General features: G+C 60.9%; 105 protein-coding genes and 9 pseudogenes (2 of these 114 cut by a window edge). 62 read left to right on the top strand and 52 right to left on the bottom strand.

Annotated features, from left to right (window positions below; genetic code table 11):
- The 8 genes from VVT58_RS21295 to VVT58_RS21260 all read left to right on the top strand — a co-directional run.
- Window positions 1–1479, top strand: the 3' portion of a protein-coding gene (locus VVT58_RS21295) for an ATP-dependent endonuclease (RefSeq protein WP_061939961.1). The gene continues 228 nt to the left of window position 1, outside the view; 1479 of the gene's 1707 nt are visible here — the last part of the coding sequence; its start codon lies beyond the left edge, outside the window; its stop codon occupies window positions 1477–1479.
- Window positions 1469–2887 carry a UvrD-helicase domain-containing protein gene (locus tag VVT58_RS21290; protein ID WP_061939963.1) on the top strand — a complete coding sequence of 473 codons (1419 nt, stop codon included), beginning with the start codon at window positions 1469–1471 and terminating at the stop codon, window positions 2885–2887. The genes VVT58_RS21295 and VVT58_RS21290 overlap by 11 nt, the downstream gene beginning before the upstream one ends.
- Window positions 2888–2952: 65 nt before the next feature.
- A complete protein-coding gene (locus VVT58_RS21285; RefSeq protein WP_061939965.1) occupies window positions 2953–3159 on the top strand; it encodes a hypothetical protein in 207 nt (68 codons plus the stop codon).
- A gap of 141 nt (window positions 3160–3300) precedes the next feature.
- Window positions 3301–4461 (top strand): hypothetical protein, encoded by a 1161-nt coding sequence (locus tag VVT58_RS21280; protein ID WP_061939967.1) that lies wholly within the window; start codon window positions 3301–3303, stop codon window positions 4459–4461.
- 5 nt (window positions 4462–4466) lie between these two features.
- The gene (locus tag VVT58_RS21275) at window positions 4467–6386 is read left to right on the top strand and encodes a hypothetical protein (RefSeq protein ID WP_061939970.1); all 1920 of its coding nucleotides are present in this window, start codon (window positions 4467–4469) and stop codon (window positions 6384–6386) included.
- A complete protein-coding gene (locus tag VVT58_RS21270; RefSeq protein WP_061939972.1) occupies window positions 6379–7467 on the top strand; it encodes a hypothetical protein in 1089 nt (362 codons plus the stop codon). The genes VVT58_RS21275 and VVT58_RS21270 overlap by 8 nt, the downstream gene beginning before the upstream one ends.
- Window positions 7464–9404 carry an HAD hydrolase family protein gene (locus tag VVT58_RS21265; protein ID WP_061939974.1) on the top strand — a complete coding sequence of 647 codons (1941 nt, stop codon included), beginning with the start codon at window positions 7464–7466 and terminating at the stop codon, window positions 9402–9404. The genes VVT58_RS21270 and VVT58_RS21265 overlap by 4 nt, the downstream gene beginning before the upstream one ends.
- Window positions 9405–9427: 23 nt before the next feature.
- Window positions 9428–10393, top strand: a complete 966-nt coding sequence (locus tag VVT58_RS21260) for a PfkB family carbohydrate kinase (RefSeq protein ID WP_061939976.1) — start codon at window positions 9428–9430, stop codon at window positions 10391–10393.
- Here VVT58_RS21260 and VVT58_RS21255 read toward each other — a convergent pair.
- Window positions 10357–10839, bottom strand: a complete 483-nt coding sequence (locus tag VVT58_RS21255; protein ID WP_061939978.1) for an NADAR family protein — start codon at window positions 10837–10839, stop codon at window positions 10357–10359. The genes VVT58_RS21260 and VVT58_RS21255 overlap by 37 nt on opposite strands.
- Before the next feature lie 47 nt (window positions 10840–10886).
- On the opposite strand from VVT58_RS21255, the gene VVT58_RS21250 reads away from it, so the two are divergent.
- Window positions 10887–11237: a helix-turn-helix transcriptional regulator gene (locus VVT58_RS21250; protein ID WP_061939980.1), complete on the top strand. Its 351-nt coding sequence runs from the start codon at window positions 10887–10889 to the stop codon at window positions 11235–11237.
- A gap of 273 nt (window positions 11238–11510) precedes the next feature.
- Here the strand turns inward: VVT58_RS21250 and VVT58_RS21245 are convergent, their stop codons facing one another.
- The 5 genes from VVT58_RS21245 to VVT58_RS21225 all read right to left on the bottom strand — a co-directional run bounded on the left by VVT58_RS21245 (window position 11511) and on the right by VVT58_RS21225 (window position 18188).
- Window positions 11511–13163 (bottom strand): hypothetical protein, encoded by a 1653-nt coding sequence (locus VVT58_RS21245; protein ID WP_352000165.1) that lies wholly within the window; start codon window positions 13161–13163, stop codon window positions 11511–11513.
- Between the two features lie 115 nt (window positions 13164–13278).
- A complete protein-coding gene (locus VVT58_RS21240; RefSeq protein ID WP_061939984.1) occupies window positions 13279–13977 on the bottom strand; it encodes a hypothetical protein in 699 nt (232 codons plus the stop codon).
- Between the two features lie 253 nt (window positions 13978–14230).
- Window positions 14231–14569 carry a type II toxin-antitoxin system RelE/ParE family toxin gene (locus tag VVT58_RS21235; RefSeq protein WP_061939986.1) on the bottom strand — a complete coding sequence of 113 codons (339 nt, stop codon included), beginning with the start codon at window positions 14567–14569 and terminating at the stop codon, window positions 14231–14233.
- Window positions 14566–14841 carry a type II toxin-antitoxin system Phd/YefM family antitoxin gene (locus tag VVT58_RS21230; protein WP_061939988.1) on the bottom strand — a complete coding sequence of 92 codons (276 nt, stop codon included), beginning with the start codon at window positions 14839–14841 and terminating at the stop codon, window positions 14566–14568. Before VVT58_RS21230 ends, VVT58_RS21235 begins: the two co-directional genes overlap by 4 nt.
- Window positions 14842–14921: 80 nt before the next feature.
- Window positions 14922–18188: an error-prone DNA polymerase gene (locus VVT58_RS21225; RefSeq protein WP_061939990.1), complete on the bottom strand. Its 3267-nt coding sequence runs from the start codon at window positions 18186–18188 to the stop codon at window positions 14922–14924.
- Between VVT58_RS21225 and VVT58_RS21220 the strand changes: the two genes are divergently transcribed.
- Together VVT58_RS21220 and VVT58_RS21215 are read left to right on the top strand one after the other, a co-directional pair.
- The gene (locus VVT58_RS21220; RefSeq protein ID WP_226869717.1) at window positions 18187–18885 is read left to right on the top strand and encodes a hypothetical protein; all 699 of its coding nucleotides are present in this window, start codon (window positions 18187–18189) and stop codon (window positions 18883–18885) included. The genes VVT58_RS21225 and VVT58_RS21220 overlap by 2 nt on opposite strands.
- Before the next feature lie 458 nt (window positions 18886–19343).
- Window positions 19344–20003, top strand: coding sequence for a sigma-70 family RNA polymerase sigma factor (locus VVT58_RS21215; RefSeq protein WP_061940026.1), 660 nt, complete (start codon window positions 19344–19346; stop codon window positions 20001–20003).
- A gap of 140 nt (window positions 20004–20143) precedes the next feature.
- Here the strand turns inward: VVT58_RS21215 and VVT58_RS21210 are convergent, their stop codons facing one another.
- From VVT58_RS21210 to VVT58_RS21195, 4 genes are all read right to left on the bottom strand, one after another.
- Window positions 20144–20479, bottom strand: a complete 336-nt coding sequence (locus VVT58_RS21210) for a hypothetical protein (RefSeq protein ID WP_139111425.1) — start codon at window positions 20477–20479, stop codon at window positions 20144–20146.
- 38 nt (window positions 20480–20517) lie between these two features.
- Window positions 20518–20691, bottom strand: a complete 174-nt coding sequence (locus tag VVT58_RS21205) for a hypothetical protein (RefSeq protein ID WP_327754374.1) — start codon at window positions 20689–20691, stop codon at window positions 20518–20520.
- A 142-nt stretch (window positions 20692–20833) separates the two neighbouring features.
- Window positions 20834–22354, bottom strand: a complete 1521-nt coding sequence (locus VVT58_RS21200; protein WP_061939996.1) for a DNA polymerase Y family protein — start codon at window positions 22352–22354, stop codon at window positions 20834–20836.
- On the bottom strand, window positions 22269–23030 hold the full coding sequence (locus VVT58_RS21195; protein WP_061939998.1) for an ImuA family protein: 762 nt from the start codon (window positions 23028–23030) through the stop codon (window positions 22269–22271). Before VVT58_RS21195 ends, VVT58_RS21200 begins: the two co-directional genes overlap by 86 nt.
- A gap of 305 nt (window positions 23031–23335) precedes the next feature.
- Here VVT58_RS21195 and VVT58_RS21190 point away from each other — a divergent pair, with 305 nt between their 5' ends.
- The 4 genes from VVT58_RS21190 to VVT58_RS21175 are packed head-to-tail and all read left to right on the top strand — an operon-like array spanning window position 23336 to window position 25296.
- Complete coding sequence (locus VVT58_RS21190; protein ID WP_061940000.1) at window positions 23336–23701, top strand: hypothetical protein; 366 nt, start codon at window positions 23336–23338, stop codon at window positions 23699–23701.
- Window positions 23702–23711: 10 nt separating this feature from the next.
- Window positions 23712–24371: an SOS response-associated peptidase family protein gene (locus VVT58_RS21185; RefSeq protein WP_061940002.1), complete on the top strand. Its 660-nt coding sequence runs from the start codon at window positions 23712–23714 to the stop codon at window positions 24369–24371.
- Window positions 24371–24943, top strand: a complete 573-nt coding sequence (locus tag VVT58_RS21180; RefSeq protein ID WP_061940004.1) for an alpha-ketoglutarate-dependent dioxygenase AlkB — start codon at window positions 24371–24373, stop codon at window positions 24941–24943. The genes VVT58_RS21185 and VVT58_RS21180 overlap by 1 nt, the downstream gene beginning before the upstream one ends.
- Complete coding sequence (locus VVT58_RS21175) at window positions 24943–25296, top strand: hypothetical protein (RefSeq protein ID WP_061940006.1); 354 nt, start codon at window positions 24943–24945, stop codon at window positions 25294–25296. The genes VVT58_RS21180 and VVT58_RS21175 overlap by 1 nt, the downstream gene beginning before the upstream one ends.
- 630 nt (window positions 25297–25926) lie before the next feature.
- Here the strand turns inward: VVT58_RS21175 and VVT58_RS21170 are convergent.
- Both VVT58_RS21170 and xth read right to left on the bottom strand, forming a co-directional pair.
- Window positions 25927–27027: a GGDEF domain-containing protein gene (locus VVT58_RS21170; protein ID WP_240962502.1), complete on the bottom strand. Its 1101-nt coding sequence runs from the start codon at window positions 27025–27027 to the stop codon at window positions 25927–25929.
- Window positions 27028–27326: 299 nt separating this feature from the next.
- Window positions 27327–28124 carry an exodeoxyribonuclease III gene (xth, locus tag VVT58_RS21165; RefSeq protein ID WP_061940008.1) on the bottom strand — a complete coding sequence of 266 codons (798 nt, stop codon included), beginning with the start codon at window positions 28122–28124 and terminating at the stop codon, window positions 27327–27329.
- 174 nt (window positions 28125–28298) lie between these two features.
- Here xth and VVT58_RS21160 point away from each other — a divergent pair, with 174 nt between their 5' ends.
- Together VVT58_RS21160 and VVT58_RS21155 are read left to right on the top strand one after the other, a co-directional pair.
- The gene (locus VVT58_RS21160; protein WP_064485883.1) at window positions 28299–28475 is read left to right on the top strand and encodes a DUF3606 domain-containing protein; all 177 of its coding nucleotides are present in this window, start codon (window positions 28299–28301) and stop codon (window positions 28473–28475) included.
- Between the two features lie 62 nt (window positions 28476–28537).
- Entirely contained in the window at window positions 28538–29188 is a 651-nt protein-coding gene (locus VVT58_RS21155; protein WP_076605811.1) for an SOS response-associated peptidase, read from the top strand.
- Window positions 29189–29286: 98 nt separating this feature from the next.
- Here VVT58_RS21155 and VVT58_RS21150 read toward each other — a convergent pair.
- A pseudogene (locus VVT58_RS21150) lies at window positions 29287–29880 on the bottom strand (transposase); the annotation flags it as partial.
- 787 nt (window positions 29881–30667) lie between these two features.
- Here VVT58_RS21150 and VVT58_RS21145 point away from each other — a divergent pair.
- The 3 genes from VVT58_RS21145 to VVT58_RS21135 are packed head-to-tail and all read left to right on the top strand — an operon-like array spanning window position 30668 to window position 33887.
- A complete protein-coding gene (locus tag VVT58_RS21145; RefSeq protein ID WP_327754311.1) occupies window positions 30668–31906 on the top strand; it encodes a site-specific integrase in 1239 nt (412 codons plus the stop codon).
- Window positions 31903–32874, top strand: a complete 972-nt coding sequence (locus VVT58_RS21140; RefSeq protein WP_066563387.1) for a tyrosine-type recombinase/integrase — start codon at window positions 31903–31905, stop codon at window positions 32872–32874. The genes VVT58_RS21145 and VVT58_RS21140 overlap by 4 nt, the downstream gene beginning before the upstream one ends.
- Complete coding sequence (locus VVT58_RS21135) at window positions 32871–33887, top strand: site-specific integrase (protein ID WP_066563385.1); 1017 nt, start codon at window positions 32871–32873, stop codon at window positions 33885–33887. Before VVT58_RS21140 ends, VVT58_RS21135 begins: the two co-directional genes overlap by 4 nt.
- 85 nt (window positions 33888–33972) lie before the next feature.
- Here the strand turns inward: VVT58_RS21135 and tnpC are convergent.
- The 6 genes and pseudogenes from tnpC to VVT58_RS21105 all read right to left on the bottom strand — a co-directional run.
- Window positions 33973–34998, bottom strand: a pseudogene (tnpC, locus tag VVT58_RS21130) (IS66 family transposase); the annotation flags it as partial.
- Between the two features lie 60 nt (window positions 34999–35058).
- Window positions 35059–35340, bottom strand: a complete 282-nt coding sequence (gene tnpB / locus VVT58_RS21125) for an IS66 family insertion sequence element accessory protein TnpB (protein WP_061940009.1) — start codon at window positions 35338–35340, stop codon at window positions 35059–35061.
- 106 nt (window positions 35341–35446) lie between these two features.
- Window positions 35447–36457, bottom strand: a complete 1011-nt coding sequence (locus VVT58_RS21120; RefSeq protein ID WP_061940012.1) for a tyrosine-type recombinase/integrase — start codon at window positions 36455–36457, stop codon at window positions 35447–35449.
- Window positions 36454–37368 carry a tyrosine-type recombinase/integrase gene (locus tag VVT58_RS21115; protein WP_061940011.1) on the bottom strand — a complete coding sequence of 305 codons (915 nt, stop codon included), beginning with the start codon at window positions 37366–37368 and terminating at the stop codon, window positions 36454–36456. Before VVT58_RS21115 ends, VVT58_RS21120 begins: the two co-directional genes overlap by 4 nt.
- Entirely contained in the window at window positions 37362–38606 is a 1245-nt protein-coding gene (locus tag VVT58_RS21110) for a tyrosine-type recombinase/integrase (protein WP_327754307.1), read from the bottom strand. The genes VVT58_RS21115 and VVT58_RS21110 overlap by 7 nt, the downstream gene beginning before the upstream one ends.
- 204 nt (window positions 38607–38810) lie before the next feature.
- On the bottom strand, window positions 38811–39140 hold the full coding sequence (locus VVT58_RS21105; RefSeq protein WP_062733598.1) for a transposase: 330 nt from the start codon (window positions 39138–39140) through the stop codon (window positions 38811–38813).
- 132 nt (window positions 39141–39272) lie between these two features.
- Here VVT58_RS21105 and VVT58_RS24440 point away from each other — a divergent pair, with 132 nt between their 5' ends.
- Window positions 39273–39365: a hypothetical protein gene (locus VVT58_RS24440; protein WP_405053757.1), complete on the top strand. Its 93-nt coding sequence runs from the start codon at window positions 39273–39275 to the stop codon at window positions 39363–39365.
- Between the two features lie 126 nt (window positions 39366–39491).
- Here the strand turns inward: VVT58_RS24440 and VVT58_RS21095 are convergent, their stop codons facing one another.
- From VVT58_RS21095 to VVT58_RS21085, 3 genes are all read right to left on the bottom strand, one after another.
- Window positions 39492–40088 carry a PIN domain-containing protein gene (locus VVT58_RS21095; RefSeq protein WP_061940013.1) on the bottom strand — a complete coding sequence of 199 codons (597 nt, stop codon included), beginning with the start codon at window positions 40086–40088 and terminating at the stop codon, window positions 39492–39494.
- 3 nt (window positions 40089–40091) lie between these two features.
- The gene (locus VVT58_RS21090) at window positions 40092–40550 is read right to left on the bottom strand and encodes a helix-turn-helix domain-containing protein (protein WP_061940014.1); all 459 of its coding nucleotides are present in this window, start codon (window positions 40548–40550) and stop codon (window positions 40092–40094) included.
- A 582-nt stretch (window positions 40551–41132) separates the two neighbouring features.
- Window positions 41133–42728, bottom strand: a complete 1596-nt coding sequence (locus tag VVT58_RS21085; protein ID WP_061940015.1) for a tyrosine-type recombinase/integrase — start codon at window positions 42726–42728, stop codon at window positions 41133–41135.
- Between the two features lie 231 nt (window positions 42729–42959).
- On the opposite strand from VVT58_RS21085, the gene VVT58_RS21080 reads away from it, so the two are divergent.
- Window positions 42960–44000 carry a hypothetical protein gene (locus VVT58_RS21080; protein ID WP_226870488.1) on the top strand — a complete coding sequence of 347 codons (1041 nt, stop codon included), beginning with the start codon at window positions 42960–42962 and terminating at the stop codon, window positions 43998–44000.
- Window positions 44001–46456: 2456 nt separating this feature from the next.
- On the opposite strand, the gene VVT58_RS21075 is transcribed toward VVT58_RS21080, so the two are convergent.
- From VVT58_RS21075 to VVT58_RS21050, 6 genes are all read right to left on the bottom strand, one after another.
- Window positions 46457–47692 (bottom strand): replication initiator protein A, encoded by a 1236-nt coding sequence (locus VVT58_RS21075; RefSeq protein WP_226870473.1) that lies wholly within the window; start codon window positions 47690–47692, stop codon window positions 46457–46459.
- 212 nt (window positions 47693–47904) lie between these two features.
- On the bottom strand, window positions 47905–48939 hold the full coding sequence (locus tag VVT58_RS21070; RefSeq protein ID WP_061940018.1) for a ParB/RepB/Spo0J family partition protein: 1035 nt from the start codon (window positions 48937–48939) through the stop codon (window positions 47905–47907).
- On the bottom strand, window positions 48936–50138 hold the full coding sequence (locus tag VVT58_RS21065; RefSeq protein WP_061940020.1) for an AAA family ATPase: 1203 nt from the start codon (window positions 50136–50138) through the stop codon (window positions 48936–48938). Before VVT58_RS21065 ends, VVT58_RS21070 begins: the two co-directional genes overlap by 4 nt.
- Window positions 50139–50577: 439 nt before the next feature.
- A complete protein-coding gene (locus tag VVT58_RS21060) occupies window positions 50578–51321 on the bottom strand; it encodes an RES family NAD+ phosphorylase (protein ID WP_061940023.1) in 744 nt (247 codons plus the stop codon).
- The gene (locus VVT58_RS21055; RefSeq protein ID WP_226870471.1) at window positions 51314–52009 is read right to left on the bottom strand and encodes a hypothetical protein; all 696 of its coding nucleotides are present in this window, start codon (window positions 52007–52009) and stop codon (window positions 51314–51316) included. Before VVT58_RS21055 ends, VVT58_RS21060 begins: the two co-directional genes overlap by 8 nt.
- Window positions 52010–52806: 797 nt before the next feature.
- A protein-coding gene (locus tag VVT58_RS21050; protein WP_099187111.1) for an IS3 family transposase occupies window positions 52807–53945 on the bottom strand; the annotation gives its coding sequence in 2 pieces (ribosomal slippage) (window positions 52807–53678 and window positions 53678–53945; 1140 coding nt in all).
- A gap of 421 nt (window positions 53946–54366) precedes the next feature.
- On the opposite strand from VVT58_RS21050, the gene VVT58_RS21045 reads away from it, so the two are divergent.
- The 5 genes from VVT58_RS21045 (at window position 54367) to VVT58_RS21025 (ending at window position 63394) form a co-directional block, all read left to right on the top strand.
- Window positions 54367–54936, top strand: coding sequence for a toprim domain-containing protein (locus tag VVT58_RS21045; RefSeq protein WP_352000170.1), 570 nt, complete (start codon window positions 54367–54369; stop codon window positions 54934–54936).
- A gap of 80 nt (window positions 54937–55016) precedes the next feature.
- On the top strand, window positions 55017–59234 hold the full coding sequence (locus tag VVT58_RS21040; RefSeq protein ID WP_061934253.1) for a strawberry notch-like NTP hydrolase domain-containing protein: 4218 nt from the start codon (window positions 55017–55019) through the stop codon (window positions 59232–59234).
- A 69-nt stretch (window positions 59235–59303) separates the two neighbouring features.
- On the top strand, window positions 59304–61388 hold the full coding sequence (locus VVT58_RS21035) for a ParB/RepB/Spo0J family partition protein (protein WP_061934255.1): 2085 nt from the start codon (window positions 59304–59306) through the stop codon (window positions 61386–61388).
- Between the two features lie 83 nt (window positions 61389–61471).
- Window positions 61472–62419 carry an ArdC family protein gene (locus VVT58_RS21030; protein ID WP_061934257.1) on the top strand — a complete coding sequence of 316 codons (948 nt, stop codon included), beginning with the start codon at window positions 61472–61474 and terminating at the stop codon, window positions 62417–62419.
- A gap of 363 nt (window positions 62420–62782) precedes the next feature.
- Window positions 62783–63394, top strand: a complete 612-nt coding sequence (locus tag VVT58_RS21025) for a DUF6927 domain-containing protein (RefSeq protein WP_061934259.1) — start codon at window positions 62783–62785, stop codon at window positions 63392–63394.
- A 183-nt stretch (window positions 63395–63577) separates the two neighbouring features.
- Here VVT58_RS21025 and VVT58_RS21020 read toward each other — a convergent pair whose 3' ends face one another.
- Both VVT58_RS21020 and VVT58_RS21015 read right to left on the bottom strand, forming a co-directional pair.
- The gene (locus tag VVT58_RS21020; RefSeq protein ID WP_061934261.1) at window positions 63578–64171 is read right to left on the bottom strand and encodes a sigma factor-like helix-turn-helix DNA-binding protein; all 594 of its coding nucleotides are present in this window, start codon (window positions 64169–64171) and stop codon (window positions 63578–63580) included.
- A gap of 80 nt (window positions 64172–64251) precedes the next feature.
- Window positions 64252–64857: a twin-arginine translocation signal domain-containing protein gene (locus VVT58_RS21015; protein ID WP_061934263.1), complete on the bottom strand. Its 606-nt coding sequence runs from the start codon at window positions 64855–64857 to the stop codon at window positions 64252–64254.
- A gap of 261 nt (window positions 64858–65118) precedes the next feature.
- Between VVT58_RS21015 and VVT58_RS21010 the strand changes: the two genes are divergently transcribed.
- On the top strand, window positions 65119–65265 hold the full coding sequence (locus VVT58_RS21010; protein ID WP_162492717.1) for a hypothetical protein: 147 nt from the start codon (window positions 65119–65121) through the stop codon (window positions 65263–65265).
- 95 nt (window positions 65266–65360) lie between these two features.
- Here the strand turns inward: VVT58_RS21010 and VVT58_RS21005 are convergent, their stop codons facing one another.
- Window positions 65361–65852: a hypothetical protein gene (locus tag VVT58_RS21005; protein WP_061934265.1), complete on the bottom strand. Its 492-nt coding sequence runs from the start codon at window positions 65850–65852 to the stop codon at window positions 65361–65363.
- Window positions 65853–65963: 111 nt separating this feature from the next.
- Between VVT58_RS21005 and VVT58_RS21000 the strand changes: the two genes are divergently transcribed.
- Together VVT58_RS21000 and VVT58_RS20995 are read left to right on the top strand one after the other, a co-directional pair.
- Complete coding sequence (locus tag VVT58_RS21000) at window positions 65964–66569, top strand: DUF7007 domain-containing protein (protein ID WP_139111423.1); 606 nt, start codon at window positions 65964–65966, stop codon at window positions 66567–66569.
- A 2-nt stretch (window positions 66570–66571) separates the two neighbouring features.
- Window positions 66572–67606 (top strand): hypothetical protein, encoded by a 1035-nt coding sequence (locus VVT58_RS20995; RefSeq protein WP_061934268.1) that lies wholly within the window; start codon window positions 66572–66574, stop codon window positions 67604–67606.
- A gap of 2 nt (window positions 67607–67608) precedes the next feature.
- On the opposite strand, the gene VVT58_RS20990 is transcribed toward VVT58_RS20995, so the two are convergent.
- Window positions 67609–68280, bottom strand: a complete 672-nt coding sequence (locus VVT58_RS20990; protein WP_061934270.1) for a hypothetical protein — start codon at window positions 68278–68280, stop codon at window positions 67609–67611.
- Window positions 68281–68456: 176 nt separating this feature from the next.
- On the opposite strand from VVT58_RS20990, the gene VVT58_RS20985 reads away from it, so the two are divergent.
- The 19 genes and pseudogenes from VVT58_RS20985 (at window position 68457) to VVT58_RS20895 (ending at window position 80933) form a co-directional block, all read left to right on the top strand.
- The gene (locus VVT58_RS20985; RefSeq protein ID WP_061934272.1) at window positions 68457–69095 is read left to right on the top strand and encodes a hypothetical protein; all 639 of its coding nucleotides are present in this window, start codon (window positions 68457–68459) and stop codon (window positions 69093–69095) included.
- A gap of 92 nt (window positions 69096–69187) precedes the next feature.
- On the top strand, window positions 69188–69634 hold the full coding sequence (locus VVT58_RS20980) for a hypothetical protein (RefSeq protein ID WP_062733595.1): 447 nt from the start codon (window positions 69188–69190) through the stop codon (window positions 69632–69634).
- A 66-nt stretch (window positions 69635–69700) separates the two neighbouring features.
- On the top strand, window positions 69701–70933 hold the full coding sequence (locus tag VVT58_RS20975; RefSeq protein ID WP_048578767.1) for a site-specific integrase: 1233 nt from the start codon (window positions 69701–69703) through the stop codon (window positions 70931–70933).
- Window positions 70930–72288: a tyrosine-type recombinase/integrase gene (locus VVT58_RS20970; RefSeq protein WP_048578766.1), complete on the top strand. Its 1359-nt coding sequence runs from the start codon at window positions 70930–70932 to the stop codon at window positions 72286–72288. The genes VVT58_RS20975 and VVT58_RS20970 overlap by 4 nt, the downstream gene beginning before the upstream one ends.
- On the top strand, window positions 72285–73289 hold the full coding sequence (locus VVT58_RS20965; RefSeq protein ID WP_048578765.1) for a tyrosine-type recombinase/integrase: 1005 nt from the start codon (window positions 72285–72287) through the stop codon (window positions 73287–73289). The genes VVT58_RS20970 and VVT58_RS20965 overlap by 4 nt, the downstream gene beginning before the upstream one ends.
- 107 nt (window positions 73290–73396) lie before the next feature.
- Window positions 73397–74269, top strand: a complete 873-nt coding sequence (locus VVT58_RS20960; RefSeq protein WP_139111422.1) for a hypothetical protein — start codon at window positions 73397–73399, stop codon at window positions 74267–74269.
- Window positions 74270–74521: a hypothetical protein gene (locus tag VVT58_RS20955; RefSeq protein ID WP_061939535.1), complete on the top strand. Its 252-nt coding sequence runs from the start codon at window positions 74270–74272 to the stop codon at window positions 74519–74521.
- Between the two features lie 127 nt (window positions 74522–74648).
- Window positions 74649–75080 carry an antirestriction protein gene (locus VVT58_RS20950; RefSeq protein WP_061939533.1) on the top strand — a complete coding sequence of 144 codons (432 nt, stop codon included), beginning with the start codon at window positions 74649–74651 and terminating at the stop codon, window positions 75078–75080.
- A gap of 56 nt (window positions 75081–75136) precedes the next feature.
- A complete protein-coding gene (locus tag VVT58_RS20945; RefSeq protein ID WP_061939532.1) occupies window positions 75137–76822 on the top strand; it encodes an ATP-binding protein in 1686 nt (561 codons plus the stop codon).
- On the top strand, window positions 76815–77000 hold the full coding sequence (locus tag VVT58_RS20940) for a hypothetical protein (protein ID WP_062017400.1): 186 nt from the start codon (window positions 76815–76817) through the stop codon (window positions 76998–77000). Before VVT58_RS20945 ends, VVT58_RS20940 begins: the two co-directional genes overlap by 8 nt.
- The gene (locus tag VVT58_RS20935) at window positions 76997–77323 is read left to right on the top strand and encodes a hypothetical protein (protein ID WP_061939530.1); all 327 of its coding nucleotides are present in this window, start codon (window positions 76997–76999) and stop codon (window positions 77321–77323) included. Before VVT58_RS20940 ends, VVT58_RS20935 begins: the two co-directional genes overlap by 4 nt.
- Before the next feature lie 147 nt (window positions 77324–77470).
- Complete coding sequence (locus tag VVT58_RS20930) at window positions 77471–77944, top strand: DUF736 domain-containing protein (RefSeq protein WP_062733593.1); 474 nt, start codon at window positions 77471–77473, stop codon at window positions 77942–77944.
- A 101-nt stretch (window positions 77945–78045) separates the two neighbouring features.
- Window positions 78046–78258, top strand: a pseudogene (locus tag VVT58_RS20925) (DUF6915 family protein); the annotation flags it as partial.
- Between the two features lie 32 nt (window positions 78259–78290).
- Window positions 78291–78599, top strand: coding sequence for a hypothetical protein (locus VVT58_RS20920; protein ID WP_061939528.1), 309 nt, complete (start codon window positions 78291–78293; stop codon window positions 78597–78599).
- A gap of 46 nt (window positions 78600–78645) precedes the next feature.
- Window positions 78646–78840, top strand: a complete 195-nt coding sequence (locus tag VVT58_RS20915; protein WP_061939526.1) for a hypothetical protein — start codon at window positions 78646–78648, stop codon at window positions 78838–78840.
- 153 nt (window positions 78841–78993) lie between these two features.
- Complete coding sequence (locus VVT58_RS20910) at window positions 78994–79260, top strand: antitoxin (protein WP_061939523.1); 267 nt, start codon at window positions 78994–78996, stop codon at window positions 79258–79260.
- Entirely contained in the window at window positions 79257–79670 is a 414-nt protein-coding gene (locus tag VVT58_RS20905; protein ID WP_061939521.1) for a type II toxin-antitoxin system VapC family toxin, read from the top strand. Before VVT58_RS20910 ends, VVT58_RS20905 begins: the two co-directional genes overlap by 4 nt.
- A 552-nt stretch (window positions 79671–80222) precedes the next feature.
- Window positions 80223–80603 carry a single-stranded DNA-binding protein gene (locus tag VVT58_RS20900; RefSeq protein ID WP_061939519.1) on the top strand — a complete coding sequence of 127 codons (381 nt, stop codon included), beginning with the start codon at window positions 80223–80225 and terminating at the stop codon, window positions 80601–80603.
- Complete coding sequence (locus VVT58_RS20895) at window positions 80604–80933, top strand: hypothetical protein (RefSeq protein ID WP_061939517.1); 330 nt, start codon at window positions 80604–80606, stop codon at window positions 80931–80933.
- Window positions 80934–80937: 4 nt separating this feature from the next.
- Here the strand turns inward: VVT58_RS20895 and VVT58_RS20890 are convergent, their stop codons facing one another.
- The 3 genes from VVT58_RS20890 to VVT58_RS20880 all read right to left on the bottom strand — a co-directional run bounded on the left by VVT58_RS20890 (window position 80938) and on the right by VVT58_RS20880 (window position 83934).
- Window positions 80938–81150, bottom strand: coding sequence for a hypothetical protein (locus VVT58_RS20890; RefSeq protein ID WP_157078345.1), 213 nt, complete (start codon window positions 81148–81150; stop codon window positions 80938–80940).
- 127 nt (window positions 81151–81277) lie between these two features.
- A complete protein-coding gene (locus VVT58_RS20885; RefSeq protein WP_061939513.1) occupies window positions 81278–81814 on the bottom strand; it encodes a hypothetical protein in 537 nt (178 codons plus the stop codon).
- Window positions 81815–82068: 254 nt separating this feature from the next.
- On the bottom strand, window positions 82069–83934 hold the full coding sequence (locus VVT58_RS20880) for a reverse transcriptase/maturase family protein (protein WP_059153288.1): 1866 nt from the start codon (window positions 83932–83934) through the stop codon (window positions 82069–82071).
- Window positions 83935–84841: 907 nt separating this feature from the next.
- Between VVT58_RS20880 and VVT58_RS20875 the strand changes: the two genes are divergently transcribed.
- The 7 genes from VVT58_RS20875 to VVT58_RS20845 all read left to right on the top strand — a co-directional run bounded on the left by VVT58_RS20875 (window position 84842) and on the right by VVT58_RS20845 (window position 90381).
- The gene (locus VVT58_RS20875) at window positions 84842–85852 is read left to right on the top strand and encodes a DUF2493 domain-containing protein (RefSeq protein ID WP_061939511.1); all 1011 of its coding nucleotides are present in this window, start codon (window positions 84842–84844) and stop codon (window positions 85850–85852) included.
- A gap of 212 nt (window positions 85853–86064) precedes the next feature.
- A complete protein-coding gene (locus VVT58_RS20870; RefSeq protein ID WP_061939509.1) occupies window positions 86065–86643 on the top strand; it encodes a hypothetical protein in 579 nt (192 codons plus the stop codon).
- A 61-nt stretch (window positions 86644–86704) separates the two neighbouring features.
- The gene (locus VVT58_RS20865; RefSeq protein WP_061939507.1) at window positions 86705–86965 is read left to right on the top strand and encodes a CopG family ribbon-helix-helix protein; all 261 of its coding nucleotides are present in this window, start codon (window positions 86705–86707) and stop codon (window positions 86963–86965) included.
- Window positions 86962–87261 (top strand): type II toxin-antitoxin system RelE/ParE family toxin, encoded by a 300-nt coding sequence (locus VVT58_RS20860; protein WP_061939505.1) that lies wholly within the window; start codon window positions 86962–86964, stop codon window positions 87259–87261. Before VVT58_RS20865 ends, VVT58_RS20860 begins: the two co-directional genes overlap by 4 nt.
- Before the next feature lie 579 nt (window positions 87262–87840).
- A protein-coding gene (locus VVT58_RS20855) for an IS3 family transposase (protein WP_156028974.1) occupies window positions 87841–89084 on the top strand; the annotation gives its coding sequence in 2 pieces (ribosomal slippage) (window positions 87841–88179 and window positions 88182–89084; 1242 coding nt in all).
- Between the two features lie 71 nt (window positions 89085–89155).
- A complete protein-coding gene (locus VVT58_RS20850; protein WP_061939541.1) occupies window positions 89156–89794 on the top strand; it encodes a hypothetical protein in 639 nt (212 codons plus the stop codon).
- 365 nt (window positions 89795–90159) lie between these two features.
- On the top strand, window positions 90160–90381 hold the full coding sequence (locus VVT58_RS20845) for a hypothetical protein (protein ID WP_061939503.1): 222 nt from the start codon (window positions 90160–90162) through the stop codon (window positions 90379–90381).
- 112 nt (window positions 90382–90493) lie between these two features.
- Here VVT58_RS20845 and VVT58_RS20840 read toward each other — a convergent pair whose 3' ends face one another.
- Window positions 90494–90730 (bottom strand): hypothetical protein, encoded by a 237-nt coding sequence (locus VVT58_RS20840; RefSeq protein WP_327754317.1) that lies wholly within the window; start codon window positions 90728–90730, stop codon window positions 90494–90496.
- 864 nt (window positions 90731–91594) lie between these two features.
- Here VVT58_RS20840 and VVT58_RS20835 point away from each other — a divergent pair.
- The 4 genes from VVT58_RS20835 to VVT58_RS20820 all read left to right on the top strand — a co-directional run bounded on the left by VVT58_RS20835 (window position 91595) and on the right by VVT58_RS20820 (window position 97815).
- Entirely contained in the window at window positions 91595–91885 is a 291-nt protein-coding gene (locus tag VVT58_RS20835) for a hypothetical protein (protein WP_062733591.1), read from the top strand.
- Entirely contained in the window at window positions 91875–94169 is a 2295-nt protein-coding gene (locus VVT58_RS20830) for a type IV secretion system DNA-binding domain-containing protein (RefSeq protein WP_061939499.1), read from the top strand. Before VVT58_RS20835 ends, VVT58_RS20830 begins: the two co-directional genes overlap by 11 nt.
- Before the next feature lie 3 nt (window positions 94170–94172).
- Window positions 94173–97205: a MobF family relaxase gene (gene mobF / locus VVT58_RS20825; protein ID WP_061939498.1), complete on the top strand. Its 3033-nt coding sequence runs from the start codon at window positions 94173–94175 to the stop codon at window positions 97203–97205.
- Between the two features lie 277 nt (window positions 97206–97482).
- The gene (locus tag VVT58_RS20820; protein ID WP_061939495.1) at window positions 97483–97815 is read left to right on the top strand and encodes a hypothetical protein; all 333 of its coding nucleotides are present in this window, start codon (window positions 97483–97485) and stop codon (window positions 97813–97815) included.
- Window positions 97816–97936: 121 nt separating this feature from the next.
- Here VVT58_RS20820 and VVT58_RS20815 read toward each other — a convergent pair.
- The 3 genes and pseudogenes from VVT58_RS20815 to VVT58_RS20805 all read right to left on the bottom strand — a co-directional run.
- Window positions 97937–98056, bottom strand: a pseudogene (locus VVT58_RS20815) (HU family DNA-binding protein); the annotation flags it as partial.
- A gap of 138 nt (window positions 98057–98194) precedes the next feature.
- Window positions 98195–99667 (bottom strand): group II intron reverse transcriptase/maturase, encoded by a 1473-nt coding sequence (gene ltrA, locus VVT58_RS20810; RefSeq protein WP_061939493.1) that lies wholly within the window; start codon window positions 99665–99667, stop codon window positions 98195–98197.
- Window positions 99668–100287: 620 nt separating this feature from the next.
- Window positions 100288–100443 (bottom strand): annotated as a pseudogene (locus VVT58_RS20805) (HU family DNA-binding protein); the annotation flags it as partial.
- Window positions 100444–100617: 174 nt separating this feature from the next.
- Here VVT58_RS20805 and VVT58_RS20800 point away from each other — a divergent pair.
- Window positions 100618–101205, top strand: a complete 588-nt coding sequence (locus VVT58_RS20800) for a hypothetical protein (protein WP_061939491.1) — start codon at window positions 100618–100620, stop codon at window positions 101203–101205.
- A gap of 9 nt (window positions 101206–101214) precedes the next feature.
- Here the strand turns inward: VVT58_RS20800 and VVT58_RS20795 are convergent, their stop codons facing one another.
- From VVT58_RS20795 to VVT58_RS20735, 13 genes and pseudogenes are all read right to left on the bottom strand, one after another.
- On the bottom strand, window positions 101215–101463 hold the full coding sequence (locus tag VVT58_RS20795) for a DUF5818 domain-containing protein (RefSeq protein WP_062733589.1): 249 nt from the start codon (window positions 101461–101463) through the stop codon (window positions 101215–101217).
- A gap of 54 nt (window positions 101464–101517) precedes the next feature.
- The gene (locus VVT58_RS20790) at window positions 101518–102855 is read right to left on the bottom strand and encodes an anti-phage deoxyguanosine triphosphatase (protein WP_061939487.1); all 1338 of its coding nucleotides are present in this window, start codon (window positions 102853–102855) and stop codon (window positions 101518–101520) included.
- Between the two features lie 119 nt (window positions 102856–102974).
- Window positions 102975–103271 (bottom strand): type II toxin-antitoxin system RelE/ParE family toxin, encoded by a 297-nt coding sequence (locus VVT58_RS20785; RefSeq protein ID WP_061939485.1) that lies wholly within the window; start codon window positions 103269–103271, stop codon window positions 102975–102977.
- A complete protein-coding gene (locus VVT58_RS20780; protein ID WP_061939483.1) occupies window positions 103268–103525 on the bottom strand; it encodes a type II toxin-antitoxin system ParD family antitoxin in 258 nt (85 codons plus the stop codon). Before VVT58_RS20780 ends, VVT58_RS20785 begins: the two co-directional genes overlap by 4 nt.
- A 518-nt stretch (window positions 103526–104043) precedes the next feature.
- Window positions 104044–105462: an ISNCY family transposase gene (locus VVT58_RS20775; protein WP_061939481.1), complete on the bottom strand. Its 1419-nt coding sequence runs from the start codon at window positions 105460–105462 to the stop codon at window positions 104044–104046.
- 168 nt (window positions 105463–105630) lie between these two features.
- A complete protein-coding gene (locus tag VVT58_RS20770) occupies window positions 105631–106632 on the bottom strand; it encodes an IS30 family transposase (protein ID WP_061934287.1) in 1002 nt (333 codons plus the stop codon).
- Window positions 106633–106904: 272 nt separating this feature from the next.
- Window positions 106905–108323, bottom strand: a pseudogene (locus VVT58_RS20765) (ISNCY family transposase).
- 167 nt (window positions 108324–108490) lie between these two features.
- Entirely contained in the window at window positions 108491–109492 is a 1002-nt protein-coding gene (locus VVT58_RS20760; protein ID WP_061934287.1) for an IS30 family transposase, read from the bottom strand.
- A gap of 154 nt (window positions 109493–109646) precedes the next feature.
- Window positions 109647–110380 (bottom strand): annotated as a pseudogene (locus VVT58_RS20755) (IS701 family transposase); the annotation flags it as partial.
- Window positions 110381–110425: 45 nt separating this feature from the next.
- Window positions 110426–111421 (bottom strand): IS481 family transposase, encoded by a 996-nt coding sequence (locus tag VVT58_RS20750; protein WP_037520950.1) that lies wholly within the window; start codon window positions 111419–111421, stop codon window positions 110426–110428.
- 243 nt (window positions 111422–111664) lie between these two features.
- Window positions 111665–112219, bottom strand: a complete 555-nt coding sequence (locus VVT58_RS20745) for a hypothetical protein (RefSeq protein WP_008832040.1) — start codon at window positions 112217–112219, stop codon at window positions 111665–111667.
- A gap of 242 nt (window positions 112220–112461) precedes the next feature.
- Window positions 112462–113476 (bottom strand): annotated as a pseudogene (locus VVT58_RS20740) (Tn3 family transposase); the annotation flags it as partial.
- A 242-nt stretch (window positions 113477–113718) separates the two neighbouring features.
- Window positions 113719–114741, bottom strand: coding sequence for an IS110 family transposase (locus VVT58_RS20735; RefSeq protein WP_008832424.1), 1023 nt, complete (start codon window positions 114739–114741; stop codon window positions 113719–113721).
- A 127-nt stretch (window positions 114742–114868) separates the two neighbouring features.
- Here VVT58_RS20735 and VVT58_RS20730 point away from each other — a divergent pair.
- Window positions 114869–115343 (top strand): annotated as a pseudogene (locus VVT58_RS20730) (IS5 family transposase) (it continues 614 nt past the right edge of the window).

The raw sequence follows: 115343 nt of genomic DNA, 5'->3' as shown, positions 1-115343 counted from the left end.
GGCGACCTATCCGATGCCCTGAAGAGCATCGACACATACGGCGCCTATGTTCGTAGCTTCGATCCTGCAAACGGGATCATCGACGATGAACCCGAAGCCGGGAAGGAAACGGTCCTGACGATCAAGCTGTCGGTCGGCAGTGATCTCGATCCCGTCTGGACGCTCGTGTCCGATCGCGCCCACGCGCAAGGCCTCTCGCGGAATCTGACCTGGGGCGACCGCATGCGCTTGTCGCCCACCCGGATCGGCGCGCTCGCGGAAAGCAACTTGGCCTGGCGGCGCGGTTCGGTACTCAACCGCCTCACCGACGAAAAGGCCGATACGTCAGCGGCCCTCGCTAGTGCTGCGCGAGACGCCCGCAAGGCCTTTGGCGATCTAGCCGATGCCCAGCTTGGCGAGACGCTGAAGATCGTCGCCGATACCGCCCGAGAACTCGGCATTCCCGCCGGCGAAAAGTTGAAGGCGATGCTCGATGCCCATTCCGTGTCCTTTAGCGGCGGTACTGTCGCCCTCCACGGTGACGATGGCATACCGCTGCGCGCGCTCGGTGTAGGATCAACACGCCTACTGGTAGCTGGGCTTCAGCGCAGGGCGGCCCAAGAGTCGAGCGTACTCCTGATCGACGAGCTCGAGCATGGCCTGGAGCCCCACCGGATCATCCGCCTTCTGGGGTCGATCGGCGCGAAGGAAAACCCGCCGCCCATCCAAGCCTTCCTGACGACGCATTCTCCCGTAGCGCTACGCGAGCTGCGAGGCGACCAGCTGTGGGTCTTGCGCAAGCTCGCAGCCGGCCACAAGCTGGATCTGGTCGGCGCCGGCGACCAGATCCAGGGGACAATCCGCGTGCATCCGGAAGCTTTTCTCTCGCATTCGGTGCTCGTCTGCGAAGGCGCCAGCGAGGTTGGGCTGATGCGCGGATTGGATCTGTGCTTTGCAGCGCAGGGCGCTACCTCGCTCAATGCCCGCGGCGTAGCATTGGTCGATGCCGGGGGCGTCAACAAGATCTATGGCCGCGCCAACGTCCTGCTTAACCTTGGCTTCCGTATCGCGACACTGCGCGACGACGACGTTCAGCCCGATGTCGGCGAGGAAGCGCTGTTTACGTTTCAGAACGGGCGGCTCTTCAAATGGGCGGCTGGGCAAGCGCTCGAACAGGCGATCTTCCTGGGTGTGAGCGATACCGCCGTCCATCAACTCCTCGAGCGCGCGGTCGAACTCCACGGCGAAGGATTGATCGATGAACATATCCGCGCCGCATCGCAGAACGCGCTTGCCCTCGCGGTTTGCCGAGGACCGGTCACGCCGTGGAGCCGCCAGACCCTAGCCACTGCGGCAAAGGGGAAAAAGAACGCTTGGTTCAAGACAGTAAGCTGGATGGAGGATGCCGCCCGCGACATCATCGGTCCCGACTTCCAGAACATGAGCGCCGACTTCCGCGGCAACATCGCGGCCTTGTTCGATTGGTGCCATGGTGTCTGACATCGACCTCCTTGCAATCGATCGCGGCACGGTCACCGCGCCCGCTGGTTGCGGCAAGACCCATCTTATCGCGCAGGCCCTGACCCGGCATGTCGGCGCTAAACCCATTCTTGTCCTCACCCATACGAATGCAGGGGTCGCTGCTCTGCGGGCCCGCCTCGACAAAGCTGGCGTTGTCCCCTCACACTATCGCCTGGCGACCATCGATGGCTGGTGCATGCGGCTCCTGACGCTGTTCCCCAAGCGGGGCGGACACGACCCGGCCATTCTCACGATTGCAAACCCAAGATTACATTATCCGGCAATCAGGCAGGCGGCGGGGACCTTGCTGCGCGATGGGCATATCAACGACGTGCTGGCAGCCACCTACGATCGCATGATCGTCGACGAGTATCAGGATTGCTCCGAGGTCCAGCACGCGATCGTCTACTATGCAGCGCAAAGCCTGCGCACCTGCGTCCTGGGCGATCCCATGCAGGCGATCTTCGGTTTTCAGGGCAATGCTCTCGCCAACTGGGAACAACAGGTCTGCGCGCATTTTCCCATCGCAGCTGAGCTCACCGCCCCCTGGCGCTGGATGTATGCAGGCGAGGCAACCTTCGGACGCTACCTCCTCGATGTACGCCATGCCCTGATCGCCGGGCACGGAGTCGATCTCTCTGCGGCGCCCGCCAATGTGTCCTGGGTTCACCTCGATGGGAGCGAGGACCACCAGCGCCGCCTAAGGGCGGGTGCCGTAGCCGCAGCAGATGGAGAGAAGGTTCTTATTATCGCTGATTCCCGAAACCCTGCCGGCCAAAGACAATTTGCCAGTCAGATCCACGGTGCTGTCACGGTAGAGAATGTCGACATGCGCGATCTCATTACATTTGGGGATGGCCTCGACTTTACATCCGCGGGTTTGCTGCAGCATCTTATATCATTTGCGGGATCGGTCATGACCAATACCGGCGGTACCAACCTGCTGAACCGGGTCGTCACCCTGCGCGCGGGACGCGAGCGGCAGCCAGCTTCAGCTGTCGAATCGGCAGCCATTAGATTAGCTGAAACGCCGTGCTATCGAACGGCGGCAGACCTGCTCGTTGAAATTGGGCGGGAACAGGGGGTCCGCACCCACCGCCCCGCGATCCTGCGCGGCGCCCTGCGCCTGCTCAAGAATTGCGGCGACAACCCCGGCCTCTCGCCCGCCGCTGCAGCCATTCAGGAACGTGAGCGATCGCGCTTGATCGGCAGGCCGCTCGCAAAACGCACCGTCGGCAGCACTCTGCTGCTCAAAGGGCTGGAGGCGGACACCGCAGTCATCCTCGATCCCGGCGAAATGGATCGACGACACCTCTATGTCGCGATGACGCGCGGCGCGAAAAGGCTCATAGTCTGCTCGCGGACCGCGCGGCTGACGCCCGGGTGAGACCTGCCGACCGAAGGAATATCATTGCGCCCGCTTAAATCTGCGCGTGAAACTGGAGGACGAGGTTGAGCCACATCGGCGATCTGATCGAGGACAACACCAATTTCCGGGTGGATCGCAGGGACGGCAGAGCGTCTTTTCGGCCCGTGAGAGATTCCGACGCCGACATTGATCGGTTTCAATCTGTCGTGCTGTCATCCCGCGCCAACCAAGGCGACGGCTACGTGATAGAAATCGAGGAGAAAATGAGCGATCTTGGCGAATCTGATTGATCTCGTGATGGTAACGCTTGATCGGGCGCGATCGGCGAGGCAGTTTCTTGCTAGAGGGGCAATGATTATCAACCAGTTTCAGTTCACGAGCGCGCAGCGACGGGCCGTTCTTCATTTTGAAGCGAGCGCGGGCGCCTCCCAATGATCAATACGCTTGCCCTCAATTTGATCGCTACCGTCATGGCTTGGGATAATGAGCGCGCGACCAGGGAATATGCCTGGTTGCGCCTGATGTCCTCGATGAAGTATGACGGCTATTCCGATTTCCGCGCAGGCGTACGGTTTCTGGAGAGCCTAGTTTCATGGCTGCGCCACTTCGACCCGGCGGACCGCGAGACAGCTTACGCCCTGGTTCGGCGGCGCCTAGTCTATATCTCGACCGCCGAGATGCAGCGCGTGATCGAGACCTTCATCCCCGAGGTGGTGACGCCCTATCTGCGCAAGGCAGTCGCCAACACAATGGGCATCAAGCCCTACGAGGTCTGGGCGACGAAGGAGGGCGCGAACGCATTCTCCGATCGACTGCGTCGCTGTCTCTTTGTCGGGCTGAGCGACGGAAGCCGTATCGACGTCCTGCGACGCGCCAACTCCGGGCGCTTGTCCCAGGAACAGGTCGTGCCGATGATGAACGTCGATGATGAAAAATGGCGGGGCCTTGGCAAAGACCTGAAGGACGACCTTAAGTCCGCGGACGCCCGCTTCGACGATGTCTATCTGATCGACGACTTCACCGCCTCGGGCACCACCTTCATACGCTTTCCCGAAGGCGGGGAAGCGAAGGGAAAACTCGCCAAGTTCGAAAAGATCGTCGCAAACGCGCGAGCCCAACTCAAGAACGACTTCCCGCTGGCAGACGGCTATACACTGCATATCCATCACTATATATCCACCGCCCAGGCGAGAGAGGCGCTCGAAGGCCGGATCGCCGAGGCAGCGATCAAACTTTCCAGTCGCAGCTATGGGACAGCGTTCATAACGGAGGGTCTGAGGCTACCGGGCGATCTGCGCATCGGCGCTGCAGATGCCGCGACCGGCACAATGCTCGCTGCCAACTCAAGCGACACATCCTATCTCGGGCTGTGCGATACCTACTACGATGATGAGCTCTTCATGCGGCTCGAGAAACACTGCAGGGAGGCCGGGCAGACCGACATGAAGTACGGATATGCGAACTGCGCGCTCCCCCTGGTCCTCGAGCACAACACTCCCAACAATTCGATATCCATCCTCTGGGCCGACACCGAGGGAACGCAGGGCCCGCCCATGCGGCCCTTGTTCCTGCGCCGCGATCGCCACGGATAAGCAGAATGGCAAACCCCTTCCTCCGCCGGGCAACCGAGTATGTCCGAGACGACGCATCGTTCCTGTCAATCGTCAGCCCGTCGCCGCTCACGACGTTCCTCGCCAAGAACAAGCATAAGGACGATATGTTCGAGGTGCCGGTTCGCATCATCGGCTCGCCCGGAAGCGGCAAGACTATGCTTGCGACGCTCGCCGAGTTCAGGATGGTCGAGGCGATCCTCAAGGACAGAACGAACGCCACCAATCGTACCCTGGCTGCCGCTCTCGCCGAGGCTGGCTTCCTCCAGAATGCCATCCCCCATATCGCCGCCGTGCGCGTACCGATGGAATCCGAGTATCGCGAGTTCTGGGAACTGCCGTACGAGAACGCCGTAAAGACCAAGCTCGCCTTCTGGCTAGTCCAGGCCCGCGCGATGCTCGGCCTCATCCGGAACCTCACGGCCAACCGAACCCGAGACCTCGATGGTATAACCTTCGTGCCGCGGGCTTCGTACGAGGCTCATCTTGAGCAAATCGGCGGCTTAACTGCCCAGGGCGTCCGCGACCGCGCCCTCGCCGTCCAGCGGGCGATCTACTCGATCGGCGCTGGCCTGCGGCCACCGAAGCTCAGCGATCTGCCAGAGGATGCAACAGCCCCCTACGCGCCGTTCGACGCCATTCAACGGATCAGAATCGAATGGGACGGCGAGCCCATCGAAGTGACGCCGCTGGTGATGCTGGACGACGTTCACGCGCTTCATCACGATCAGCTTGAGGAGATGTTCGAGACTTTGTCGCATCGCGAGATGAAGTTCGGCAGATGGATGATGATGCGCCTCGACGCCCTGAGTCCCGGCGCGGTGCTCCGCTCTCCCGGCGCGCAGCCATCCCACGGGCGCTCGCAGGGCCGCGATTTCGTCGACATCCGCATGCAGGTGGTCGAAGACGGCAAGAAGGATGCCGCTCGGCGGCAGTTCCGAACGATGGCCAAGGACATGGCGAAGCGGTACCTCCCGCTTGTCGAGGCGCTTCGCAACCGGGGGGCGACCGACATCGAGCGCCTTCTTCCCTCCGAGCCGCCAACCGTAACCCCGGCTCAATTGCGGTCACTCACTGAGAAAATCGCACGCGAGCAGGCCAAACGTGGCGTTGCCGCCTCCCGTCGGGAGGAGATCGACGCAATCGTCGCCGATTATCTGAAACGCTCGCGCTCATACGACCATGGGCCGGAGGTGGCGCTCGCGATGGTGCGCATCCTTATCCACCGTTATGCTGTGCGCATTGCACGGTCCGCGCCGTCCCTCTTCGAAGATTTCGATCCCGAGCCGAAAACACCGTTGAAGGCAGACGCAGACGTCGCGCACGGCGCCCGCCTGCACCTCTACCACGAACTAGGACGTCCGTTCCATTTCGGGATTGATGATATTTGCGACGCCAGTAACGAAAATGCCGAAATCTTTCTGCAGTTCGCCGGCGCGCTCGTCGCGAACATCGAGACCCGCGCGATCCGCAACGAAGATCTTCCTCTGCCAGCCAAGACCCAGCAGAAGGTGCTCTCCGACAAGGCGCGCGCGATCATGGATGGCTGGGCTTTCCCGCACGCCTCCCGGGTGCGCGCCATGGTTGATCATATCGCGAAGGACTGCCTTGCCGAATCTCTGCTCCCGAACGCGCCCCTAGGGGCCGGCGCCAACGCGATCGGTATCCTGGAAGACGAAATGCAGGCCCTGTCGCTGGATGATGAGTTGGGCGCGGTGCTGAAGCACGCCATCGCGAACGGAGCGATAACGATCGAACGTGATTACGGTCAGGGCGGCAAGCTTTGGACGCTGATCGAGCTGACCGGCACGGTGAGCCTCGTCCACGGCCTGACCTATAATCGAGGCGGATTCCTCGAAAGGCGAGTGGGATATCTACGCGACGCAGCGGGGCTGGCCGATGCGTGAACATTGGTCAAACTGCATCACGAACTTCGACGACGACGTCGCTTCGTTCATCCGGGATTATTTCGCCGATCCATCACGCCGCGTCTTGCTGGTTGCAGCCGCCGGGTTCGATCCGCGTTCGCAGCGCGTGTCCCAGTTGCTAGCGGACACGCTCGACGAGCGGTTATCCGCCTACTACATTCGTGAGGAACGTCCAGGCGCGACCGACGAGCTCGTAAAACGCGCGGATGCGAACGAGACGGCGTTAAAGGCCATTGTTCCGGCCTCCAAGGTTTTCGTGCTGCCGGTATTCGCAGACGACGGTGCTCCTGTTGGGGGTGCCCGACTGGTCTCGGAGATTCTTGCCAACCCGATCCCGGCCGACGTCACGGACGTAATTCTGGATCTTAGCGCGCTTTCCATCGGAATTGGCTTTCCGGCAGCCAAGCTCCTCCTCGAGGAATGCGAGGAGGACGGCAATCGCGCCTTCCACCTGATGATCGTGTCGAACCCGGAACTGGACGACCAAATATCCAGCGTCCCGTCGAGCCGCATTAGTCCGGTCAAGGGCTTCGCACCCGACGTCGGGATGAGCGCGCTCGAAGTTGCCCCGGTCTGGATACCGCAGCTCGCGCGGGGCAGAGCCTCCACCCTGACGCAGATCGGTGCATCGAGCGGGAACTGGTACAAGATATGTCCGGTGCTGCCCTTTCCCGCTCGGAATCCGCGCCGCGCCGACGATCTCCTCACCGAGTTCCAGACCGAGCTCGTCGATGAATGGGAGATAGACCCCCGCGACATCGTCTACGCGTCCGAGAAGAACCCTCTCGACTGCTACCGAACCCTGTCCACCCTGAAGCAACGGATCGACCGGACAATGGAAGGGACCTATGACCCCCGTATGGTACTCTCGCCCTTGGGCAGCAAGGTGCTGGCGGCAGGGGCGATGATGGCCGCCATCGAACACGGCATGTCGGTGCAATATGTCGAGACGGAAAGCTACGACTTCAGCGCGGCGAAGCCGTCACCAAGCGATCCTCCGGACATGATGGTGCACCTCGTCCTGTCGGGGCCCTTGTACGCGGGCTATAGCGAAGAATGAGCACGCCCAGGTTCAGTTCCAAGCTCGATGCGCTGCCCGCCACTCTCGACCTTTTTGCCGATTTCGATCCCGCCCCGATCGCGACATCGCTCATGCGGGGAAACTGTGGTCACGCCTTGGCGATCGGATCCGGCGGTTCGGTCGTCGCAGCCGAATATTTCGTACGATGCCGAGACTCGCTCGGACTGGGGCCGACGTCGGTCGCCACGCCTATGCACGCGGTTACCGATCATCATTCTCTCAAGTCCACCCAAGTGTGGCTCTTCAGCGCTGGCGGAGACAACCCCGATGTGACCGCGGCGGCGCAGGCGGTCATCGACCGCGCCTGCGTTGATCTCAACCTCGTTACGCGCAACCCTGATGGCGCCGCCGCGGCGATCGTGAGGCAAGTCGGCGGTGCGGTGCATGTTGTTCCAGTCGCAGACCTCAAGGATGGATATCTCGCGACGCACTCGCTTCTTGCGATGACCGTCGGCCTTCTGCTCGCCAGTGCGATGGCGTCTCGCGAACCCGCATCAAGCCCTGCGCCCCTCGAACAGATCGCGGGCCGACTGACCGGGGCTCGCGACATTAGTGAACGCAGCCATCTTGTGGACCAATGGGCGGGCTTTCGGACCAGCGACACCCTGATCATCGCCGCCGATCCGCTGTTGCGGCCCGTCGCATCGCTGCTCGACACGTCCCTTTGGGAAGCTACGCTCTGCCCCGTGCAAACGACCGACTTTCGCAATCTCGCCCACGGACGGCATGCGTGGCTTCACCATCGGGCCAACGACACGGTCGTACTTGCGCTCACAGGGAGTACGTCCCGCGCGTCTTGGGCGGCGATCGACGATGTGCTTCCAGATGGTTTGCGGCGCACGGCGGTCGACCACGGCCGTTGCGGTAGGCTCGAGAACCTGCTCGCCCTGATCGACGGGCTCTCGTTGGTCGAGGCCATCGGCGAAACCCTGGGCATCGATCCCGGCAAACCCGGTATCGGCGAATTTGGCCGTGCGATCTACGACGACCGATCCCTCGAAAAGCTGGCCCATAACCTTCCGCCTCGGCTACGTCACAAACGCGCGGCAATGGCGAAGGCCGATGCGTCGTATCCCGAACAGCCCAGCCTTGCGTCAATTGGCAGCGAGCGGTTGCGAACACTCGAAGAAGCGGACATTGGCGGTGCGGTCTTTGACTATGACGGGACCATAGTGACGACCGACGGGCGATATGATTTGCCCGATCAGAGAATTGTCGACGAGCTGGTCCGGCTGCACCGGGCGGGCTTGAAACTGGGGATCGCAACCGGGAGAGGCGGCTCTGTCGGAGACGATCTTCGCAAGGTACTTCCCGCAGACCTCCTCTCCTTAATGGTCATCGGCTACTATAACGGCGGATATATCAGCACCGCTGACGTCCAGATCGAGCTGGATCCGCCCGCGCAGAGCGCAGCTATCGCCGCCACCGCCTCGTGGCTGGAGAAACGGAACGACCTCTTCCTTGAGAAAAAATTCAAGGCAGGGCCAGTGCAGATCAGTGTGGACATGCACCGCCTGAAACACCCGTACCGATTCGCGCTCGATCTTGCTGCGTGCCCCCTAATCGCGACCGGCGAGGTAAGGATATCGGCGTCCGGACACAGCTTCGACATCGTTCCCTCGTCATCGAGCAAAGCGGCTGTCGTCGAGGCGGTCCGCGACGTGGCACGCCCAGGGACAGCAATCCTGTGCTTCGGGGATAGTGGCGCCGCTTCGGGCAACGACCACGCGCTGCTCTCGCATCCGCACGGCGTTAGCGTCGGCGAAGTCTGCGGCGCGCCAAACGGTTGCTGGTCGCTGTTCGGCGGCACTATAACGGGACCGGAGGCCCTTCTCAAACTGTTGGCCGCTCTGGTACAATGTACGTCTGGCGAGATTCGCCTCGACACAGCTTCGCTGTCGCTAGACAGTCGATGACCCAAGGAGTACATAGCAAGAACATGACTACCGCGACTTCTCTTCAGTACCGCTTCGACGTAGCTGGCACAGGACTGACCGTCCTAGACAGGATCTACGCCGATGGCGACCTGACCGACGAAGCGCTGGGAGGCTCATGCGGGAATGTACTCCTGTCGCTCGCGATGTTGCATCGGAATGTCGTTCCGCTGCTGATGCTCGGCGACGACGATGAGGGCGGGCAACTGCTCGCGGAGTTCGTCGAGGCCGGCGCGGTCGTAGATCACATCCATCGCCAATCGGGCACGCGCTCGCCGATCATCGCCCAGGAGTTGGACACGGCGTCGGGCCATCACGATTTCACCTTCGTCTGCCCCGAGACGAGCGAGGATCTTCCGCGCTACGTTCCGATCGGACAGAGCGAGGTGGCCTCCGCGCTCCACATCCTCACCCAGTGCAGCGTCTTCTACGCCGACCGGCTGTCGGAGAGCATCCTGGAAGCCATGAAGGCTGCCCGGCGCTCAGGTGCAATCATCTTCTTCGAGCCCTCGGACGTCGAGCAAGACGACCTGTTCGATGAGGCGCTAGGCCTCGTCTCCATCCTCAAATATTCTGTCGACAGGCTTGGCGAGCGCCTGGCGGACCTGCATCATGACTGTGTGCGGATCGTCACGCACGGTGCAGCAGGTCTTGAAATCCGCCATGACGACCAGGCCGTGTGGTGTTCGGCGATAAGTGCGCCAGCGGTACTCGATACCTGCGGTTCGGGCGACATGGTGAGCGTTGGCGTCATCGACTGGATGCTCTCGTCCGGCCTCCAAGCGAACGACCTCAGCACTACAGTGCTGATCGAGGGTATAGTCGCTGGTCAACGACTAGCCGCCGAAAACTGCGCCTTTGTCGGCGCACGCGGCCTCTTCAAGCATTGCGGCCCCAACTATGCCCGCGAAGTCCTGCGCGTGCCGTCAAAGGCCTATTCAGCGGCGACGAGGCAACATTCGTCCTCCTGACGGAGTTCGTCCCGTATCTCCATCAGCAGCACGCCGAGCATGTTCTTGCCCGCGCCGTTTACTTCGCCCCAGAGCCGGTTGACGTCATTGTCCACCGTAGCCGATTCGACAAGGCGGGCGTCGCCCGTCGATAGCAGCAGGTCGCGAAGATCCGCGTGCTGGGTGAACTTCGCCCTGAGCACAGCCCGCATGCGGTCAAACTTCGAGGTAGACCAGCCAGGGGCCACATCCCAATAATATAGGCCGTGCGCCGCCATTGCTAGCAGCGCTGGCGACGGCGCCGCCAGCAGCCACTTACGGACCTCAGGCTTGCGCGCCTTGCCCGCCTGGTACGCATGCTCGCTGGTGGCGAACGCCTCGCCCTCGAATTCCACCTCGCGACGATATAGGTTGCTGAAGGCGCCATAGGGCTTCTCGCTGGCCCGGTAGAACCGAATTTCGTCCACTCGAAACCTCCTTGCAAATTTAATTTGTTATATGCATGCTAATTTGCATGAAGCCGACAATCAAGCAGCTTGATGACCTGAAGGCGAAAATCGTTGCTGCGCGCGCAGAGAAAGGACTAAGCTACGCGGAATTAGGGAGAATTTCGCTCGTCCATCCGAGTCAGGTCAGCCGGATCTGCGAGGGGCATTTCAAGACATTCAGCCACAACGTCGTGCAAGTCTGCAAGGCGCTGGAAATCCGGGTTCCGCGCTTGGAGCCACAACAGTCGAGCATGGCGCCGGAATGGGCGCAGGCGATGTCGAGCATGCGCAAGATATGGGACGACACGCCCGAGGGCGCGCAGGTTATCTCCCGCATGCTGGATGCGATCGCCGATCTCAAGGTTCGGGCCAACTAAGCGCGGGTCGCTTGCGCCGAAGCGGCCTTCAGCGAGCGAGCCCGCCGTCTTCGGGTCGACGATATGATGGCGACAGAAGATACGCTCGCCGCATTGCGCAAGGCAGCCAAAGAGCCCACATAGGCAATTCTCATCGATCTCATCAGGAGATTAGGGCATCGGCTTCTAGTGTACGTACGCCGCCATCTTTCGAGGACGTTCATCTTTAGGCTCAACGTCCGCTGTGTCGGCGATACACGTCGTACTCTGGCCGCCTAGATCCGGTCGTCTGACCTAGGTTTCGTCGCTCTCCTCTTCCTCGTCGAGTACGTCCGTGAAGCCGCTTCCCTCAACGAGCACCTTGTAAGCGGCAAAGGGAATTATGTTCAGTTTCGCGATGCGGTTGAGCAGCCGTGGAAAGCCGGTCTCATCATAGACTTGGTCGTTCTCGGCGGCCTTGGTGACGAGGTAGCCGATATGGTCGGGCGTCAGATGATCGAGCACTGGCAGGAGCAGCCTTGTCCGCCTGATCCTGGCGTGGTTGTAAGTGTTGGATTTGAGATAACGCGCGATAATCGCATCGACAACGATGGGGCGCAGGCCTTCCTCGGCCAGCAAAGCGGCCAGCTGGTTGGTGTTGAAATCCAGCAGACGCTCCTTGAGCTGCGGCACCAGGTCTGGGATATGCACAAGAAACGGAAAACTAGGCTCGATTTCATTGTAGTCGGCGCCTTCGATGAAATGAGTCACGCGGTCGCGATTCGCTGCATCGAGCAGATCCCATGCTGCCGGCCACGCGGCAACGAACGCCACAGCGGTCGGCAGTTCCTCGTCATTGGCCTTGTGAAAGATCTTTCGGAACTGCTGGCCAATTCTGGGTTCCGCAATACCCCTGTGCGTGTCGGCCACGATGGTCAAGGCGGTGAGCGCCTGCGGCAGTTGGTGGAAGCCATCGTCGAGTTCGATATAGCCGAAGATCAGGGCGTCGATGAAATTCTTGACCAGCGTGGGCGTCGGGTGGCCCAGAGCGCTGCTGGCCAGCTGGGTCTTTGCCTTGGCGAGATCGGTCGGGAAATAGGCTGACGAGACGAGGGTCTTGAGGGCCTCAAGCGCCGCCTTTCCCTGAACGGGCGGTTGGCTGAGTACGTGCGCGATCGCATTACGCAGGTGCAGCCGCGCCAGTTCAGCGGGAGGGCGGAAGGCTTCACCGACGCGGTTGAACGATGGATGGGCGCAGCGGTGGCGGTCCTCACGCAGACGCTCGAGATCTGTCAGTTGCTGCGCGTCGATCAAGGAAAGGTCGTTGAAAACCTTTTGCAGAATCTCCCGTTCGAATTCTAGCGCCTGCTTCGTCGCCTGCTGCGCGCCCGAATGAATCTGCTGCTGGTAGATCTCGAAAGTTTCGAGAATCCTACTCGCCGCCGCCTCCCCGCCAATACTAAGGTCTCGGACCTTGTCCATCAGATCGAAGACCACGGCGATCCAGCTCATGACGATCGTCGCGCGATAGGCGCCGCCCCGATAGGACGCGACCGCTTCCGCGATATGTTCCCGGGCCTCATCCGTCCGGCACCGCAGGATTAGCTCGTCCAGATCCGACAGTCGCTCAAGCATCTTCGAACTCTCTTTTATGTCGCGGCAACCGGACGACATCGTGCTGAAGGAACCGCCAAGCAGCGGATTCTGCGTTAAAGCACGGAAAATAAGTGTGGAAAAGCCGTTAGCGTCGACCGGAACTCTCGCGTGGCAGGCTGGGCGACTGCGCTCCAGCGGGCGGTGATCGTTCCCCCTGTCTGATGATATGATGATATGAAGTAGGCTGTGGAAGGGAGCCCCCCCCCTGAGGGTCTGGAGCCTGTAGGGCGCACGGGCCCCTTCCGCATCGGTCACAACCCTGAACAGTTGCTTGGGACTGCTGACCCCGCACGCCATAGACAGGATCGCCAACACCTCGGATGGAACCGTATTTACCGGAGGCATGGTGTTTTAAGAGCTAGATTTATGAAGGGGACCGCTTTCAGGGCGCGCGTCGAATGCCCTGAATGTCAGCTCTGTCGGCGGTTCAGGACGTCGCTCCGAAGCGGTGATAGTCCTCTTCATTCCCCGGGCCCGCCGGTTGTCCGGTGATCTCGCCCCAGGCGCGTCCGATCGCTTCGGCGAGATGCTGCGGTAGGATGCGATCGCCATCGGGTCGCGAATGCAAAGACATGAAGCTGTTTCCCCACCGCCGATAAGGCTCCGGCGCCGCGAGAGGGGTTTCGACCAGGAAGAGTTGATCGATGGAGCGGCACCGATTGTCACGCATCGCGTCTCCCACCAGGGCCACGATCGAATGCCGATCCAGCCGAAAAGGCGGGGTGATCAGTGCCAGCAGCCCCATCGCCTCTGGCCGACCCAGCGCAGCCTTCGTCGCTTTGAGCTGCGCGTTCGCGGCCTTCGCCTCCGCCAAGACCCTTTTGCCAGCGATCCGCAGCGTGTTCATGGCGATCGCGGGCGGCAGATCGTGCAACCTCACCGTCACAGTGCCGGATATTACCGGTGCTCCCATATGCGTATTGCGCAAAAACATCTCGCCAACCGCCTCCGACGTCTCGTCCGATGCGGCCCGATCTGTGGTGAGCGACTTAACCTCGACGATCACATCGTCCGCCGGGAACAGGATATCTGCGATCTTGCCCGTATAGCCGGGTCTCGTGTGACTCTCGATCGGCTCACCGCCCGCGGCGGTGAGCACCGAAACCATCAGGTTATGCTGGTTCATCTGGCGTTCGCCGTCTTTCCGCGCGGCTTTCCCCCGAAAGCTGCGATCCAACCCCACAAAACAACGATGGATGGATGACCGGTTTCGGTAAGGCAAGTCCACGCCGCCAAGGACTACTTTGTCGGCTTGAACGGACGGCGCGTTCGCTCTCGCCTGACGTCTGCAATCGAGGGCGCCGCGTTTTGAAGCCGACCGTCGCGAAGGTCCCCATGTTGACCTGAAATCAGACCTCCAGGTTACGCATTTCATGGACCTATCGTCCCAACAGTCGGCGTTCCAACAGGGCCTGCATATCCCGCCGACCATCTGCAATGAGGAGAATAAATACACGGTTCCCAGCCACTCGGTAGATCAGCCGATATGGATGAAGGAGAAGCTGTCTAAACTCCTTGATCCCGAACCCCTCCAATTCCTTCGGTACGCTGCCGCGCATCGGAAACTGTTTCAGCGCTTCGATCTTCCCCGCAAATGCATCAAGGAGCGCGTCGGCGTCAGCACGCGATCGGTGCTCGGAGAGATAATCGAAAATGGCTTCGAGATCGTCTTCCGCACCCCGGGTGAGTTCAACCTCAAACCTCCCAGCCTTCGTCAATTGGGCGCTGCCTTCTTCTTAAGCCGGGCAATCACCGATCGCGCAGCCTTTGTCCGCCCTGCTTCGATATCCTGGTTACCGATCGCGAGCAGCTTGAGAAGCGCCAACGCCTCCTGCGTTTCCTCAAAGGACGCGACATCCTGGATGACGGCTTTGGCTTCGCCATTCTGCGTAATCACCAGTGGCTGACGCCGTTCTGCGAGGTCAAGCAGCACCTCAGCAGCATTGGCCTTTAGATAGCTGATCGGCTTCACCTGGCTCGAATATCGCATGGCATGACCTTCGTGGACTAAATTCGAACCAAATATAGTCCGCCCGTGAGGATATCGCAAGGCCGGTGCAACTTTGGCGGTTACTGAAAATTCCGACTTTTCACCAGCGGTCGCTCTCGCACATGATCGATATGCAAGTCGCGCACGAGAATATCACGCGCGGCTGGCTGCCTTGCTGAACTATCCCTGGGATCAGGTCCTCCGCCGCTCCGCGCCCCATCGCCGCGGCCGTAGGGAAGAGGAAACGCCTCCCCTCTTTGCCCCAAAGATCCCAGCAATGGCGATAGGTCGACCAGCTTCTTCGCGATAACATGCACAACCTCGCCCTCCCGCTGCACCTGCCCGTACAGCCCGAGCATACGCGCACCCATGACGATCCGCCGGTTCTGTTCAAACATGCGCGGCCAGATAATGAGATTGGCGATCCCGCTCTCATCCTCAATGGTAATGAACATGACCCCCTTGGCCGACCCCGGTCGCTGGCGCACCAGCACCAGCCCGGCCAGCCAGATGTAGCGGCCCTCCTTGGTCGTATCGAGCGTGCTGCACGGTACCATCTTCTGCCGCTGTAATTCCTCTCGCAGGAACGACACCGGATGCTGGCGCAACGTAACGCCAACATGGCCATAATCCTCGACCACCTCTCTCCCTTCGCTCATCGGCCGCAGGGCAACGGCCTGCTCGACAATCTCCTGTACGAACCCGTTTTCCCGCGTGTCAGCGGCAGCAAACAGCGGCAGTTGCTCGTCACGCAGCGCCTTGATCGCCCAGAGCGCTTCCCGCCGGGCAATGCGCATGGCGCCCCGAAAGGCATCGGCTTCAGCGAGTCGATTGAGGGCGCCCGATCCCACGCCTGCCCGGCGCCATAGCTCCTCTACGCTCATGAATGGCTCATCCGCCCGCGCCGCGATGATTCGGGCGGCGTCTGTTTCCTTAAGCCCCCGCACCATCCGCATGCCCAGCCGCACAGCGAACCGGTCGCCAGTGGTCGGCTCCAGCGTACAATCCCAGCGTGATGCATTGACGCAGACCGGGCGCACCTCGACCCGATGGGCGCGGGCATCGGCCACAATCTGGGCCGGCGCATAGAAACCCATGGGCTGCGAATTGAGCAGGCTCGCGCAGAACACCTCGGGATGCCAGCATTTGAGCCAGCAGGACGCATAGGCGATCAGCGCAAAGGAGGCCGCATGGCTTTCCGGGAAGCCATAGCTGCCAAAACCCTCCAGCTGACCGAAGGTCTTCTCGGCAAACTCGGCGGTGTAACCGCGCTCGACCATGCCGCTGACCAGCTTTTCCTTGAACTTCGACACACCGCCGGTGAACTTGAACGTCGCCATGGCGCGCCGCAGCTGATCGGCCTCGGACGCTGTGAAGCCTGCGCATTCGATTGCTACCCGCATCGCCTGTTCCTGAAACAGCGGGACGCCCAACGTCTTGCCCAGCACCTTTTCCAGTTCGGGCTTGGGATATTCGACCTTCTCCTTCCCCGCCCGCCGGCGCAGATAGGGATGGACCATATCGCCCTGGATGGGGCCGGGCCGCACGATCGCCACCTCGATCACCAGATCATAGAAGGTGCGCGGCTTGATATGGGGGAGCATCGCCATCTGCGCCCGGCTCTCGATCTGGAACGCGCCCAGCGTGTCGGCGGCGCGGATCATGGCATAGGTACGCGGATCTTCGGGTGGAATGGAGGCCAGGTCCATGCGGATGCCCTTATGCTGCTCCAGAAAATCGAACCCGCGCTTCATGGCCGTCAGCATGCCCAGCGCCAGGCAATCGACCTTCATGAATTTCAAGGCATCTATGTCGTCTTTGTCCCATTCGATGACCTGCCGGTCCGCCATAGCGGCGGGCTCGATCGGCACCAATTCGTCGAGCCGGTCATGGGTAAGGACAAAGCCGCCGGGATGCTGAGAGAGATGGCGGGGCGTGCCGATCAACTCGCGCGCGAGGTCCAGCGCCAGCCGCAATCGCCGGTCGGAGAGGTTGAGGTTCAATTCCTCGGCATGGCGCTCCTGAACCCCCTCCTCGCTCCAGCCCCAGACCTGGCTCGACAGCGCCTTGATCAGATCTTCGGAAAGGCCCAGCGCCTTGCCGACATCCTTGATCGCGCCCTTGGCGCGGTAGCGGATGACGGTCGAACAGAGCGCGCTATGGTCACGGCCATAGGTGTCGAACACCCATTGCATGACGATCTCGCGCCGCTCATGCTCGAAGTCGACGTCGATATCGGGCGGCTCTTTGCGCTCCTGGCTGATGAACCTCTCAAACAACAGGTCGGAGCGTTCGGGGTCGATCGAGGTGATACCCAGCACATAGCAGACCGCACTGTTGGCGGCCGAGCCCCGCCCCTGGCAGAGAATGTCCCGGCTACGCGCGAAACGGACGATGGAGTTCACCGTCAGGAAATAGGGCGCATAACCAAGCTCGGCGATCAGCCCCAGCTCGTGGCGCAGCAGGCGCGCGACCTTGTCGGGCACGCCCTCCGGATAACGGGCCTTTGCCGCCTCCCAGCTCATCTGCTCCAGCGCCGCCTGCGGCGTCTGGCCCGCGATGCTCACTTCCTGCGGATATTGATATTTGAGCTCGTCGAGTGAGAAGCGGCAGCGCTCGGCAATCTCCAGCGTCCGGGCCAGCGCCTGGGGATAGCGACCGTAGAGGCGGTGCATTTCTGCAGCCGGCATCAGATAGCGGTCGGCATAAAGCTCACGCCGGGCGCCAAGCTCATCAATGGTGCAGCGATGACGGGTGCAGGTCATGACCTCCTGCAACACACGGCGATGCGGATGGTGATAGAGGACATCGCCGGTGATCACTGTCGGCACCGCATGCCGTGCAGCGAGATTGGAGAGATTATGGAGTCGCAACTGATCGCCCGGCCGCCGGCGCAGGGTCAGCGCCAGATAGCCCCGTCCGGCAAAGAGTTTGGCGAAGCGCCCGATCACGGCCTCGGCTTCCTCCACCTCGCCGGGCAACAATATGGCGAGCAGCCCTTCGGCAAAATCCGCGACATCGTCCCAGCCGAGGATGCATTTGCCCTTCCCGCCCCGTTTCTTGCCGCGGCTGAGCAGTCGGCAGAGGTGGCCATAGCCAGATCGGTCGATGGGATAGACCAGTAGCGACTGACCGTCGGCAAGGTCGATCCGACAGCCGACGATCAGCCGGACGCCGGTGACCTTCGCCGCCTCATGGGCCCGCACGATCCCGGCCAGGCTGTTGCGATCGGTAATGGCAAGGGCATCGAGGCCACAGGCTTCCGCCTGGGTGAACAGCTCCTCACAGCTCGACGCACCGCGCAGGAAGGAGAAATGCGAGGCGCATTGGAGTTCAGCATATCGCATGGCGGCACCTGCCGATTCTCACATCATAGCGCATATTGTTCGCTATTTGTTCCATAACGCCATGAGTCAATCGCTGATGCAGCCTATAATCGTCGCAACGCGTTCAGATGCCAGCGCCCCAGTCATCGACAGCAAGCGAGGAAACGTACTAATGGCGGCCAAACTCAAGGTGTTCCGGACCCCGATCGGTTTCCACGACGCCTATATTGCCGCGCCCAGCCAGAAGAAGGCGCTCGAAGCCTGGGGCGCCGACAGCAATCTTTTCGCACGCGGTGTCGCGGAGCAGGTGACCGATGCTAAGCTCATGAAGGCACCGCTTGCGCAGCCCGGAACGGTGATCAAGGTGCCGCGCGGCAGCACCGAGCAGCATTTTGCAGCGCTCGCGAAATCGAAACCACCAGCAAAACCCGACAGCAAGAAGCCGGACACTACAGCCGCGCCACCGCGTCGCGCGAAGAAACCCCGCCCTCGTCCAAGCCGAGCGGCCCTCGATACGGCCGAGCAGAAGTTGGAGGCGCAGCAACAGGCGCTCGATGCGAAAGTCGCGGAACTGGAAGATCAGCGCGCCGGGCTGAAAGAGGAAATCACGCGCTTGCGGACTGCGGGAAAGAAGGAACAGGCAAAGCTCGAAACCGCCATCGTTGCTGCCCGCAGGAAATACGATGCTAAGCTGGATCAGTGGAGAGCTGACAGCTGAACCACGTCCATTCGGTAAGACCCGCGTTATACCGATTTTCATTCATGGCTTACAGCCAGCATCTCCATCATTCCCGTGCACGCTCTTTAATGAAGCATGTCCGCAGCCCCATCGGCGGGCCAATCGCCCACGGTGATGGCGACAGCGGCAAAAAGGGGCGGTCTCCGGCCATGGCGCATCCTGCACGGTCAACTCCCTTGCCAAGCTCGGTCTGCCCGCCGCGATCGGCGGGGGCGTGTTGCCCCTTCTACAGAGGCCCCGATTGGAACCGACGGCCTGAGAGGGCGTTCTGCTTTTATCGGGTCGAACTATTGCCCCCCGCTTGATTGATCCGGTGAAACTTCGGCCCCGCCAGCCTCCCGCTGGCGGGGTCTTGTCGTTTCGGCCGCTTTCGAAACCGGAACAGATGCTCAAGCGAAATGTTCTATTTCATTGAGATATTGGGATTGGAGAGCAGCGTGAGCGACAATCAGCAGGAAGACATCAAGCCCACGCTCTCGGACAAGGATTTCAAGGATAAACTCGCCGAAACCATCCCGCATCTGCGCGCCTTTGGCCGCGGCCTGTGCCATGACGCTGACGCTGCCGACGATCTCGTTCAGGAGACCATGATGAAGGCTTGGGCGGCGCGCGCGCGCTTCGTTGCGGGAACCAGCTTCAAGGCCTGGACCTTCACCATCCTGCGCAATCATTATTTCAGCCAGATGCGGCGCAAGCGTTTCGTGGGCGATTGGGACGATGTAGTCGCCGACCGCAAGCTCGCGGCGCCCGCCGGGCAGGATATGAGCGTGGAACTGCGCGACATGATGCGCGCTCTGGCCGAACTGCCCGATCCGCAGCGTGAGGCACTGATCCTGGTAGGCGCGGGCGGGCTTTCCTATGAGGAAGCCGCCGAAATCATGGGCACAGCCGTCGGAACGGTCAAAAGCCGGGTATCCCGCGCCCGCGCCACGTTGGAGGCGCTGATCGATGGCGGCGTGCTCACCACCAAGTGGCGTGACTTTGAAGATGGCGATCAGGCGGTCATCAGCATCTTTGCTGATCTGGAAAAGATCCAGGCACGCCGCGCTCCTGTCCCCATACCAATCGCTTTGCCCCTGCTGCCAACAGCCGCCTGAAGACCAGCGCGCCGTCGCATAAAGGATCCCCGCCGGAGCAAAGCTGCACGGCGGGGCCGAGGTTCAGGGAGGTGTCGCCCCAAGGGAGGAGCGACACATTCCAAGCTATGCCTTTTGCGTAGCAATTCAAGATGGATTGATCACCGTTCTGAAACGAATGACGGATCAATATGGCAGTCCTGCCAATCCCAGTCGCCTCGTCGAGCAAAAGCGACAAAGCCATCGTCGAGGTTCAGCGTGGCGTCGCCGCTGCGAAAATGTCGGCCCAGCGATGAAGGTTTGCGGGCGAGAACCAGTTCGCCGTCGGCCAATTGCACCCGCGCCTGCCGTCCTTCGATCCGCAGGCCAAGACTGCGTCCCTGCGCGCAGGCGACATGGAATGACGCGTGATGCTCAGCGGCCGTGGCCGTGGCCGTGAGGGACCCCGTCAACATTAGGATAAGGACAAGAGGAAGCGCAGACATGGCAATCTCCACGGCTTGCATCCTCTCAAGGCAAAAATGACTGTCTGCCCTCAATCCTTTTCCGCTGCGGCAGTTCCGTTGGCAAGTGCGTCGCTGATCATCGCTGCCAATGTTTCTTCGGCGCGGCCGCGCGCGGCGGCATCCTTGGATTCCAGATCATGGCGCAGCCATTGCGGCGCGCGCGCGATCACTCGTAAAATCAAAGCGTTCATTTTTTCATCCATCGGCCGAGCCTATGACGGTAGAGTGACGGTGGCGCAATAAAGCAAAGCTTGCGGCGAATAAGAGCTGCCTGTCCGGTTACTGGTTGCGCGGGGTGCGATCATTGCGGGCCTGGGCGTCCGATCACGCTACCGCTCGTTGCAATCAGGCGAACAGCCCATGCAGGAACCAGCCCTGCCCGCCGGTGGCGCTGTCCATGCCATCACCCTGACGGAAGACCCAGTAGCGCGCGCCCGTCTCGTCCTCGACGAGGAAATAGTCGCGGACGCTCAGCCATTCCTCATCACTCACATGCCATTCGCCATAGATGCGCTCCGGTCCATCGGCCCGCTTCACCTTGCGGCGCATGCCCCGCCACACGAAATGAACCGGGGGATGATCGGGCAGCAGCGCCATGGTGTCGATCGGCTCGGGCCGCTTGAACAGCCGGGCCGGGCGCGGCCAGCGTTCAGGCCAGCGCAGCAAAGTCGGATCGGCCATGGGCGGAATGCGGGTGACTGAGCGTTCGGGAATATCGCTCTCGCGCGCGGCCACCCGGTAGAGCCGCTCCTCCCCTACCCTGTTCCCCAATATATCGACGAGCATGGCGACATCGGGCATCGGCGTTTCGCCCAGATGCGAGATGGTGCGAAGCCCCAATGGCTCGACCTGGGGGGCGGAAAGCACCATCTTCTCGACCCCAAAGCCAGGATCAACCGTTTCGATCCTGTCGCAGAGCAGCCGTCCCATCTGCTTCCTGTCACGGCTGGGCTTGGCGAGTCCTGCCCGGATGGCTTCGACCCGGTTGTCGACCCGGTGGAAGCGCAAATCCAGCCTGCGCGCGCCAACGCCCGCTTCCTCCAACTGCTGGCACAGGCCATCGACCAGCTTGTGGGTATAGCGGGCAAGGGTTTCAGGCGCGCCGATCGGCTCAGCAAAGCGGCGTTCTACCTCGATGGTTTGCGGTGCTGCAACTGGCTCGAACGGCTCGGCGACACGGCCATAGGCCTGGTCGAGCCGCAGCCCCGGCATCGATCCAAAGCGCAGCGCGAGCGAGGCGCGCGGCATGGCTTCCAGATCGGCGATCGTCTCCAGGCCCAATTGGCTCAATGATCTGACGATGGCCTGGTCCAGGCGCAGCGCGACCAGCGGCAGATCGGCAATCGCCTCCTCGAGGTCGAGCGGATCGATAACGCGCAGCGGTTCCGGGCCATAGCGGGCCAGCGCATGCGCCGCGCCATAGGCCGGCGCACACACCGCGCGCCCGACCGTCTCCACCTCGGCCAGCCGCTGCACGATGTCCTTGAGCAGGCCCATGATGCCGCCATGGACATGGGCAGCGCCGGTGATATCGAGCATCAGCCCATCGGGCGGATCGACCGCGATAATCGGTGCGTAGCGGCGCAGCGACCAAACGGCGAGCCGCTCCAGCCCGTCCCGGTCCGACTGCGGCTCGGCATCCAGGATGAGGAGATCAGGCACCAGTGCCTGCGCTTGGCTGACCGCCATGCCTGTGTGCAGACCGATCATGCGCGCGGCGGCATTCGCCGCGGTGACCACCCGGCGTTGCCCGTCGATGCCAGCAAGGATCAGCGGCGCGTCAGGAGGCGGCGCGCTCTGCCCAAGCCTGCGACGCAGCCGATCCGTCGGCCAGGTCGGCAGGAAGAGCGAGACGACCTGTCGCATCGCAGGCTTCCACCAGAAAATCGGCGCTCTCTCCTGCCCGGCACCGTATGAGCTCAACGAACCAGCGATGGCGGCCGACACCCGGCACCGGCAGTGGGTCGGATGGAACAGCTGTCACCCGCCATCGCGTCGCGGCCGCCGTCGGCTGGCCAAAGTCCGACGCCTCGGCCAGGCGCCGCCAGCGCCGGATCGCTATTCCAATGGTGCCGCTGCTCTCGGCTGCCAGTTGGAGACGCCGCGAGGAGGTCATCGACAGGCGCGCGAGTTCCGCCACCACACCGCCCAATCCACCATGGCGCAGTCCTTCCTCGAAACAGGCGAGAACCGCTGTTTCATCGCGAGCTTCCACATAGATGACGCGATCGGGATCAAGTCCAGCCTGCGCAATCGCTGGCGCGAACAGGTCGGGCTCGGTCATGCACCAGAGGATGCTACCGCTCACCCGCGCAAGAATACCGGCAGTGAACAGGGCGGCGGCCGCCCCATCGGTCACGCCCTGCGCGCCGCCAGCCACTTCATGCAGCGCTCCTAGCGCCAGACCACCGCCGGGCAGTTTGGCATCGACCATTTCCAAGCCAAATGGCAGAACCTCTTTGCGCCTACGCTCTGTGCCTTCGATCTCGGCAATCTGGGCGCGCAGGGCAGCAACGCGGGGGCGCGCCCCTCTTTCCATCATCGAAGGGCCTCCTTGTGGCTCGCGGTTGGATTGTTCCTATTTTGTTCCAATTACAGTATGAGTCAACGCACTGGAGTCGTTGCTCGTTCAGGATCGGCGGTACGCTCTCGAAACAAAGCGGGAAAACCCATGGTTGTGCAGCGAAAAAAATTGAGCCTGAAGCATGGGGAGGAGGCTCCGGAAAAAAAGCGCCCCTCGCACATGCGGATGAATCGGAGCGCGAATCGACGCCGCCGCGTTATCATCCGAGCCACGATCCCGCGCTTGTCACCGATGATGAAATTCCCTGGTAAGGAGGCCCAAGCATGACCCCGCGTATCATCCCGATCGAAGGTCTCGACACCTTGCCACGCGAGGAGGCCCTGCGGCTTCGTGTCGCCCAGCAGACACTGGAGCTGGTCCTGGGGTCAGCGGTTCGGGACAGCGAGCAGACGGTCGATCCCGATCTTGCGGTCGAGGGCATATTGATGGGCCTCGCCTGCATCATGGAGCAGGCGCCTGAGTTCCCGACGCGGCAAAGCCTACGCAAAGGCGGGGAGGCCTATGGCAAGATGCTGGGACAGCAAGCCCAGAATTTGCGCTCGACCTTCGAAGAAACCGGCATGCATCCGATCGACGCTCTGCTCGACCGCTTCATGTCTGTCGCCGACGACGGCCAGAAGCCAAACTGATCGGCCTGCCATGTCGAGGCTCCATTGCATGGCTGCAGGACTGAGCGAGGTCGCCGCGCATTTCGGCGCAGATATGCCCGCGCCAATCGAGCTCCCGTTCGAAACCACCGAAGGCGCGCTTGGCCTTGTGGTTTTCGAGAGTAAGGGTCGGCGGATCATGCGCGGCGTTACCTGGGGGTTTAGCCGCCTGACCCGCGAGATGCGCGAACGCGACGAGGAACCGGGCCGCATCGGGCTGGTCGCCGATCTCACCAATCCGATGTGGGATCATATGGCGCAGGATGCGCGCTATCGCTGCCTCATCGTGCTGACGCATTTCGCCAATCCCGACGGCGTACCGGGTGAGCGGACCCGCACCTGGTTTTCCTTAAAGCGCCAGCCCCTGATGGCCTGGGCGGGCTTTTGCCGGAACATGCCCGAACAAGGTCCGGTCTATGCCGGCATGACGATGGAAGCGAATGACGCCGTGCGTCCGACCAATGACCGTATGCCGGTGCTGCTCGACCCTCATGAATATGACGCCTGGCTCCACGGCGAGATCCGGGACGTGATCGGTTTCCAGTTCCGTCCGCCCTTTTCGGCCGAGCGTTTCCGCGTCGAAAAAACCGAGGATCTCTGGCGGAGCGGCAAGCGTCCGCCCTCTGCAGATAATCAGCTGGCGCTCCTGTGATGGCGTCTGCCCACCAGATCGACCTTTTCGCGCCTCCGCTTCTGCTGGGCCTGCGGTATGAGCCGGGCTTTCTCTCCGATGCGGAAGAAGCAGAACTCATCACCCGGATCGATGCCACACCGCTGGCGCCATTCCGTTTCCAGAAATGGACCGGCAAGCGCCTCACCCGCAGCTATGGCTGGAACTATGATTTCGAGCGGGGTAGCTTTGGTCCGGCCGATCCCCTGCCAGATTGGCTGCTGCCGCTGCGCAATCGTGCCGCCCGCTTTGCTGCGTTGCCGCCAGACGCGCTCGTCCAGGCGCTGCTGATCCGATACGATCCGGGCGCGGGCATTGGCTGGCACAAGGACCGGCCGGTGTTCGAGCATGTCGTCGGCATTTCGCTGGGGGGCGCCGCCCCGATGCGCTTCAGGCGCCGAACGGCGGATGGGTTCGAGCGCCGCACGGTGTCGCTGGAGCCGCGCTCCATCTACCATCTGGCGGGCGAAGCCCGGCATGCATGGGAGCATAGCATCACCGAACAAGAAGAACCGCGCTGGTCGATCACCTTTCGCAGCCTCAAACCGGCCTGATGCCAGGCAGGCACGCCAAGCCCCAATATCCGGTTACGCCAGACGGGCGATATTTTGTCGTGCGTGGCCGTCTCTGGCGGATGAGCAACCCTGCCCTCGGCGAGGCCGAGCGGGCCAAGTTGGTCCATCAGTTGATGACGGCGCGAAGGCAGGTGGGCGAGGCGCTGCGTGCCAAGGATGCCAACGTGGAGAGAAGCGCGCGCGATGCAGTGGACGCCGTCAAACACCAGCTCGGCGAGCGCGGGCCCGTGTGGTGGGGGGATGGCGCGCCCGACTATAATCGGCATCTCGCCCGTAACACCCCCTATGCCCAATGGTTCGGAGCCCTGAGCGATGAACATACCCAATCCTGATCGGCTTCCTCGATCACGGTAACGCAGACAAGCCGTTTCCCCGGCTGACACTCCAATCTTATATCGGCCTTGCCGGTCCGGATCGCGTTGGTCGCAATGGAGACCGTTTCGGTCCGGCACTTAACCAAAAACGACCCGACCACTCTCAATGAATGGCCGGGTCAGTAGAAGTCTCTGAAAACCAGAGCCTTCGGGTCGCGACTCGTCATTAACATAGGGTTCAGATTTCTGGGAGCGCCTTAACTTTAATCCAAGTTCATAAATCCCTTGCAGATGCGGTAAGTGGTTGATTTTCGCAGCCCAGCAAATTTGCATTCCGTAGCGTAAATTGAGATTTTGATCATGGACCGGCCGATGAGCTAAGCCTTCGGGTCGCACCGGTCCTACTCCATGCTACCGGACTCATCCTCAGTCACCGCGCCTGTTGAGAAACAGCATTATCGCGGCCGCTAAGCTCGCCCTCTCAGCCGCATATTGCACTGATTGCAAAAGCTGCACCCGGCGTCGCAGCCTCCGCATTTGTCGGATCGTTCATTTGGCGCCATATGCGCCCTGCCTTTCAGGCATCCTCTCCTAAAACTCAGTACGGCTGGCCATTCATTTGGCCGGCCTTTTTTTTGGCTGACGCGTTCAGGCGACCGCCCGACCGATCTCCTGATAGTCCTCCGGACCGCAAAAATGGACCTGGGCCTTTCCGCGTGCCTTTGAACGATAGAGGGCGGCGTCTGCGCAACCGATCAGGCGCTCGAGGTCCAGGCCAAATTGAGGGGCCATGCTGATGCCGACACTCACCGATACCCGCATTTCGACGCCTGCGATCATATAGGGTTCGCTAAGCTGCCGGATCACGCGTCGCGCCAGCAGTTCAGCCTGATCCTGATGCTGGACGTGGCTCTGGACAAGAATGAATTCATCGCCCCCGAGGCGCGATACGACGTCGTCCGTCCTGACCGTCGCAATGAGCCGGCGGGCGACCTCGACCAGCAGTTGGTCTCCCGCTGGATGACCATAAGCGTCATTGACGGCCTTGAAGCCATCGAGATCGAGATAATGGATCGCAAGCTGATCGCCTGACCTGCGCGATGTTTCCAGGCTGGCGAAAAAGGCCTCACGCAAAGCCAGGCGATTGGACAGCCCTGTCAGCGGGTCGTGGCGGGCCAGATTCGCAAGATCATGTTGGGTGGTCAGATGCTCAACCGAAGCGGCATGAAGGTGGTGCACGGAATCAAGGCTCATCAAGCCGACTGCCAGGAGAAGCACGCCTTCCAGCGCGAAAAACTCGGCATGGAGCGGCTCGTCATATTCGGTCATGGCATGGACCATCATGGCGACCGCCGTTGGCAGAACCGCCAGCATCAGGCTGATCACGCAGAGGCGCGGCCTGCTCGCATTTCGTGAAACGATGCCCGCGCCAAAGGTAAAAATGAGGCTGATGGTTCCGATGTGGATAAGCGGCGCATGGGCAATGAGCGCGCGGATGTTGAGGCCAGCCAACAGCATCGCGAAGATATAGGTTAGCGCAGCGTAGCGCCGTTCCCAGATTCGCAGGGCGACAATCTCCTGTCCGGCGCCCCCGGCGCGATGGAAGGCGCCGATCAGAATAAGCCTGGCCGCCGTCACCAACACAGATGTTCCGGTGAGAGCCGCAATCACGCCATCTTGCCATTTGAGATAAATGAGCGTTCCGACGAACAGATAGAGCAGGCCGAAGCCCGCGATAGGCATGCTCATGGTGAAGAGCGGGGCGACCAGATCCCTGTACACGGCATCGGGCAAACGAGGACGAATGCTGCGCTTGACCGAAAGATTTCGAGCGCTGCGACCATCTGTTTTTCGTCTCTCCATGGCGCAGTAATCTCAGGTCGATGGTTAAGGCCGCCCTACCGATGAGATAATGCGTGGCAGATCCGGGGGCAGCCGACCGCGCCGCCGCGCGCGCCTGTCATTGCTATGCAGCCAGCCATTCCTTCGCCATGGGTCCGCCAGAAGCCGTGCCGCTAAAAGATGAGCGGCCATGAGCCTTTGAGACGTCAGCTCCGCTTCTTTCTTCGGGCCTTATCCTTCAACTCGATCCAGACCGGCGCATGGTCGCTCGTCTTCTCCCATCCACGCGGCGCGGTATCGACCTCGGCCGCGATTAGCCGGGCTTTGGCCTTGGCATTCAGCAGCAGGTGATCGATCCGCAGTCCCGCATTGCGCTCGAACGCGCCACGCCAATATTTCCAGAAGGTGTAGATGGCCTCGCCCGGGTGCTTGTGCCGAAGCGCGTCCGTCCAACCTTGATCGAGAAGCCGCTGATAGCCCGCGCGCACTTCGGGCGCGAAGAGTGCGTCATCGCGCCAGCGATCGGGCGCATAGACATCGAGGTCGGTGGGCATGACATTATAATCTCCGGCGACCACCACCGGCGCGTCCAGATCAACGAGCGATGCCAGATGCGCGTGCAGCCGGTCGAGCCAGCGCAGCTTGAAATCATATTTGGGGCCGGCCCGAGGATTGCCATTGGGCAGATACAGACCAGCGATCAGAACGCCGCCGACCGCAGCCTCTATATAGCGGCTCTGCCCGTCATCGGGATCGCCGGGCAGGCCGCGACGGGTTTCGTGGATCTCGCCGATACGGCTGAGGATAGCGACGCCGTTCCACCGGCTCTGACCGTGCCAGACGGCATCATAGCCCGCATCGCGAATGGCACGTTCGGGAAAGTTCTCTTGCGGGGCTTTGAGTTCCTGGAGGCAGACAATGTCGGGTTCCGCCTCATAAAGCCAGCGCAGCAGCACTGGTAGCCGGCCATTGACCCCATTTACATTATAGGTGGCGATCTTCACAGATATGGACGCTCCTGGTCGGCCGCTTCTCGCACGCGGCCCAACATTACTACTCGCCGCCTGATCGAGTCGTTCCGTTTCTGCCGGACATCCAAGGGCCGCCGGTCGATCACAGCACGAAACGTCGAACGTCTTTCTGCGTTGAACCGGGCAACGATGATGAAGGCGCAGGCAATGGCTAATGAAAAGACCGCACGCGGGCCGCAGGACAGCTCGCGCATCGCGCTCGGCGAAGACTATGAGGTACAATATTGGACCAACCGCTTCGGCGCCAGCAAAGAGCAACTGGAGGAAGCGGTGGAGGCGGTGGGCAACAGCGTCGATGCTGTCGCTGCCTATCTCAACACATAGGCCCGCTTTGACGAGACGATCCGCGGTGCTACGCTGCTCCTCCAACGAAGGAGGATCGCCTCATTTGTAACCTCTACACCGTGCGCAAATCCGCCGCCGAGGTGGCTGCGCATTTCGGCGTGGCGGCGCCGGTCACCCAGTTTAACGCGCCCGACGAGGTCTATCCCGGCACGCCTGGCATGGTGGTGCGAGAGCAGGATGGCACTCGCCTCCTTCAAAGCATGACCTGGGGCTGGCCGGTTCGCCTCAAGGGCATGAAACCGGAGTCCAAGCCCAAGCCGGTCAACAATATCGCTGACTTACGCAAGCCCTTCTGGCTCGGCGCTGCGCGCAAACCCGAATTTCGCTGCCTCATTCCCCTCACAAACTTTGCGGAAGCTGAAGGAAAGGCTGGGGCCAAGACCCGGAGCTGGTTCTCGCTGCGTGATAGTCCCATCTTCGCCTGGGCAGGCCTGTGGCGCGACAGCCCGGAATGGGGGCCGGTCTTCTCCGGCGCGATGACTGACTGCAATGAGGCCATCCGCCCGGTTCATGACCGAATGCCGGTTCTCCTGCATGAACATGAATATGCGCAATGGCTTCATGGCAGCTTTGACGACATCCTAGGTTTTCAAGAGCGCTGCTTTCCTGATGAACTGATCGCCATGGAGCGGACCAGCGAGCCATGGAACAAGCCACGCTCAGCGCCCTCGTCTGCCGCGACGCTGCTGTGACCCCGGAGCAGGAACGATGGGCCGAGGCGCTCGCTATCGAGCGGCGCTTTGGCGAACAGGCGCCAGAGCATATGTATCGCTCCGGTGAGGGCCGCGGATCAGGCGGCTTCGCGTTGATCTTCTGCGGCGCGCCAGTTCCAGGGGAGCAGTTCGTGGAGACGGTTCTGGGGGATGTCGGCGATGCGCGCGAGGACGTCGGCGAGCCAGGCCTGCGGATCGATGTCGTTGAGCTTTGCCGTGCCGATAAGGCTCAGCATGAAGGCCGTGCGTTGACCGCCGCGGTCTGAACCAGCGAAGAGCCACGATTTTCTGCCCAATGCTATACCTCTCAGCGCGCGTTCCTCCGCGTTGTTCGAAAGGCAGATGCGGCCGTCATCGAGGAACGCGGCGAAGGCCGGCCATGCCTTGAGCATGTAATCCATGGCCTCGGCCACATCGCTGTTCTTCGATAGCTTTGACCGATTGTCCCGGATCCATTCTTCCAGATCGGCAACCAGCGGTGCGCTGAGTTCCCGGCGGAAGGCAAGACGCTCCTGGGCCGGTCTGCCGTTGATGGCGCGCTCAATGTCGAAGATCGCGTCGATGCGGCGGACCGCCTCCACTGCCAGCGGCGAGATGACGGCCTTTTTGCGGCGCTTCTTGATCTGCGCGGCGACATCGGCCAGTTCGAAGAAATAACGGCGCGCGTGGCTCTTATGTCGATCTCGACATAAGGCGCATTATCCAGAGCATGGTTTTATCTGGGGCGTTTTGGGATATAATCCGGGCTTGCCGGAGATTTCGGCGCACTGGGCTCCAGATAAAAGCAGCGACCTCGCAGTCGGGGGCCGCCGCGCGGGGGGCGACGTTGCAGATACCATTGCGTACCAGGTCGACGATCGAGGACTATGTCGCCACGCAGGAGTGGCGGCGCGCGCGACTGTTGCGCTGCCCGCTCCATCCGAGCGGCGGCTGTGCATTTCGGCGGCACGGTAGCTATGCGCGCCTGACCAGTCCGGGTGTACGGATCGCTCGCTGCTACTGCCCACAGGGGCACATAACATTCAGCCTGCTCCCGGATTTTCTCGCCGCTCGCCTGCCCGGTTCGCTTGCCGCGATCGATCGCATCGTTGGGATAGCCGCGTCGGAACGAAGCATGGAAGCCGCCGCAGACGCAGCGCGCGGCCCGGATATTTCCCTTCCAGGCGCGGTGCGCTGGCTTCGCCGCCGCGTTGTCGCGGTGCGCAGATCCGTTGCCGCCGTCAAATTGATGGCGCCCCGGCTGGCGAGGCCGGGCTTGCCGGTGAGCGACGTTCCGGCCCTTGCGACGCTCCGCCTAGCCCTTTCCCCGGAGCTGTTGCACTGTATTCCGGCCCCCTTGGGACTCCGACCCATCCAGAGGATAGGCAGTGTCGGCGATGCCGATGGCTCTTGCCAACACGATGCGGGGCGTGATCACGTTTTCAGCGTCAGCTACGCTTTGCCGATCGAGGTAAAGCCATGCCCGTACATGTCGATCATATCGCCGCAGCCGACCCTGCCGCGCCCACCCCCGACGATATCCGCCGCATCTGGAGCGCCGAGCGGCGCCTTGGGGCAGGAACAACGATTGTTTATCTGATCCGCATCCAGCAGTTTCGTACCTATTGCGCCTTGCACGGCCTGGTCGAGCGAGAAGAGTTGACCCTTGAACGCGTTGGCCGCTTCAAAGACTGGTATGCGGAGCGACGGGGGCTAGACCCGCTTTCTCTCAGACTTTCCAGCAGCGCCCTGCTGTCGCTCAGCCGTGTCTATCATTGCTTGGGGCTTGCCCCACCTGACTGGCGACCGCCTCGTCCAGGGAAGGCTTTGCTGCCGCCGTTGCTCGCGCAGTATGCCGCCTATCTGACCCAGCATCGCGGTAATCCAGAGGTGACGGTTCACAAAAAGCTGGGCCACATCGGTAAGCTTCAGGATTACTTGATTCAGGCCGGCAAGGACTGGCACTCGATGCAGATAACCGATGTCGATGCATTTCTGGTTGGCCGCGCCGCGCGATATTCCCGATCGCATGTGAGCGATCTTGCTTGCACGGTACGCTGCTTTTCCCGTTTCCTGCACTGGAGTGGACAGAGTCCGGTCGATATCAGCGAGGCCGTGATCGCGCCCGTGCAACGACGGCACGAGCGACCGAGACGCGCCCTTTCCTGGGACAATGTGAAGCGGCTCCTGATGGCCGTGGACAGATCAAGTCCGCAGGGCCTTCGCGACTACGCGATCCTGCTGATGATGAGCACCTATGGCTTTGGCGCCGGCGAGATCATCCGCTTGCAGTTTCGGGATATCGACTGGGATAATAGCACACTGTCAGTCCTTCGCCCAAAGACGGGCGTTGCATTCACGCTGCCGCTGTTGCCACCCGTCGCCAAGGCGCTGGCAGAGTATCTACGCCACGGCCGGCCCGCTGATACACCCACCCGCCATCTTTTCGTGCAGATGAAGATGCCGCTGGAGCCATTCGCGGCTTCGAGCGCGATACGCCACATCGTGATGAAGCATGCGAAGATCGCGGGGATCGATGCACCATTTCTGGGCAGCCATGTATTGCGACATTCTCACGCGGCGCGCCAGATAGACCTGGGTGCGCGGCCCCAAGTGATATCGGATCTCCTTGGTCACCGGGATCCAGAGTCGGTCTCGGCCTATGTGCGGATCGCCACCGCGTCCCTGCGCGAGATCGCATTGCCGGTGCCGACATGACCACCGTCATCGTCCTGGAAGAGTTAAGGAACGACGCCGCGAGCTTCCTGGCGTTCAAGCGCGCCATGGGCCATCCCTATCGACGCGGCGAGTTTGAGATCGAACGCTTCCTTCGCTTCGTCGAAGACCAGTGGGGCGACGATGTCGATATTTCGCTGGCCGAAGCGATTAGCCGCTGGTGTGGGCGTTTGCCCGACCGCAAGGCCGTCACGCTCGGCAACGAGTTCGGGGTCATTCGTCAACTTTGCCTGCATCGCCGTCGTCGCGATCCCACCAGCTATGTGCCCGAGCACGCCTTTGCGCCGGTGAAGGAGTCGACGTTCTTTCCTTACATTTTCAGCCGCGACGAGATCCGCTGCATTCTCGCCGCCGCGTCAGCGCACCAAGGCCGCTTCATATGGGCATCTATGCTGCGAAGGCTGATTCTCGTGCTTTACTGCACCGGCCTCAGGCTCGGCGAGGCGGTGCGTCTGACCATGGATGATGTCGATCTCGACCGTGGGACCTTGCTCATACGCAACAGCAAGCGGCGTACGCGTATCGTCCCCATGCGCGACGATCTTGTCGCAGAGCTTGGCCTCTATGTCGATGATCGATGCCGGGTGCTTCACGATCGTGGTCAAGGGGATTGCGAAGCTCTGTTCGTTCGCCTCAACGGCGCGCCACTCCATACCCACGCGGCGTCCGACGCTATTCGCAAGCTCCTGCGCCGCCTCGATATTAAGCCTGCGCAGGGGCGCGTCGGAGCGCGCCCATATGAGTTTCGGCATGCGTTCGCGGTTCACCGCCTGACAGCATGGGCGGAGGAAGGTGCTGACATTCACGCCAAGCTCCCCTGGCTTTCGGCCTATCTCGGGCACCAGAACGTCATTGGCACCGAGGTCTATCTGAAGGCGACGCCGCAACTCCTGGAACTCGCGAGCACGCGCTTCGAACAACATATGCGACACGCCAGGCAGCCACGATGAGTAAGGCAGGACCTCAGATGCTGTTCGCTTTGGTGGAGTCGTTCTTCTCCAACTATCTGCCGCGTCAGCGCGGCGCGAGCCCACATACGACGCGCGCCTATCGCGACACGCTCAAGCTGCTGTTTCAGTTCGTTGCCCAGCGGCGCGGCCGCGAGGTCGCCGCGCTTGTGCTGGAGGATCTCGACGCCGACACCGTCGCTGGGTTCCTCGATCATCTCGAGGGCGGAAGATCCAACTCCACCGCGACGCGCAACTGCCGCCGTGCCGCGCTTCGCAGCTTCTTCAAGCACCTCTTGCGCAACGATCTCGACAATGCGCTCCGTTACACGCAGGTGTTGGCGCTGCCGTCGAAGCGGGCGAGGCAGAAGCCCGCAACCTACCTCGAAGCAACCGACGTGCGGGCCATCATCGCCCATCCCGATCGGCGGACCCGCAGTGGCTGGCGCGATTACACGCTGCTGCTTTTCCTCTATAATTGCGGCGCCAGAGTGAGCGAAGCAACCGGCCTGCTGTGGCAGGACCTTCAACTGACGCCACCGCACCAGGCCCGATTGCGTGGGAAGGGCCGCAAGGAGCGGCTCGTTCCGTTATGGCGCGAGACGGCCGACGCGTTGCGGCGCCTGCAAAACCTGTCGGGCGCTGCGGGCCAGCAGCATGTTTTCATGAACCGCCACGGCCAACCGCTGACCCGCGATGGAGTCGCGTACATCCTTACCAAGCATGCCTCGCCAGTCGTCCAGGATCGACCCAGGCTGGCGCGTGACCGCATCACTCCTCACGTTTTCCGCCACAGCTGCGCCGTCGCGCTCCTGCAGTCGGGCACCGACGTGACCGTGATCCGCGATTATCTCGGTCATTCCAGCATCGCGACCACGAACCGGTATATCTCGACGAACCTGAAGATGAAGCGCGATGCGCTACAGAACTTTTGGAAGCACGCCGGTATCGAACCCGCAAAGGCCACGCCTTGGAAGCCAAAGCCGGATCTGCTTTCGTACCTGCGGTCCCTATGATTTTATCACGAGATCCACACTGACCTTTCCCGCCGATCCCGGACGTCAGAATCGCGTCGCCCCAGATAAAACCATGCTCTGGATAATGGCTCCAGCATAGGGCGCGGGTCAGCGGCGCCGGCAGTCTGTTGGCATGGAACAACGCATTATAGCCGGCATAGGCATCGGCCTGGAGGATGCCCGTCCAGCTGCGCAAATGACCCACGGGATGCTCGCCTCGCCGGTCACGGGAATAATGGAAGATCGCTGCCGGCGGCGCTGGCCCGCCGAATGGCCGATCATCCCGGACATAGGTCCAGATCCGGCCCGTATCGGTCTTGGTTTTTGCCAGCACCGGCACCGTGGTGTCATCGCCATGCAGTCGCTCGGCGGCCAGGACATGCGCCTCAATCAACAGATAGAGCGGCATCAGCGCAGCGGTGCAGGTGCCGACCTGATCGGCCAGGGTCGAAAGGCTCAGGTCCACGCCCTCGCGGGCATAACGATCCCGCTGGCGGTTGAGCGGCTGATGCGCGCCGAACTTCTCGAACAGCAGCATCGCAAGGAAGCTCGGGCCAAAGAGTCCGCGGGGCGTGACGTGGAACGGTGCCGGCGGTTGGGTGATCTTCTCGCAATCGCGACAGGAGAACTTCTCCCGAACGGTTTGGATCACCTTCCACTGGCGCGGCACGACCTCAAGCGTCTCGGTGATATCCTCACCCAGCTTGCATAGCCGATCCGAACCGCAGCAGGGGCATGCCTCGGGCGCGGCGATGACGAAGCGTTCGCGGGGCAGATGCTCGGGCAAGGGCTTGCGCGCGGGCCGCTTGCGCTCGAACGGTGCGACATTGGTCTTCGCCGCTGCCAGGGCAGCCAGAAGCTCATCTTCGCTGGCAGCGGTCTCGCACTCCTCGAAGGTCAGTTCCATCTGGTCGAGCAGATGGCGTGTGCGTTCGGACCGCTGGCCAAAAAGGGTGCGGCGCATCTTCTCGTTCTGCAGTTCGAGAAGGGCGTTACGGGCTTCTAGGTCGGCGTTGATCGCCTTGATGCGGGCAACTTCAGCGGCGACTGCCTCGGCAGCGGCAAGCCGCTCGCGAAGGCTGTCGATCTCTGCTTGCGCCTCGTTCCCCATGGCCAACGACATAGCGGAAAAGCACCGGAATCCCTAGCTTTTTAGGTCATGCCGGGGCTTTTATCCGGCCAATGTCGGGCGCCATGTGGCCTGCGGATTACGCCAGTCGATCGCCTCCAACATGCAGGCCATCTGCGAGGGGGAAATGGCGATCACGCCGTCCACCGCAGAGGGCCAAATGTACTTCCCGCGCTCCAATCGCTTGGCATAAAGCGACATGCCCACGCCGTCATGCCAGATGATCTTGCAGAGGTCGCCGCGGCGTCCCCTGAAAATGTAGAGATCCCCGGCGAAGGGATCACGCCCGAAACTCTGCTGCACTTGGAGGGCCAGGCTACGCATGCCGCGCCGCTTATGTGCTGCAGCACATAAGCGTCGTTATGCGGCGCGTGGGATTATGTGGAGTCCTGGGCGGCCAGGCACGGGCCGCCCACGAACCGGGAGGATATCACTCAGCATAATTTGGATGGTGGGCCTCCTTCAGCATGGCGATGAGTTTGTCCGGCGGCGTGAACCTCCCTGGCTGGAGGGTGGGCCCGCCCGCGGCTGCCAAGGCTTCGAGCTTTTCGGTTGGATCGGCACGCAAGTAGACCTCGGTGCTTTGCAGACTGGCATGGCCCAGCCACAACGCCACCTTTCGAACATCGCGCGTGGCTTGCAGCATGTGCTGAGCACAGCTGTGCCTCAGGACATGGGGCGTCACGCGCTTTGCTGCGATAGACGGAAAAGATTGAGCGGCTGTGGCCACATGCTTCCCGAGGATATATTCGAATCCAGATCTGGTCATGGCGAGGCCGGCGGCGTTCAGAAATAACGCCCCATCTTGACGTTGTTGACGGACGGCGAGCCAAGCCTTGAGCGAGATTACGCCTTCCTTCCACAATGGAAGCACGCGCTCCCGCCGCCCTTTGCCCATGACGTGGATGGTAGCCGGACTTTGGAGATCGAGTTGATCGAGACGTAGTCCCACCAGCTCAGAGACGCGCAGGCCTGCAGAGAAGGCGAGATGGAGCATCGCACGGTCTCGAGCGCCGGAAATGGTTCTGTGATCGGGTGCATTGATGAGCGCCTGAATCTCAGCTCGCGTAAGCGAAGTGACGAGAGCTTCGTCGGTCTTCTTAATTGGAATCGCGCGGATGCGAAGTGACTGGTCGAGACACGCTGGCACACGATATTCAAGGAAACGGAAGAAAGACTTGATCGCCGCCAATCGCGCATTGCGAGATCGCGCCTTGTTACCTCGATCCTGTTCGATATGTTCGAGAAAGGAAAGGATCATCGGCACACCAATATCTTCGACTTCCAATTGCGACGGCGCCTTCTGCAGCTGCCGCGCCGCAAAGGTGACGAGCAATTGAAAGCTATAGGCGTAGGCGTCACAGGTGTGCGGGCTGGCACGCTGATCGCGAGGAAGGTGCTCCCCGAGGAACCGGGACAGAGGGGGTGCGAGCGCGGTCATGCTGCACCTGTCCGGCCGAAGGTCTCACCAACATCGGCAATCTGCGCCATCAGGCCTGGGGTGGCCTGAAGATACCAATAGGTGTCGCTGACGTGAGCGTGGCCGAGATATGTGCTGAGGGCGAGGACATGGTGCGATACGGCGTCGCCATTGCATGGGCATTGTTCCAGCGATCTCACGGCGAAGCTGTGCCTCAGATCATGGATGCGCGGCCCCGGCTGACCTGGGGCGCCCCTCAATCCAATATTGCGCGAAAGTTGCCGGAACAACGCGCTGACCGTGTCATAGCGAGGCGGAGTTCCAGTGTTGGAGACAAACAGAGCTGGGGTGCCCCCAGCGATCGTCAAACGGACTGAGAGGTAGCGATCGATGGCAGCTCGGGTCGTGCTGTGGATCGGAATAAGCCGGCTTTTCTTGAACTTGGTGTTAGCGACGATCAGCCCGTCTTCGGTGACATCGCCTAGTCGTAAAGCCAGGGCTTCGGATATCCGCATACCGGTCGCGGCGAGCAAGCCAAACAATGTGAAGTAGGTGAGCGGGCGAAGCGTGCCGCTCGGACCGAGCGAAGCGGCGGCGGCCATCAGCCTCTCGATCTCTCCGGCAGAATAGATGTAGGGCTGCGTTCGCCGAAAAAGCCCACGACCCAGCGCGTCGGCCGCGGGCACCTCGTGGTCGGGGTCTTCGGCGTGCATTGCGATCGCGAACCGGCGAACCGTAAGGAGGCGGTTGCGTCGCTGTTCGGGGGAAGGTGCCTCGACCGCCCAGGCGATCGCCCGATCGCTTTTGATCAGGGCATCGCCGTGGCGTTCCGCGTAGGCGACGAACATGCGCAGCAGACTCCGCTGCGTCCGGAATCTGAATCCCAGCGCCTCATGAAGCGCGACATAGCGCGCGAGATCGACACTTAACATGCTACTTCCCCCGGCCAAGGCTGTGCGATCCGCTCCAGCATGTTGAGATCGACCTTGGCGTATAGGTTCGTGGTCTCCAGAGACTTGTGGCGCAGGACGGCGCCAACCGACTGGAGCGTCGCACCGCTGCGGAGCATGTGCGTCGCTGCCGAATGGCGCAGCAGGTTCGCACCACGCGATGGCGGATCGTCAATACCGGCTCGCTTCACAGCAAGGGCCACGATGTGAGAAATCGACGGAGAAGCGTAGAAAGGTCGAAACGGCGCGACCGCCCTCAGGAAAATGCGGTCGTCATCGACTTCAGGGCGAGCGCCATCGAGATAATCAAACACGGCATCGCCAGCATCCTGAGGCAAGGGAAGAAGAGTCTCGCAGCGCCCCTTGCCCTTCACCCGCAAGGTTCCAGAATCCCAATCGATGTCCCCAAGGCGCATCTCCCAAATGTCGCCCGCGCGCAGTCCGAGGCGCGCCAGGAGGAGCAGAATCGCACGATCGCGAATGCCCCGTCTGGTTCGCAGGTCACAGGAAGCGACGATCCGGTCGACCTGATCAGGCGACAGATAGCGTGGCAATGATGAGAGTCGCCATTGTGGAATGCGCGGTACTGCGTGTTCAAGGCCAGGACGACACAGGTCAGCGGCGGCCAGAAAACGCAAGTATCCGCGCAGAGCGGTGATCATCGTCTTGGTGTACGCTACAGAGCAGCGCTGGGCCTCATTTAGAATAACCATTCTGATATCCGCTGGGTTGTATGCATGTGGGTCTGATCCCAGCGAAGGGAGCAGTCGCATTATCATCCTTCCGTGCCGCACGGCCGTTCGGTCGCGAATGCCTCGATGGCGCATGAGCCACTCCTGGAAATCACGAACCAAGGGATCGACGGGGCTGGCAATCGCTTCAGCCAGCGGCGCGACGACACCGCGTCCGGCGAGAAACACGACAAAACGATGAACGCGGCTCAGATAGCTGGTCGAGTGCGGCACGGCGCGTCGATAACCCCCGCAACGACAACGGTGCTTGGCGAACCGGCCAAGAGCGTCGTCTCCCACTTCACTGAGCTCGACGTTCTCGATTGCAAGCCAAGCGGCAAAATGACGAGCGCAATCGATGTAACATCGGATGGTCAGCGGCGTGTGCCTCAGCGAACCGAGCTCGTCAGCGAACGCAGCGACCCACGGCGTCAACTCACCGGCATCCATGATCCTTGGTGCCGTGGTCGGTCTCTCATTGATGTTCATGACTTCTCTCCCGTGCGCCGGATCGGCGCTTGGGAAGTCTAGATTATGCTGAGTTCCTGCCCGCACAGATCTCTCATCAGCATGTATTTATTAAGTAAAATTAGCCTGGCCGCCCAGGACTCCACATAATCCCACGCGCCGCATAACGCCGCATGTCCGTGTGCCCCGTCGCGATCCATATCCGAACGCCGGAGGGGATTGGGATCACGGCTTGACCGACCGCAGCACTGCCGACACCAGCCCAGGCGATGCGCCAGCGGGAATGCGCACGATCGCCCGCTCGAACTCGACGGTGATCGCCGATCCGATCATTGGCACCGGATCGGCTTGCACCTGCACCTCGGCAAAGCCCTGCGCTGCCTGCTCCATCTGCCGCCGCCATCTGTAAATCTGGTTCGGCCGCAGATCAGCACGGCGGGCAATCTCCGCCACGTTCGCCCCGGGCGCCGAAACCGCAGCGACCAGTTCGCGCTTCTGCTGGTCGGTCCAGACGCGCCGCCGTTCTGGGCCCGAAATTACCGTCATCTGACTCATCGCACCGTCCCTTGTACCGGTGCAAACACCAGTGCTTGCACCGGTGCCATCTCGAAATATCAGCCGATCACTGCAAGGCGGCCCTCACCGGAGCGATACGAGCATATAGCCGAGCGTGTCACTGCGCTGGCCGTGGCGGGTGATGAGACGGGCGTGGCCCGCTGGATCGCGATCGCCGACCGCTTCGATCAGCTTCGGGATCGGCCAGAGGGGTTTCTTCAATGAAGTACGGCAGCCTGGTCAAACTGTGAGGGTGCATGGCAAGCGGGAAATCAACGTCCGCCTTTCCAAATTCCACTCTCCAAGTCCGTCCGAGCATTTTCCCTGCGTCAAAGCGTTCAATTCAAAGTTTCAGAGGGATCCCACATGCGGTCGAAGAGCGTCCACGGTGGCCACCAGTCCTGCCGCCTCCATGTCCAGCAAAAGGTCATGTGCGGACTTTTCGGGCCTGCGAAAGCGCCCGCGCATCCGGCGAATTGCCGCGACGGCGCGGCCCGTATCAAGCGCGATGGTATCGGCAATAAAGTCGTCTGCCGACCGGACTTCCAGATTCAAGCTCTCCAGCAGGGCCTCCGGGAAGTCCTTGAGATTCTCCGTCACGATCGCGGCGGCCTGAGTCTTTACGGCCGCAGCGATCACATGCGCATCGTCCGGATCCGGTAGGGCCTCCACCAGCGGAGTGAGATGAGCGAAATCAACAACCTCCGCTTCGCCAAATGCCTGACGCATTCGGGAAATTTGGGTTGCTGCGATTTCCTCCGCTTCCGCCTGCGATCGCCCCTTGCTGACGAGTATCTTCGCGATGGCTCGGCCCGTTTCCTCTAGAACTGGCGCCGACCATCTGATGCGAAAGAAATCCGCTTCCGCCAATGTCAGCAACAGGTTTCTGCGCAGCACGCTGGCAAGCGTGCAGGCATCAATGAAGGCCGTGTAGCGATTGGCGAACAAGGATCAGAACAATTCGGCGTCGGCCGCCGCCAGATCGTCGAGTGCCTTGGAGCGAATCCCATCCCGCTCACGCTTGTAAGCAAACAAATCCTCGGCGCGCACGCGCCGGTGGCGCCCCACCAATGTGTGGGCAATCTCCTTCTTGTTGAGAAGGGAGATGAGATAGGGCCGCGACACGTTGAGCACGTCAGCAGCCTGCTGGGTCGTCAACATCTGACTGATCGGCACGAGGGTGACTGCGTCTCCCTTGCCGATATGCCTGAGCAGTTCCATCAGCAATTGGGATATGGCGGGTGTCAGTGTGATTTCGGTGGGGGTCTTGTCCCCCTCTTCCAGGAGGCGCAATTTTGCATCGCCGGCGGCATGCGCGGCAATGATCTTGCGAAGCTGATTGGCAGCATCCTTCTCACCAGCGGAGGGCAAGCGGCTACCGATTTCTTCCGCAAAGGCGGGCATGGTCATGGCGCGTCTCCTCTCGGCCTATATGGTCAATAATCGCAGCAAACGCAACCATCGAAGCAGACGAAACATCTCCTGCGCTGGCAGAGCAGACATTCCCACACCAGCATCTCACGTCACGACAGGATCCTGCCAGGTCGTGCGAAGCTCGAAACCTGTGGGTGAACAGCACCGTATCCACCGGTGCTAATTGTGACCTAAGCTGCTCGGGTCGGCTCATTTAACGGTCCGCACCCCACTCGTAGAGCCTTGCGCCTTAGCTCGAGGCCATTGATGATCACCAATTCCTAACAAGCCATTTGTTGTTACCAAAATGCCGGTTCATGATCATCAACGCGGATAGCATGGAGCAGACGATCCTGATCACCGATCCGTGGACGGTCGCGAGGCGGAATCGGTCGATTGCCAGACGCCTTTCCCTGAGTGAGAGAGAATCTGCTGCCGCGCTTTGTGCCACCTGTTACAGAAGCGCATCTGCGCATCGCCGGCGGCATGCGCGGAGCTGTAAATAGGCGGGAAGGTCGTGGGGGATTTCCACCCTCGCTACATGATTGATTATGGCAACAACCCGAAGCCCGACATCCGCTAACGCAGTTTGGAGAGTAGACGGCCCGCCGCACCATGTTCCGCTGCCAGATTACGATTGTAGCTGAGCGGCATCTTGGGCGATTTCCAGCGTAGTGCATCCATGATCCCGGCGATATCCTCACCCGCCGCGAACAGGTCGTTGGTGATCCCAATGCGCGTCGAATGCGCGCTGATCCCCTTGACCCATTGGGCCAGTTCGTCCTTGCTCAAATCCGGTAAGAGTCCTGCGTCCCAGGCCCCCTGGACCCGCGTCTTGAAAATCTGCGTTACCGCCTGCGGCTGCAACGCGGCACCGCCCAGGCTGACGGCCGTCATCGGATCGATGCCAGTGCGCCGCGCTGCCTTGGCTTCTGGCATCAAACTGGACAATCCCCATTGCGTGGCGGCGGCCTCCCGGCGCGCTGCAGCACGCGACACAGCGGGATCGACCGCCTTCAAGCGCTTGATAAACAACCGCCGAAAGATAGGTCCCTTCGTTATTTCAGGAACGCCCAGCAGATCGGCCATCACCGCGATCCAAGCGTTCAGGGCCAGGGTGCTCCGCATCGAGAGGAATGCGGTTGCCCCCTCCCCTTCCTGATCCGCTTTATGGCGCGGGATATGCAGTAACCGGGTGTCGGGATCACTAGCCGGCTGGATATGGGCGATGTCGATCGCGACCAATTCGGAAGCGCGCAGGCCCGTATCGTAGGCGACCGACAGCAACGCCCGGTCCCTCATCCCCTTTTCGTCGTGGGGGCATCCGTCGAGCAGCGCTTTCAGGCTCATCCCTCGCGCGTCGCCGTCAAAAACGTCGCTGACCGAACCCTTGTAGCGCAACGGCCGCGCCTGGCGCTGGGCGGTTCCCAGTTCGCGGCGCAAGGCCTTGAGCGTCAGCGCGACCAGCTTGTCCTTGGTCGGGTCGGGCAGATCGAACAGCCGGTGGAAGGTCGCGATCGCCCAGAGGGTGCGCGAAAGCGTCGCCGGCTTCGCCTTGGCGAGACTGCCCTCCCCCGCTCCGCGCGCCTTTAAATACTGGATTACCGAAATAGGCTGCGCTGGCAGCGCGCTCACCCCAGACCGGCGACATGCCTCGCCAAAGCCCGCCATGTCTGCAAGCAGACCGCGTACCGTGTTGGCGGCCATGGCGGCCAGCGTCGCCTCGACCAGATCAAGATTCGCGGCGGGCCGGCCCGTGGTCGGCAGCATCGCCAGAGCGGCTTCGAACCGCTGGAGCGGGGTGAGCGCTTGCTCCGCCGCGCGCTCCGCCCTGCGCTGCGCGACATATTGCTGGCGCGCGCCATAGGCCCAACGCTGGCCCGGTGCGGGCAGGACCAGTGTGGTCGGCCGAACTCCCTCGGCGGTCGCCAACGGCGCGAGCGGTCCAATCGCCACCGATGGGTCGGCTTCTTCAATGACCAAGGGCGCAACATTGCCCTCCGCTGCGCGGACCGATACCGCTTGCCCGTCCTCCATCGGCTGGTCGTCGCCCATGACCGCGCTTCCAGCGACGTCCGTTTGCTCCACCGAAGGAACAGGCGTATGATCCGACTCGAAGGCCGGATCGAGAAAGGCGCGCAGCCCGCGCAACGGTCTTCTGCCTTCGCCAGTCATCCCAGTCCGCTCATATTGGTACAAATCGAAGGCAAAATCATATAGCGAACAACATTTTGGATCAATGATAATGGCCCTTGTCATTGATCCAATATTTTAGATGCACCAACAGACTTTCTAAAAACGTCTTTCAGTTTAATATCTGATCCGATAACCCAGACAAACAGGCCGTTTAATGAATCGAGTCTGGAACGATACACCTCGCCATTAAAGGCGAGATTTTGGCGAAAAATGATGGCTTCCTCCCCTCCCCTGCTCGATCCGGCCTTGCTCCTTGCCTATGCCGACGCGCAAACCGCGCTCGCACGGGTGGAAGAACGCCTCCGGCTCAGTCCCGTCCGCCTGCCCTGGAAGGCGCGCATGGCGCTGGCTGAGCGGCAAGCCCTGGCCGGGATCGACGCCTATGAACTCCCCGAGGACGCGGTCACGATCAACGGCCGAGGACGCGCCATCACCAGTGCCTATGACCTGACCCATTGGAAGCACGCCATCGGCATGCCGATCACCCTGGACGAACTCATGGCCGACCCCTCTGCCCTGCTGGCGTGGCTCGGTGCTGAAACCGGTCCTTCCGACGAGCACATCCCGGGCCGCCGCGAGCCATGGGAAATGCTACCGGCAATCGAGGCCTGGAGCAAGGCCTGCCAAGTACTACCCCCCTCCCCTCCCCTGCTCCATGGCGGCCGGATCGCCGCGCTGTGGCGGCAGTTCGCGCCCCTCGCCCGCGGTGATGTCGTGGCCAGCCTGCTGATCGGCGATCGCTGGGGTCCGGGGCGCTGGAACGGATCGCAAGGTGGACTGACAGCCCTCGGCCTGCAACGCGCGGGCGGTCCCTGGAAGATCGCTTCAGGCCACGAGCTCGACCACCTCTGGCTCGGAGCCATCGTCGCCGGGGCGAACGCCCATCTCGACCTGGAGGTGCAACTGCGAAGCTATGCGCAGCGGGCCGCTCTCCATCTTGCGGACCGCCGACGGCTCGGACGACTCAAGGACGTGATCCTGTTCGCGATGGCCCGTCCCGCCATTACCAGCAGCCAGGTCGCGAAGCAGTTTGGGCTGACGTCCGCCGGCGCGATCAAGCTACTGGCGACCGCCGAGGCCGAGGGACTGCTCATCGAGCGGACCGGTCAGGCGAGCTTTCGCAGCTACACGATCCCCGTCAGCGGGGTGGCCCCCTCCCCCGCCCGATCTCGGCCGCCGGTCATCGACCTCTTTGAGCCCACAATTTGGGATGATGAGGGTGAAAATCACGTCCCGCCAGAGCCCCTGTGAGCGCCAAAACGAGGGCACCCCTTACCATTTGACCTGAAAGATTTCGATGCGTCCTACGGCCTTCTGACAGCATTTTAGGGATATTTCATGTTTTGTTCGCATGCTCCGCTTCTGAGTTGCATCGAATTGGGTAACGACGCGTGCGTGATCGCTCTGTTCACGTGAGGTTTCTTAATACTGGAGGGGTACTGCATCATTCTATCGTAACAGCTTTGGTGTGGCCGTCCGATCGACCGGGTCCCCCGACGGTCCTTCCCAGATTAAGGCGACTTCATAAGTTCATCAGATGCAGTTTTCGCTAGGCCGATCAATGTAGCTAGGAAAGTATTCCGTCCCCCGCCTCGGGTGGCTACCAGGTCCGCAGCGGAAAGCAGCTCACTGATGAATTCTTCTGTGCCACGCTGCCTGATTGATGCAAGGCCGTTATAAAGGTGCGGCGTATTGTGGCCATTCATAGCGACCGTCAGATGCCTCAAACGCCAGCATCATTTACGGCGCAGCGACCCTCATCGGGGTAAACCGGAGGATTTTCTTGCGGGGGGAGCTACCTCTAACAGCGGTCTAGTTGGAGGAACATCGAGAAGTTTTATGAAGGTAATCTCATCTAAAAATTCAAACTCAAATCTCAGCGCCGTAGGCGCCATGGTTATGGGATTATGGAGAAGTTAGAGAGTTAAGAGAAGTCGCACCTGATGCGAATCGTGCTGACTCCACGATTCGCAGATTTTGGGGTCGGCGCGATGGCACGATAGATCATCCGTGATGGCACGTTCTCAGCGGCGCGATAGCACGATCGGGCTTCTGTGATAGCACGATTGCCTAAACTGAGAGCGGCGACACTCTGGCTCTGATAGCACGATGGAATGCAGTCGTGGCCTATCTACTTTCGTCGCTAAGCCCCGGCTTCGAATCAGTTTTCTTGCTGTTTCGGCTTTTCCCACCATTGCCGAAAACGAGTTGTGAACGACTCTAACGTGCTATCGGGGATGAGCTTTCCGCCGATCCAAAAATGCCTTGTGGATGTTCATCGTGCTATCAGGCACCGGGCTGTCACATTCGTCAAACATCTTTCTTGCAGGTGGCTTACCGTTGCAGGGTTCAGCCAGTTCGCATTTCTCGATCTCCCTAGGTATTAATGTGCCTAAATGAGGACTTCCCCCTCTCCTGCCGTCAGACCGCGGATCGATCACGCGTAGCGATTGCATAGTCAATCGCGGCGTCAGTCCTGTTAGGGACTTTCGATCCGAGACGTGTATGTGCTGGAGCCTGAGGACGCATCGATTACCATGATGGCAGTGTATTGGGTGGGCCGTGCGGTAAAATGAAGAAGTGCGGTGTGACCGACTTACAGGCCAGTCCTTCCTTGAACGCGCATTGCGAAGTGGGGTTTTGAGTCAAATAAACTTGGGGGAGCCGTAAGCGTTCCCCTGCTATACCAATGCAAAGGGTCGCTGATCTCGCTCAGAATGCTGAAACGTAGAGGCAGGGTTCGGAAGTCGCCATGCGAGCAGCTTCAGCAATGGACAAGATTGTGCATAGCGGCGCTGATAATAGCCGACGTGGAAGCTAATTATTTGTCTGCAGCATCAGCGGAACATCCCGCTTTAATAACCGGCAACTCGCCCTTTGGCAGGGGGCATCCGGATTCGCCTAACAGGCATAAGCGTAGAATTCGTTCGGCTACCGTGACCAAATGGGACGCAGAGATTGCACGCTTAAATGGGCAGGCGGTCGTAAGATCATCGCACCGCGTTACGAGAAATCGGGTGCTCGTACCTGCTTGACTTACTTAAGCCGCTGAGCGCTGGTGGATGCAATCGTTTAGTCGGGAGCGATGCCTCAAATCGACTAACACAAACTTTGAAGCGGACCACGTACCGGGGAGGCATGGGGGGGGGGGGCGAAGGCTCGTGTTGCCGAAGGCAACATCTTATCTATTTCATTGAAAAAACACGATAATAATGGATTTTGCGCTTTCTTGTTCTTAGAAACCTTGGGGCTGCTGGCTGAGGTCAGATTCATAGCTTCTGTATCCCGTTGTGAACGAAATAATCGTCTATCTGGTGTTTCCAAAGATATTGCGCATCGGCTTCCAACTAGCCGTACTCGAGAGAGCCATTGAATTCTTATTCGATTTTCGAAGAGGATAAGAGCCGGAAAGGGGAGGGGGGCAGATATCAGCCCCGTTGCACTGACGTCGTCCTGACGCATGCTCGCATCGTGCTATCAGACACGGCCTTGAGAGTGGCGTAACGGAGGTCTTGTCAGGGGACATCCTCTACAGTTGGGCGTGGAGCACCAGGGTAAATATGAGGCATTTCCGCTATCCGCGATAGCACGATGAACCGTACATTCTGATCTAATAGGAGTTGCCGAGAGGCATCTTTTCAGCGGGAGGAAGCCGACTTCCAACCGATGGGACGCAAACTAAGTCATCTGCAAACCCTCTAAGCCGGTTAACTGCCGGGCAAGGTGTGCTTGTTCCGCTGGTGATGGCTCTTCATGAAAAAGTAGAAGCGCTTGGAATAATTCGCCGGCAATTCGGTAAGGTTGTTTGCAATGTAATTATCAAACCTCGCCATCAGAACGTCGAGGTCCCAGCCTGGGAAATCCCGGCGAATGGCAGTGTAGGTTTCCTGATCGATTACATCTTGTGCACGGTTACCGCGGCGCCGGGTTGCCGGCTTTGCAGATGAAACGGGGGCAGGGGAGGGCGAAAGGGTTTTTGGCCCTTGTGAAGACACGCGAAAGCCATTTGCCGTGCTGGCAACCAAGGCTGCCATGTCGGCCGGGGAAACAAGATCCTCGGGATCTATTAGCGTTTCCGCAAGGCGTTTAACGCTCCGCGTTCGCGTGGCCGGCACAACCTCTCGTTTTGGTTCTGCTGCGGAAGGGGCGGGTAGAACTTGCTGAGGCTTTGCCTTCCCCTGCCAGTCTTTGCGCATTACCATCCAAAGCTTTGGATGGGCCGACTTCTCGTCCAGCACCTCTAGATGCAATTCGGGCAAGGAATCGGCACGCGCAATGGCCAGCAGCGACGCCTTGAACTTAGCTGACGTTTGCTCGCTACCGCTCTTCTGAAGAAGTGTGTCGAAACCGATAGTAAAGCCTTCCGCACCATTACCGCCGGCGTGCTTGCGTGCAGCGCGATAGAGCCAACGCTCTATCCCTCCCTTAAGATCAAAATACGCGGGATCGACGGTCAAGACGGACTTTTGGTCCAGGACGCCGTCGAAAAACCATTTTGCAAGCGTCACTTCGATGCACAGGACTTTATTGCGTCGCTCGTCGATCAACTGGGTCCAGCTATCGATCCACGAGAAAGTCACTTCCCTGGATTTGCCCTTCGCGCAAATATTCGTCTTTATGGTGGTGGCCTGCAGCCGATCGAGCGCGTCGCGCATCCGCTCATAGGCTCTCCCGGATGTATCACGGCGGATCAGTTTCATAATATCCGCTGGATGAACGCGGATCGTAGGAGACAAGTTGTTCGAGCGCTGCCGCTGCTCGTTCAAATAGGATGCGAAGAAGATCATGATGTCCGCGTCCCATATAGTCGCCATCCCGTAGTGCGGGTTGGCTGAAACGTGGACGCTCACCTGGCCATTAGGACTAAGATATTGGATCGGCTTCACGCGCTTCTTCGCTAGCGAGAAGAAGGGGCGTTGCATCGTCTCCTGATAGTCGCGCAACGATATATCCCCAAAGTCTGGCAGGGGCGTGAACATCTCAAAACTGAGCTGGACCTGCCGGCCAAGACTAGGGGGGGATTCCACCATTTTCTAAAACGCTCGAACGCTAAAAGCTGCAAGATGTTGCCGTCGGCAACATCCATGCGAACATAATGATTTTAAACGGCAAATCGGCCATTTTGTGCATTTGACAAATGGGCGCTGAGCTTGCCTCACGCCTTACCCTTTGCCCAAATCCTGGAGCGCTCAATGGCAGCCCTCAAGCTCTCCATGAGCTCGTCAATGGAACTCTCAGAAGGAACGATCTTGATCATCAACTCGCTGGCGCGATCACGTTCGACCACTCCGAATTCACGGCCCGATTGCGTAAGAAGGCTCTGCTTTTGCCTCCGTGCCCGGGCTTGCTTATTGTTCGCCGCAGACAGCAACCGCGTCACCACTTCATTGGCGGGGATAATCGCTTCGTCGAAACTCTGTTTGAGGCTCTGTTCCTCTGCGATCGAGCGGGCAGCATCTTCCATTCGCTGGCGCTTTTCCTGATCATCAATCAAAGGCAGGAGAGGCTTCGCGAAATGGAGAGTCAGATCGCGCGGTGAGCCAAAGGCAGAGACAATCGTCTGCGGCATCTCGGCAAGAGCAATATAGCGGGAAAGCGTGCCGGGACTCAGCTTCAGTCGCTCGGCCATCCGGCGCTGCACGCCTTCATAATGGGACTTGAGGGCCTCGCGATAATTTGTCGCCCGTTCGTAGTCGGAGATATCTTCCCGTTCACGGTTTTCGATATCCGCGACGCGAAATGCTGCCTCGTCGGTTAGATCCTCGATCGATGCATAGAGGCTGATCTCGGGATGATTATTGGCATTGAGCCAGGCGATCGCCCAATGCCGCCGCGTACCGGTGATCAGTTCATAGCGCTTCTCCCCATTGGGGGTCGGACGGACGATGACAGGAATTCGGTTCCCATTTTCCGCGACGAGCGAGTCAATCAACGTGCGGACTCGATCTTCGCTCAGGGCTGAATAGTCCCGTGCGTTGCCCGGCCAGATCGACACTTCATCAGGCTTGAGCGAAATCGCCGGCTTTTTTAGCATCTTGGCGGCTTCTTCGAAATTATCGAGCCGCCGCGTCGCGAAATTCATTGGTTTGCGGGCGCGGGACTGGGCTGGCCCTTCAGCAGCGGACGTGCTCTCACCTTGCTCTGCAGCCGCATTGGCAATGACTTCGTCGAATAACGCGCGCTTGCTCATGCGGCCTCACCATCCAGCATATTTTGATCGCCAAAACCCGTCAGACTCGTGGAGGGCCATTGTTGCCGGATCACATGAAGGATCTCCGAAAAAACCAGATCGAGGTTGTCTCGGCAACGGGTAAAGGTTTTGTGCGAGGAGATCGGCTTGTCGGACTCATAGACCGACCGGAACTCCTGTACCGAATTCTTGATTTCTTCAGACGCTAGAATGGGATTGGTCAACATGTTCGTGCCGCACATCTGCTGCAAGATACGCAGCATACCGGCCTCCCCATCGGCGGATCGCGAGTAATTTGAGGCAACAACTCGAATAAAGTCGTAATTCACGCCCATGTTATATTCATTGAGAGCTTCCAGCGTGTCGGCAATGTTGGTCATGAAGTGAATTGTCGATAGAAAATCGAGCTGCCGGGCCGGAACCGGGACAACGAGACCGCTCGCAGCGGCCATAACATTCATCCCGAGAAATCCCATTGCTGGAGGTGGATCGAGTAGCATCACATCAAATTCGCGGCGAACTTGACTGATACCGGCCCTGAGCAAACCGAACCTACGCATGATCTCTTCGCGCCCTTCCGCGCCTGCGACCATGTGCCACTCAATTTCACCCAGGCCTAGGCTCGACGGGACGATCTTGGTCGTTGGCCAAGCGGTATCACGGATGGTGCGGCGAAATTCGCTGAGCGGCGCGGAAGGAGCCAAGAAATGCGCAAGCGTCTCGTCGCTATCCCAGAGTTCTTCCTGGTCCACGTCGAACAAGGAACTGGTCGAGGCTTGAGGATCGCAATCTACGACGAGTACCCTTAGCCCCTGAAGCGCAAGATAATCGGCCAGATGCTTGGTGATCGTGCTTTTCCCGACGCCACCCTTGAAATTCTGAACGGCTAAAACGACCGCAGGCTCATGTGCCTGCTTTCCCGGAATGATCCCGAGAGACTGACGGATGAGCGTCAGATCCTCGAGCGTGTAATAGCGCCGACCGTTGGCACCAATCTTGGGGGCCGGCAGCCGACCTTTCGCCTCTGCCTTAGTCAACGCCTCGGGAGTGCGACCGATTAAATCCGCTGCGCGTCCCGGACCAAAGGTCAATTCGAGATTTTTCCGGGCCCGCGGTCGAAAAGCGACCTTCTTCAACTGGGCACTAAGGGCCTCACCGTTTTCGACCATGGCCTTCAGGTTGGAAACGGTATCAATCATAAAGGAGCCCCAGCCGAATCATTCGCGAAGTACGGTTGCCAATAAAATATGAAGCATCGCTATGGTTGTCAATAAATTGCCGGTTTAGGAGATTTTTTCCGAACTAGGTTGCGACGGAAGGTTCGAAAATGCTCTTTTGCCACGAACCACCTGTATCTGCAGCCACCTTTCCTCGTACCCAGAAGGTGCGAAAGGCAATGCCCTGTACTGATTTCCCGCCTCAACATGCACACGGCGCGAAAGGACGGGGACAAATCACCGCATACTCGTCCCTTGGTTGGCCATGTGCCAAGGTGAGGATGCTTTGCGCGAGTTCGGACGAAGCAGCACAATAGCCCCGTCACGCAGCGATACGCTGCGGCTCACCTTCTCAAAGAATCCAGTCCGCATCTGAAAATCGTTTGACCGATGGCACTTGATCGCTCCAACCAGCGGCGGCTTATCTGCCGATAAGCTTCACCCCTATGTCGTCGGCCAATTTGACGAGTCCCGCATAAGTCGCGTCATCTCCGACAAGGTCAACCGATGGCGCGGTAAGGGTCAAAAGACCCGGCGCAAGCCGGTCCCCAAAGAGGATGATCGCCTGAGCAGTGTCGTCCTGGCGAGACACCCAGCATAAGCCTTGCACGTCGGCGCATTGGGCATGAACCGCTTCGGCCCATGCTCGCGTCTGCGGGTAGAGATCCTTTTCCGTGTCAATCAGATCGGCGCGTGGGATACCAAGCTTCCGCAGGGCCTTGTTGGTGAGGTTCGCAAGCGTCAGCTCGGCAGCTGAAATGAGCTGCGAATGATGATGATGCCGGATTTTCCGCTTGGCGACTGTCTTCAGGCCCGCTGCAAAGGGGACATCGTGGAAGACAGTTTCCATCACTGCACACTCGAAGGTCGTGCCGCCATAGACGGTTGGGATAGGATTGCCGGCGGCATCACAGATCGGACTGAACCGCGCATTGCCGTTGAGACCGGGATTAAACTGATCCGCCGTGTACACATCTGGATGGACACGATGAATGATCTCGCCAGATGTCCAGCTTGTCCGCTTCACCAACTTATCGAGGTCCGACGGCGGTGCCTTGATCAACCGCGTCGCACCAATGCCGGCAGCCGCGCGGGTCGCTGTCGGGACATCAGGAGCGGTGGACTTGCTGGACATTGGGGTGGCCGGACGTTTGGCCTTACCCATGCAGCACCCCTGCCATCTCGTCTTCGGCCGCCGCAAGCACGCGGTCAGGCGCGCTCGCCAAAATATCCTTCGGCGCCACGCCACCCAGGAAGCTGTTCGCAGACGCGAACCAGACCGCGATATCCCAATCTTCCAAATCATTGCCGAACAGCTTCAGGATTGGCGCGAGCTGCTTGACAGGGCGATAGCCCGCATCTGCATCGAGGGCGTAACCAGGATAATAGTCGCTGCCATTGCGCCGCAAGGCGAAGATCTTGCCCTCGCGCTTCCACTTGTTGGGCTGCGCGCTGGCATTTTGTCCGCTAAAACCAGCAATCTCTGATAGTTGGGCAGCGCTCAACCATTCTCCGCTTTCCAGAACCGCCTTGCGCGCTTCGGCGTTCATCCTCGCTTCGGTCAGCAGGTGCTCGGGCAACGGAACCTGTGGGACAAGGGCGTCGACCAGCTTTTCGAGCGTCGCATTTTCCTGATCAGCGATCTTGCGTACGATCATCGGTGCAATGAGGCGCACGGCCTCTGCAAATGCCGCAGTAATCCGCTTGCTGCCATGGTCGAGCTTGAGCGCAACGATCTGGTCATCGTCCGCCCCCTTCAGCCGCTCGCGGATTTCATGCACAGAACCGGCCAGCGCCTCAATGCCGAGACTGGCCAGTTCGCTATTGGGGATCGATGCCATCATCTGTTCCATTCGAATATCTCGGTTATCAATATACAGTGATAATCTTAATATTCAATGGTCCATCGTGACCGAGCCGGTTTGCTTTCGTAGGCAGTCGTAGCCGGTACTCGGGAACGCTCATCGCTCACGTGTACGAGACGATGGAAACCGCCGCCGACACACTCACGAATAATGCTTCGACATGGCGCTTGCTGGACCTATGCTCCCCGTCCAACGACTCGTAGGAGAGGGCATAATGAGGACGTCGAACGACGCCGGCTATCCATTCCATCGGTCACAGCCAGAGGCACGAAAGGCCATCGACGCGCTCCTTCGTGGGGATTGCGCAGAAGCTATTTGCATCCAACCCGAACTTGCCCTTCGCCCGCAAATGCGCGCCATGGCCGCGATGCGGCCCCCTTCATTCATGCATTAGAGGATTGCCGCGGTAGCCCGTCCGCGTCCTGCAGGTATCGGCATCGAGGAGATGTTACCGCCGCGTTCGCCGATGGGACCGGCACGCAAAGCAATCCATATTCAGGCTTGCAGCAATAACCCTTAATAAGAGCGTCCGCGGCACGCTCATATTAAGGGTTATTGGTCATTGGCACCGGACCCAGGCACGCGCGAATTGTAGCTGCCATGGCCGTAGCGAGGCCGGAAGAGAGGTGGCCGGGTTGGTCTGAACAGGGATCGGCACTTGATAAGTGGATCGTCTGCCGGTTCTTTGCTCGCACTGCCGATATGGGGCGTCATGTAGGGAGGGCGTAGCCCGACCGGAGTGACGCCCCATATCGGCGGCCAAATTAGCTTCGCTGGCCTTTGGCTCATGCTGCCATCGCCAGCGGCAGGTTGTCAAAATATGCCTGGTCCGGGGTCCGGGCACCAAGGCTCGAATGCGGCCTCCTTGCGTTGTAAAAGTTCAGATAACGACCGATCGATACCCGGGCTTCGCTGACCGCGGCGTAGGCGCGGAGGTAAACCTCCTCGTATTTCACCGAGCGCCACAGGCGCTCGACCACCACATTGTCGCGCCATGCGCCCCGTCCGTCCATGCTGATGGCGATTTCCTCCCGGTGCAGCACGCTGGTGAAGGCGAGCGAAGTGAACTGACTGCCTTGGTCGGTGTTGAAAATCTCCGGTTTTCCGAAGCGCGCGAGCGCTTCCTCCAATGCTTCGACACAGAAGTCGGCCTCCATCGTGATCGACACCCGCCAAGCCAGGACCTTCCGGCTGAACCAATCGACGATGGCCACGAGATAGACGAACCCCCTCGCCATCGGGATGTAGCTGATGTCCGTCGCCCAGACCTGGTTGGGCCGCACAATCGGCAGTTTGCGCAGCAGGTAGGGGTAGATCTTGTGCCCTGGCATCGGCTTCGATGTGTTCGGGCGACGGTAAATCGCCTCGATCGCCATCTTCTTCATCAGCGTGGCGACATGCTGGCGGCCGATCCCGATGCCTTCCTGCCGCAGCAGATCGCGCAGCATCCGACTGCCTGCGAATGGAAATTCGAGGTGCAACTCGTCGATGCGCCGCATGATCGTTAGATCCGCCGCCGAGACCGGCCTGGGCAGGTAATAGACGCTCCCCCGGCTGATCCCCAGTTCCCGCGCCTGCCGGGCCAGCGGCAAACTGTGCGAACGGTCGATCATCGTTTTGCGCTCGGCAACAGACCGGCCTTCCCGAGCGCGCCGGCCAAAAAATCATTCGCCAGCGTCAACTCGCCGATCTTGGCGTGCAGCGTCTTCACGTCGACCGGCGGTTCGCCCGTTTCCGACGCGTTGCCCGAACCAAACACGCCTGCTGCGCCCTCCAGCAACTGGCTACGCCACGTCGTGATCTGGTTCGGATGCACGTCAAATTGCTGCGCCAACTCGGCCAGCGTCTTCTCGCCCTTCACGGCAGCCAATGCCACCTTCGCCTTGAAAGCCGGGCTGTGGTTCCGGCGGGGTCGTTTGCTCATCTCTGCTCCTGTCTCGCGGCCATCCTGGCCGCCGTCAGGCAGAAAATCCACTTAGCTCACTGTCCAGTTTTGCCAGGCCACCTCTGAAGAGAGAAGAGGGGGAGGGGCATGAGCAGGAGAAATGCTTATGTCCCTCATTGCGCACAAACCATCCCAGGAACTCGTCGATCTGGTCCAGGCCCTTGGTGGCAGGTGGCACGGTCCCATTGCCATGTGCCGGTGCCCGGCCCATGCCGACAATGATCCGAGTCTATCCCTTCGGCAGGGCGATCGGGGTATATTGGTCACCTGCTTTGCCGGCTGCACCCGTGAGGACGTTCTTCGAGAATTGACCCGGGTTCGCATCACCCAGCGCGGAACGCCACCTGAAACGACAAGCCGGGCTGGCACCGGCAACGCCGTTCGCGTCTGGAACGAGGCCGTGGACGTTCGTAACACGCTTGGCGAACGCCATCTGGCGCGGCGTCACTTCACCACGATTCCGCCGGATGTCCGCTATCATCCGCGCTGTCCCTATTTGCCCAAACCTCACACCCAGTTCCTACCCGCTTTGCTGGTCGCAGTTCGCGAGCGACGGCAACTGACGGCGATTCAGCGAATATTCCTCGACCCGGAAACGGCTGACTACACACACAAGGCGATGCTGGGAACGCCCCGGCACGGTGCGTGGCAGGGTGGATATCCTCGCCGGATTCTGGGGATTGCCGAAGGCTTCGAAGACGCCCGCGCCTTCACATTGCTGCGCAACATTCCCTGCTGGGCGTCCCTCGGCGCGCGCCGATTTGATCAGCTGATCATCCCTGATCATGTCGAGATCCTGATGCTCGCCCACGATAATGATCCTGAGGGCCTCCGTGCCGCCAACGTGGCCGCTCAGCGCTATGCTCGGCCGCGTCTCGCTATCCACCATGCTCCGCCGTCCGTGAATTTCGGTGATTGGGCCGAGCTTCTCGCCGCCCGCATGGAGCAGGGGGCGAACCTTCCTGGCTGATACGGTCCGGGACAGGAAAGGGGAGGGGGATCGGGAGAAGGTGCAGCTGCCAGGAGGGCAGCCAACCTTCGGAGATCTTCATGACCGACCTGTTCGAGGCAACCGCCCGCGCCGACCGCGAGGCCGCTGACTTGCTTTGTCGCCATCTTGACGGCAATGAACCGATAACACGTCGCCACCTCAATGATGCCATGGTGCAGGCCTTCGGCGGAAGCGATGCCGACGGCCGCTGGACCCAGCGCGACAGCTTCGAGATCCTTGAACATGCGCTGGCGCTGCATCTGGTGCGGCAACCGACGCCGCCATCATCGCTGACCGAGGTGCGAGCCGCCATCACCTTGGTTGACCGCTTGCCCACCCAGACGGTGCGCAGCGAGCAACAGATTGCCTGGCAGCAATTCTCCACCCCCGTCGATATCGCTGCGCTGGCTGTGGTGCTCGCAGATGTGCAGCACGATGACATCATCCTGGAACCCAGCGCGGGCAACGGCCTACTGATCGCCCAGTGCGGTCCACATGAATCGTTGCACCTCAACGAACTGGATCCAGCCCGCCGCGCGCGGCTCGCCTCCGCATTCCCTCATGCCAGCATCACCGGCCATGACGGGGCGACGCTCAATTCCACCCTCGCATCAATCGAGCGGCCGACGCTCGTTCTCATGAATCCGCCTTTCGCGCGCTCGTTTGGACGCGGTGCCGATGACTATGCCGCCGTTCGTCATCTCCAGGCCGCGCTCAGGATGCTTCGCCCAGGTGGAAGACTCGTCACTATCATGCCCGACTGGTTCAGCAACAACGGTCGGATGCGCGACCAGTTCGAAACCACCCTGCGCGATACAAGCGTGCGAACCTCGCTGCGCTTGGAAAAATGCTACACCAAGCATGGCACATCGATCGCCGTCAGGTTGTTCGTGATCGACAAAGTGCCGGGCGGCACAGTTCCATCGACGATCCAGCGGGCCTCCGTTGCGGATTTCCTAGATTGCTGCACGGTTGCTGCGCGCTCGGAGGTTCGGACCGTCACGGCCCCCGCGCCCAAACGTAGCGCGGGCATCTCCCTGTTCCGCGCGGTCAAAAGCACCAAGCCCGCGCCACGACCCTGGCATGCGCCGGTGAAAAATGATGTCCTGCCGGTCGATTACACGCCGCTCGATATCCCGGCGCCGCTGCTCGAACAGACCGGCATCTATCTTCCCTATCGGCCCAGCCGTATAGCTTTCACATCCGCCGGCGAACATCCGACCGCACTGGTGGAGTCGATCGCCATGGGGTCGATCCCGGCGCCCATCCCAAGCTACGTCCCGCATTTGCCCGAACGGACCGTCACGGAACGGCTGCTCTCCGCATCCCAGCTCGAAACCGTCGTCTATGCCGGCCACGCCTGGTCGCAATTCCAGCCGGGACGCTCCAGGCCTGACAAGGAGGGCGTTGGCCTTGTCATAGCCGAAGATGGCGACCGTTATCGCAAGGGCTTTTTCCTGGGCGACGGCACCGGGGCAGGGAAGGGGAGGCAGGTCGCCGCCTGCATCCTCGACAATTGGCTCGCCGGCCGTCGCCGCAACATCTGGGTTACCAAGAATGAGCCGCTGCTCGAAGACGCGCGCCGCGACTGGACTGCGCTCGGTGGCGTCGCAGCCGATATCCAGCCGATCAACAACTGGAAGATCGACGAGCCCATCACGCTCCAGGACGGGGTGTTGTTCGTCACCTATCCGACCCTCCGCTCGATGCGATCCGATCATAGCCGCTTGCGGCAGATCATTGAGTGGGCAGGGGCTGATTTCGAAGGCGTGATAGCCTTCGACGAAGCCCATGAGATGGGCGGCGTGGCAGGCGGGGAAGGGGCTCTTGGCGCCAAGGCTGGATCGCAACAGGGTATCTGCGGCGTCCGGCTCCAGAACCATCTTCCGCTCGCTCGCGTCCTCTATGCGTCGGCCACCGGCGCCTCCGAGGTCAACAATCTTGCTTATGCGGTGCGCCTGGGGCTGTGGGGACCAGAAACGGCCTTCGCCGATCGGGAACGGTTCATCACCGACATCCGTCAGGGCGGCATTGCGGCCATGGAATTGGTGGCGCGTGATTTGAAGGCCATGGGCCTCTACCTTTGCCGGGCGCTGAGCTTCGCCGGCGTTGAATATGATGTGCTCAAGCACAGCCTGACCCCGGCACAGATCGAGATCTACGACATCTATAGTTCGGCGTGGTCGGTCATTCATCGCAATATGGAGGCGGCGCTTGAACAGACCGGCGTTGTCGATGGCCTTGAGAACACGACCCTCAATAGCGGCGCCAATGCCGCGGCGCGGTCGCGCCTGCACAGCACGGTGCAGCGCTTCTTCGGCCAAGTGCTTCTCTCGATGAAATTGCCGACAGTGATCGCTGCGGTCGATCACCATTTGCGCGAGGGTCAATCGGTGGTGCTGCAGCTTGTGACCACGGCAGAGTCCATTCTCGATCGTCGCCTTGGAGCGCTCAGTCCTGATGAGCGGGCGGAGCTTAGTTTGGACTTGTCTCCGGTCGATTTCATGGTGGATTATCTCGAACGCGCCTTTCCAACGCGCCAAATGCGGGTCTTCACCGACGATACTGGCACCGCCCGATCGGAGCCGATGACCGATGATCATGGTAATCCTGTCTATAACCCACAGGCCGAAGCGGCGCGCGCCGGGCTCATAGAGCATATCTGCGCGCTACCGCCGATCGCGGCCGCGCTCGATGGGCTGCTGGAGCATTTCGGCCATGACCATGTCGCCGAGGTCACCGGGCGGACCAAAAGGCTGGTATCGACCGGCGGTGGCGCGCAGAAGCTGGAAAGCCGATCCACCCGCTCGTCCCAGGCCGACGCTGCGGCATTCATGGCTGGAACCAAGCGCATCCTGGTCTTTTCCGACGCCGGCGGCACCGGCCGCTCCTATCATGCTTCGCTCGACGTGGTGAACCAGGAGCAGCGCGTTCATTTCCTGCTCGAACCGGGGTGGCGCGCTGACCGGGCGATCCAAGGCCTCGGCCGAACCCACCGTACCCACCAGGCCAGCTCCCCGCTGTTCCGGCCGGTCACGACCGACTGCAAGGGCGAGTTGCGCTTCACCAGCACGATCGCCCGGCGGCTCGATAGCCTGGGTGCGCTCACGCGCGGCCAGCGCCAGACCGGCGGCCAAAACTTGTTCGACCCTGCCGACAATCTGGAGAGCGAATATGCCTGTGCCGCGCTGACCAGCTGGTTCCACCTGCTCGTGAACGGCAAACTTCAGAGCGTCAGCTTTACCGAGTTCGAGGAGCTGACCGGGCTCGAACTGACCGACAAGGACGGCATATTGAAGGAGGACCTGCCGCCGATCCAGCGCTGGCTCAATCGCTTGCTCGCGCTCCCCATCGATCTTCAGAACCGGATTTTCGACGAGTTCCTGACGCTGGTCGAAACCCGTGTCACGGCTGCGCGCGAAGCGGGGCGGCTCGATGTCGGCGTCGAAACCATGTTGGTTGATGATGCGACCATCCTTGATGATACCGTGCTGCGCACCGATCCGCTCAGCGGCGCCACCTCGCATCTTATCACCATCGAGGTTGCCCGACGCCGAACGCCCGTATCGCTGGAACGCATCCTTCGGATCGCCGATGCCGATGATGCGTCGGAGTTTCTGATCAACGGCAAGTCCGGCAAGGTGGCGCTACAGGTGCAGGCACGCTCCCTGATGGAAGAGAATGACGGTACGCCCATTCCCCGCGTCGAGCTGATGCGGCCCACCCGGCGGGAATATCAGCGCGTAGCGGACATGTTTGAAACCGCCTGGAAACCCATCTTGCGCGAGGATTTTGCCGAGCGCTGGGCGGCCGAGGCCGATGAAGCTGCGCAGACGCTGGAACGCGAGACCATCCGGATAGCGACCGGATTGCTGCTGCCCATCTGGTCAGCGCTTCCGAGCGATCATCTGATCGTCAACCGCATTGCCACGGCCGATGGCCGCTCTTGGCTGGGCCGCATGGTCTATGATGAACATGTCGCCCACCTCTACACCAAGCTAGGCGTGGATCGTGCCGACAATCTCCCGGCGGACCAGATTGCGAAATCGGTTCTGTCGGGCCGGAGCGTCGACCTTGTCCGTCCCTTCGCGATCACCGTCAAGCGGGCGATCGTGAACGGCAAGCCGCGTATCGAACTGGTCGGGGCGCCGGCGGCCCAGTTGCCTTGGCTTAAATCGTTGGGCGCCTTCACTGAAATCATCCAGTTTCGGACTCGGGTCTTTTTGCCGGTGGCCGAAGCGGAGTTGATCCTGGGGAAAATCCTCGAACCAACCTGATGCGATGAAAGGGAAGGGGGAGCGGGGAGGGTGTCCGGGCTGAACCGGACGCCAGAAGGAGTTACCCCCGTGATCGATTCCATCAAGCTCTCCAAGCTCCGCCTTTCCCCCATCAACGTCCGCAAGCGGCCCGATGATCAGCTTCAGATCCCGCAATTGGCCGCCGATATTGACGCGCGCGGCGTTCTCCAGAATCTGCTGGTCACGCCGGCGAAGAAGCCACGCGGCACCTTTGAGGTGTTCGACGGCGGCCGCCGGCTGCGCGCGCTCATGCTGCTCGCCGAACAGGGTGACATTGATGCGGGCGCCTATGATGTGCCAGTGAAGGTTCTCCAGGGCGACGAAGCGACACTCACCGAAACCTCGACCGCTGCCAATTTCCAGCAGTTGCGGATGACGCCAGCCGAAGAATGCCGGGCCTTCCAGCATTTCATCGGCACGAGCGGCGATATCGACGGGGTCGCGAAACGCTTCGGTGTCACCCGGCGCTTCGTGGAAGGCCGGCTGCGGCTCGCCTCGCTTGCCGAACCAATCTTCACCGCGCTCAGCGAAGGCGAGATTACGCTCGATATGGCTAAGGCCTTCGCTTCGACCGAAAATCGCGACAAGCAACTGCTCGTCTGGGACAGTTACAATATTTCCTACACCTCGGCCGATACCATCCGCCGTGCCATCAGCAACGAGACGATGAACGCCAGCGACGCGATCGCCATTCTCGTCGGGCACGAGCGCTACGAGGCGGAAGGCGGACGGATCGACCGCGATCTCTTCAGCGAAAATGGCGATCGCTGGATCGACCCGGAAATCGCCCACCGTCTCGCCGGCGAGATCATGGAAGCGGAAGCCGCGCGCCTGGGCGAAGAGAGCGGCCTTGCCTGGATCCGCCCGATTGCCAGCAGCTATACCCATAGCGCGGCGCATGGACTGTACCGCGTCCATCTCCCGCAGCCCGAGCTGACCCTGGAACAGGCCGAGCGTCTTCAGGCGATCGAGGTGCGCCGCGAGGAGATCGAAACCGAGCTCGAAGATGAGGATTTGGCCGAAGAAGCCTACGATACGCTCAACAGCGAAGATGACGCGCTCTTTGCCGAATGGCAGGAAATCGACAATCGCGCTCCCATCCTGCCCGACGCTTATAAGCCGTTGGTCGGCCTTTTCCTCACCCTCCAGCCCGACGGCGCGATGAAGCTCGACAGCTGCTATTATAGCGAGCAGCCCATCCGTACCGAGGCCGAGGAGGGGAGGGGCACTGGCAATGGCAGCGAGGGAACCAGCCTCTCGGGCGGGGGCGGTGCCTCCCCAGCGCCCAGCCTTCCGCCGGAAAATGTCGCGCCCGGCGGCAAGCCACTCAGCGCCCGTCTCTATGATGAACTCGCGATGCAGCGCCGCGACATATTGGCAGCGGCCCTCCTGGCTGAACCAGCGCTTGCGCTCGACTATGCAATCTTCTGCATGGTCGACGAGCGCGGTTACGGCTCGGACCCGGTCGGCTCCACTATCCGGGCCGGCAAGCCGCAGGATCCTGTTTCGGGTGCGGTGCCTGCTTCCCATGCCCGCGATTATCTTGCCGAGGCCCATGATGGCCTCAATGTCGCATGGAAGGATCACAAGTCGGTCATCGATCGCTTCGAGGCATTCCGCGCCCTGGATGATGATAGCAAGGCGGCATGGCTTGCTTTCGCGGTGGCGATGTCGCTGGAGGCCAAGGCCGGATATCGCAACGAGCAGGTGCCTCTCCACGATCGGCTCGGTACCATACTCGAAATCGACTCCGCCCATTGGTGGCGGCCGACGTCGGAAAATTATTTCGATCGCATTCCCAAGGCCTCGACGCTGGCGCTGCTCAATGAGGTTGGGGGACCGGCCGTCATGGCGCGGCATGCGACGCTCAAGAAGCCGGAGATCTCCGCGAGCTGCCATAAACTGTTCGCCGGCGAGTCGATCGTCGAACCGGAGGTGAAGGAAGCGGCTCTCGCCTGGGTTCCGGACATCATGCGCTTCCGCGACACCGCTGCCGACAGCGTCGAGCCAGCGGAATCGGTCGAGGCTCAGGACCCCGAGGCCGGCGAACGGAACGACGAAACCGGACAAGACGATGCGGTCGATGAGACCGCCGAAGAAGAAGCGGTGGATGACGCGGCTGAAGCGGCCTGATCGATCGCCCCTTCTCTCCCGACGACCCGCCGGCACGATCGACCCGTCGGCGGGTCCACGCCTCGCACCTTAGGGGAACGGCCATGGCGTCCAAGAAGACAAGCCGCGAGGTCGCGGCAGAAATCACCGCGCTCATTATCCGCAAGCTGGAAGAAGGTGTGGCGCCCTGGAAACGGCCCTGGGCTGTCACTGGCGCCGGTGGCCGGCCGCTGCGCCATTGCGGCACGCCGTACACCGGCATCAATAATCTTTATCTCTGGGCGATTGCTGACGCCTGCGGCTATCGCTCGCGCTTCTGGATGACCCGCCGGCAAGCCGAGGAGCTTGGTGGCAATGTGCGGTCCGGTGAGTCCGGTTCGCTCTCCGTCTATTATTCGGCCTTTACCAAAAGGAAGAATGATCCAGCGACCGGAGAGGAACGTGATCGCAAGTTTCGCTTCCTGCGCCACTATGTCGTTTATAATTGCGATCAGGTCGATGGCCTGCCCGACTTCTACTATCCACCGGTCCTGCCGGACACACCTATCGACCCATCGGCACGGCAGGCTGAGATCGATCGCTTCTTCAACGCCATACCCGCTGATGTCCGCCATGGCGGCAATGAAGCCTATTATAATCCGTCACGGGATTATATTCAGCTGCCCGCTCCGCGATCATTCAAGTCGATGGATTATTATGCCAGTGTTCGCGCGCATGAAAGCCTGCACTGGTCCGGTTCCGCGTCACGCCTGGCAAGAGTATTCGGCAAGAGATTTGGCGACAAGGCTTATTGCTTCGAAGAACTCGTCGCCGAAATAGGTTCAGGTCTGATTTGTGCTGATCTTGGACTGCCCCATGAACTGCATGATAGTCATGCAAGCTACGTAGGTCAATGGATTTCCGTTTTGAAAGCGGACACGACCGCGATCATCCACGCGGCGTCCAAGGCCGAGCAGGCCTTTACCTATCTGCGACAATTCAGCGAAAGCACAGATGAGGTCAATAAACCTATGCCTGCCGCTGCGGACCACCCGGCCGCGCTGGCCGCCTGATCGGGAGACACATCATGGCCCTGGAAATCTCGAAAATGCTTCACCTCTCGACGGCCCATGTTACGCCAGCTGTCGCCGAGGCCTTGGACCGTCATGTCGAAGTCGTCCATCCTCCCGGTCAGAAATCCGATCCAGGCCTATGGCAAAGTCATCTCGTGCCGAACGCTGGTCGGAATATGGTTGGTTCATCTGGGTCAAGTCGACCAGCCGTGAACTGATGCCAAAGCGGCTGCAGGAATGCCTCGCTTTTGCCGAGGGCATCGGGATAACCTGGATCAGTTCGACCGCGACTGCGAGCCGATTGCCAACCTTCCGACCTATGACTGGCCCTGACCGGCTAACATTCAACACAGGAGATAAGCCATGGGATGGCTCACCATGCCGTTCAGCTCGATGGGCGGTTACAAGACCGCGAGCGCCTATCTGGATGCTCAACTCACCTATGAACGTGAATTGGAAGATGGCACGACGCAGGGTCTTCGGGTTCTGGCTTCTTCCTGTCCAGGGAACCGCGTCTATTATGCAGCGGTGCAGTCCATCACCAACGGTATTCCGGGTGAGGTCTTCGCTGTCGTCTGTCTCGTTAAATGGAGTCCCCGCAGCCCAAGCGGTGAGAATTTCGGATATAAGGATATGAGCGAATCCGCAGGGCCGCACGAAGCAGAATGCCCCGCCGATATTCTGGGCCTGCTGACGACGACTGACAGCGAATATGCGCTCGATTGGCGCCGGCGTTGCCTTGCCCGATTGCGTCTTCGCTCCCGTGCCCTCCGCAGCGGCGACCGGGTGCGCTTGGCATCCCCATTGCGGTTCACCGACGGAGAGACACGCGATCAATTCATCGTCGAAAAGCGTGGCCGCACCATGCGCTTCCGCGACGCCCAAGGTGGCAGCCTTTGCCATATCAACCACTTCATGGATCGGCACTGGCTCATCGTGCCGACGACCCGGGTCCATAAGACGGTCTTCGGATGAAGGGGAGGCCGTCTATCCTGTTGCACCGATGAGGGAATGTCATGTTCGCCAAGGATGAACCCATCTCGCCCAAGCGCCGCGCCCTGTGCAGCCGCGAAAATGCGGAGCGCATCGCATCGCGGATCTTCGATCAGGGCTTCTGCCCCGTGAGCGTCATCCGAACCGGAGATGCGCTCCAACCCTTCAGGGTTTCGACGGCACCGTCGCAGGATGATCATGTTGAATTGCAGATGGTGTCGTGAGGCGACGCCCTTGTTCCTTCAGCCAGTCGGCATAGGAGAGCGGGCTTTGAGCAATGGCTCGAATGGCGCGCAACATTCGACGCCTGACGATCCATTTGAAGGTCCGCTGGCGTCGAGCGATGTCTGCATAGCTCAGTCCCTCGAGCCGGTTCAACAGAAAAGCCTCGCGGACCTGCACTGGCATCGTCGCCAGAACCGCCTGCCTCACGAGCAGGTCGTCATCTTCAGCATCGCCCCATGCTATGATTTCCCGCCTTCCCCGGATGCGCAACGCCTGCTCGCAATAGGCGCGGTGCCGCTGTCGCAGCGCCCGTTCCGCAGGCTCGATATTTGCGTTTTGCGAGCGACTGGGCTTCTCCCCGTCCATCACCGTCGCGACCATGGCCAGCGCTTCGGCGAGGCACGCCTGGACGGCTAAAGCATCGATGGACAGGCGGCCCGCAATTTCCGCGAAGGACAGATCATCATCTCGGCACAGCAGGAAAATCTCGCCCATCAGCGCGGGCAGATCGTTCACGGCGGCGTCGATGGCCACCAGCCTCGCCGCGTCAGGTCGGGTCTTGGCAGTCTCCCGGGGTAATGGGGAGATTGCTGATGTCCGGTGGGTGTGCGGCATCATGCCTGCACCTCACGCTGTTCGCGCCGCCAACCATTCGGGCGGCGATGGCCGGTCACATCATGGACATGGTCGAGCAGCGTGCGAAGCAATGGTGCAACCTTGCTTGTCGTGAAGCCGCCATCGTCCGGTCGCGCTTCAAATCGATGGGCATGGCCCCACTTCCAATATGGCGAAAGGACGGCTGCTAACCGCGCCATGTCCGGGCAGCCATGCCCGAAGCCGGTTGCGTTGGCATAGGCAAGCGACTTGGCGACATCGAGACGGATGTGCCGCGCATTCCATTCGTCGGAAAAGCCGATGTCGAGCAAGTAGGAGGACAGGCCCAGTTGGACGACAATGCCGGATCGATACAGCATTTCGCCGACGTCATTGCCGCAGATGCCCTGGTTCAATCCCCACAAGAAGGACTCTGCATTATGATAGCGGAACCGGCTCAGACTTCGGCCCTCCCTGGTCCGCGCAAGGGTGGCTGGCTGGTCTTCATACTGCGTGTGCAGCACGGCCAGCGCATCGCTTGCGGGCGATACGACTGCCACAACCGGGGCGGCCGTGAGTGCCCGCAAAAGATCGCGGCGTGACGGGCGGGGATCAAACTCATCCATATGCGCCTCCTTTTCCGCATCCGATGCGGTCCTTGCGGAGAAGCCGGGATGGACAGGGCACGGTCCCGGCGCTTTCCACATGATTCGCGGCGATTCCATTGCGATGGGCCAACCAGCGGATTGGCCGAATGGCAATATACGCCACCGTTTATTGCATAAACGACGTCGTATATGTAAATAAACGGTGGCGTCAATAGCTTTGGCTTGGAGATTGCAGATATGACCGTTAGCGACGAAGCAATGGGACGAAGGCCGCTTGGAATGAAGCCGACTACGGTCAGGCTATCGGAAGAGACGATCAGCCGTATCGATGCGCTGGTCGGCAACCGACGCTTCGCGCTATTTGTCCGCGAGGCGGTCGAGAATGAGTTGCGCCGCCGGGAAGAGCCGGAGAAGGCGAAGGATTAAGCCGCTTGATCGGCTGATTGAACCTGCTGGATCCGATGCAGAGTTCCGGCGGGAAGCTGCGAGGCCGGATCGACCCCGCAGCCTGAAAGTGACGCCTAGCGGCGCAACGCCTCGTCCATCCACCAGGATGGACCCTGTCGGAAATCCTCGGCCATTCCGATCATTGGTCCGTCCGGTTCATCGGCGACATAGGGCCGTTTGACCGGCATCGTCGGGATCTTCAGGCGCATCTGTTCACCCGCGACCCGCCCGCGCGGTTCGAGGAGAGTTTCGAGCCATTCGAGATCGTCGAGCATCTCGATCACCCCGCGGCCCGCCAGGCAGAAATAGATGCAGCGCTGGAAATCGTCGCAATTGTCGTTCGACAGGATCGACATCAGCTTCCGCTTTCCCGCTGCGGCGCCATCAAGGACCCACTGCGCGGCTTCCCGCAGTTCCCGCACCGAATAATAGGCGTCCTCCACCGGCATGTTGATGCAGGCGTTGGCGATCATCCGGCGCGTCGGCCGATTTTCCGCGTCGAGCGCGGCATCGCGCAGGCCAATGTCGAGATCAAAATGGCGGCGAATGTCTTTCTCAAGGCTCATGGGCACATCTCCTCGGAAAAGAACATATAGAGAACAATTCGCCGGGTCAAGCTTGGTTCGACCGGCAGAAGGAGAGGGGGAGCGAAGCCGTGAAGCAAAAAGGAGTACAACATGACGATCTTCCTACCCTCAGCCCAGCCGACCATGAGCATTTGGGGCGCCATCCAGAGCGCCGATCAGATCGCGCCCGGCATCTGGCATGTGTCGACCCCGAGCCACGGTGGCATCCTCTTGTCGGAGCAGCGGCAGGCGGCGATGCCCGATGCGCTCCGGCGCGACGAGCCCTTCTACGAGGAGGACGTTAACTGGGCGCTCGTCTATCTGGGTTTCGAGGCCGAACTGCGCCGGGTCGATCGGCCGGCCATGGGCGCGGCAATCCTGCTGGCGCACGACACCGTTCGATCCTGGCGGCCGCAGGCCTACAGTGACTTTACTGGCAAGCCAGTCACGCCCCGCGACAGTCATGTGCTGCGCGCGATCGCGGCCTATGAAGCCGTGATCGGCGAGGTCGTGGTGGTCGCCGCCTTCGGCTCTCATGCCGATTGGGTGCCGGAGGGGAAGACCGGGGTCATCGGCCGACGGGTGCTTAGCGTCGATCATCTGGGACATGCGACCTATGAGATGATCGACCATCGTGCCCTGGTCGATGCCGAGCGCTATGACAGCTGCCAGATCGTCAACAGCTTCACGGCGATCGGCGCCGAACCGTTGCCGTGACGATGGAGATCATCGTCGGGTTGCCGCATCTGGGCAAGGGGCCGATCCTCGACCGCGTGGTTGCGCTACGGCAACCGGCGCTTATTTCGGCCAACTGCCTTTCCAGATATTCCGCGAGCAAGGGATGGCGCGATTGGACGAGATGGAGAACCGGGCAGCTCGCCAACGCTCGTCCGCTGGCATCGCTTCATCTCGACAGCGCGGGTTTCGTCGCGACGGCGCGCTATGGAGCATTCCCCTGGTCGATCGCCCATTATGTGGCGCTTGCCGCCGCCTTTCCATTCCGATGGTGGGCCAGCGCCGACTATTGCGTGGAACAGGAAATTGCCGCTGACCGCGCACAGGTGCTTGAACGGCTGTCACGCACCATCGCGGCCAATTTCGAATGCTGCCGCCGCGCCGATGATCATGGTATCTTGTCGACCATGATGCCGGTGATCCAGGGCCGTCGACCCTGCGATTATGAGCGCTGCCTCGACGCGCTATGGGGATTGATCGAGCGTGCGCCGCTTATCGGTGTCGGCAGCATGTGCCGTCGCGAGGTCGCCGGACCTGAAGGGTTGATCGCGGTGGTCGAGCATCTCGACCGGATCTTGCCGCCGTCAACCCGCCTCCATCTGTTCGGCGTCAAAGGCCCGGCCATTCCCTATCTGCTTCCGTTCGGGAAGCGGATCCGCTCGATTGACAGCCAGGCCTATGGCACCAGCGCGCGTCGCGAGGCCCTGAGCCGGGGCATCTCAAAGACCGACCGCTTCGTTGCGGACCATCTTGAGACCTGGCTGGGCCGTCAGGCCGAGCGGCTTGGCGATGCGCCAAAAGCTCTGCCCATAAACGCTCCCAATATCACGGATGCCCTGCCGGCCGATGGGTGGGAAGCGGCGATCGCGCAGGCGCGGGGCGAGATCCAATCCTTGATCGAACAGGGTGAACTCGACCATGATGCGCTGGTCGAGCCTTGGATCCAAACATGGGCGGCCGAGATCTACCATAGTCGCAGGGATGCGTTCGGAGGAACGGCTATCCGCGCAGCGGCATGATGTCAGCCGTCATTATCATGTCCGTTCGCGCGCTCCCGTTTATCCTGGTCTGAACGATCCGAGGCGATCACGCGCACGCCCAACGCCTGGATGATCTGCATGACGTCAGGAGCGAGCTTCGCATCCTCCCACTCGGCTGCGCCGGACCATGGTTCCTCAGGCGAGACAGGGGTGAGCTCTCCGGACGAAAAGTCCATGAGATGGCCCGACTGAATGAAGTGATTCTGGAAGTCGCACTGATAGTCACCCAGGATCTGAACCGGGATTTGCTCATCGCCGGCCTGTCGCGCCGCAAACACCTCATGTTCACCGGCAAGGACGATATAGAGTGTTGGCAGTCGTGCGCCGCTGACGCGCATCACCTCGATGGGACCCGCGGGCCTTTCCTCGCGCCGCGCCGTGATGGCGCTGACCATGCGATTGTAGTTCCAGGGTTGCGCCAGCACATGGCGCGTTTCGACCTGTTGCGTGACCTGCCCTTCCAGCGATGTGCATTTGCCGGTGGTGGCGATCAGCGCTGCGGCCAAGCGATCGACCTGAAACGCCCCGCCGATCACCGTCAGCACGCCGGTTGAATTGAGCGCGGCGGAGCGATCATCGTCGGAGGCCAAGGGGGATACGCTGGGCAATCGCACGTCGATCGTCCCAGCCTGTATCAAATCGATCAAATTCATAACCACGGCATTGGCCCCCCGGCGCGACGCGGCGATGCTAATGTCGATCGCCCGCGCAAGCCATACTGCCGATGGGGTATGAACCGCAGAAAAACGGCTGCTGGCCCAGATCGGCAAAGAGGAGGGGGATCGAGGTGGAAGGAGCGCGCCCTGCGCTTGAAGCCGGAGACCCCATCATGAGCTACGATGTTGCCTTTCGCCACGCCCAGGCCCTTGATCCGAGCGGATGCACGACCATCGCCGCAACACTTCACGTGCTTGAAGCGGCGATCACCGATTGTCGCAACGCGGGCAAAGACATTGAGTGCGATCCTGCCGTCATTCTGTTGGCCCGCCATTTCAGCACCGTGTGCGCGAGCAAGGCCTCCGAGGCCGAGATGCGGCAGGCGTGCATGACGGAGATCGCCGCCATTCGCGGCAGCCCGACATTGCCCGTCCTTTGTCAGCGCGGCGTCGCGTATGACGCGCCGGCCAAACGCACCTTTCACGCCGAAGGGCGCCGCGCTCTGCTTCGCTTTGCCGATGCGTTGGGGCTTGCACCGGGGGCCTACAGCATTCGTTCCAACCCGGCGGGGCCGGCGGTATCGGGCGACATCACCCTGCATGGCCAAAATCTGTGGATGCAATTGTCGATCTCTCCTTTTGGCCCTGGCCATGAAATCTGCTTTCGTCGCGTGCGGGGCCGCGACGATCACATAGGAGAACGCAACCACTGGGCTTCGGTTCAGGAGCTGCTCACCCCGGACCGATTGGCTGACCGGGTTTGCCGCGACCTCAAGCTGCCCTGCTGCGCCAAGCCGCGTCTCGCCGTTTGACGGCGCCGGTCCGCCAACGCCTTCCCATCCTACGGATGATGGGGCTGCCGCGACCAGCCTGCTGGCGCATGCGACAATCAGGAACGCCACCCATGGACACCAAAAGCTTCATCGCATCCGATCCCGCCTGTTGGATCAGCCGAGGCCGAACCGCCGAGCATGCGGAAATGATCGCTGCCGCTTGGCGTGCCTATCCCGACCTCCCGAACGACGCCCCTCTGGATTTGCGCATGACCCGGACGCGCGAACGGGTGGTCGCCATGCGGCCAGTTACGAACGCGATTGCGCGTCAAACCGAATGCGAACGGCAGGCCCGCAATTTCGCCTTCACGCAAGCGAAGGTGGCACGGGGTGGCGGCACGCGACTTGATCAGGCTATTCTGATCGGCCGCACGGATCATGGCTATGACTGGAACGAGGCCGTGGAATTTGCCAATGGCTGGTATGCTTTATGCCCAGCTGCGCATAAGGCGTATTATCGCGAGGTTGGAATAATGCGAAGGAAGTCAGCTATGCACGAGAATTACGCCGTTTTCTAACCGCGTTGCTGCGCATTATTTTTGTTGCGAACGTCTCCGGTGTCTGAAACGACCGAGGAGACAAACGTGCTGAATATCCATGATGAGCTGATCGCTGACCTGTCCAGATCTTTGACCGAGAAGCGCTACAATCCAGTGGCTGCCCAGAACAATGTTCTCTACGCGTCCGAATTTCTGATTTATCTTTCGGAGATTGATCTGCCGATTGAGGTTGTGACCCCGTCACATGTCGATCAGTATATTCGGTATGCGACTGAGTGCTTCGAAGCCAAATATGGTCGGTATCCTTCGCCACGATGGGATAGGCTTCCCCGAACAGCGATTTGTAAAATCCTCAGCCTTGCACAGGGGCAATGGCCGCCGCAGTCAGAAGTTGCGGAGGAGTCCGCCAAGCTGCACGGTGATTTAGCTAATGGCTACAGAAGATGGATGGAAGACGAACGAGGATTTACCGATCAAACCGTTCGAGGAAATATGTGGGAAGCAAGAACCTTCCTTAAATGGCAATTGGACCGGGGGTCGGATAATAGCGTCTTATCGTTGAGTGTAAGTGACATAGACGCATATATGGACATGCGTAGCTCCAATATGAGCCGTAAATCGATTTCAGGAATTGCGGCGCGGCTCCGCTCGTTGCTCCGATACCTGTATCAAGCAAGGCTTGTTTTGACCGATCTTGCTCCCCTTGTCATCGGGCCGAGCATCTATGCCTATGAGGGCGTACCTTCGATAATCGATAGCACCCAGATCAGGGCCGTCCTGGAAGAAACTGCGAAGGACAAGTCGCCCCGGGGTTTGCGCGATTATGCCATACTCCAAATCCTGGCCACATATGGGCTCAGGGATCGTGAAATTGTTAGAATCTCAATAGATGACTTGGATTGGCGAGCGGCGACATTGCGCGTTAGCCACCGGAAAACAGGAACATTTTCTATTCTCCCACTATCCGATGCGGTCGGAGAGGCTTTAATCGAATATCTGCGGCATGGACGCCCGCAAGTAGAATCACGCAATATATTTGTTCTGGCGTTGGCGCCCTACACCCCGATGACGACTGTTTACAACGTGGCGTCGAGGCGATTGGCGGCGGCAGGCGTCCATCTGCCCGGCAGGCGAGGGCCGCATGTCTTTCGGCACGCGCGCGCGACCGAGTTGCTTCGCGCTTCGGTTCCGCAAAAGATCATTGGGGATCTGCTTGGGCATCGGTCGGTCGAATCCTCAAATACCTACCTCAAGCTTGCGACTGAGGATCTCAGGGGGGTGGCGCTTGAAGTACCGGGATCGGGGGTGCGGTCATGAGCGCGTGGCTGGATACCGACGATACAGTGGCCGAGGAATTTCTGAAGACGCGCAAATTGACGGAGAAGCGCTTCAGAGCTTATCGGTCCGTTATCCGCAGCTTTGAGCGAGTATCTCAAAGGCATCAGGCGTTAAGCCGCGAGATGCTCTCCGAATGGATGAGGGAGCGTAAGGTAAACTTTTGGCCGAAGTCGTCCCAGGTACAGGAAATACATATCGTCGACGACTTCATCGATTATCTGCTTAAACGTGGCCTGATTGACAAAAATCCCATTGCTGACCTTCGGTTAAAACATGGTGCAAGGGGCAATAGACCAGTGTGGCGGGCTATTGCGTCTCCAAATCCGGATGATGCCCTCGTGGCGCTTCGTCGGCCGGCTCCCTTCGGGAGCTTCTTGGGCGATTTTATGCAGAACCATGTGACGCTGATGCGCAATCGTGGTTACAAATACACGACAGAGGCGGACCTTCTGCTCAGATTTGATCGCTTTCTTCAGGCTAGTCCGCATTTGGCGGGAGAGAGTATTGAGAAGATGGTAGCCGCATGGGCGGCCGCCAAGCGCACACCGCATCACGCTGCACAATGCCAAAAAGCGGAGCGGATGCTCACCAAGGCCCGATATCGCATCGATGCAAAGATGCTCCCAAGACCGTGCGATCCGCGAGTTGGGCAACAGGTCGCGCGGATTTATCGGAAACCTCATATTCTCAGCCCTGGTGACGTACGGTTGATGCTCGACGTGTCACGCTCCTACTCGACGCGGACGTTTTCCTACCGTCCGCTATGTGCGCGGCACATGATAATTCTGGCCTATTGTGCTGGATTGCGCCGCGGGGAGATTGCCAGGCTGAATCTCGGCGACGTGGACTTCAATTCCGGGACGATCACGATCCGGGACACGAAGTTCTACAAGACCAGAATTCTACCTTTGTCCGACAGCGCCTTGAGCGAGCTGGGCGCTTTTGTCGACGCGAGACGAGGCGCCGGCGCCTCGCAAGATCCGCAGTCTGCGCTGTTCTGGCATGATCATCCGAGTGGCCGCCACAGCTCGTATATGGTCTCCAAAATGATCACCGAAGTCATGCGCCAAGCCGGGCTTAAACCTCTTTCTGGGAGGGCGGGGCCACGCGTTCATGATCTTCGGCACTCAATGGTCGTGAACCGGATTCTCGAATGGTACAGAACCGGCGTAAATCCTCAGGAAAGGCTGCGCTTCCTTTCCACCTATATGGGCCACCGCGACATCAATTCCACGCTGGTCTACATAACCGTCACGCGCGATCTCCTGCACGAAGCGAACGAGCGCTTCCGCGCCATTGGCATCCGATGCCTTAACCTGGAGGTGGCGTCATGAAAAAGGGCGATCCCTTTCCGACGTTGTTGCGAGCGTTCTTCCAGGAGTGGCTGGCTGAGCAACGCAACGCATCGATCCACACGATCCGGTCTTATCGGGATACCTGGAGGCTGTTGCTCCGATTCGTTGCAGAACGAAAGAAGAGCGTGGTCGCGCGGCTGACCTTGGCTGATATTTCAGCCAGCGAGGTGCGGGCGTTTCTCAATCATGCCGAGAATGAACGCAAAGGCACGATCGGCACACGCAATTGCCGGCTCTCCGCAATCCGTAGCTTTTTCAGCTTCGTATCGGGCAAGGACCCCGAGTTGATTGTTCATTGTGCGGAAGTTCTTGCGGTGCCGGTGAAACGGGAACCCACCTCTGCCCCGTTCTACCTCGAACCTAACGAGGTCGAGGCCATTCTTGCACAGCCTGACCGGTCAACTCTCGCGGGGCTTCGCGACCATGTGCTGCTTTCGTTTCTTTATAACACGGGAGCGCGTATCCAGGAGGCGCTGGACCTATGCCCAGACGCAATCCGGTTGGACGCCCCTAATTTCGTGCGGCTCTATGGGAAGGGCCAGAAGGAACGCATCTGCCCGCTTTGGCCGGAAACGGTCATGCTGCTCGAAACGCTGCTGGCAAGGCAGCCTCGAGCGCCCCATGAACGTATCTTCGTCAACCGCTATGGCGAGCCCTTGGGCGCCTCAGGGGTGCGGTTCAAGCTCGCCGCCTATGTGAAGGAAGCAGCGAAAACCGTACCGACCCTGCGATCGAAGCATATAACCCCGCACAGTTTTCGGCACGCGACGGCAGTTCATCTTGTTGCTGCCGGGGTCGATATCACTGTCATCCGCAGTTGGCTTGGCCACGTCAGCCTCGACACGACTAACCACTACGCCCAGGCCGATTTGGAAACGAAGCGCAAGGCGCTGGAGCGGGTTGGCGTTCCAGTAACAGGCACCGCTACTCCTTCGTGGAAACGAGAGGCCAGTTTGATGGAGTGGCTGGACACCCTGTAAATTAATGCGAAGGAGCGTGGCAAAATATGGCGGTTTTGCACTTATGTCCCGCGCTCCTTCGCATTATTACAACCTCGCGATAATATGCAGCGCAGGCCGGTTGGGATGTGCGCGGTCCCGTCAAACCGTTGGTTGGTTGTCCTGATCCACGGTTCGTTTCGGCCTATCATAAGGGCTTCCGCGAAGGCGGCGGCAATATCGACGATCTGTTCGATACTGCGCGGCGCGCCAATCTTGCCGTTCACCATAATGGCAGTGAAGCGCCGGCCAGGAAGGGTCATGCATCCCGGCCACTACCCTCGACCTGGCCACAGCCTTCCGATGCGGCCCGGCCGACGCCCTGGTCAAAGCGGCTTGTGCTGATGAGCGCCCGCGAGGCCGAGGAGGGTCTGGTCGACACGATCCGCCGGGCGCCAGGCGCGCATCAAGCGACCATCATCATGATCTGTCCGACGCGGGGATTCCGCAATGCGAACGATGCGGCGCAAGCTGGGTCGCTTGGAGACCTCCTCCGAGGCCGTGAATTTGAGGACATCCTGATCGCCGCGCAGGATCACGACCTGGCCGTTGCCGACGCCCATGCCGGCGCGCTGCCTCTGTGTCGAACCATGGAACGCTTGCGCCACACCAGGCTTCTCCAGCGCGCGCAATTGCGGACCTGGATCGCCCGAGGCCTTGAGGTGGGACAGGTCGCGGGCGCAGGGCATATCCGGTGGGGCAAGGCTATCAGCGGGCTTACCGGCCGGCTGGGTGAATTTACGGCGCGCTATGCTGGGCCTGCCCAGCCGCGAGGACACCGCATCGTCATCGAGGTCGATGGTGGTCGTCCGGCGACCGGCTATTTCGATGTCCAGGGTCAACCGCTCGATCCCGAGGCCGTGATCAGCAATCGAGCCCGGCTTCGCGCCGAAATGGCTGCGTTGCTGCGGTCATTTGCCGCCTCGACCCGGCTGCCCTGCATCCAGCCCTCACTCCTATGAATGGAAATCCATGCGATGCTGAACCAATTCCAGCGCATCTGCGCGCAAACCTATGACGGCGGCGATTTTGCGCATGTCGAAAATCTCGATGAGGCTGGCGCCTGCGGCGACACGCTGTTCGCGTTCCTGATGATCGAACTCTCTTCCCCAGAAGATTGTGACAGCCGTGACGAGGCCGTCCGGCGGCTCGAAGTGGCCATCGACAATGTCAAAGCCGTGATTGCCGTCCTCAAATCCTCGGAGTCTCACTGAGCGGTAATCGGCAAAGGAGAGGGCGCCAGTCCGTCGGGCATCCGATTCAAGAGGAGGGGGAACGGGACAGGCGGTTTCGAGGCCGGGAAAGGTGCTCGGCGCTGAACCTTTCCTCTGGAGAACCCTCATGTCCGATATCGCCCCGAATGCCGCCTTCCGCGCTGCCAGCCTCGTGCCCGACGAGAGGCGCATCAACTTCATCCCGACGCTGTTTGGCCGACGTCATTTCTTCAAGGGCGAAACGCTGCTCTACACTTTCATGCAGTCGCTTTCGCCCGATTATAGCGGCGGATATTGGCAGTTCTTCGAGGTCGGTCACCAACCGCTCTATCTCGCTCCGAACGGTCGGGATCGGTTCCGGATCCGATGCGGCAGCAACGGCTATGATGGCGAGGTCTCTGCAGACGCAGCCGGGATCATCGCAACGCTTTTCACCTTCTCCTATCTCTCGTTCGAATTCGACGATGACGACGACCACATTGCACAGGCCTTCCACCGGCTGCGCGATCATGCGCTCGACCATCCCGAGGCGGCGGAGATCTTCAGCGCGATCGACTAAGGCGAAAAGGGGAGTGGGAACAGGGGCCGGGAGCAAATCCGCTCCGAGGAGTTCCCATGTCCCTTCCCGCTATCATCCGCAGCGAGATCGACCCTGCGGCGATCGCCAAGGTCACGCGTCTGTTCAACAACACGCTCGGCGATGTGCTCGCCGAGCTTTTGCAGAACGCCCGCCGCGCGGGTGCCACAGTTGTCGACCTCGAGGTTCATACCATCGGCGACGATGTCTGGCTTTCGGTGAATGACGATGGTGCCGGCATAGCTGATCCCGCCGTAATACTCGCGCTGGGCCGCTCGGGCTGGAACGACGACATTGCAAAGCGTGAGGATCCGGCCGGCATGGGCGTGTTCAGCCTCGCGGGCCGCGATGTCGAGGTCCAGTCCTGCGCGAATGACGAAGGGGCGGGCTGGATAGTGCGTGTCGCCGCCGACGCGTGGGAAGCCCGCTCTCCGGTCGCCGTTGCTTCGCTCAACCGATCGCGCGGCACCACGATCCGGTTTCAGCTCGATATGCGTTGGAAGGAATCGCTCGACGCGGCAGCGAAGTCAGCTGCACTCTATTGTCCATTGCCGGTGCGCCTTCGCGGCATTTCGCTCCATCAGGAGGACTGGCTTGCCGGCGCCGAGGTTGTGGTCGAGGAGGCCGGCGTGCGCATTGGCCTGTTCAACGACCTGCGCGCGACGCGGTTCAGTCCCTGCGTCAATTTCCATGGAGTCATCGTCGCGACCGCTTTGCCATCGGTCGGCGAAAAGCGGCGCAACTGGTGGGCCCGTGTCGATATCGTCGATGCGCCTGACCTTCAGCTTGTTCTGCCGGCGCGCAAGGAGATGGTCGAGAACGCCGCGCTTGACGCGCTGCGCGACAGGGTTCGTTGCGTCATCTATCGCCATATTCAATCGCTCGGCACCCATCGCCTAGCCCACGAACAATGGCGCGAGGCCGCAGCACTCGGCATCGCGCTTCCCGAGGCCGAGCCGCTACTTCGACCCTGGTCGCCCGCGACCGCCGACCCTCACAATTGTTCCGCAGCCAGCGGCGAGCGCATTGCAAGTGAAGACCACATCATTGTCGACAGTTTCGAACCGGCCTTCGAGCAATGCGCGGCTTTTGCACTCGGCAAGCACGGCGGCTACGAGGGTCGACTGGCAGAGCCCGACGACACGATGGCGGGCTATAGCTGGTACAATTGCTTGCCGCACATCGCGGTGTTGCGGTTCGAGATAGAGCGGGACGGCGCGACGGCAATACTTGATCCCGGTGAATTTCCCGGCCTCGACAGTGGCACCGTCAATCGCCTCACTCTGGTGCTCGAGTTTAGCGGTGAAGAGGCGGACCAGATCCGGATCCCCGCGCCGGTCGCCATCGAATATGACGAACGTACGCACTGGAGCTTTGAGGAAGCCCGCATTCTGCTCGCGTCACGCGATGCCCTTACACCGGCCGAACTTGTCGACCTTCTTGAAGGGGCCTGCTTCAGCCCAAGCGACGATCGTGATGCCGACAGCTGGGACACCCAGCACAGCCGGTTCCTGCTTGATGCCCAGGAGATGGCGACCCGGTTGCTCCTGGGCGACGACGCGGCGCTGATCGAGCGCCTCCACGCCATTCTCGCCTATCGCGCGCAATGGTTTGTGCCGGAGGGCCGGCGTTTTGCGATTGTGCTTGCCCGCGACACGATCAATATCGGCCTCGAGCCTGCACAAGAGAACAAGCGGACAGTGGCTGGGGACGCCAATGCCTGACATCAAATCCGCGACGCCTGCCGACCGGGACGCTGTCCTCGCCGGAACCATGTATCTGCGGCTCGCACGTAAGCTGCTCGTCGAGGCGGGGCTCCCGCGCGCCGCAGCAGCCGTCCGCAAAAGCCCCGACGGTGCGGTGCGCCATATCGATCAACGCCTACGCAGGAGTCCATCATGAGCCGATACGACCTCAAGCCCAAGGCCGGCAGCGGCGCGTGTCGCGTCGTCGTCGGATGGGACCGACCGCTCCAAACCTTCTTCGCCCAAGTCTTCACTCCGACCGAGAACGAGCCGGACGAGGGTGAGGCAACGATCTGGCTCGGCACGGAACCGGGAGAATTGTCGACGCCCGAGGCCGCGATCGCCATTATTGCCCCCTACACGGAGATACCCAATGGTCTCGCGGCCGAACTCGAAGCCGACATGCGCGCAAGCATCGGCGTAAAAGACGGTGCGTACCAGGCTGAGGCCAAGCGCGGTTTATTCGGCTCGCTCCACTGACCGGGAACCTCGACCCCGAGGCCGCGAAGTGCGGACCTCGGATTGGGGCGCTAACGCGCCTGCTCGGCCGAACGGCCGAGGAGAGGAGGGGGAGGGAGGAAGGTGTCTCGGACACGGGAGTTCGAGCCATCATCCAGGAGAATCCCCATGAACATCGGTTCCATCAAGCAGAATGACGCCGGCATCCACGTCGGCAAGATCGCGACGCTCACGATCGCCATGACCATTGCACTGCGTGAGCTCCACTCCTCCAATCCCAAGGCGCCCAAGTACGAAGTGCTGGCGCTTTCCGCCTCACGGGCATGGGTGCAGGTCGGCGCGCTCTTCGAACTCTTCTCGAACGGCACCGGCGAGGCCTTCCTCAACGGCAAGATCGAGGATCCGAGCCTGGCCGCGCCGCTCTACATCTCAGCGTTCCGCCAAGACGACGGCAGCTACAACATCGTCTGGTCCCGCCCGACCCGCCGCCGCGATCTCGCGGCCGAAATGGCGGCCAAGGCGGACGACAGCCTGCCGCCACTGCCCGGTGAAGGCGCCGAAGCCAGCGTGGGCGAGGCGGCGCGCGAACGCACCGAGGCCGGCCTCGGCCAGTCGTCGAGCGAACACGCTTTCGCGGGCTGATCCTTCGCACCCTCAATAGGGCCCTCGCTCCGCATAGGGGCGGGGGCCTTTTCTCGTTTCCGCGCGGCCCCCGGCCGACGAGGGGAGGGCATATAAAGGCCGAGACGGTATTCGGGGTCACCATCACGAACAGTGACCAGCCCGAGGTGCCGGTGCGCCTTATCGGCGAACAACATGTGGTTGAAGATCTGGGCCGCATTCCCTCGTTCGCCGATTGGGTCCGGCTCATACAGCCGCTGCCCTGGATCCTTCGCGGCAATCCCGCCCGCTCGCCCGGCCTCGATTCTTCCTTGCAAAGGACGGCTAAGGCATGATCCTCCTGGCAATATGATGGAGTGTAAGGTCGATGGAAGAAGGTCCCTTTGGCAAACGAGCCGCGACCGCGGCCCTTGATCGGTTGATCGAGATTGCCCGGTGTGACACCGGGCAGTCCCGCCGGGTCGCCAATTTCCTCCTGGCCTGGTGGAACGGCGATGATTGTGGACATTTTCCCATCGCCGACCTTTTTGGTGTCGATGCCACGATCGCGACCCATATGACGACGATCATCGGCTTTCTCGGCCAACACGAAGGCGCGATCTATCCAGATGCCTTCGGGCGAAAAACCGACATGGTCGAGCTCGTCCAGCGCTGGCGGCAATTTGACGGCGATTAGCACGCCTGGCTCCCGGTAGAGCAGCATTTCTGCTATTACGCGACTCATGGCCGAGCTTGATCCCCACACATTGCGGGTGGCTGCATCGCTCATCCGCTTACGCATCGCCAACCTCCATCGCGACCCGCGTATGGACGGGCTGCAGCGCCTCGGCGCCCATCGCACCTTGACCCAGCTCGCCATCGATATCGAGGCATCAGCCGACCATGTCGGCCGGACCCGGCGCCGCAAGACGATCTAACGCCCCCCGCGCTTGGCGCGCGGACCGATTGTCTTCCCTACCTCGCCCAGGTTGGACTCAGAATGTCGGCGCCCCGACTGCGCCGATGGTCAGCGTCGGCCTTGAACGGCTTATCATTTATGTATATGTTGATGTATATGCAAAGGAGGCTTCATGGATCCCCGACGTTCCGATCCCACGCCCGCACGTGAGGCAAAGCTGTTTCGCAACAACAAGAGCCAGGCTGTGCGTATTCCTGCGGATTTCGAACTCCCCGGGACAAGTGTCATGATTTATCGCGACGGCGCCCGCCTTATCATCGAGCCGATCCGCCGGAAGAATATCCTGGAGGTTCTCGCCAGTCTCGAACCGCTGGGACCTGACGATCAATTCCCCGATATCGACGACACGCTGTTGCCGGCCAAGGCGATCGACCTGTGAGCAGCCTCTATATGCTCGACACCAATATCATCTCCGAACTGGCTCGCAATCCTCACGGCGGTGTCGCAAAGCGCATTGCCGAGGTTGGGCCGGATGCCATTTGCGTCAGCATCGTTACCGCGGCGGAACTGCGCTACGGTTGCGCCAAAAAGGGGTCGCCGAGGCTGCTCGCGCAAATCGACGCCATTCTCGACAGCGTCCAAATTCTCGCCCTCGATGTGCCGGCCGATACAGAATATGGCGGAATTCGCGCTGAGCTCGAAGCTGCCGGGAAGCCCATTGGACCCAACGATCTCTTCATCGCCGCGCACGCCTATGCTTTGGACGCAACGCTCGTGACAGCCAACATGGGCGAGTTCTCGCGCGTACGCGCGCTCAAAGTGGAGAACTGGATCACAGACCCACATTGATCGCAGCGAGCCGATGCGTCGCCGTGCTGGGCGTCTACAGCCTGTGATCTGCACTGCTCATTTTGGACCACCGAGGCCGCGAGGGCTTTCGCGGCCGACGGTCACGCCGCGTGCGCCTTCCGCGCGCCTTGCTGCAATACCGGAGACCGCCCGCCTTGGTAGAACATCGCGGCACCCGGCCAGCCTGTTCCCGCCTTGCCACGCGCGCCTTGCGCGGGTTGTGCAACGAAGAGGCAGCGACTAACCGCATCGGCGCCTGGTCGCGGCCGTCCAAAATCCGGCCGTCTTCCTCATACCTCTCGTTCCCGTCAGTCCTGTCCCGATGGGCCATCCGGCCACCCGCTTGAAGGGATGAACACTACGCCCGTGCGGGGCCGGCGCAACCCGCGATCTTCCGGCCGTGTTGAGGCCTGACGGCCTCTGCCCGCACCACCCGGAAGATCGCAGGTTCCCCTGCGCTGACGCTTCGGTGCGCCAGCCCCTCATGCCCGGGCTTCGTCGTCTTTTCATCCCAGCGGGATCGGCCCGCTGGCGCAAAGGAAGGACAGCATCATGAACAAGGTTTTTCTCTCAGGCCGGATCACCTCGGACATCAGCCGCTTCGGCACCGACAGCAAGGGCGGCGTAAGCTTCTCCCTCGTCACCAGCAAGCCCGTCATCAAGGACGGCCAGGTCCAAAAAGGCGACAACGGCTACACCGAAACCTACGACGAATTCCACACCGTCAAAGCGTTCAACGGCCTAGGCAAGTCGGTCGCCAACCACAAGAAGAAGGGCGACAAGCTCATGGTCGTCGGCGAAATCCGCTACAGCCGCAACGAGCGGGACGGCCGTACCTTCTACAACACCGACATCGTCGCTGAGGAAATCGAGTTCTTCTGGCCCCGGACGGGCGGCCCTCGGGCCGCCCCCTCATCTTCACGGAGACGATAGATGTTTCAGCTTGCCAGCTTTGAAGAGATCGCCGGGGTCGCCCACCGGATCGAAATCCTCAACCCCCATCTGGTCGCCCGCATCCGCCGGGCTGCCGACCAGCTCAACCGTCATGAAATCGCCGCGCATCTCGCCGGCGCGATCACCGAGGCTGCGGACGCCGCCCATATCCGGTCGTTCGAGGAAGCCCAGTTCGGCGAAGCCAGCGCCGATGCGATCGTTGATTGTGAATATCATGACGAGCTCGCCGCCGCCTGGTCGCTGGTGGCCGCCGAACATCAGCTCGTCTGCCCCGATCTCCTCCTCTCCTACGACGGGTCGGTCCACTGACCCGTCACACGCCTCCCGGCGAGTCCACCCCTGGGCTCGCCGTTCCTGCATTGCCCGTGTTGAGGATCATGCCATGATCATCCTGTCCGCCCACGTCGAAGGTCCGGTCGTTATCGAAAACGTCTGTGACGAAGCCGCCAAGCTGTGCAATCGCCTCGGCATTGGCCTTGACCTCACCATAGGCGAACACAAACTGAGCGTTCGCGCCGGCAATCATCCTTACAATCTCAAGCGCGCCTATGAACGGGCGGAACGCGCCGCGGCCGCGCGGGAAGCATAGCAGCGTTTAGCCACGCGCCTGACCCCGCCAGCGACAGCATCGGGACGCGAAGCCATCGACTGGATCAGGCCGATGTGACGACAGGCGCCGCCCCGCGGGCCGGGACCGTTGACGGTCCCGGCCTCGCCGGTGGAGCGGCCGTTGCCGGCGCAGCGTTCGCCTTGTCGAGCGCGCCTGCGACCTTGATGGCGACCTCGTCGAGCGTCGCCATCAGGCGATTGAGCTGGGACAAGTCGCCGCTCAGTTCGGGGCCATAGCGGATCGAGAGATATTCTCGGCCTTCGCTTAGTTTGCCGAGATGGTCGAGCGTGCGTTGGCGCAGCCGCAGGGCGGATACCGCGGGGTTCGCTGTGCGCTTGCGCAGGTCATGCTGGTAGCCTCTGATCTCGGCTGGCTTCACGCCGCGCGCCAGCAGCAACGCGTTGAGGTAAAGCTCGATTGCCTGGATTGCCGTCATCCGCGCGGGCGCCCAGCTCGAAGGATTGCCGCGCTTGCCTCGGCCCATCAGATCATGTGCCACGCCGCGATACTCGTCGGCGAGCTGCCTGATATCGTTCGGTGTCGCGACTTCGCCTGGATAGGCTTTCGATTCCCCCTGCATCACCTCAGTCTATGATCGACGCTGAAAAGTTCCAACGATGTTCCGACGCAGAAATAGCCGTCTGCGCGTTCGGCGCATCCCGCCCCGCGCAGCGCGCCGGACGGGACCGGGGCTCTATTCGCTAAGCCGCCGCCGGCCTGTGGCCGACCCCGGCTAACCTCACGGAGCCGCGCGAGCGCGTCTCCGTAGGGTAGACGCGAGACGCCTCTTTCGAGGACGCCCCAGCGCCTCCCCCCGAACCGTGCTTGCACCTTTCAATGCACACGGCTCTCCATTCCGCTGGGCATCCGGCCGCCATGATGGGCAACGTGACACTTTCGGCACAGGACGATTGTCCTGCGCCGTCGTGCCGATTGCACCCAAGGCGTCAGTTGGTCGCGCCGCTTGTCCTTCAAGCGATTGGGATGATGCATCTCGAACGGACCATCGGTATCGCCACATGCCTCGCATTGCTCGGCACTAAGACGCGTGACCAGATCGTTCGGACTCTGCGCAAGGCGAGAGCCTACCGTGATGGTGTCGACGATGGGGTTATCCCACGTCTTCACGATCAGATGCTTCAGTTTCCACACCTTATGAACGCGCGGCTCGCCCCGGACCACGGTCGTAATCCCGTGGTCCGACCCCATCTTCAGATATTCCTCGGCCTGCCGCCTCGTCGAGCGTCGCCGGCATGCCACAGTCGCGAAGAGGCTCCTGAGCATGACCAGTTCCAACTTGTCGAGTGACGCTTTCACGCCATCGGCGATCGCGTAGTAGTTCGCGAAGCCTCGGAACTCCGAGTTGTAGGCTACGATGATCTCCGGCACACTGGATTCCATGAGCTGCGGGCGCACCCGACCATTCCTCATGTCGAGGTTGCCGAGCTTTTTGCGCCTGCAGAACGCATAGACCCGATCCCGTGGCACCCACAGCTTGATATTCCCTCGCGTCGGCCGACGAAGAACGCTACGCGTTCCACCGCCGGTCTTTTGCCGCCCCGCCATTGTTCCGGCGGAGCGCAACGTGAAGGCGCATACATGGAAGCCAAGGAACGGCGATCCCTTCGATGCATCGCGAACCCCGGTTTTCTCCGGTGACACCGCCAGATTGAGCCGATCAGCGAGAAAGCGCTGTATATCGGCCATGATCCGGACAGCGTCCGCCTTGCTGCCGATCACGCCAACGAGGAAGTCGTCAGCATAGCGACAATACCGCAGGCGGCGGAAGTTGGGGTCCATGTCATCGACGGAAGAGAGTTTCCGCCGATCCTGTTTGACAGCTTCGATTAGCGCCAATCGGACGCGAACCTCGCCATCGCCCGCACCATCGGCACGGACTGCATCGATCTCCTTGCGGAGAGCGGCGATTTGCTGAGAGCAGGCAACATACGCGGGGTTCGCCCGCCGTCTGTCGCCTTTGTCGAAGCCCCGCCGCATCGACTCCATGAACTCGTCAAGTTCATGGAGATAGATATTGGCGAGCAGGGGCGAGATAACCCCGCCCTGTGGGGTGCCGCTATAAGTCCGTTCGAACTTCCAGTCGTCCATGCACCCGGCTTTAAGCATTGTCCCGATCAGATCGATGAACACTGGATCATCGATCCGCCGGGCCAAGAGGCCGAGCAGGATGTCATGGTCGATGTTGTCGAAGAACCCGCGGACATCCACCTCGATCAGCCATTTTACGCCCGTCCAGGTTTTACGGATCTCTTCGAGAGCCGTGTGACAGGAGTGACCCGCGCGGAACCCATGGCTGTGTTTCGAGAACACAGGTTCATAGATCGCCGCGAGGACCATCCTCGCCGCCTCCTGAACGATGCGATCATCCGCCGTTGGGATACCCAATGGGCGCATCTTACCATTGCCCTTGGGGATATAGACCCGTCGCACTGGACGAGGGCGGTAACGGCCTTCCGCCACGCTTTGAACCAGACGGTCGAGCCTCGCCAGCGTCATGCCGTCGAAGGTCTGTCCGTCCACTCCCGGCGTCATCGCACCCCGATTCCGGGATACTCTGTCATAGGCCCGCTCATATAAGCAGCGGGACCGCATGAGGCGGTTGAGACCATTGATCCGCTTGCCCGCCCGCGACAGGGCCGGAAGCTTCTCGATCCGTCTCAGGATAGTAGCGGTCTGCATCAGCAGTCCCTTTCCATTGATCCATCGAGTTACAGAACTGCCGTCCTTCGCCCGGACGCAGCGGATTTCGACAAGGATCGCTCCCGCTTATACCGCTACCCCGTCCGCCTCGCGGCGGCTGTCCCGGCCATTACACCGGGCGTTTGACTACTATGACGGCTCCGTCGCCATGCAGGTCCGGCGAGCCGTCCTGTTTAGGCGATCCCGCAGTTGCGCGAGTGAGGAGTCGCGATGCGGTTAGGTGCCCCGTTCGTTTCCTTAGTCCCCTGACAGGGGCCACGCCGAACGGATTGGCAGCGATTCACTGGGACGTGCTCCTCGCTCCGCTCGAGACGATGTGTCAGCCGCGTTCACCGTCACCTACCTAGTGGTCGTTGGAAACTGGGATTCAGACAATCCAGTCTTCACCATGCGCATCTTGCCTGCTGGTCAGCTGTCAGGCTGCGGCGCCCAACTTCGATCCCTACCCCGACATGCTATGGTCCCGTCCCCCTTTCGGGGTCTCAGCCGATTCATCACCGGCCCCGGTAAGTCGGTCAGGCATGAGCTATGCCAATAAGCTCAGTTCATTCGAACACTCCTTTCTTCTTCGCGCCACAACGGCGCACGCCCATCCGGGTCACGATCCCCTTGCGGGATGGTGACGCAGGGTGAGGTTATACACCCCTATTCCTCTCTTGTGTCTGCCTAGTGTGGCATGCGGGGTTGGCGGTCCGTCAAGCATGAGCGGTCCCCCCAATTTTCAGCCCGATGCCGCTGGCGCGGCTCCGTCAGAAAATCGGCTCCCCCGCTCCCCGCGTGGCGGCGGCGACGGCAAGCCGGTCGCCGTGCCTGACCTCCCTGACCACCGCATGCCCTGAGGCAAGCCTCATCGAACGGATGAGACATCCAATCCTTGGAGGCTCAAATGACCAACAGTTTCTCGAACTTCGCCGATCTCGCCAGCCACATCGCCACCGAAACGGGTACGGACGAACGCAGTTCGCTCTACGCCGACGCCTTTCTCGAGCATGACGAGCGCGCGAAGCTCTCGCCGGTCGACGAGAGCGAGCAGCTCGAAATGCCAGATCCTGACCAAGCCCGCGCGGCAGTCGAGATGGTGATGGCGACGTTGTTCGACGTGTTCCGCGATACCCGTCTCGAACCCTTCGCGGGCGACCTCGCCTGGGGCTTCGTCAACAGCTTCCATGTCGTGGCGAAGCGCATCAACGACCGCGAAGACGATGCCGCCAAGGAACTCGGCGACCTCGCGCGCAGCTTCGATCCCAGCGAAATCTACGCTTCCCAGATCGAAGAAGCGCAGATGCTCTGCCAGACCCTTCAAGGGTGCCGCGACGCCATGGAATGCATGCGCGACCATGCGGCAGAGGTCTACCGTGTGGAGACCGGACGCCCCTACGCGCCGACGCGTGGCAGCCGGGTTTCGAAGGGCGTCACCGCATCGATGATCGAAGCCCGCGACTTCCTTGCAGCGCGTGGCCGGGAACGCCGCGAGCAGTTCAGTCCCGAAGGCCCCATCGTCGCCTTCTCGGGCGGCCAGCAGTGGGAAGATCATGACCTGCTCTGGAAGGGTCTGGACTCTATCAAAGCCCGAATTCCGGAGATGGTGCTCGCAACAACCGCGCAGGCGAAAGGCTGCGACGCCATCGCTCAGGCATGGGCGGCAGCGCGAGGCGTGAAGGTCATCATGTTCCGACTGGATCGAAGGTTGGGCGCCAAGGCCGCGTTCGTGCGCAACGATCGCCTGTTGGCCCTCAAGCCGGTTGAAGCCGTGGTCTGCGAAGGCAGCGGCATCCAGATGAACCTCGCACAGAAGCTGCGGCAGGCAGGTGTCCCTTTGCATGTCGTGAAGCTCGCCCATCAGACCGTCCGCCCGACGCCGCAGCGCATGGCCGCTCGGGTTCGCCAGGGGCGCTGACGCCTCGGTTCCGAGAGGCTCCGGCCAAGGCCGGGGCCTCTTGTCCCTCTCCTTGCTTGATCATGCGGCGCTCAGGGGCATCGAACCCCTTCGACGCCGCTTCGAGGCGGCACCCCGTCCGACGGTTTTGCTTCTGGTGGGCACCATGAACGGCTTTCCCAGAGCAAAGAGAAAAGGGGGCGCGGCAAAGCGGACCAACAAGGGAGGACAAGATGTCCATCAGATTCCGCATCGCTACCAATTCCGATGACGGCGCCTTTCGGCACGCCACGATCTCCGCGCGGCAGCTCGCGGCCTTTCGACAGTTGCTTCGAGAGCAAGGCGATCGTCTCGGAACCGTGCTGCTCGACCCGGAAAACGGGCAGCATAATTTCCTCTCCTACCAGTTCGATGCGTGCATCTGCCCCATCGCGCTCGCCACCATCTGCACTCTGTTCGACCATGATCCCGATGTGGTCGCGGTGATGGAAGAGGCCCAATTTCGGCAGCGCCGCGTGACCATCTATCCCGGCCTCCATTCGCGCGACATTCGGGTGCGCGTGTCCCTGACCTCCGACGCCGGGCTGGAACTCGATCTGGCTTCCACCGATGCCCACGCGCTGCTCGCAAGCCTTGGCCTTTCGCCCGATGATGTTGGTGAAATTGGCATCGAACCGATCAGGGAGCGGCTCGCCCATCCGGCGGTGCGTCGGCGCTGCCTGGAGACGGGTGTCGCCGCCAATGCCGAACGCCTGACGCACCTCCTTGTCCTTGCCGACATGGATGAAACGGCGCGCCTGGAATGGGCATAATCGCCCAAGAGATGACAAAGTGATGCGTTTGTGCTAGCTTGTGTACAACGGAGAAAACCGCATGACTGCAACCACGACGATGACGATCCGCGTAAGCGAAGAAACCCGCGCAAAACTTGACCGTCTTGCCAGTGGAATGCGACGGAGCCGGTCCTTTCTGGCGGCAGAAGCCCTGACCGCTTATGTCGAACGCGAACTCCAGATCATCGAGGGCATTCAGCGCGGCCTGGCTGACGTCGAAAACGGGCGAACCATTCCGCACGACGAAGCCATGGACCAGCTCGATGCCATGATCGAGGGTATGCGGTCGCCTAAGCAGTGAGGCGTGTCCAATGGTCGCTTGCCGCGCTGGAAGACTTTCGGCGGCAGATCGCCCATATTGCCGCCGATGATCCCGACGCTGCCGCCAAGGTCGCGCGGCGTATCCGTGAAACAGGCGCTGCGCTCGGTGATTTCGCAACCGGTCATCCAGGCCGCGTTGCCGGCACCTACGAGAAAAGCGTGACCGGCTATCGATATATTATCGCCTATGCCCTGACCAATGATCAGACCGTGGTCTCAATCCTTCATGTCATTCACGCCTCGCGCGACTGGCAGGACGAACGCTGGCCAGAATAGGGCGACCGAGCATAGTCGAGCAGCCGCGCATGTTGGCTATGAATCCCCGCTCGAGCGCGAACGCAGATCACCATGTCGATCTGTGATTTGTCACCGCTATCGCTATAGCTACGGAAGGCACTAGCGGGGGCGCAGATACCGGGTTGTGGCTAATGCGACCGTCATCGTCAGACCGGCTCGCGCGCATGTTGCACGGTCCCTGCGAACCCCGCGCCGAACCGCCTTGCCGGCGCTTCCACAGCTAAAGAGGATCTCTCACAGACTTCCATTATGCGGTGCTTTGCTGTTAACCCCGAACCCCGCAGGGTGTTCGGGGGCAAAGCAGCAGGCTCTCACATCTCGGCATCAGACGAGACTTCATCGCCAAAGCATGACGCTGGGTGTCGATCGGCCGTCAAGGATCAGCGGTCCCCCCAATTTTGCCGCCGCCTCGCTGCGCTCTGCAGCAACAAAATCGGCTCCCCCGCTGCCCGCTTCGCGGCGACTTCGTCGTCCCTGACCGCCTCAACACCGCGTCCCAGATGAAGCAGCCCCCAAAATGACCGGACAGTTCCTCACACTTATGTAAGAGTGAGGCATATGACCGACAGTAATCCCAGTAGCTATGTGCATGCGGAGGTTCTCGGAGGGGTTCAGCGCCGTAGGCGCTGGACCCCGGAAGAGAAGCTCCGCATGGTCGAAGAGACCTTCCTGCCCGGCAACAGCGTGTCGCGTGTGGCGCGCATGCACGGGGTAGCGCCCAACCAACTGTTTGGCTGGCGCCGGCAGGCGGCGAGCGGCGCCCTGACCGCCACCCGCGCAGGCGGCGAGGTGGTTCCGGCCAGCGAGTATCGCGCGCTGGAGAACCAGGTGCGCGAGCTGCAGCGCATGCTCGGCAAGAAGACCATGGAGAACGAGATCCTGCGCGAGGCGATCTCGCGCGTGGCAGGTCCCAAAAAAACGGCATTGCGCACAATCTCGTTGCCGGAGGGCGACCTGTGAGCGCGGTGGCGAACGCGCTCGGCGTCTCGCGGCAGCATCTCTCGTCGGCCAGACGCAAGGCCCCTGCGCGCCGCCGCGGCCGACCTCCGCTGCCCGAGGAAGAGCTCGTCGCGCGTATCCAGGCTCTGATCGCGGAACTGCCGACCTATGGCTACCGCCGGATCCATGCGCTCCTGCGGCGGCAGGCACGCAATGGCGGACCTTCTGCGCCGAATGCCAAGCGGGTCTACCGGGTGATGAAGGTGCATGGCCTGCTGCTCCAGCGCCATAGCGGCAAGGCAGACGATCGTCGTCACGACGGGCGCGTCGCGGTTGATACCCGCAACACCCGCTGGTGCTCCGACGGCTTCGAGATCGGCTGCGACAACGGCGAGAAGGTGCGCGTCGCCTTCTCCCTGGATTGCTGCGATCGCGAGGCAATGGGCTTCGTGGCCACCACCGCAGGCATATCCGCCGAGGACGTGCGCGATCTGATGACCGCCACCGTCGAGCACCGCTTCGGCCGCGTGAACCGCTTGCCTTCCACCATCGAATGGCTGACAGATAACGGCAGCTGCTACACCGCCAAGGAGACTCGCCGCTTCGCACGCGAGATCAACCTCAGACCCCGGACAACACCCATCGAAAGCCCGCAATCCAACGGCATGGCAGAGGCGTTCGTGCGGACCATGAAGCGAGACTACGTCCGCGTCGCCGAAAAGCCCAACGCCAAGGCCGTGATCAGCCAGCTACCAAGCTGGTTCCACCACTACAACAACGTCCACCCGCATCGCGCCCTTGGCTATCTCGCCCCGCGCGAATACATCACACGTTCAACCAGTGAGGAACTGTCCGGGAATTAAGGGGCAACGACACCAGATGCCTTCATCCTCATCCGATGGAGATGGGGAGCACCTACGTAATGGAGGCTCACATGACCAATACAAAATCCCAAAGCGTTCGCATCGTCGCTTCACACGAACCGGGCTACTGGCCGGCGCAAGCTACCGGCTTCCGCCTTATTCGTCTCCTCGAAAAATATCTCGCCCTATCCCAGACCTGTGCACGCTCAATCGGCGTCGCCAGAACTTGCATCGAACGGGATTTCTTCAGGGCCGAATATGACCGGCTCTACCGCTTAAGCGGCCGTATCGCACACCAGGTCGCCCGCTCGAACGGCTATACAATCTTACGAGCGCTCGCCGTCGACAGCCCGGCATACCGCGTGGTCATACAACGCCAACACATCCTACTGTCCACGGATTCGCGCTTCGAGGACACACCGCAATTTATCGCTTTGGAGAAGTTCCGAGCGGACGCCGAGCGCCTCGCCGAGGCGGAGATGCGGGCCACCGCAGGCGCTACCTTTGAACTCTACGCCCGCCAGTTCAGTGAGCAATGTGCGCGCTACATCGACCGGCTTGATCCGAACCTCCAGCGCTATGCCGTCGTGATTGCGAATGACCACGGTTACGTCGAGGACGAAGAAGAGCGTTACGCCGACTTTGGTGCCGATCTATGCTCCCTCACCGGCATCGACGAACAATATTGCCACTGCGGACGTCACCCCTGACGGCAGCGGGGACCGGGCTTCGCGCTCGGTCCAATTCCTTCTTCAACGCGGACCTATTTCCTGCTCGCTCGCGTGTCGCACGGTCCCTTTGGACCGCGCGGCGCTACGCCTTGCCGGAGCTTCCACAGGAAAGGAAAATCTCTCACAGACTTCCTATTATGTCGTGCGGGCCGGCGCCGCGTGCAAGGATGAGCGGTGCCCCCAATTTTGCCGCGGCCTACGCTCCGCTTCGCTGCGCTCCACCCCCGACAAAATCGGCACCCCCACTCCCCGCTGCGCGGCGCGGGGCTGTGCCCCGCGTCCTTGACCCGACCCCGACCCGCACGACGCCCATGCCCTGTCATTCAAGACGACAGGAGGACGCCATGCAGATCACATCGACCTATGCGCTTGCCGATCACGCCGCCTTCACCGCCGCTGTTGCCAATGCGCAGCGCCGCGCGCTCCACAGCTTCTTCGACCAGCACGTTATAGAGGAAGAAGGCGCCTACATCACCATCGACGAAGGGGATTATGACGCCCTGCCGATGACGATCATCGACCGGGTGGTCCATACAGTGCCCAGCGCCATGACAGACGAATATTGAAGACAGGGGAGGGCCTCATGGCTCTCCCCCCAATTTTATGTTTCGAGATGTGGACAGACCGGGCATCGAGCCCGGCCTGTCCATGTGCTGCCTGCGACCGCGCCGATCGGTTTCACGCTGCCAGGCGCTTTTGAACCTCATCGATGCCCAGCGTCTTGATCCGGCTGAGAATGGTCGTCAGCTTCTTTGGCTCAGCCTTTAGCAATCCCGATTTTTCAACGGCGGCGATCGCCATCTGCCGCTCTTTTTCCTCCAGCGCTTTCAACCGCTCCTGGAGCCTTGTTTGCTCGGCTTCAATCGCCGCGCGTTCCTGTTCCACAGTCTTTGCCATGGGGTATTCCTTGTCCATGAGATAGGGCTCCGGACAAGCCTCTCTATATCCAACCTGAACGAGCAAAGGAAGCCATGCCGGCCTTGGTTGCGTGGCCCGGGATGAGCGGTCATCGGGGGGCATCTTTCTGGGTGAGGTCATGCCGGAGATGAGGGCATCGAACCCTCATCTCCGGGCCGCTGCCAGGGGCAGCGGCGGAGGGGCTGGATGATGATGAACAGGACCGTGGATGGGCATCGGCCCTTGGCGCTCTGCGACAAGTTTGGCGGCTCGGCGGATCGTTCCTCACCGCCGACCGGGGCTCTATTCGCCGGGCCGCAGACACCCCTTGGCAGGGCTGTCGCCTCCCCGAGCTCACGGCGCCGGGGCGATGCCCCGTCGCCGCCCGTTCGGGTCACGATCCCCTGCCGGCTCGACGCGGCCAGGGCCGCGTGGGATTTTCCGAACATTGGTCCTGCTCCGCCCACTTGCAGGCCAGTTTCAGGCCCGCCCCCAGGGCTCGAAGATCGCCTTCTCCACGCCGCATTTCTGGCCGCCCGATGGGCGGTCCAGTCCCCCGCCGGAACGGCTGACCCTCCCATGACATCACCGATCAAAGCGTCCCAAGGCACCAGATTCAAGCCCAAGGATTTAAGCACACCGAACGCACCGGCTGGTGCAAGAAGTCATTGAAAATAAACTATAAATCTCAAAATAATGGGTCGGACAGTGTCTGACAGTTTTGAAAGCCGTAGAAAACCACGCATTTCAGTGGTTTGAGCGTCAGACATTTGCGGACGGCATTTTCTGCAAATTGCTCAATGACTTGCCTCAGGCAAGCAAATCCGCTATGCCTTGCCCTGCCTTTTTAATCCCCACCAGCCACCATAATGGAGGCTGGACGTGACAGGCACATCCCCAAGACTTTCGGTTCGCATCGATCCGCGCCATTTGACGCTCATCGAGGATGTCGCGCGCAAGCAGAATGTGTCGCCCTCGCAGGTGGTGCGCTGGGCCATCGACGCCTATCTCGCCGGCGCCCATGACCATGGTTCCAGCCGTCGTCGTCTGGCCCGGTTGGCCGAGTTTCAGAACCTCGCCCTGGACGTCATCATCCTGGAACAATATCCCGAATTGCGGGAGCGGATGATCGCGGAAACCGACAAGCGCCTGGAGCAATATCATGGCGCATAAGGACATAAGGTCGAACGGCCAGAACATCCCGCTCACCCATCATTCGGCACGCGGCCGGGTGCAGCGCAATTCAGGCAATTTCACTCGCGGCAGCCAGCTTCTCACCCACGAGATGCTGATGTGGTTTTCCGGGGTCAGACTGCCCTTCATCATCTGGTTCTTCGTGTTCGTCGCGGCCTGGTTCGCCATCATGTCGATCCGGCTCGATGAGCATGGCTTCCAGCTCATCTGCATGAAGCTTTATTCAGCGCTCTGGAACTGGGTTGGTCTCGATCCCACGAAGCGGGTCAATGTCACCCTGCCCAATGGCGAGATGCTACGCACGATCATGCCGATGGTGCCGGCCATACCGGCGGTGAAGACCGCTTGGGCGATCGCCATGCGGGGTCTGCTCGGCTCCTTTTTCATCTCGCTGTTTATCGTCGCGCCGCTCTCGATCTGGTTCGTCGACCTGTCGCGCCGACGCGGGAAATCGATCCTTCAGGAGCGGCATGAACGCGGTGCCATGCTGGTCGATGTCGACCTGCTGCGTGGCGAGATCAATCAGCATAATCTGACGAAATATGAGGAGGACGTCGCAGCGCTGTGCCGGGGTCTGTCGCCGGGCCAAGTATTGCGACTTCCCTTTGCCGAGCGGAAGGGCAGGGGCATCCACCACCCCTATAGTCTCGCCGGTGTTCCCTATCCGCACCGGATGGAACAGTCGCACACCATGCTGATCGGCACCACTGGATCGGGCAAGACCACGGAGCTGCGCAGCCTCGTCTCGCAGATGCGGGCGCGCGCCGACAGCGCAGTGATTTTCGACCTGACCGGCGCCTATGTCGAGGCCTTCTATGAACCTGAGCGGGACACGATCCTCAACCCCATGGATGCGCGATGCCCGGCCTGGTCGATCTTCAACGACTGCGCCACCCATAGCGAATTTACCGCCGCCGCCGCCGCGCTGATCCCGTCCGACGGCGGCTCCTCCGAACCCTTCTGGGCACTGGCGGCACGGACCCTCTTCATTGAGATGTGCGTGCGCCTCATCGAGCGCGGCCAGGCCACCAATCTGGCCCTGGCCGAAAATCTGATGACCGCTGATCTGAAACGCGTCCATCGCTTCCTCACCAACACCATCGCCGATCCTCTCACCGCGCCGGAGGCGGCTCGCATGGCGGAGTCCATCCGCGCGGTTTTCAACACCAATGCGCAGGTGTTGCGCTTCTTGCCGGAAGAGGGGGAAGCCTTCTCGATCCGGCAATGGATGACCCAGGAAAAGCGTCCGGGCTCGATCCTGTTCATCACCTCCAACTATGTCGATCTGCCGATGAACAAGGCGCTGCTGACGCTGTGGATGGACCTTGCCATCAACACGCTCATGACCATGCCACGCACGCGCAATTTACGCACTTGGTTCATGTTCGATGAGCTGGGCGCGCTGCACCGGTTGCCCGCGATCGAAAACGGGCTTCAGACCGCCCGCGCCTTTGGCGGAGCAATGATCCTCGGCATCCACAGTTTCGAGAAATTGGTCGAAGTGTATGGCGAGCAGGGCGCCCGTAATCTGGCATCTCTGGCGCGCACCAAGTTGATCCTCGCCACGGCGGATCTCGACACGGCCGAGCAGTGCGCGCGCTATATCGGCAATCGAGAAGTACGGCAGATGGATGAGGCCTATAGCTACGGCTACAACCAGACGCGCGATGCCTCCACCCTGACACCGCGCAAGCAGGTCGAGCCGCTCGTCATCGCCGACGACATCACCAACCTGCCGTCCATGCACGGCTTTGTGAAATTCCCCGACGGATTTCCCGCGGCCCGGATTCTCCTCCAGTGGAAGGACTATCCGCAGGTGGCGCAAGGGTTCGTCCGCTGTGCCCATGTGAACCCGGTTCGCTCGAAGCGAACCGACGCCCTGTTCGCGGAAGAGGGGGGTGAGGCAGGCGGCCGGGATGGCGCGGCGCAGATTGTCGAGGAGGTGCCCGATCCCGAAGTCAATCTTGCCAAGGAGATGGCCGCCCGCATCCTGTTCGGAGAGAGAAATGAAGAGCATGAAGCAGCCCGGCGGGCTGCCGATCGCGACCAGCCCGAACCTAGCAGAGTGGCCCCTCGTCATGCGGCGGACCGGGCGCTCGCAGACCGCGCCGATCCGGCAACGGGTCAGCCCGTCGGACGGGCAGGGCAGGGGAGCAGTCAGCCATCCCCGCGCGCGCCGGCGGAGGATCAGTCGCTCATTGAGATGCGGCAGGATTTTTCGGGCGGCAAGGATCTTGGCGACAGCGCGGATTGGGGGATATGATCCATGCTGTCGATCGCCTCTGTCCGCTCCGCATCGGGCGCCGCCAACTATTTCGCGCAGGACAATTATTACACCGTCGAGGGCTCGTCGGAACTCAGCCTCTGGGAAGGGGAGGGCGCCCGCGACCTGGGCCTGGCGGGCGAGGTTGGCAAGGATGCGTTCGAGGCAATCCTCAAGGGAGAATTGCCCTCGGGCGAACAGGTCGGGCAGGTCGAGAACCGACGCGCCGGCTATGACCTCACCTTCTCCATGCCCAAGTCCGCCTCGGTCATGGCCTATGTCGCGGGCGACCGCCGCATTCTCGCCGCCAATATGTCCGCGGTGAAGGCGACCATGGCCTGGGTCGAGAAGAATTTGGCGGAAGGCCGCAAGGACCAGGAGGGGCGCAAGGTTCCGATCCCGACCGGCAATCTCGTCTATGCCCTGTTCGAGCATGATACCAGCCGGGCGCTTGATCCGCAGGGGCATATCCACGCCGTCATCGCGAACCTCACCAAGATGCTGGATGGCAAATGGCAGGCGCTCCATGCCGACAGGATCTGGAGCAACAACAGCGTGATCGGCGCCATCTATCATGCCTATCTGCGCGGCGAGATCGAGAAGCTCGGCTATGGCGTCGACCTGAAGGGAAAGCACGGCACCTTCGAGATTACCGGTGTCCCGCAACCGGTGATCGACGCGTACAGCCAGCGGCGGCAGGACATATTGGAGAAGGCGACGGAACTGGGCCTTAAATCTCCCGAGGCGCTGCGCGAAATTACCACGCGCACCCGTGATCCCAAGCTCAACGTCGAGGATCGCGCGGCCCTGCTTCAGGGCTGGAAGGACAAGGGTGAAGGCCTTGGCTTTACCGGGCAGGAATTGCGGGAGGCAGCGATCCTGCGGAGCGCGGGCCACGAAGCAGCCGGGCGTCTGGAAACCGGCTATCGCGCCATCCGCGACGCGGTTGCCGGAGCATGGCATGCGGTGGGCGCCGTGTTGTCCCATGATGATCCGCTGGTCGATCGCCGGATCGCCCGCATCGTGCAAAGCCCCGCGGCGGGCCGCGCGCAGCTGGCGGTCGCCTCGGCGGTGCGGATCCATGGCGAGCGGGAAGCCGCGTTCGAACAGCATAAGCTTGCCAAGACCGCGCTCGACCTCGGGTTGAAGGGCGTGACCATCGAGCATGTCGAACGGCGGATCGGGCAGCTCGTCGACAAGGGACTGTTGCTCCGCGGGGTGGAGCGCGCCGCCCCTATGTTAACCACGAGGGAGGCGCTCGCGACCGAAGAGAATATCCTGGCCCTGGTGGAGGCGAGCAAGGGGCAGGCAGCGCCCATGCTCGATCCTGCCGAGGCGCCGCAGCGCCTGCAGCAGGCAAGCAGTCATCCGCTCAACCCTGGTCAGCTGGGCTCCGCCACGCTGATCGTCAGTTCCTCCGATCGGACGATCTCGATCCAGGGCGTCGCGGGCGCCGGCAAATCAACGATGCTCTCGGCGGTCGCACGGGTTGCGGAAGGGGAGGGGCGCAAGATTCTCGGCCTCGCCGTTCAGAACAAGATGGTCGCCGACATGAAGGAAGGCGCAGGCATCGAGGCACAGACGATCGCCTCCTTTGTTCTCGCCCATGAACGCTTCGTGGCGCGGCGCGAGGGTCCTGCCTATGAGGTGGCCCGCGAGCGTATGGAGGGCGCCATGCTGGTGGTGGACGAGACCTCGATGGTGTCGTCCCGCGACATGCTGAGCCTACACCAGATTGTCGCGGCGCTGGGGATCGAGCAGTTGGTTCTGGTCGGTGATCGCCAGCAACTCTCTTCGATCGATGCCGGCAAGGCCTTCGCCATGATCCAGGCAGGCGGCGGCACGATGGCGCGCATGGACCAGAATATCCGCCAGCGCACCGACGAACTGCGCGCCGTCGCGGCGCTGGCCAATCTCGGCAAGGCCAGCCAGGCCATGAAAGTGCTGGGCGACAAGGTGGTTGAGAGCGCTGCCCCAGCGGACGAAGCCGCCGATCGCTGGCTGTCTTTGTCGCCACAGGAGCGCGCCGCGACGGCAGTGTTCGCCTCGGGACGCGAAACCCGGCAGGCGATCAATGAGTGCATCCAGGCGGGCCTTTCCGCAGAGGGCACCCTCAAGGGCGAGGGCATCCACCTTACCATCTTCGAGCGCGTCAACATGACTCGCGAAGAATTGCGCTATGCCGCCAATTACCGTGCCGGACAGGTGCTGGAGGTTGGGCGGGGCGGCGCGAACGATGTCGGGCTCAAGGCCGGACGCTATGATGTCCTCAAGGTTCATGCCAATGGCCGGGTCGATCTCACCGATGGCCGCCGCAAGATCCGGTTCGATCCCGCCCGGCTGTCCCCCACCGAGCAGCGCGACCGGTTGCAACTTTCCGAAAAGAAGGGCCTGCATCTCCGAGAAGGCGACACGATCCGCTGGACGGCGAAGGACAAGCCGCGAGAACTGTGGAACGCCGCCATCGCGCGCGTTGTCCGCGTCGACGCCACCGGCGTTACCGTCAATCTCGGGCAGGACAAACAGCTGACCCTGGCGGTGGGCGATCCGATGCTCTCGCGCCTTGACCTTGCCTATAGCCTCAACATGCACATGGCCCAGGGGATCACGACCGACAAGGCGATCACGGTCATGGCGAGCCATGAGCGCAACCTCTCGAACCAGCGCCTGTTCAATGTGGGGGTCACGCGCGTGCGTGACGAACTGACCATGATCGTCGACGACAAGGAAAAGCTGGCGCGCCAGCTCGACCATAATCCGGGAAACAAGACCTCCGCGCTGGAGACCCTGGGGCGGCTTGCAATTGACGGACCCCAGGCGCGAGGCCCTGCCAAGTTCGACCCTGGTCCGGTTGAAGGGGTGACCACGGGCGCTGGTTCCCATCCCGCGGACTTCCCCGCCGATCTTCCGCCGCTGCCGGACAATTGCGGCAAGCCAGTCGACCCCAGAGACGGGCATGGTCCGCCAGCACAAGGCCAGGATCGCGCCGACCTCCTGCCGCCGCTGCCCGAGCGCGGCCTGGGCCTAGATTTGTGACCTTGATTCTCACGAAGGAGCATCGTCATGAAATATGCATTTCCCGCGCTCGCTGTCCTTTCCCTCGCGACCTCCCCGCTCGCTGCGCAAAAGCTGGGCAAGGGTGGCACGTCGATGAGACATCCAGCCTCCCGCAATGCGCGCAGCCTTTGGGTACGGTGGCGCTCGTGGAAGACAAGGTGCCGGCGCTCGATGATCAACTGCCGCCGGGTATGCGCGAAAGAACAGGTCGGAAGTCGCCCAGCTCATCGGCGCAGAGCATGATCGGCCCGAAACCATGGAGGAGACGCTCGAGCGCATCCTCATTCTTGAGCATGGCGCGAACCAATATGCGCGCGTCATCGCTGACGAGCTCGATGCACCGGAATTGAGGAGCGTCATCGACAGAGCCGAAGAGCCGGCGTTACGCTACGTGGTGGATATGTGCCTGGAAGGGCGCAAGGCAGTGGTGAAAACCGAGCTGGAGTTCGTCAATCGCTACCTTAATGCCCCGGGTCACATTTCCGTGCCGGGCGATCCGGGCGGGATTTTTGATCGAACGAAATTCGAGCTTGGGGAGATCGACTGGGCTCTGGTCGATGCCATGATGCTGGAGTGGCACTTCTTCTGATCAGTGCGATCGACGTCTGGCCTTGAGTGACCCATGTGTCACTTTACCTGCGTTGAAAAAGTGACATGCAATTTTGTGATGGGAAGGGCCGTTGAACCGTCGTTCGGCGGCCCTTCACGGCTTACCCGTTCACTTGGTCCTTGAGCGCCTTGCCAGGCGTGAAGGTCAGCTTCTTCGACGCAGCGATCTGGATCGTCGCACCGGTCGAAGGATTGCGGCCTTCGCGGGCCGGGCTGTCCTGTCGGGTAGGAGCGACCCGTTACCGGACCGCTCCCCCCTTAGAACTGCACGTGCAAGTTTCCCTGCATGCAGCTCAAGCCTCCACGAAGCCCTGTGTGACCAGAGCCACCAGTCCCCTCGATCAAGGGGCGGATGCGGGTCATCCGAGGTCTGCCGGTAGATCCGTGGGTCGGCTGCGCCTTGCGGCGAAGTAACCGTCCCAGACCGGATCAAACGGATTGGCAGCAGCCCGGATTTTGCAATGGCGACGGATGGGAACGTCGGCTGCATTCAGCAACCGTGTGAACGTGACGTTTCCTCCGTCGTCCTTCACGCCTGCGCGGAACACCCAGTCGCGCGTGCCTTCCCGAATGAAGTAACGCCCCTTCACCCAACGACGCGGTTTGTTCGGGTGCCTACGACAGGCCCACTGCCAGAGACACTTCCAGATGAGGTGATCGACCTTTCGGAAGGTTTCCTTCGCCACCTGGTTGTGATGATAATTGGTCCAACCCCGTATGACAGGGTTGAGTCGCCATATCAGATGCTCCTGCCTTATGCTGGCGGCGGATTTGATAATCGTTCGGATTTTGCGCATGAACGCCGCCACGTTCTTCTTGGCGGGTTTGATGTGGGTGTGCCCATCATATCTGCGCACGTTCCAGCCGAGGAAGTCGAAGCCTTCCTCGACCCGCACGAGGCGAGTCTTTTCTTCAGACAGGGATAGACCCCGTGCAGATAGAAATTCCTCTACCAAAGTCCTTGCCTCCTCCAGCACTTCTCTCGATGCACCAGTAATGACAAAGTCATCGGCGTAACGTATCATATTGACCTTGGTGCGTATGTTTCGATGTTTGGGGCCGTAATGAGCCTTTAACATCGTTTCCATTCCGTCCAAGGCCATGTTGGCAAGTGTTGGCGAGATTATTCCGCCTTGCGGAGTTCCCGCTCGAGTTGCGTGCCATTCGCCGTCCTGCATATAACCGGAGTCCAGCCACTTCCGGAGCACCGCCCTGTCCATGGAGATGTTGGCGGTGAGCCAGTCCTTGCTGATTTCGTCGAAGCAGCCAGCAATGTCAGCGTCCAGAACCCATCCCGCCGTCCCCCGTCCCCGCAGTGCAATGAAGCACTGGCGAGCCGCATCACGCGCGGCGCGAAAGGGACGGAAGCCGTATGAGTTAGGGTCTGCCGTGGTTTCCGCGACAGGCAGTAGCGCAAGCAGGTGAAGTGCCTGCATGGCCCTGTCTTTCATCGTCGGAATACCAAGCGGACGCAGCTTTTTGCTATTTGCCTTCGGGATATACACCCGCCTCAGCGGTAGTGGCCGATAGCCCCGCCGTCTGAGCGACAATACTCCTCTGACGCATTTGCCCGGCGTGTCCCAGATGATCCGGTCGACTCCGGGCGTCCTCTTACCTCGATTTTCGGTAACTCGTTTTACGGCAAGAGCCTTGCCGCTGAACGAATGGGTCAGCAGCCGCTGTAAGGCTTGCACCTTACCCCAGCGACCTTCCCGAACTGCCTTCGCGATACGCATTTGCAGCCGTCGCACGGTTCGACGCACCGAGGACCAGTCAATCTGGCTCCAGTCCGCCGTTTCGCGGGAGGCCGCACCAGTCGCTATGACCGTCATTTGCCTGTCCTCCTTTGAGGGTTCTGCATATTTTCTCGCGATGAGAGACCCGTCGGAAGTCTGCTCCTTTTCAGGCGGGGTGATGTTGGCAAGCCGCAACCCCTGTCCAGACCATTACAGCCCGGCCTTCGCTTTCTCCGACATCCTTTACCCGCACCACCGACAGCTTTCCTTGCGGTTGGCCTGCCCACTGCCGGGCGGAGATACGGGCTTACCGTGTTTCATCTAAATAACGGGGGTGGGTTAGACCCTGCCTATTCGCCGGCGGTCTATCTTGTCCGTGTGTCTCCAAAGTAAAGAGAGACATCCGACCGCGCACCTTTTGGTTCAAGCCTATCAGCATCTTTGGCTTGTCAAATTTCACGACGTTTATCAGCAGTTCACTTCAATTAGTCATACCACCCAGCCTAGCGCCCCATCCGCTCTGATGCTTGCAGAAGATACCGCCACCTCACGGCATCGGCACGGCCCGAAGGCCCGGCTACATTGTCCCAGCAGCTTCATACCGGACCGTTACCAGTCCCGCATGTGCCGGTAGGCTACTGATGACGGAACATCAGGTTTGATCCATGAGATTATTCATGCGCAAACAATTATTTAGACGACTTTCACGTCGCACTCACCTTGAACTTGCCGAAGCCGTTCAGCGACACCTCCTGCCCCTTGGCAGCCGCATTGGCGATCGAGCTGAAAACGGCGTCGACATATTTGCGGGCATCGGCCTTGGTGAGGCCCTGGTCGGCAGCCAGGGCTTCGGCGAGATCGGTGTTGTTCATTGGGCATTCTCCCGTTGATGATGCGCAAGGGCATAAGCTGGAAGATGGCCGACCGGAAGAGGGGAATTGCCCCAGAACACGGGGCGTAGCCGGGCAAAGTGACACATGGGTTTTATCTGGCACCGGCGCAGAAAAGGGGATTCACAGCGACTCATCATCTGCTAGATTCCTGATATGTTCTATCAGGCCGACCGTTTCGAGCAACCTCTGCCGTCTGCGAAGAAGCCTGTACGGCCGACGCTCGCGCCAGCGAGCGCAACGCAGCCGGAACTGGTCGATCGTATTGCGGCCGTCACGCGCCGACCGCGCTATGCGCTGCTGGTACTGGAACTCATCGCACGAGAAGCCGGACCCAATGGAAGCCTCGGGCCTTATGTGAGGACCGAGGAGGGGAGGGTGCCTGTTCGCGATTGGCTCTGCCAGGCCTTGGCTCCGCTGGCGAAACGCGATTGCCGGCGCATCGCCATGGTGGAAGCCGTGCGGGGAGAGGTGCTAGGCATGGCGCAGGATGGCGCTGATCCAGCCGAGCTGGAGCGCGCATGTGAGGCGCAGATTCAGGAGCGCATCATCCGTTCCGGTCGAACCAGTGTGAGCCGGGCGGTTTCGGATCTGGTGAAGGCCGGCCTGCTGCGGCGGCATTATCAGGGCTACCGCGTCGATCATCCCAATCGCGGTGCGCAGCGAGAAGCGGTCTACACGATCACCGCCGAGGTTAGGCGGACGCTTCGGCGACACCGAGCGATACCGCTACATGGCGGGTGAGGAAAGGGTTCATTGAAACGGCCCGTTCGCTTCAATCCAGTTGACCGCGATCGCTTCCGCGCCCGTCCTGATGCCTTCGACCACCACGTTCGATTGAAGAAGATGAACGACATTTTTAAGAAGGCCGACCTCCCAAAGCGCACCATTGCGCGCTTGGACATAGGGATTGACCGCACCTGCGACGAGGACGCCTTCGAGGCGGAAATATGAACCGATATTCATGTGGCGCAGGTAGCCTGCCTCCTGTGACATCGCCATGACGCATCCCCGGCGCGTGCAAATAAGCGGACGGAGCGAGGCACACCGCTCCTGTCAGAGACGGTCGAACACCGAACCCAAGCGTGGGGAAAACAACCGCTCATATGTTTTGAGCAGATGCGTGTCGGTCATCGCTGCAACATAATCGCAGATGATGCGCAGGTCGCCGCCCGCTGCCTCAAACTTCAAAAGCTCTTCGCGGGGGAGAAGCCGGACCGGGTCGGCCTGCATGGCTTCAAAAACGGCGATGACCATCCCCTGACCCTTGAACTCCAGATGCTGGACCCCGGGGCTGGTGATGACTTCCCGCACGACGAAATTTTGCAGGACGTCGAGGAACTGACGCTCGCCTTCCCGTACCCGGACGCGGTAACGCAGCAATGGCTCGGCAAAGGCGTCCAGTTCGACATATTCCACGGCGGTGAGAAAATGGTGGACCAGCCGTCCGATGAAGCGCTTGCGCGAGGCAGCGCCGCCGAATAAACCGTCTATCATCTGCGAGAAGACGTCATTGGCGCTCTCGCCCGGATATTTTTCCTTGAGGGCGTCGAGAAAAGTCGGGCAGCGATCCTGCAGCGCGGCGGCAAAACGCTCCCGCGTGACGAGGTCAAGGGCGATCGCATCTTCCAGATCATGGACGCCATAAGCGATGTCGTCGGCCGTATCCATGATGGAGCAATCGAGCGATTTGTGGATGGACCGACCATGCTTGCCGGGCTGGGGCGCGAACGTCTGGAATGTTTCGCGATCCTCATTGTCCAGCGGCGCAAGAATCCAGTCGACAACGTCCTGCTCGCTATCATGATAGCACTTGGGGGGCTTGCACGCCTTGCCGTCGAGTATCTTGATGGTGGTCGGGCCGGTGACGAGGGCAGGGATGATCGCCGGATTGCTCACTCGGCTGAAGGCGACGGGATATTTCAGGATGCCGAGCATGGTCCGGCGCGTCAGGTTCGCCCCGGCATGGGAGGAGAAATGCTCCAGTCGGCCCAATATTCTCAACGTCTGGCCATTCCCCTCGAACCCGCCTGCATCGCGCATGCAATAGTTGAGCGCGATCTCACCGCCATGGCCGAAGGGAGGATGGCCGAAATCATGGGTGCAACCGATCGAATGGATGGTCCCGCGGTCGGGCAGGAGCGAGGCGGCGGGGTGATCGGGGATGCTCTTGCCGAGTTGGCGGGCTATTCCGCCTGCAATCTGCGCGACTTCTAGCGAGTGGGTCAGGCGCGTCCGGTAGAAGTCGCTGTCGCCGAGATTCAAAATCTGCGTCTTGCCTTGCAGTCGGCGGAACGCGGCCGAGTGGATGACGCGAGAGTAATAGACATCCCCGTCATCGCGGGCATCTTCACTCTGTGGATTCCAGCCCTCGCGGCGCGCTGACCAGCTCATGGGCGGCGGCAGGCCATGCCTGCTGCGGCGCTGGTGATGGTCGTCATCGGTGGGCTCATGATGTGGTCCAGGTCCAAAGACAGTTGGTAAAAAGAGAGGGGCATTGAAGCAGTTAATAGTCAGTCTGGAAAAAGCATCGCTCCGTAATCCTGAGCGCCATGCAGGATGTGAACAATGACGACCTTGTCCGCTTCCACGCGATAGAAGATCAGATAATTTCCATGCCCGCGGCGCCGCACGCCCAGTCCTTCGAAGCGTGGCACGAGCGGGAAACGTTCAGGATGATTCGACAGGTCCAGGCATTTCTCGCGCAGCTCGCGCAAAAAGCTTATCGCCCGGGCGGGGTTGTCCTGCGCAATATAATCACCGATCGTCTCAAGGTCATGCTCGGCCTCGGCCGAAAGGTGGACGATCATTGAGAGCCGGTATCCATGGCGCGATATTTGTCTTCAAGGCGATCAAACACCGCTTCTGCGGGAGTTGTGTTCCCTGTATCAGCGTCGGCGAGCCCGCGCGCGATCGAAGCATCGAGCGCTGCAAGGCGGGTTTCTCGGTCCTGAATCATGCGCACTCCCTCGCGGAGCACCTCACTTTTCGAATTGTATCGACCGTTCGCGACCAAGCTGGTCACGAACGTTTCAAGCTGCTGTCCAAGATCCGCGCTGATCATCCAAATACCTCCTGACCCGAGGATAGCATCTTATCAACAGTTGATAAAGCGATCTTCGACAGCTTCGGTAGCTGTGCCTACCTCTGGCATTTCTCACAGCGCCGAAAAAATACCGTCATCCGAGGTAATTACCGCACCGCTGGAAAACGGAGCTTGCCATTCAAGGATGGATCCGCAGCATGCTACCGAAATGCCGTAGCTGACCGCAACCGAGCGATTTTCCTGTTCGGATCGAGGAAATGGCTGGGGGATGTGATACCGCCCAAACAGGGGTTCGGCGAACGCAGTGTAAATCGCAAAGGCTAAGAAGCCATATAACATGTTGACAACGCGTACATAAAATGTTCCTGCTACTTAGAGAAGTCACAATCTCTGCCAAATAGAAATGACACTCTTTCGATCAGCAGGGGCTGCGTGGAGCCCTCGAGATAGCGCAGCGCAGACCCTGCTGGAAGCGCGACTTAGATGGGGAAGGGCATGGACCCGCTGCGCACGCAGCGGGCTCGGTCAGCGCGGCCTTAGCGCGCTTTCACGAACTCGAGCGTGCCGCGCGCCCGTAACTCCGCCTGGCTGAGCCGGGGGCCGCGTTTGAGCTTGGCCCCGCCCAACCGGCGCCCATCGATCTTCGCCGGCACCTCCGGTTCCGGGAACAGATGTGTGGGCTGGTCACGACGGGCAGGAGCATTGTTGTTGCGCTGCCGGTGATGCGGGGCGATCGCCTGGATCTGCTTCGCCAGCAGCAAGGCCGCGTCGAGATGGCGGTTCTCCACGATCGCCGGCTGCTTCACCTGCCGCATCTTGTCGAACTGGCGATAGGGCAACACATGGCCTTCATGCTGGATCTCCAGCCGGCCATCAGGATATTCGCACACCATCACTCGCTTGCGCACCAGCTCCCTGGCGATCTCGGTCGGTTCCAGGATGAACATCGCCTTGTTGTAATGGAGTGTCAGCGCCGCCGTGACTGTCCGTTGTTCGCGCCACACCATGATCGCGCGCAGATCGTCATGGAGGGCGAGCGGACGGTGGAGATCGCGACTATCGAAAGCGGGACGAGCGAAGCGGGCATTGTGGCGGACCATATAGCCCGGCAGAAAGGCGTTCGCTTCTTCGATCGAAGATATGCCCTCCAGCCGCATCGCCTTGACCAGCCGATCCTGCAACGTGCCGTTGGCCCGCTCGACCCGGCCCTTGGCCTGCGGCGAGTTGGCGCAGATGATCTCGATGTTCAGCGCGTCCAGCGCGCGGCCGAAATGAGTCATGCCATCCCCGCGCGCCGCGCTGGCGCGGGAATTACGGAAGACGCTGTGCTGATCGGAGTAGAAGGCCACCGGCTTGCCATGCCGCTCGATATATTCGCGCGTCGCTTCCATGTAGGAAAAGGTGCTCTCACTCTCGACCATCTGAAGATGCATCAGTTCACTGGTCGCGTCGTCAATATAGACGAGCAGGGTGCATTGCGGACCACGATCTTCGAACCACCAATGCTTCGAGCCATCGATCTGGACCAGTTCGCCGCGGCAGTCCCGGCGGTAGCGCGGCTGATAGGGGCGCGGACGACGCGCCGCACGGTCCTTCCACAAACCAGCCTCGATCATCAGCTTGCGCAGCGTCTCACGGGAAATATGCACATCATGCCGCTCCGCCAGATACTCGGCAGCCAGCGTCGGCCCAAAATCATGGTAATGCTCCCGAACCAACGCAATCGCATGATCGCGAATTCCGTCGCCGAGCCAGCGGTTGCTACGGCGTCCACGACGTCGGGAAACCAGGCCCGACGCACCGTCCGCGCGCATCCGTATCAGCAATCGATAAACCTGCCGACGCGACAAACCGAGCAGCGTTGCTGCATCCTCGGCCCGCAACTCCCGGCGTTCAACACGTAGCAGAGTATCAAAGCGTGTAAGCTCGCCATGGCTCATGGACACCACCATCATCCGCGCACTCCCTGCATCCAGGGAGCACCATGCCACCAGTGACATCTCTATTTTGCAGAGGGTGACATTTCTATCCGGCGCTGGCGGTTTCCATTTGAAGCGCGACACCCGAGGTGATGCGTAGCATTTCATCCGGGGTGGGGCGAGCCCCACCCCGGATGGCAAAATTTATCCGGCCTTGAGGAGGGCGATCTGTTCTCCCAGGACCTCGTGCGGGGTGCGATAGCCCAGGCACTTGCGGGGTGTGCTGTTGAGGCGATCGGCGACGGCCTGGATCTCTTTGTCCGACAGGAGCGCAATGTCGGTGTTGGAGGGCAGGAAGCGCCGTATTCGGCCATTGCAATTTTCCACGCCGCCTTTCTGCCAGGGCGCGGACGGTAAGCAGAAATAACTGGTGACGCCGAGCCTGTTTCGCAGTGTCGCAAAAGCCGCAAATTCCGTGCCGCGATCAAAGGTGATGCTACGCCGGAGGGAAGGGGGGATGCCGCGCAAATGCCGATCGATCCCGGCCATGACACCGGCAGAATGTCGGCTCGGATTACGCGCGAGGAAGGTGAAGCGGCTGCAGCGTTCGACCAGCGAGGTGAGGTTGGCTTTGCCATATTCTCTCCGGAAGATCAGGAGATCGCCTTCCCAATGTCCGAAGCTGCTGCGATCCGCAATTTCCTGCGGACGTGCGCCGATCGTATTGGCCACAGGAATATGGAGACCGCGTGGCTTACGAGCGTAGCGCTGCCGTCGAGAACGGCGGGCAACGGGAAGATGGCGCCACAGCTTCTGGTGGCGTCCATCAGGTCCATAGACATATTGGTAAATGGTCTCGTGGCACACCGCCTCCCGGTTGCCCCGATGACGCCGCAGGTAACCCGCAATCTGTTCTGGCGACCAGGCGGCCGACAAGCGATCAGCGATATAAGCGGCGAGTTCCGGTTGGCGAGCGATCTTCCCGCCACGAACTCGACGCCCGCGCGCCATGGTCTGTGCGACAGTCGGAAAATAGCCGCGAAACAGCGGATTCTCATCCAGATGGCGGTTGCGCTTGAGCTCTCGATAAATCGTCGAAGGATGCCGACACAGCGCGTCAGCAATTTGCTGTGCTGACCGTCCGGTTGCTGCCAATCGATAAATGTCGCGCCGCTCGTCCAAACCCAGATGCTGATAGCCGTTCATTGCGTGCCTTCCTGGAAAAGGGATCAAACCCTTATAAAACCTAGGATTTCGCACTTCGAAATAGAATCCACCCGCTTACAGGCTCTGTTCCTGCCGGTTAGAGAAGTCACAATCTCTGCCATTTAGAAATGACACCCTTTGAGGGCAGCAGGGGCTGCGTGGAGCCCTCGGGATAGCGCAGCGCAGACCCTGCTGGTGGCGTGACAGTGGTGGGGAAGGGCATGGACCCGCTGCGCAGGCAGCGGGCCCGGTCAACGCCGGTCGGACAGTCTTTAACGGGCCTTCACAAATTCCAGCGTGCCGCGCGCCCGTAACTCCGCCTGGCTGAGACGGGGACGACGTTTGAGCTTGGCTCCGCCCAACCTGCGTCCATCGATCTTCACCGGCACCTCCGGTTCGGGGAACAGATGCGTGGGCTGGTCATGCCGGGCGGGAGCATTGTTGTTCCGTTGCCGGTGATGCGGTGCGATCGCTTGGATCTCCTTCGCCAGCAGCAGCGCCGCATCGAGATGGCGGTTCTCCACGATCGTCGGCTGCCTCACCTGCCGCATCTTGTCGAAATGCCGGTAGGGGAGGATATGCCCCTCATGCTGGATCTCCAGCCGGCCATCGGGATATTCACACACCATCACCCGCTTGCGCACCAGTTTCCGGGCGATCTCGGTCGGTTCCAAGATGAACATCGCCTTGTTGTAATGCAATGTCAGCGCCGAGGTAACGCTGCGCTGTTCCCGCCACACCATGATCGCGCGCAGATCGTCATGCGGGGCGAGCGGGCGGTGGAGATCCCGACTGTCAAAAGCGGGGCGGGCAAACCGCGCATTATGCCGAACCATATAGCCTGGCAGGAAGGCATTCGCGCCTTCGATCGACGATATGCCCTCCAGGCGCATTGCCTTGACCAGCCGATCTTGCAACGTGCCGTTGGCCCGTTCGACCCGGCCCTTGGCCTGCGGTGAGTTGGCGCAGATGATCTCGATGTTCAGCGCATCAAGCGCGCGGCCGAAATGCGTCATGCCGTCGCCGCGCGCCGCGCTGGCGCGGGAATTGCGGAAGACGCTGTGCTGATCGGAGTAGAAAGCCACCGGCTTGCCGTGCCGCTCAATATAGGCCCGGGTCGCTTCCATGTAGGAAAAGGTGCTCTCGCTCTCGACCATCTGGAGATGCATCAACTCACTGGTTGCATCGTCGATATAGACGAGCAGGGTGCATTGCGGGCCGCGATCCTCGAACCACCAATGCTTCGAACCGTCGATCTGGACCAGTTCGCCGCGGCAATCCCGGCGGTAACGCGGCTGATACGGGCGCGGACGACGCGCTGCACGATCCTTCCACAGACCAGCCTCGATCATCAGCTTGCGCAGCGTCTCGCGGGAAATGTGCACATCATGGCGCTCCGCCAGATACTCAGCCGCCAGCGTCGGCCCAAAATCATGATAATGCTCTCGGACCAACGCAATCGCATGGTCGCGAAAGCCATCGCCAAGCCAACGGTTGCTACGGCGCCCGCGACGACGCGAAACCAGGCCTGGCGCACCGTCTGCACGCATGCGTATCAGCAACCGATAAACCTACCGCCGGGACAAGCCGAGTAGCGTCGCTGCATCCTCGGCTCGCAACTCGCGACGTTCAACCCGTAGCAGCGTATCGAAGCGTGTAAGCTCGCCATGGCTCATGGATACCACCGTCATCCGCGCACTCCCTGCATCCAGGGAGCACCATGCCACCAGTGACATCTCTAATTTGCAGAGGGTGACATTTCTAAATGGCGCGGCGGTTTCCATTTGAAGCGCGACACCCGAGGTGATGCGTAGCATTTCATCCGGGGTGGGGCGAGCCCCACCCCGGATGGCAAAATTTATCCGGCCTTGAGGAGGGCGATCTGTTCTCCCAGGACCTCGTGCGGGGTGCGATAGCCCAGGCACTTGCGGGGTGTGCTGTTGAGGCGATCGGCGACGGCCTGGATCTCTTTGTCCGACAGGAGCGCAATGTCGGTGTTGGAGGGCAGGAAGCGCCGTATTCGGCCATTGCAATTTTCCACGCCGCCTTTCTGCCAGGGCGCGGACGGTAAGCAGAAATAACTGGTGACGCCGAGCCTGTTTCGCAGTGTCGCAAAAGCCGCAAATTCCGTGCCGCGATCAAAGGTGATGCTACGCCGGAGGGAAGGGGGGATGCCGCGCAAATGCCGATCGATCCCGGCCATGACACCGGCAGAATGTCGGCTCGGATTACGCGCGAGGAAGGTGAAGCGGCTGCAGCGTTCGACCAGCGAGGTGAGGTTGGCTTTGCCATATTCTCTCCGGAAGATCAGGAGATCGCCTTCCCAATGTCCGAAGCTGCTGCGATCCGCAATTTCCTGCGGACGTGCGCCGATCGTATTGGCCACAGGAATATGGAGACCGCGTGGCTTACGAGCGTAGCGCTGCCGTCGAGAACGGCGGGCAACGGGAAGATGGCGCCACAGCTTCTGGTGGCGTCCATCAGGTCCATAGACATATTGGTAAATGGTCTCGTGGCACACCGCCTCCCGGTTGCCCCGATGACGCCGCAGGTAACCCGCAATCTGTTCTGGCGACCAGGCGGCCGACAAGCGATCAGCGATATAAGCGGCGAGTTCCGGTTGGCGAGCGATCTTCCCGCCACGAACTCGACGCCCGCGCGCCATGGTCTGTGCGACAGTCGGAAAATAGCCGCGAAACAGCGGATTCTCATCCAGATGGCGGTTGCGCTTGAGCTCTCGATAAATCGTCGAAGGATGCCGACACAGCGCGTCAGCAATTTGCTGTGCTGACCGTCCGGTTGCTGCCAATCGATAAATGTCGCGCCGCTCGTCCAAACCCAGATGCTGATAGCCGTTCATTGCGTGCCTTCCTGGAAAAGGGATCAAACCCTTATAAAACCTAGGATTTCGCACTTCGAAATAGAATCCACCCGCTTACAGGCTCAATAGTCGATAATAAACATTATGTTAAATCAATGCGCTGGCGGCACGAATCTTGCATAAGTGTCTGCGCCGGGTTCTTCGCCCAGGAGCCGAAGTAATGATCGGATTTGACCCCAAGGAAATAGCCCGTGCAGGCTTGGCGCACCGCGCCTTCGACGTCGCCTAGGCCATATACCGCATCTGCCGCTACCCATGAAAAGGGTACATCCGCCGCCAGCGCACGCCTTATCATCTCGACCCAAGGCGGGCTTGGCGGCAAAGGACACAGTCTCTGGAACATGGGTGGCGGCAAGCTTTGTCCGATCACCAGTCCAGCTCTTGGGCAAGTAGAGGGCTCGATCGACAAAGGCATGACCCCGAGCCGAAACATAGGTCGCGAACACCGATCTGGCAGTTTGTTGTCTTGCCTGCCGAACCGGTATATTGGTGTGCGACACCGCAGGTGGCATCGCCCTTCTTAAGGAAGCCGGTCTCGTCGATGGCCAGAACAGCGTCATCTGGGGCAAGGTTCTCTACGACATAGTCACGCACGATGTCTTGAAGACCGTCTGCGTCCCAGCGCCCGCGACCCAGAATGGCCTGCTGTCGCCAGGGCTCAGGATCTCCGGCCGCCTCTGCACGCATCCATCCTGTTTTGCGCCGTTTCTCACCCAACAAACCATCCAGGAAAAGATTGGCCGATGCCGCAACGCGTTCCTGGGTGAATAGCACGCGCATGCGAGCCTTCACGTCCCGCAGCGACGATGCCCAAAGCTCCAGTGTCGTTTCAATCGATGCGCCCGTCATCCACGGCCTCCCTACCATGGAGACCTATTGATTCAGAATTTCAATCAATATGCAACTGTAATGCTAGTTGTCTGGTTGCGACACATCATTGGCGTAATATAGTACGTCGTCGACTTTAGTCATAAGATCGTCCGGTGCCGTCGGCTTGTAAAGAGGATTGGCGAGCGCGGGCATAAGGCCGATCCGCTCCTCTACCTTCTGGCATGGCGAACTGCCGTGGAGCACGCGCTGTCGTCGCCGATTGTAGGCACGGTTGAAGCCGGTCAGCAGGATTTCGAGATCAGCATGGCCGGCGACGTTGATGCCCATCACTTCGCTGGCGATGCGGCCGTTGAAGCGTTCGACCATGCCATTGGTTTGCGGCGTATAGGGTCGCGTCGTGCGGTGAACGACCTTGATCTTCGCGCAGGCGCGTTCGAAATCGTCGGCGGTAAAACAGGATCCCCGGTCTGTCAGCACATGGGTGATGCGGAAGGGGAAAGCCCTTCTGGCGGCCTTGAGGAAGGCGACGGCGTTGGCAGCATTTTCAGCATCGTAGACGGCCAGATGGACGAAGCGTGAGCAGCGATCGATGGCGACATAAAGGAAACGCTTGCGAGTTTCGCCGTCCGCGGTGCGCAGCTTGGGCAGATGTTTGACGTCGATATGGACAAAGCCCAGGTCATAGTCCTGGAAGCGCCCCTGTCCTTTACGCGGCTGCGCCGTGGGCTTGGGCGGTCGTCGATTGAGCCCTTCGGCCTTGAGTACCCTGTAGATGCTGTCGCGATTGAGGTGTGGCAGGAAGTGCCGGAGCACGAAGGTCAGGTCATCCAGGGCAAAGCCTGTCGCCCTGCGTACAGCACAGATGATCGCGCGTTCTTCCTCATTCATACGCCAAGCCAGACGATGGGGCCGACTTGGGCGATCCAGGATCGCCTGCTCTCCTCGCTTGCGCCATTTGCGGACCGTCTCATCGCTGATGCCATAGCGTTTCGCCACGACACTGGCAGGCTCGGTCGAACGGGCAATTTCCGCCCTTACAGCAGGCGTGGTTCGAGCCTGGGGATGTATCTGCACCATCACGAAACCTCATCAGCAAGGACGGCAAAGCGCCACGCGTGATCCGCGATGGCATTCTTTACCATATCCCAATGATGTGTCGCAACCAGACAGCTAGTCCAGTCGTAGAAGCTATTACCACCCTTTGATTCCCTAGTTCAGATGCCTGCACGTATGCCGAACGATCACCATGGGACGCTCGCATCACGATCTAACGGTGATGAAAAGCCATCGTGCTTGCCTATAGAAGGCAAGGAACGCGAGTCACACCCCGGAGCGCAGGGCACGGCGCGCTTCCTCAGTGATGGCGTACATGACCTGACGCTGCGCGCCGCGATTGTGATGATCGACCCGATATCCTTGATATCGCCTTTGGACTAATCCGGCTCGAACCAGTTCTGAGACGGCGCGACTGACGTTAGTTCGACCGGAAATCCGGATGCGCTCGCGTACCAGATCGTCGATCAAGGCGCCTGCTGCCGCGCTATCTTCTGGTAGCGCATTATCGTCCTCCAGCGCGCGTCGAACCTTTCCGGCGATCGCGAGCCGGCGGGGATCGCGCTGGGCGACCGGGGTCAGAGCGTCAGATAACCAGTCTCGAACCGGAATCCGCGTCTCGCCCGCTCGGACGAACGGACCGGCCGAGCCAGTTTTCGCACTCAATTGCGCGATCAGATTCAGCACCATGAAGCTGTACCGGGGGCGCTCGCAAAAGTCGGCCAGTCGCTCGAGGATACCAGGCACGTCGAGCACCGGTTGTTCCGAAACGCTGGCCGGTTCCGAGGTCGCCTCTGTGGCAAAAAGATCAGGCTGAAACATCAGAACATTTGAAGCACAATAAGAACGGAATGTGAATCCGTTATCGACCGGCTAAGGCGGTTGGACCAGTCGTGGCACTTCACCGAAGCGCAGCGGCTATTAGAGCGTGAGGTCACTAACTCGCTAGATCCTCGCTACCCACAGAACTGAGGACCGTGGCACTTTACCGACGGGTGAAGTGCCGCGGTTGGCATGCGATGTCCTCCGCAAAATACGGGCCGTTTGCGGGAGGGAGCGAAATCCTACGCTAAGGATTTTGGCCAGCGATATTCGCCGGTGAGGTTGATTTGCTCCCAAACCAGCGGTGAGAAATGGGCGAGGAGATCGGGTGGGACGGTAGCGCCATTAGCGGATCGACCGGTGACGACATCGCTGAGCTTAATCTTATTCCAGAAGATGATGATGGCGGCGAGGAAGTTCATGCCGGCGATGTGATAATGCTGACCTTCACCCGATCGGTCCCGGATTTCACCGCGCCGATGGAAGCTGATGGCGCGCTTCAGCGCATGATGGGCTTCACCTTTTTTGAGGCCGATCTGGGCCTCGCGCTGCAAACCGGCGTCTAGAGTCCAGTCGATCATGAACAGCGCCCGTTCGACAAGACCGACTTCCCAAAGGGCAAGGGCCAGCTCATTTTGACGAGGATATGAAGCCAGCTTCCGCAGAATCTGGCTGGGGGCGACAATGTCGGCGGCGATCGTGGCCATGACCCGCAGGATGTCGGGCCAGTTCCGCTCGATGAGGGGCTCATTGATCTTCCCGCCTACCAGACCCCGCACATTGGCCGGCGTCGCACCGGGGGTAAAGGCATAGTGTCTTTTCTGTTGCAGGTCGCGGATGCGTGGCGCGAACCTGTAGCCGAGAAGCGAGCAGGCGACGAAGACGTGATCGGTAAATTCGCCCGTATCGGCAATGTGCTGACGGACATGGCGGCCTGCGTCATTCATGAGCAGCCCGTCGAGAATATAGGGTGCCTTTGCTGACGGTCGCCGGGATGACCTGGGTAGCAAACGGCGCGTATTGATCAGAGACATGGCTGTATCCTTTCAAGCCTGGGACATTGCCGTATTTGGCGTTGACCATGTTCATCGCTTCGCCCCGCTCGGTCGCGAGGAAGAACTGTCCGTCGCTGGAGGCGGAGTGCCCCTGTCCCCAGAACGCGGCCATGGGTAGATCGGCATGTGCCTCCAAGATCAAGGCGAGCGCCCGATCATAGGCCCTGCCTTCAACATGCCAACGCGCGCTCCGCAGCAATTGGACACCTTCTGTCATTGGGTGCGGGACTGCAAGGTAGATCGACTTGGGGTTCATGCTTCTGTCCGTGATCGACGCGTGGTCGTCACATGATGCGGTCGGAAAAATCAGGGTAGCCGATCTCGAAAACGGCGTTGATCGCCAAAGCGTCCAGCGGCTTGTCCCTGACCATCGTCCCCTCGCCGGTCACCCGCAGGGGACCTCTACGTAGCTGAGTATCCGGGCATCTTTTCTCTCCTCGAAGGCTATGCCGGCTGGCCGTACCTGAAGTCGGCTTCATCGACCCACATCCGGTGCAGAATGATGCCAAGCTTGCGGGCGAGCGCGACCTTGGCGCGCTTCGCGCTGCGGCGCTTGGCGATATTCATTGCCCAGGCCTTGATCTTCGACCATTTCGCCACGCGCGTCATCAGAACGTGCGCTGCCTCGAACAGAGCGACCCTGACCGCCGGATCACCGGCACGACTGATCCCGCCGTTCCGATCTATCTCGCCCGATTGATATTTTCGCGGCGTCAGGCCGAAGCAGGGACCGACTGACTTGGACGATCGAAAGCGGGCAGGATTATCGACCGCGGCACGGTAGGTAAGCGCGACAATCGCGCCAACGCCTGGCGCGGTCATGAGCCTCCGGCATACGGCGTCGGTGCGAACGATATCCCGGACCTGCCCATCCAGGACAGCCAGCTGCGCGCGTAATACTTGGCGCACAACGAGCAAGGGTTCCATGATGGAGGCAAGCGTTGCATTGCCCGAGACTATGTCGCGGACGGCATCATCCCAACGGCCCCGCAGCAGTCGGCCGAGGCGCAGGCCGAAACCCTTCAACAACCCGCGTACGCTATTCTCGATGTCCTTCTGCCGGCGCATCAATGTCGACCGCGCGGCCAGCAACGTACGCTGCTCGCGGGCGGGAATGGTCTTGACGTGCACCGGCCTGAACCAGCCCGAGCGCAATAGCTGGGCCATACCCCGGGCGTCGTTGCGGTCCGTCTTCATGACCATCGCCGACAGCGCAGCGCGGACCTGCCGGGTCTCCATCAGAACCGGCTCAATCCCTGCGTCCTGGAGGCCGCGAAAAAGCCATTCCGAAAGCGGTCCGGCCTCGAAGCCGACCAGTTCGAGTTCAGCGCTGTAGGGGGCCAGGCAATGGGCGATCGCCTCCGGATCGCTAATCGTCACTGCTTCCAACAGAATATTGCCACCGGCGTCGATCACGCAAATCGCCGTCTTATCCATAGAAACATCAAGCGCGGCATAGGCAGTCATGGCTTTCCTCCTCGATAGGGGATGCTCAATATGGGGCGAATCGCACCCAATGACCGCATCTCGAAAAACCTCTGGTGCATAGCGGCCTGAACTGATTCACTGCCATTGCGCGACAGCGGAGGCGGTAATGGCGGGACAGCCGGGTTTCTTTGATCTTTCGAACCAGTACGAGGCGCTGAGTGCAGCGGGCGATCCGCTGGAGCGGTTGGCGGCCGTCGTTGACTTCGAGGTTTTCCGTTGACCGCTGGTCGCCGCCCTGCGACGCGCCCCGCGCGCCAAGGGCGGACGTCTGCCGTTCGACCCTGTGCTGATGTTCAAGATCCTGGTTCTGCAGGCACTGTACTCGTTGTCAGACGAGGCAACCGAGTTTCAGATCAAGGATCGGCTGTCGTTTCAGCGGTTCCTGGGCCTTGGGCTCGACGGCACGGTGCCGGATGCGACGACGGTATGGCTGTTCCGCGAGCGCCTCGTGAAGGCCAGGGCGATCGACCGGCTGTTCGCCCGCTTCGATGCCGCGCTGACCGATCGGGGTTATCTGGCCATGGGCGGCCAAATCATCGATGCCACGGTCGTGCCGGCGCCGAAACAACGGAATACCGAAG

The sequence above is a fragment of the Sphingobium sp. SJ10-10 genome (assembly GCF_036038995.2).
Classification (GTDB): Bacteria; Pseudomonadota; Alphaproteobacteria; order Sphingomonadales; family Sphingomonadaceae; genus Sphingobium.
This window is presented reverse-complemented; position numbering and strand designations above follow the sequence as displayed.

Excerpts from the sequence above, each read along its gene's own strand:
- VVT58_RS21055 (WP_226870471.1), bottom strand. The coding sequence starts at position 52,009 with ATGGAACAGATGATGGCATCGATCCCCAATAGCGAACTGGCCAGTCTC.
- VVT58_RS21015 (WP_061934263.1), bottom strand. The coding sequence starts at position 64,857 with ATGGATGAGTTTGATCCCCGCCCGTCACGCCGCGATCTTTTGCGGGCA.
- VVT58_RS20820 (WP_061939495.1), top strand. The coding sequence starts at position 97,483 with ATGGAGGAGACGCTCGAGCGCATCCTCATTCTTGAGCATGGCGCGAAC.
- VVT58_RS21040 (WP_061934253.1), top strand. The coding sequence starts at position 55,017 with ATGACCGACCTGTTCGAGGCAACCGCCCGCGCCGACCGCGAGGCCGCT.
- VVT58_RS20840 (WP_327754317.1), bottom strand. The coding sequence starts at position 90,730 with ATGGACAAGGAATACCCCATGGCAAAGACTGTGGAACAGGAACGCGCG.
- VVT58_RS21005 (WP_061934265.1), bottom strand. The coding sequence starts at position 65,852 with ATGAGCCTTGAGAAAGACATTCGCCGCCATTTTGATCTCGACATTGGC.
- VVT58_RS21270 (WP_061939972.1), top strand. The coding sequence starts at position 6,379 with ATGCGTGAACATTGGTCAAACTGCATCACGAACTTCGACGACGACGTC.
- VVT58_RS20750 (WP_037520950.1), bottom strand. The coding sequence starts at position 111,421 with ATGGTGCAGATACATCCCCAGGCTCGAACCACGCCTGCTGTAAGGGCG.
- mobF (WP_061939498.1), top strand. The coding sequence starts at position 94,173 with ATGCTGTCGATCGCCTCTGTCCGCTCCGCATCGGGCGCCGCCAACTAT.
- VVT58_RS21135 (WP_066563385.1), top strand. The coding sequence starts at position 32,871 with ATGAGTAAGGCAGGACCTCAGATGCTGTTCGCTTTGGTGGAGTCGTTC.
- VVT58_RS21265 (WP_061939974.1), top strand. The coding sequence starts at position 7,464 with ATGAGCACGCCCAGGTTCAGTTCCAAGCTCGATGCGCTGCCCGCCACT.
- VVT58_RS20830 (WP_061939499.1), top strand. The coding sequence starts at position 91,875 with ATGGCGCATAAGGACATAAGGTCGAACGGCCAGAACATCCCGCTCACC.
- VVT58_RS20955 (WP_061939535.1), top strand. The coding sequence starts at position 74,270 with ATGGAAATCCATGCGATGCTGAACCAATTCCAGCGCATCTGCGCGCAA.
- VVT58_RS21290 (WP_061939963.1), top strand. The coding sequence starts at position 1,469 with ATGGTGTCTGACATCGACCTCCTTGCAATCGATCGCGGCACGGTCACC.
- VVT58_RS20790 (WP_061939487.1), bottom strand. The coding sequence starts at position 102,855 with ATGAGCTGGTCAGCGCGCCGCGAGGGCTGGAATCCACAGAGTGAAGAT.
- VVT58_RS20980 (WP_062733595.1), top strand. The coding sequence starts at position 69,188 with ATGGACACCAAAAGCTTCATCGCATCCGATCCCGCCTGTTGGATCAGC.
- VVT58_RS20920 (WP_061939528.1), top strand. The coding sequence starts at position 78,291 with ATGGAAGAAGGTCCCTTTGGCAAACGAGCCGCGACCGCGGCCCTTGAT.
- VVT58_RS20875 (WP_061939511.1), top strand. The coding sequence starts at position 84,842 with ATGACCAACAGTTTCTCGAACTTCGCCGATCTCGCCAGCCACATCGCC.
- VVT58_RS20865 (WP_061939507.1), top strand. The coding sequence starts at position 86,705 with ATGACTGCAACCACGACGATGACGATCCGCGTAAGCGAAGAAACCCGC.
- VVT58_RS21280 (WP_061939967.1), top strand. The coding sequence starts at position 3,301 with ATGATCAATACGCTTGCCCTCAATTTGATCGCTACCGTCATGGCTTGG.
- VVT58_RS21225 (WP_061939990.1), bottom strand. The coding sequence starts at position 18,188 with ATGCGATATGCTGAACTCCAATGCGCCTCGCATTTCTCCTTCCTGCGC.
- VVT58_RS21170 (WP_240962502.1), bottom strand. The coding sequence starts at position 27,027 with ATGAGCATGCCTATCGCGGGCTTCGGCCTGCTCTATCTGTTCGTCGGA.
- VVT58_RS20785 (WP_061939485.1), bottom strand. The coding sequence starts at position 103,271 with ATGATCGTCCACCTTTCGGCCGAGGCCGAGCATGACCTTGAGACGATC.
- VVT58_RS21275 (WP_061939970.1), top strand. The coding sequence starts at position 4,467 with ATGGCAAACCCCTTCCTCCGCCGGGCAACCGAGTATGTCCGAGACGAC.
- VVT58_RS21010 (WP_162492717.1), top strand. The coding sequence starts at position 65,119 with ATGAAGCCGACTACGGTCAGGCTATCGGAAGAGACGATCAGCCGTATC.
- VVT58_RS20845 (WP_061939503.1), top strand. The coding sequence starts at position 90,160 with ATGCAGATCACATCGACCTATGCGCTTGCCGATCACGCCGCCTTCACC.
- VVT58_RS21070 (WP_061940018.1), bottom strand. The coding sequence starts at position 48,939 with ATGAGCAAGCGCGCGTTATTCGACGAAGTCATTGCCAATGCGGCTGCA.
- VVT58_RS21105 (WP_062733598.1), bottom strand. The coding sequence starts at position 39,140 with ATGAGTCAGATGACGGTAATTTCGGGCCCAGAACGGCGGCGCGTCTGG.
- VVT58_RS21230 (WP_061939988.1), bottom strand. The coding sequence starts at position 14,841 with ATGCGATATTCGAGCCAGGTGAAGCCGATCAGCTATCTAAAGGCCAAT.
- VVT58_RS20950 (WP_061939533.1), top strand. The coding sequence starts at position 74,649 with ATGTCCGATATCGCCCCGAATGCCGCCTTCCGCGCTGCCAGCCTCGTG.
- VVT58_RS20910 (WP_061939523.1), top strand. The coding sequence starts at position 78,994 with ATGGATCCCCGACGTTCCGATCCCACGCCCGCACGTGAGGCAAAGCTG.
- VVT58_RS21085 (WP_061940015.1), bottom strand. The coding sequence starts at position 42,728 with ATGACTGGCGAAGGCAGAAGACCGTTGCGCGGGCTGCGCGCCTTTCTC.
- VVT58_RS20735 (WP_008832424.1), bottom strand. The coding sequence starts at position 114,741 with ATGACTGCCTATGCCGCGCTTGATGTTTCTATGGATAAGACGGCGATT.
- VVT58_RS20895 (WP_061939517.1), top strand. The coding sequence starts at position 80,604 with ATGTTTCAGCTTGCCAGCTTTGAAGAGATCGCCGGGGTCGCCCACCGG.
- VVT58_RS20930 (WP_062733593.1), top strand. The coding sequence starts at position 77,471 with ATGAACATCGGTTCCATCAAGCAGAATGACGCCGGCATCCACGTCGGC.
- VVT58_RS20880 (WP_059153288.1), bottom strand. The coding sequence starts at position 83,934 with ATGCAGACCGCTACTATCCTGAGACGGATCGAGAAGCTTCCGGCCCTG.
- VVT58_RS20940 (WP_062017400.1), top strand. The coding sequence starts at position 76,815 with ATGCCTGACATCAAATCCGCGACGCCTGCCGACCGGGACGCTGTCCTC.
- VVT58_RS20965 (WP_048578765.1), top strand. The coding sequence starts at position 72,285 with ATGAAAAAGGGCGATCCCTTTCCGACGTTGTTGCGAGCGTTCTTCCAG.
- VVT58_RS21195 (WP_061939998.1), bottom strand. The coding sequence starts at position 23,030 with ATGATGGAAAGAGGGGCGCGCCCCCGCGTTGCTGCCCTGCGCGCCCAG.
- VVT58_RS20990 (WP_061934270.1), bottom strand. The coding sequence starts at position 68,280 with ATGAATTTGATCGATTTGATACAGGCTGGGACGATCGACGTGCGATTG.
- VVT58_RS21250 (WP_061939980.1), top strand. The coding sequence starts at position 10,887 with ATGAAGCCGACAATCAAGCAGCTTGATGACCTGAAGGCGAAAATCGTT.
- VVT58_RS21030 (WP_061934257.1), top strand. The coding sequence starts at position 61,472 with ATGGCGTCCAAGAAGACAAGCCGCGAGGTCGCGGCAGAAATCACCGCG.
- VVT58_RS21200 (WP_061939996.1), bottom strand. The coding sequence starts at position 22,354 with ATGCGACAGGTCGTCTCGCTCTTCCTGCCGACCTGGCCGACGGATCGG.
- VVT58_RS21180 (WP_061940004.1), top strand. The coding sequence starts at position 24,371 with ATGGCGTCTGCCCACCAGATCGACCTTTTCGCGCCTCCGCTTCTGCTG.
- VVT58_RS20850 (WP_061939541.1), top strand. The coding sequence starts at position 89,156 with ATGACCAATACAAAATCCCAAAGCGTTCGCATCGTCGCTTCACACGAA.
- VVT58_RS21190 (WP_061940000.1), top strand. The coding sequence starts at position 23,336 with ATGACCCCGCGTATCATCCCGATCGAAGGTCTCGACACCTTGCCACGC.
- VVT58_RS20890 (WP_157078345.1), bottom strand. The coding sequence starts at position 81,150 with ATGATTGCCGGCGCGAACGCTCAGTTTGTGTTCGCCTATGGTGAGGTC.
- VVT58_RS21120 (WP_061940012.1), bottom strand. The coding sequence starts at position 36,457 with ATGACCGCGCTCGCACCCCCTCTGTCCCGGTTCCTCGGGGAGCACCTT.
- VVT58_RS20760 (WP_061934287.1), bottom strand. The coding sequence starts at position 109,492 with ATGAACGGCTATCAGCATCTGGGTTTGGACGAGCGGCGCGACATTTAT.
- VVT58_RS21160 (WP_064485883.1), top strand. The coding sequence starts at position 28,299 with ATGGCTAATGAAAAGACCGCACGCGGGCCGCAGGACAGCTCGCGCATC.
- VVT58_RS21205 (WP_327754374.1), bottom strand. The coding sequence starts at position 20,691 with ATGGATGAAAAAATGAACGCTTTGATTTTACGAGTGATCGCGCGCGCG.
- VVT58_RS20780 (WP_061939483.1), bottom strand. The coding sequence starts at position 103,525 with ATGATCAGCGCGGATCTTGGACAGCAGCTTGAAACGTTCGTGACCAGC.
- VVT58_RS20995 (WP_061934268.1), top strand. The coding sequence starts at position 66,572 with ATGGAGATCATCGTCGGGTTGCCGCATCTGGGCAAGGGGCCGATCCTC.
- VVT58_RS21140 (WP_066563387.1), top strand. The coding sequence starts at position 31,903 with ATGACCACCGTCATCGTCCTGGAAGAGTTAAGGAACGACGCCGCGAGC.
- VVT58_RS21185 (WP_061940002.1), top strand. The coding sequence starts at position 23,712 with ATGTCGAGGCTCCATTGCATGGCTGCAGGACTGAGCGAGGTCGCCGCG.
- ltrA (WP_061939493.1), bottom strand. The coding sequence starts at position 99,667 with ATGACGGTCATAGCGACTGGTGCGGCCTCCCGCGAAACGGCGGACTGG.
- VVT58_RS20795 (WP_062733589.1), bottom strand. The coding sequence starts at position 101,463 with ATGGCGATGTCACAGGAGGCAGGCTACCTGCGCCACATGAATATCGGT.
- VVT58_RS20970 (WP_048578766.1), top strand. The coding sequence starts at position 70,930 with ATGAGCGCGTGGCTGGATACCGACGATACAGTGGCCGAGGAATTTCTG.
- VVT58_RS21060 (WP_061940023.1), bottom strand. The coding sequence starts at position 51,321 with ATGGGTAAGGCCAAACGTCCGGCCACCCCAATGTCCAGCAAGTCCACC.
- VVT58_RS20745 (WP_008832040.1), bottom strand. The coding sequence starts at position 112,219 with ATGTTTCAGCCTGATCTTTTTGCCACAGAGGCGACCTCGGAACCGGCC.
- VVT58_RS21240 (WP_061939984.1), bottom strand. The coding sequence starts at position 13,977 with ATGAACCAGCATAACCTGATGGTTTCGGTGCTCACCGCCGCGGGCGGT.
- VVT58_RS21115 (WP_061940011.1), bottom strand. The coding sequence starts at position 37,368 with ATGTTAAGTGTCGATCTCGCGCGCTATGTCGCGCTTCATGAGGCGCTG.
- VVT58_RS20885 (WP_061939513.1), bottom strand. The coding sequence starts at position 81,814 with ATGCAGGGGGAATCGAAAGCCTATCCAGGCGAAGTCGCGACACCGAAC.
- VVT58_RS21080 (WP_226870488.1), top strand. The coding sequence starts at position 42,960 with ATGATGGCTTCCTCCCCTCCCCTGCTCGATCCGGCCTTGCTCCTTGCC.
- VVT58_RS20915 (WP_061939526.1), top strand. The coding sequence starts at position 78,646 with ATGGCCGAGCTTGATCCCCACACATTGCGGGTGGCTGCATCGCTCATC.
- VVT58_RS21110 (WP_327754307.1), bottom strand. The coding sequence starts at position 38,606 with ATGAACATCAATGAGAGACCGACCACGGCACCAAGGATCATGGATGCC.
- VVT58_RS21260 (WP_061939976.1), top strand. The coding sequence starts at position 9,428 with ATGACTACCGCGACTTCTCTTCAGTACCGCTTCGACGTAGCTGGCACA.
- VVT58_RS21065 (WP_061940020.1), bottom strand. The coding sequence starts at position 50,138 with ATGATTGATACCGTTTCCAACCTGAAGGCCATGGTCGAAAACGGTGAG.
- VVT58_RS21025 (WP_061934259.1), top strand. The coding sequence starts at position 62,783 with ATGGGATGGCTCACCATGCCGTTCAGCTCGATGGGCGGTTACAAGACC.
- VVT58_RS20870 (WP_061939509.1), top strand. The coding sequence starts at position 86,065 with ATGTCCATCAGATTCCGCATCGCTACCAATTCCGATGACGGCGCCTTT.
- VVT58_RS20900 (WP_061939519.1), top strand. The coding sequence starts at position 80,223 with ATGAACAAGGTTTTTCTCTCAGGCCGGATCACCTCGGACATCAGCCGC.
- VVT58_RS20775 (WP_061939481.1), bottom strand. The coding sequence starts at position 105,462 with ATGATGGTGGTGTCCATGAGCCATGGCGAGCTTACACGCTTTGATACT.
- VVT58_RS20985 (WP_061934272.1), top strand. The coding sequence starts at position 68,457 with ATGAGCTACGATGTTGCCTTTCGCCACGCCCAGGCCCTTGATCCGAGC.
- VVT58_RS20800 (WP_061939491.1), top strand. The coding sequence starts at position 100,618 with ATGTTCTATCAGGCCGACCGTTTCGAGCAACCTCTGCCGTCTGCGAAG.
- VVT58_RS21000 (WP_139111423.1), top strand. The coding sequence starts at position 65,964 with ATGACGATCTTCCTACCCTCAGCCCAGCCGACCATGAGCATTTGGGGC.
- VVT58_RS20935 (WP_061939530.1), top strand. The coding sequence starts at position 76,997 with ATGAGCCGATACGACCTCAAGCCCAAGGCCGGCAGCGGCGCGTGTCGC.
- VVT58_RS21175 (WP_061940006.1), top strand. The coding sequence starts at position 24,943 with ATGCCAGGCAGGCACGCCAAGCCCCAATATCCGGTTACGCCAGACGGG.
- VVT58_RS20945 (WP_061939532.1), top strand. The coding sequence starts at position 75,137 with ATGTCCCTTCCCGCTATCATCCGCAGCGAGATCGACCCTGCGGCGATC.
- VVT58_RS21220 (WP_226869717.1), top strand. The coding sequence starts at position 18,187 with ATGGCGGCACCTGCCGATTCTCACATCATAGCGCATATTGTTCGCTAT.
- VVT58_RS20770 (WP_061934287.1), bottom strand. The coding sequence starts at position 106,632 with ATGAACGGCTATCAGCATCTGGGTTTGGACGAGCGGCGCGACATTTAT.
- VVT58_RS21090 (WP_061940014.1), bottom strand. The coding sequence starts at position 40,550 with ATGACCATGCCCGCCTTTGCGGAAGAAATCGGTAGCCGCTTGCCCTCC.
- tnpB (WP_061940009.1), bottom strand. The coding sequence starts at position 35,340 with ATGCGTAGCCTGGCCCTCCAAGTGCAGCAGAGTTTCGGGCGTGATCCC.
- VVT58_RS21145 (WP_327754311.1), top strand. The coding sequence starts at position 30,668 with ATGCCCGTACATGTCGATCATATCGCCGCAGCCGACCCTGCCGCGCCC.